Annotated in this window: 100 protein-coding genes and 2 pseudogenes (1 of these 102 running past the window's edge); 41 read left to right on the forward strand and 61 right to left on the reverse strand. The window is 69.3% G+C overall.

Annotation, left to right across the window (positions count from 1 at the left end; translation table 11 throughout):
• Positions 1–518: 518 nt before the first annotated feature.
• From tyrS to argC, 11 genes are all read right to left on the reverse strand, one after another.
• Positions 519–1,793 (reverse strand): tyrosine--tRNA ligase, encoded by a 1,275-nt coding sequence (gene tyrS / locus ACTWQN_RS26985; protein WP_443206383.1) that lies wholly within the window; start codon positions 1,791–1,793, stop codon positions 519–521.
• Between the two features lie 33 nt (positions 1,794–1,826).
• Positions 1,827–2,456, reverse strand: coding sequence for a DNA-3-methyladenine glycosylase (locus ACTWQN_RS26990; RefSeq protein ID WP_443206384.1), 630 nt, complete (start codon positions 2,454–2,456; stop codon positions 1,827–1,829).
• A gap of 28 nt (positions 2,457–2,484) precedes the next feature.
• Positions 2,485–3,906, reverse strand: a complete 1,422-nt coding sequence (gene argH / locus ACTWQN_RS26995) for an argininosuccinate lyase (RefSeq protein WP_443206385.1) — start codon at positions 3,904–3,906, stop codon at positions 2,485–2,487.
• A gap of 105 nt (positions 3,907–4,011) precedes the next feature.
• Complete coding sequence (locus ACTWQN_RS27000) at positions 4,012–4,572, reverse strand: arginine repressor (protein WP_443206386.1); 561 nt, start codon at positions 4,570–4,572, stop codon at positions 4,012–4,014.
• Entirely contained in the window at positions 4,569–5,495 is a 927-nt protein-coding gene (gene argF / locus ACTWQN_RS27005; protein ID WP_443206387.1) for an ornithine carbamoyltransferase, read from the reverse strand. The genes ACTWQN_RS27000 and argF overlap by 4 nt, the downstream gene beginning before the upstream one ends.
• Positions 5,492–6,685: an acetylornithine transaminase gene (locus tag ACTWQN_RS27010; RefSeq protein ID WP_443206388.1), complete on the reverse strand. Its 1,194-nt coding sequence runs from the start codon at positions 6,683–6,685 to the stop codon at positions 5,492–5,494. Before ACTWQN_RS27010 ends, argF begins: the two co-directional genes overlap by 4 nt.
• Complete coding sequence (argB, locus tag ACTWQN_RS27015) at positions 6,685–7,602, reverse strand: acetylglutamate kinase (RefSeq protein WP_443206389.1); 918 nt, start codon at positions 7,600–7,602, stop codon at positions 6,685–6,687. The genes ACTWQN_RS27010 and argB overlap by 1 nt, the downstream gene beginning before the upstream one ends.
• Positions 7,599–8,759 (reverse strand): bifunctional glutamate N-acetyltransferase/amino-acid acetyltransferase ArgJ, encoded by a 1,161-nt coding sequence (gene argJ / locus ACTWQN_RS27020; protein WP_443206390.1) that lies wholly within the window; start codon positions 8,757–8,759, stop codon positions 7,599–7,601. Before argJ ends, argB begins: the two co-directional genes overlap by 4 nt.
• Entirely contained in the window at positions 8,756–8,884 is a 129-nt protein-coding gene (locus ACTWQN_RS27025; RefSeq protein WP_443206391.1) for a hypothetical protein, read from the reverse strand. Before ACTWQN_RS27025 ends, argJ begins: the two co-directional genes overlap by 4 nt.
• On the reverse strand, positions 8,881–9,282 hold the full coding sequence (locus ACTWQN_RS27030) for an ACT domain-containing protein (protein ID WP_443206392.1): 402 nt from the start codon (positions 9,280–9,282) through the stop codon (positions 8,881–8,883). Before ACTWQN_RS27030 ends, ACTWQN_RS27025 begins: the two co-directional genes overlap by 4 nt.
• Positions 9,279–10,307, reverse strand: a complete 1,029-nt coding sequence (argC, locus tag ACTWQN_RS27035; RefSeq protein WP_443206393.1) for an N-acetyl-gamma-glutamyl-phosphate reductase — start codon at positions 10,305–10,307, stop codon at positions 9,279–9,281. Before argC ends, ACTWQN_RS27030 begins: the two co-directional genes overlap by 4 nt.
• A 904-nt stretch (positions 10,308–11,211) precedes the next feature.
• On the opposite strand from argC, the gene ACTWQN_RS27040 reads away from it, so the two are divergent.
• From ACTWQN_RS27040 to fmdA, 3 genes are read left to right on the forward strand one after another with little or no spacing between them, the layout of a single operon-like run.
• Positions 11,212–11,487 (forward strand): FmdB family zinc ribbon protein, encoded by a 276-nt coding sequence (locus tag ACTWQN_RS27040; protein WP_443206394.1) that lies wholly within the window; start codon positions 11,212–11,214, stop codon positions 11,485–11,487.
• 32 nt (positions 11,488–11,519) lie between these two features.
• On the forward strand, positions 11,520–12,158 hold the full coding sequence (locus ACTWQN_RS27045; protein ID WP_443206395.1) for an AmiS/UreI family transporter: 639 nt from the start codon (positions 11,520–11,522) through the stop codon (positions 12,156–12,158).
• A gap of 26 nt (positions 12,159–12,184) precedes the next feature.
• Positions 12,185–13,432 (forward strand): formamidase, encoded by a 1,248-nt coding sequence (gene fmdA, locus ACTWQN_RS27050; RefSeq protein ID WP_443206396.1) that lies wholly within the window; start codon positions 12,185–12,187, stop codon positions 13,430–13,432.
• 98 nt (positions 13,433–13,530) lie between these two features.
• Here the strand turns inward: fmdA and pheT are convergent, their stop codons facing one another.
• The 6 genes from pheT to infC all read right to left on the reverse strand — a co-directional run bounded on the left by pheT (position 13,531) and on the right by infC (position 19,537).
• Complete coding sequence (pheT, locus tag ACTWQN_RS27055) at positions 13,531–16,023, reverse strand: phenylalanine--tRNA ligase subunit beta (protein ID WP_443206397.1); 2,493 nt, start codon at positions 16,021–16,023, stop codon at positions 13,531–13,533.
• Between the two features lie 45 nt (positions 16,024–16,068).
• The gene (gene pheS, locus ACTWQN_RS27060; RefSeq protein WP_443206398.1) at positions 16,069–17,130 is read right to left on the reverse strand and encodes a phenylalanine--tRNA ligase subunit alpha; all 1,062 of its coding nucleotides are present in this window, start codon (positions 17,128–17,130) and stop codon (positions 16,069–16,071) included.
• Between the two features lie 238 nt (positions 17,131–17,368).
• Positions 17,369–18,217, reverse strand: coding sequence for a TrmH family RNA methyltransferase (locus ACTWQN_RS27065; RefSeq protein WP_443206499.1), 849 nt, complete (start codon positions 18,215–18,217; stop codon positions 17,369–17,371).
• Complete coding sequence (rplT, locus tag ACTWQN_RS27070; RefSeq protein WP_443206399.1) at positions 18,217–18,585, reverse strand: 50S ribosomal protein L20; 369 nt, start codon at positions 18,583–18,585, stop codon at positions 18,217–18,219. The genes ACTWQN_RS27065 and rplT overlap by 1 nt, the downstream gene beginning before the upstream one ends.
• A 104-nt stretch (positions 18,586–18,689) precedes the next feature.
• Positions 18,690–18,884 carry a 50S ribosomal protein L35 gene (gene rpmI, locus ACTWQN_RS27075; RefSeq protein ID WP_443206400.1) on the reverse strand — a complete coding sequence of 65 codons (195 nt, stop codon included), beginning with the start codon at positions 18,882–18,884 and terminating at the stop codon, positions 18,690–18,692.
• A gap of 110 nt (positions 18,885–18,994) precedes the next feature.
• Positions 18,995–19,537, reverse strand: a complete 543-nt coding sequence (gene infC / locus ACTWQN_RS27080; protein ID WP_443206500.1) for a translation initiation factor IF-3 — start codon at positions 19,535–19,537, stop codon at positions 18,995–18,997.
• A gap of 356 nt (positions 19,538–19,893) precedes the next feature.
• On the opposite strand from infC, the gene ACTWQN_RS27085 reads away from it, so the two are divergent.
• Positions 19,894–20,223 carry a DUF1844 domain-containing protein gene (locus tag ACTWQN_RS27085; protein WP_443206401.1) on the forward strand — a complete coding sequence of 110 codons (330 nt, stop codon included), beginning with the start codon at positions 19,894–19,896 and terminating at the stop codon, positions 20,221–20,223.
• Positions 20,224–20,300: 77 nt separating this feature from the next.
• Positions 20,301–20,939, forward strand: coding sequence for a LysE family translocator (locus ACTWQN_RS27090; RefSeq protein ID WP_443206402.1), 639 nt, complete (start codon positions 20,301–20,303; stop codon positions 20,937–20,939).
• 80 nt (positions 20,940–21,019) lie between these two features.
• Here ACTWQN_RS27090 and ACTWQN_RS27095 read toward each other — a convergent pair whose 3' ends face one another.
• Both ACTWQN_RS27095 and ACTWQN_RS27100 read right to left on the reverse strand, forming a co-directional pair.
• Entirely contained in the window at positions 21,020–21,409 is a 390-nt protein-coding gene (locus ACTWQN_RS27095; RefSeq protein WP_443206403.1) for a RidA family protein, read from the reverse strand.
• Positions 21,409–22,176: an IclR family transcriptional regulator gene (locus ACTWQN_RS27100; protein ID WP_443206404.1), complete on the reverse strand. Its 768-nt coding sequence runs from the start codon at positions 22,174–22,176 to the stop codon at positions 21,409–21,411. The genes ACTWQN_RS27095 and ACTWQN_RS27100 overlap by 1 nt, the downstream gene beginning before the upstream one ends.
• 70 nt (positions 22,177–22,246) lie before the next feature.
• Here ACTWQN_RS27100 and ACTWQN_RS27105 point away from each other — a divergent pair, with 70 nt between their 5' ends.
• From ACTWQN_RS27105 to ACTWQN_RS27120, 4 genes are all read left to right on the forward strand, one after another.
• A complete protein-coding gene (locus tag ACTWQN_RS27105) occupies positions 22,247–23,587 on the forward strand; it encodes an amino acid deaminase (protein WP_443206405.1) in 1,341 nt (446 codons plus the stop codon).
• A gap of 125 nt (positions 23,588–23,712) precedes the next feature.
• Positions 23,713–25,317, forward strand: a complete 1,605-nt coding sequence (locus tag ACTWQN_RS27110) for an N-acyl-D-amino-acid deacylase family protein (protein WP_443206406.1) — start codon at positions 23,713–23,715, stop codon at positions 25,315–25,317.
• 279 nt (positions 25,318–25,596) lie between these two features.
• Positions 25,597–27,318: an amidohydrolase family protein gene (locus ACTWQN_RS27115; RefSeq protein WP_443206407.1), complete on the forward strand. Its 1,722-nt coding sequence runs from the start codon at positions 25,597–25,599 to the stop codon at positions 27,316–27,318.
• 282 nt (positions 27,319–27,600) lie between these two features.
• Positions 27,601–28,773, forward strand: a complete 1,173-nt coding sequence (locus ACTWQN_RS27120) for a lactonase family protein (protein ID WP_443206408.1) — start codon at positions 27,601–27,603, stop codon at positions 28,771–28,773.
• Here ACTWQN_RS27120 and ACTWQN_RS27125 read toward each other — a convergent pair.
• Positions 28,770–29,936, reverse strand: a complete 1,167-nt coding sequence (locus ACTWQN_RS27125; protein ID WP_443206409.1) for a cellulase family glycosylhydrolase — start codon at positions 29,934–29,936, stop codon at positions 28,770–28,772. The two genes, ACTWQN_RS27120 and ACTWQN_RS27125, sit on opposite strands and share 4 nt — an antisense overlap.
• A 361-nt stretch (positions 29,937–30,297) precedes the next feature.
• Here ACTWQN_RS27125 and ACTWQN_RS27130 point away from each other — a divergent pair, with 361 nt between their 5' ends.
• The 5 genes from ACTWQN_RS27130 (at position 30,298) to ACTWQN_RS27150 (ending at position 37,649) form a co-directional block, all read left to right on the forward strand.
• Entirely contained in the window at positions 30,298–31,584 is a 1,287-nt protein-coding gene (locus ACTWQN_RS27130) for an extracellular solute-binding protein (RefSeq protein WP_443206410.1), read from the forward strand.
• A complete protein-coding gene (locus ACTWQN_RS27135) occupies positions 31,585–32,466 on the forward strand; it encodes a carbohydrate ABC transporter permease (protein ID WP_443206411.1) in 882 nt (293 codons plus the stop codon).
• The gene (locus tag ACTWQN_RS27140; protein ID WP_443206412.1) at positions 32,463–33,314 is read left to right on the forward strand and encodes a carbohydrate ABC transporter permease; all 852 of its coding nucleotides are present in this window, start codon (positions 32,463–32,465) and stop codon (positions 33,312–33,314) included. The genes ACTWQN_RS27135 and ACTWQN_RS27140 overlap by 4 nt, the downstream gene beginning before the upstream one ends.
• Before the next feature lie 136 nt (positions 33,315–33,450).
• Entirely contained in the window at positions 33,451–34,923 is a 1,473-nt protein-coding gene (locus ACTWQN_RS27145) for a beta-N-acetylhexosaminidase (RefSeq protein WP_443206413.1), read from the forward strand.
• A 170-nt stretch (positions 34,924–35,093) separates the two neighbouring features.
• Positions 35,094–37,649 (forward strand): type 1 periplasmic-binding domain-containing protein, encoded by a 2,556-nt coding sequence (locus ACTWQN_RS27150; RefSeq protein ID WP_443206414.1) that lies wholly within the window; start codon positions 35,094–35,096, stop codon positions 37,647–37,649.
• Between the two features lie 16 nt (positions 37,650–37,665).
• Here the strand turns inward: ACTWQN_RS27150 and ACTWQN_RS27155 are convergent, their stop codons facing one another.
• The 3 genes and pseudogenes from ACTWQN_RS27155 to ACTWQN_RS27165 form a co-directional block, all read right to left on the reverse strand.
• Complete coding sequence (locus ACTWQN_RS27155) at positions 37,666–38,121, reverse strand: SRPBCC family protein (protein ID WP_443206415.1); 456 nt, start codon at positions 38,119–38,121, stop codon at positions 37,666–37,668.
• Positions 38,122–38,278: 157 nt separating this feature from the next.
• Positions 38,279–38,443 (reverse strand): hypothetical protein, encoded by a 165-nt coding sequence (locus ACTWQN_RS27160; protein ID WP_443206504.1) that lies wholly within the window; start codon positions 38,441–38,443, stop codon positions 38,279–38,281.
• A 19-nt stretch (positions 38,444–38,462) separates the two neighbouring features.
• Positions 38,463–38,846, reverse strand: a pseudogene (locus ACTWQN_RS27165) (Scr1 family TA system antitoxin-like transcriptional regulator); the annotation flags it as partial.
• 87 nt (positions 38,847–38,933) lie between these two features.
• Here ACTWQN_RS27165 and ACTWQN_RS27170 point away from each other — a divergent pair.
• Complete coding sequence (locus tag ACTWQN_RS27170) at positions 38,934–39,869, forward strand: hypothetical protein (RefSeq protein WP_443206416.1); 936 nt, start codon at positions 38,934–38,936, stop codon at positions 39,867–39,869.
• Between the two features lie 239 nt (positions 39,870–40,108).
• Here the strand turns inward: ACTWQN_RS27170 and uvrA are convergent, their stop codons facing one another.
• A complete protein-coding gene (gene uvrA / locus ACTWQN_RS27175; RefSeq protein WP_443206417.1) occupies positions 40,109–42,970 on the reverse strand; it encodes an excinuclease ABC subunit UvrA in 2,862 nt (953 codons plus the stop codon).
• A gap of 319 nt (positions 42,971–43,289) precedes the next feature.
• Between uvrA and ACTWQN_RS27180 the strand changes: the two genes are divergently transcribed.
• The 7 genes and pseudogenes from ACTWQN_RS27180 to ACTWQN_RS27210 all read left to right on the forward strand — a co-directional run bounded on the left by ACTWQN_RS27180 (position 43,290) and on the right by ACTWQN_RS27210 (position 50,981).
• Entirely contained in the window at positions 43,290–44,069 is a 780-nt protein-coding gene (locus ACTWQN_RS27180) for a maleylpyruvate isomerase family mycothiol-dependent enzyme (protein ID WP_443206418.1), read from the forward strand.
• A gap of 147 nt (positions 44,070–44,216) precedes the next feature.
• Positions 44,217–44,711: a DUF7144 family membrane protein gene (locus tag ACTWQN_RS27185; protein ID WP_443206419.1), complete on the forward strand. Its 495-nt coding sequence runs from the start codon at positions 44,217–44,219 to the stop codon at positions 44,709–44,711.
• A 67-nt stretch (positions 44,712–44,778) separates the two neighbouring features.
• Entirely contained in the window at positions 44,779–45,456 is a 678-nt protein-coding gene (locus tag ACTWQN_RS27190) for an MBL fold metallo-hydrolase (RefSeq protein ID WP_443206420.1), read from the forward strand.
• Between the two features lie 233 nt (positions 45,457–45,689).
• Positions 45,690–45,821 (forward strand): annotated as a pseudogene (locus ACTWQN_RS27195) (MBL fold metallo-hydrolase); the annotation flags it as partial.
• A 95-nt stretch (positions 45,822–45,916) separates the two neighbouring features.
• Positions 45,917–48,655, forward strand: coding sequence for an ATP-binding protein (locus ACTWQN_RS27200; RefSeq protein ID WP_443206421.1), 2,739 nt, complete (start codon positions 45,917–45,919; stop codon positions 48,653–48,655).
• 210 nt (positions 48,656–48,865) lie between these two features.
• Positions 48,866–49,888 carry an alpha/beta fold hydrolase gene (locus ACTWQN_RS27205; RefSeq protein ID WP_443206422.1) on the forward strand — a complete coding sequence of 341 codons (1,023 nt, stop codon included), beginning with the start codon at positions 48,866–48,868 and terminating at the stop codon, positions 49,886–49,888.
• 91 nt (positions 49,889–49,979) lie between these two features.
• Complete coding sequence (locus tag ACTWQN_RS27210) at positions 49,980–50,981, forward strand: LacI family DNA-binding transcriptional regulator (RefSeq protein WP_443206423.1); 1,002 nt, start codon at positions 49,980–49,982, stop codon at positions 50,979–50,981.
• Here ACTWQN_RS27210 and ACTWQN_RS27215 read toward each other — a convergent pair.
• The 7 genes from ACTWQN_RS27215 to ACTWQN_RS27245 are packed head-to-tail and all read right to left on the reverse strand — an operon-like array spanning position 50,973 to position 58,203.
• Entirely contained in the window at positions 50,973–52,031 is a 1,059-nt protein-coding gene (locus ACTWQN_RS27215) for a C45 family autoproteolytic acyltransferase/hydrolase (protein WP_443206424.1), read from the reverse strand. The genes ACTWQN_RS27210 and ACTWQN_RS27215 overlap by 9 nt on opposite strands.
• A 25-nt stretch (positions 52,032–52,056) precedes the next feature.
• Positions 52,057–53,061: a P1 family peptidase gene (locus ACTWQN_RS27220; RefSeq protein WP_443206425.1), complete on the reverse strand. Its 1,005-nt coding sequence runs from the start codon at positions 53,059–53,061 to the stop codon at positions 52,057–52,059.
• Positions 53,058–53,807 carry an ABC transporter ATP-binding protein gene (locus ACTWQN_RS27225; RefSeq protein ID WP_443206426.1) on the reverse strand — a complete coding sequence of 250 codons (750 nt, stop codon included), beginning with the start codon at positions 53,805–53,807 and terminating at the stop codon, positions 53,058–53,060. Before ACTWQN_RS27225 ends, ACTWQN_RS27220 begins: the two co-directional genes overlap by 4 nt.
• The gene (locus ACTWQN_RS27230; protein ID WP_443206427.1) at positions 53,804–54,769 is read right to left on the reverse strand and encodes an ABC transporter ATP-binding protein; all 966 of its coding nucleotides are present in this window, start codon (positions 54,767–54,769) and stop codon (positions 53,804–53,806) included. The genes ACTWQN_RS27225 and ACTWQN_RS27230 overlap by 4 nt, the downstream gene beginning before the upstream one ends.
• Positions 54,766–55,605: an ABC transporter permease gene (locus ACTWQN_RS27235; protein WP_443206428.1), complete on the reverse strand. Its 840-nt coding sequence runs from the start codon at positions 55,603–55,605 to the stop codon at positions 54,766–54,768. The genes ACTWQN_RS27230 and ACTWQN_RS27235 overlap by 4 nt, the downstream gene beginning before the upstream one ends.
• Positions 55,602–56,570, reverse strand: coding sequence for an ABC transporter permease (locus ACTWQN_RS27240; RefSeq protein WP_443206429.1), 969 nt, complete (start codon positions 56,568–56,570; stop codon positions 55,602–55,604). The genes ACTWQN_RS27235 and ACTWQN_RS27240 overlap by 4 nt, the downstream gene beginning before the upstream one ends.
• A gap of 31 nt (positions 56,571–56,601) precedes the next feature.
• The gene (locus ACTWQN_RS27245) at positions 56,602–58,203 is read right to left on the reverse strand and encodes an ABC transporter substrate-binding protein (RefSeq protein ID WP_443206430.1); all 1,602 of its coding nucleotides are present in this window, start codon (positions 58,201–58,203) and stop codon (positions 56,602–56,604) included.
• A 305-nt stretch (positions 58,204–58,508) separates the two neighbouring features.
• Between ACTWQN_RS27245 and ACTWQN_RS27250 the strand changes: the two genes are divergently transcribed.
• Positions 58,509–60,440, forward strand: a complete 1,932-nt coding sequence (locus ACTWQN_RS27250) for a primary-amine oxidase (RefSeq protein WP_443206431.1) — start codon at positions 58,509–58,511, stop codon at positions 60,438–60,440.
• A gap of 45 nt (positions 60,441–60,485) precedes the next feature.
• Here ACTWQN_RS27250 and ACTWQN_RS27255 read toward each other — a convergent pair whose 3' ends face one another.
• Positions 60,486–61,094: a nucleotidyltransferase domain-containing protein gene (locus ACTWQN_RS27255; RefSeq protein WP_443206432.1), complete on the reverse strand. Its 609-nt coding sequence runs from the start codon at positions 61,092–61,094 to the stop codon at positions 60,486–60,488.
• A gap of 150 nt (positions 61,095–61,244) precedes the next feature.
• Here ACTWQN_RS27255 and ligD point away from each other — a divergent pair, with 150 nt between their 5' ends.
• Positions 61,245–62,243 (forward strand): non-homologous end-joining DNA ligase, encoded by a 999-nt coding sequence (gene ligD / locus ACTWQN_RS27260; protein WP_443206433.1) that lies wholly within the window; start codon positions 61,245–61,247, stop codon positions 62,241–62,243.
• Between the two features lie 30 nt (positions 62,244–62,273).
• Here the strand turns inward: ligD and ACTWQN_RS27265 are convergent, their stop codons facing one another.
• Positions 62,274–63,527, reverse strand: coding sequence for a DUF418 domain-containing protein (locus tag ACTWQN_RS27265; RefSeq protein WP_443206434.1), 1,254 nt, complete (start codon positions 63,525–63,527; stop codon positions 62,274–62,276).
• Positions 63,528–63,693: 166 nt separating this feature from the next.
• Here ACTWQN_RS27265 and ACTWQN_RS27270 point away from each other — a divergent pair, with 166 nt between their 5' ends.
• Positions 63,694–64,914: a sensor histidine kinase gene (locus ACTWQN_RS27270; protein ID WP_443206435.1), complete on the forward strand. Its 1,221-nt coding sequence runs from the start codon at positions 63,694–63,696 to the stop codon at positions 64,912–64,914.
• A gap of 12 nt (positions 64,915–64,926) precedes the next feature.
• Here the strand turns inward: ACTWQN_RS27270 and ACTWQN_RS27275 are convergent, their stop codons facing one another.
• The 8 genes from ACTWQN_RS27275 to ACTWQN_RS27310 all read right to left on the reverse strand — a co-directional run bounded on the left by ACTWQN_RS27275 (position 64,927) and on the right by ACTWQN_RS27310 (position 72,807).
• Positions 64,927–65,823 carry a serine hydrolase gene (locus ACTWQN_RS27275; protein WP_443206436.1) on the reverse strand — a complete coding sequence of 299 codons (897 nt, stop codon included), beginning with the start codon at positions 65,821–65,823 and terminating at the stop codon, positions 64,927–64,929.
• Complete coding sequence (locus tag ACTWQN_RS27280) at positions 65,820–66,692, reverse strand: LysR family transcriptional regulator (protein ID WP_443206437.1); 873 nt, start codon at positions 66,690–66,692, stop codon at positions 65,820–65,822. The genes ACTWQN_RS27275 and ACTWQN_RS27280 overlap by 4 nt, the downstream gene beginning before the upstream one ends.
• Before the next feature lie 96 nt (positions 66,693–66,788).
• Positions 66,789–67,787, reverse strand: a complete 999-nt coding sequence (locus tag ACTWQN_RS27285) for a YdcF family protein (RefSeq protein WP_443206438.1) — start codon at positions 67,785–67,787, stop codon at positions 66,789–66,791.
• Positions 67,788–67,901: 114 nt separating this feature from the next.
• Entirely contained in the window at positions 67,902–68,612 is a 711-nt protein-coding gene (locus tag ACTWQN_RS27290; RefSeq protein WP_443206439.1) for a maleylpyruvate isomerase family mycothiol-dependent enzyme, read from the reverse strand.
• Positions 68,609–69,427 carry a fumarylacetoacetate hydrolase family protein gene (locus ACTWQN_RS27295; RefSeq protein ID WP_443206440.1) on the reverse strand — a complete coding sequence of 273 codons (819 nt, stop codon included), beginning with the start codon at positions 69,425–69,427 and terminating at the stop codon, positions 68,609–68,611. The genes ACTWQN_RS27290 and ACTWQN_RS27295 overlap by 4 nt, the downstream gene beginning before the upstream one ends.
• A 2-nt stretch (positions 69,428–69,429) precedes the next feature.
• Positions 69,430–70,500 carry a cupin domain-containing protein gene (locus ACTWQN_RS27300; RefSeq protein WP_443206441.1) on the reverse strand — a complete coding sequence of 357 codons (1,071 nt, stop codon included), beginning with the start codon at positions 70,498–70,500 and terminating at the stop codon, positions 69,430–69,432.
• Between the two features lie 86 nt (positions 70,501–70,586).
• Positions 70,587–71,900 (reverse strand): MFS transporter, encoded by a 1,314-nt coding sequence (locus ACTWQN_RS27305; RefSeq protein ID WP_443206442.1) that lies wholly within the window; start codon positions 71,898–71,900, stop codon positions 70,587–70,589.
• Positions 71,901–72,039: 139 nt separating this feature from the next.
• Positions 72,040–72,807, reverse strand: coding sequence for an IclR family transcriptional regulator (locus ACTWQN_RS27310; protein ID WP_443206443.1), 768 nt, complete (start codon positions 72,805–72,807; stop codon positions 72,040–72,042).
• Positions 72,808–72,924: 117 nt separating this feature from the next.
• Between ACTWQN_RS27310 and ACTWQN_RS27315 the strand changes: the two genes are divergently transcribed.
• From ACTWQN_RS27315 to ACTWQN_RS27345, 7 genes are all read left to right on the forward strand, one after another.
• Positions 72,925–74,100, forward strand: coding sequence for an FAD-dependent monooxygenase (locus tag ACTWQN_RS27315; RefSeq protein ID WP_443206444.1), 1,176 nt, complete (start codon positions 72,925–72,927; stop codon positions 74,098–74,100).
• Between the two features lie 578 nt (positions 74,101–74,678).
• Positions 74,679–75,467 carry an IclR family transcriptional regulator gene (locus tag ACTWQN_RS27320; RefSeq protein ID WP_443206445.1) on the forward strand — a complete coding sequence of 263 codons (789 nt, stop codon included), beginning with the start codon at positions 74,679–74,681 and terminating at the stop codon, positions 75,465–75,467.
• Positions 75,468–75,610: 143 nt separating this feature from the next.
• Entirely contained in the window at positions 75,611–75,844 is a 234-nt protein-coding gene (locus tag ACTWQN_RS27325) for an acyl carrier protein (RefSeq protein ID WP_443206446.1), read from the forward strand.
• A complete protein-coding gene (locus tag ACTWQN_RS27330) occupies positions 75,841–77,067 on the forward strand; it encodes a beta-ketoacyl-[acyl-carrier-protein] synthase family protein (RefSeq protein ID WP_443206447.1) in 1,227 nt (408 codons plus the stop codon). Before ACTWQN_RS27325 ends, ACTWQN_RS27330 begins: the two co-directional genes overlap by 4 nt.
• Positions 77,068–77,217: 150 nt before the next feature.
• A complete protein-coding gene (locus ACTWQN_RS27335) occupies positions 77,218–77,982 on the forward strand; it encodes an SDR family NAD(P)-dependent oxidoreductase (protein ID WP_443206448.1) in 765 nt (254 codons plus the stop codon).
• Positions 77,983–78,006: 24 nt separating this feature from the next.
• Positions 78,007–80,055, forward strand: coding sequence for a beta-ketoacyl synthase N-terminal-like domain-containing protein (locus tag ACTWQN_RS27340; RefSeq protein ID WP_443206449.1), 2,049 nt, complete (start codon positions 78,007–78,009; stop codon positions 80,053–80,055).
• Positions 80,052–81,779 (forward strand): acyl-CoA dehydrogenase family protein, encoded by a 1,728-nt coding sequence (locus ACTWQN_RS27345; RefSeq protein ID WP_443206450.1) that lies wholly within the window; start codon positions 80,052–80,054, stop codon positions 81,777–81,779. Before ACTWQN_RS27340 ends, ACTWQN_RS27345 begins: the two co-directional genes overlap by 4 nt.
• Before the next feature lie 285 nt (positions 81,780–82,064).
• On the opposite strand, the gene ACTWQN_RS27350 is transcribed toward ACTWQN_RS27345, so the two are convergent.
• The 16 genes from ACTWQN_RS27350 to ACTWQN_RS27425 all read right to left on the reverse strand — a co-directional run bounded on the left by ACTWQN_RS27350 (position 82,065) and on the right by ACTWQN_RS27425 (position 99,023).
• Complete coding sequence (locus ACTWQN_RS27350; RefSeq protein WP_443206451.1) at positions 82,065–82,307, reverse strand: hypothetical protein; 243 nt, start codon at positions 82,305–82,307, stop codon at positions 82,065–82,067.
• Between the two features lie 22 nt (positions 82,308–82,329).
• Positions 82,330–82,470: a hypothetical protein gene (locus ACTWQN_RS27355; protein ID WP_443206452.1), complete on the reverse strand. Its 141-nt coding sequence runs from the start codon at positions 82,468–82,470 to the stop codon at positions 82,330–82,332.
• A gap of 322 nt (positions 82,471–82,792) precedes the next feature.
• Positions 82,793–84,637 (reverse strand): molecular chaperone DnaK, encoded by a 1,845-nt coding sequence (gene dnaK / locus ACTWQN_RS27360; protein ID WP_443206453.1) that lies wholly within the window; start codon positions 84,635–84,637, stop codon positions 82,793–82,795.
• Between the two features lie 307 nt (positions 84,638–84,944).
• On the reverse strand, positions 84,945–86,063 hold the full coding sequence (locus ACTWQN_RS27365) for a nucleotide disphospho-sugar-binding domain-containing protein (RefSeq protein ID WP_443206454.1): 1,119 nt from the start codon (positions 86,061–86,063) through the stop codon (positions 84,945–84,947).
• Positions 86,064–86,085: 22 nt separating this feature from the next.
• Positions 86,086–87,231, reverse strand: coding sequence for an MCE family protein (locus ACTWQN_RS27370; RefSeq protein ID WP_443206455.1), 1,146 nt, complete (start codon positions 87,229–87,231; stop codon positions 86,086–86,088).
• Entirely contained in the window at positions 87,232–88,365 is a 1,134-nt protein-coding gene (locus ACTWQN_RS27375) for an MCE family protein (protein ID WP_443206456.1), read from the reverse strand. It lies immediately after the preceding gene.
• On the reverse strand, positions 88,362–89,528 hold the full coding sequence (locus tag ACTWQN_RS27380) for an MCE family protein (RefSeq protein WP_443206457.1): 1,167 nt from the start codon (positions 89,526–89,528) through the stop codon (positions 88,362–88,364). Before ACTWQN_RS27380 ends, ACTWQN_RS27375 begins: the two co-directional genes overlap by 4 nt.
• A complete protein-coding gene (locus ACTWQN_RS27385) occupies positions 89,528–90,547 on the reverse strand; it encodes an MCE family protein (RefSeq protein WP_443206458.1) in 1,020 nt (339 codons plus the stop codon). Before ACTWQN_RS27385 ends, ACTWQN_RS27380 begins: the two co-directional genes overlap by 1 nt.
• Positions 90,544–91,578: an MCE family protein gene (locus ACTWQN_RS27390; RefSeq protein WP_443206459.1), complete on the reverse strand. Its 1,035-nt coding sequence runs from the start codon at positions 91,576–91,578 to the stop codon at positions 90,544–90,546. The genes ACTWQN_RS27385 and ACTWQN_RS27390 overlap by 4 nt, the downstream gene beginning before the upstream one ends.
• Positions 91,575–92,900: an MCE family protein gene (locus ACTWQN_RS27395; protein WP_443206460.1), complete on the reverse strand. Its 1,326-nt coding sequence runs from the start codon at positions 92,898–92,900 to the stop codon at positions 91,575–91,577. The genes ACTWQN_RS27390 and ACTWQN_RS27395 overlap by 4 nt, the downstream gene beginning before the upstream one ends.
• Complete coding sequence (locus ACTWQN_RS27400; RefSeq protein WP_443206461.1) at positions 92,897–93,751, reverse strand: MlaE family ABC transporter permease; 855 nt, start codon at positions 93,749–93,751, stop codon at positions 92,897–92,899. The genes ACTWQN_RS27395 and ACTWQN_RS27400 overlap by 4 nt, the downstream gene beginning before the upstream one ends.
• A 4-nt stretch (positions 93,752–93,755) precedes the next feature.
• Positions 93,756–94,487: an MlaE family ABC transporter permease gene (locus ACTWQN_RS27405; RefSeq protein ID WP_443206462.1), complete on the reverse strand. Its 732-nt coding sequence runs from the start codon at positions 94,485–94,487 to the stop codon at positions 93,756–93,758.
• A 128-nt stretch (positions 94,488–94,615) separates the two neighbouring features.
• On the reverse strand, positions 94,616–95,362 hold the full coding sequence (locus tag ACTWQN_RS27410; RefSeq protein WP_443206463.1) for a glucose 1-dehydrogenase: 747 nt from the start codon (positions 95,360–95,362) through the stop codon (positions 94,616–94,618).
• A gap of 1 nt (position 95,363) precedes the next feature.
• Complete coding sequence (locus tag ACTWQN_RS27415; RefSeq protein ID WP_443206464.1) at positions 95,364–96,872, reverse strand: aldehyde dehydrogenase family protein; 1,509 nt, start codon at positions 96,870–96,872, stop codon at positions 95,364–95,366.
• A gap of 163 nt (positions 96,873–97,035) precedes the next feature.
• Entirely contained in the window at positions 97,036–97,920 is an 885-nt protein-coding gene (locus ACTWQN_RS27420) for a 3-oxoacyl-ACP reductase (RefSeq protein ID WP_443206465.1), read from the reverse strand.
• A gap of 14 nt (positions 97,921–97,934) precedes the next feature.
• The gene (locus ACTWQN_RS27425) at positions 97,935–99,023 is read right to left on the reverse strand and encodes a Zn-dependent alcohol dehydrogenase (RefSeq protein WP_443206466.1); all 1,089 of its coding nucleotides are present in this window, start codon (positions 99,021–99,023) and stop codon (positions 97,935–97,937) included.
• Positions 99,024–99,424: 401 nt separating this feature from the next.
• On the opposite strand from ACTWQN_RS27425, the gene ACTWQN_RS27430 reads away from it, so the two are divergent.
• The 4 genes from ACTWQN_RS27430 to ACTWQN_RS27445 all read left to right on the forward strand — a co-directional run bounded on the left by ACTWQN_RS27430 (position 99,425) and on the right by ACTWQN_RS27445 (position 105,113).
• Complete coding sequence (locus tag ACTWQN_RS27430; RefSeq protein ID WP_443206467.1) at positions 99,425–100,603, forward strand: acyl-CoA dehydrogenase family protein; 1,179 nt, start codon at positions 99,425–99,427, stop codon at positions 100,601–100,603.
• 57 nt (positions 100,604–100,660) lie between these two features.
• Positions 100,661–101,758: an acyl-CoA dehydrogenase family protein gene (locus tag ACTWQN_RS27435; protein ID WP_443206468.1), complete on the forward strand. Its 1,098-nt coding sequence runs from the start codon at positions 100,661–100,663 to the stop codon at positions 101,756–101,758.
• Position 101,759: 1 nt separating this feature from the next.
• On the forward strand, positions 101,760–103,334 hold the full coding sequence (locus ACTWQN_RS27440) for a long-chain-fatty-acid--CoA ligase (protein WP_443206469.1): 1,575 nt from the start codon (positions 101,760–101,762) through the stop codon (positions 103,332–103,334).
• A gap of 357 nt (positions 103,335–103,691) precedes the next feature.
• The gene (locus ACTWQN_RS27445) at positions 103,692–105,113 is read left to right on the forward strand and encodes a DUF2079 domain-containing protein (RefSeq protein WP_443206470.1); all 1,422 of its coding nucleotides are present in this window, start codon (positions 103,692–103,694) and stop codon (positions 105,111–105,113) included.
• 11 nt (positions 105,114–105,124) lie between these two features.
• On the opposite strand, the gene ACTWQN_RS27450 is transcribed toward ACTWQN_RS27445, so the two are convergent.
• Positions 105,125–106,228 (reverse strand): NAD(P)H-dependent flavin oxidoreductase, encoded by a 1,104-nt coding sequence (locus tag ACTWQN_RS27450; protein WP_443206471.1) that lies wholly within the window; start codon positions 106,226–106,228, stop codon positions 105,125–105,127.
• A gap of 78 nt (positions 106,229–106,306) precedes the next feature.
• Positions 106,307–107,950 (reverse strand): acyl-CoA synthetase, encoded by a 1,644-nt coding sequence (locus tag ACTWQN_RS27455; RefSeq protein ID WP_443206472.1) that lies wholly within the window; start codon positions 107,948–107,950, stop codon positions 106,307–106,309.
• 108 nt (positions 107,951–108,058) lie between these two features.
• On the opposite strand from ACTWQN_RS27455, the gene ACTWQN_RS27460 reads away from it, so the two are divergent.
• Positions 108,059–108,862 (forward strand): crotonase/enoyl-CoA hydratase family protein, encoded by an 804-nt coding sequence (locus ACTWQN_RS27460; RefSeq protein ID WP_443206473.1) that lies wholly within the window; start codon positions 108,059–108,061, stop codon positions 108,860–108,862.
• Positions 108,863–109,063: 201 nt separating this feature from the next.
• Here the strand turns inward: ACTWQN_RS27460 and ACTWQN_RS27465 are convergent, their stop codons facing one another.
• The gene (locus ACTWQN_RS27465) at positions 109,064–110,614 is read right to left on the reverse strand and encodes an acyl-CoA synthetase (protein WP_443206474.1); all 1,551 of its coding nucleotides are present in this window, start codon (positions 110,612–110,614) and stop codon (positions 109,064–109,066) included.
• A 49-nt stretch (positions 110,615–110,663) separates the two neighbouring features.
• Entirely contained in the window at positions 110,664–111,758 is a 1,095-nt protein-coding gene (locus tag ACTWQN_RS27470) for an LLM class F420-dependent oxidoreductase (protein ID WP_443206475.1), read from the reverse strand.
• Between the two features lie 99 nt (positions 111,759–111,857).
• Here ACTWQN_RS27470 and ACTWQN_RS27475 point away from each other — a divergent pair, with 99 nt between their 5' ends.
• The 4 genes in view from ACTWQN_RS27475 to ACTWQN_RS27490 are tightly spaced (at most 19 nt apart) and all read left to right on the forward strand, a layout consistent with a single transcriptional unit that may run on beyond the window.
• Entirely contained in the window at positions 111,858–112,835 is a 978-nt protein-coding gene (locus ACTWQN_RS27475; protein WP_443206476.1) for a Zn-ribbon domain-containing OB-fold protein, read from the forward strand.
• 19 nt (positions 112,836–112,854) lie between these two features.
• On the forward strand, positions 112,855–113,910 hold the full coding sequence (locus tag ACTWQN_RS27480) for a thiolase family protein (protein ID WP_443206477.1): 1,056 nt from the start codon (positions 112,855–112,857) through the stop codon (positions 113,908–113,910).
• Positions 113,910–115,070 (forward strand): thiolase family protein, encoded by a 1,161-nt coding sequence (locus ACTWQN_RS27485; RefSeq protein ID WP_443206478.1) that lies wholly within the window; start codon positions 113,910–113,912, stop codon positions 115,068–115,070. Before ACTWQN_RS27480 ends, ACTWQN_RS27485 begins: the two co-directional genes overlap by 1 nt.
• On the forward strand, positions 115,067–115,343 hold the start of the coding sequence (locus ACTWQN_RS27490) for a TIGR03619 family F420-dependent LLM class oxidoreductase (RefSeq protein WP_443206479.1). 593 nt of this gene lie beyond the right edge of the window; the window shows 277 of its 870 coding nt (coding positions 1–277); it begins with the start codon at positions 115,067–115,069; its stop codon lies off the right edge, out of view. Before ACTWQN_RS27485 ends, ACTWQN_RS27490 begins: the two co-directional genes overlap by 4 nt.

Below are 115,343 nucleotides of genomic sequence, written 5' to 3' on the forward strand. Positions count from 1 at the left end.
CAAAACCTGCATGATCGGGGGCATACAAGAACACTAACCAAAACAGTCCACTGTTGAGTTCTCAAAGAACACACCCACACCATCACCCAACCCACCAGGATTGAAGCTCAGGGGAGCATTTCCCTCTTCGCGCTTTTGCTGTTGACCAGAGTAGCAGGCCCTTTTTTCGGTCTCACCAGGGGGGTCACCCCACCGGATCACCACCGAAATTCCGGCTCACTATTCCACTCGGCCACAGCCAAGCACTGTTTTCATCAAAGATCTGAGTGGAAACCGCATCCGCGGACGACGAGGCCCGCAGGGTTTTTCTTCGATTTCCGATCAGGGCACCCACTCTACCACCTAGAGGCAGGAGCTTGGTTCGCGACCCCGTGTCAGTGCCCGGTCCGTTTCAGGCCCGTTCCGCGCTGACTCGAAGTAATTTACGCTCTGATCAACGCCGAGTCAAATCAGCTCAACTCAACCCCGGAAGGGAGCTAACGCGCTGGTCAATGCCCCTTTCCGGTGCTGAATTCAAGCTAGTGCACGACCCGAACACCCGCAGTGTGACGCTTGCCACGGCGAATTACCAACCATCGACCGTGCAGCAGATCGTCGGTGTTCGGAGACCACTCCTCATCTGCGATTTTCTCGTTGTTGACGTACGCGCCGCCCTCTTTGATGGTGCGCCGCGCCGCTCCCCTGCCAGCCGCTAGGCCGGTCTCCACGAGCAGGTCGACCACGGTCGGGCCGTCGGCGAGCCGGACTTCCGCGGTCGGCACCGCGGCCATCGCGGCGTCCAGGGTCGGTTCGTCGAGCTCGGCGATCTCGCCGCGGCCGAACAGCGCCTGGCTGGCCGCGACGACCTTGCGGGTCTGGTCCGCGCCGTGCACCAGGGTGGTCAGCTCCTCGGCGAGTTTGCGCTGACCAGCCCTCAGCTGGGGGCGCTCGGCCGTGGTCTTCTCCAGCTCCTCGATCTCGTCGCGATCCAGGAAGGTGAACAGCCGCAGGTACTTCGGCACGTCGGCGTCCGCGGCGTTGACGAAGTACTGGTACCAGGCGTACGGCGTGGTCATCGTCGGGTCCAGCCACACGTTGCCGCCGCCGGTGGACTTGCCGAACTTCTTGCCGTCGGCATCGGTGACCAGCGGGAGGGTCAGCGCGTGCACTGCGGCCCCCTCCTGCTTCCTGACCAGGTCGACACCGGCGATGATGTTGCCCCACTGGTCGGAGCCGCCGAGCTGCAGCCGGGTGCCGTAGCGCCGGTTCAGCTGCAAGTAGTCGTTGGCCTGCAACAGCATGTAGCTGAACTCGGTGTAGGACATGCCGTCGGATTCCAGCCGCCGCTTGACGGTCTCGCGGGCCAGCATGGTGTTGATCGAGAAGTGCTTGCCGACGTCCCGCAGGAATGCCGTGACCGACAGCTCAGCGGTCCAGCGCGCGTTGTTCTCCATGATCGCGCCGGTCGGCGAGTCGTCGAAGTCGACGAACGCGGACAGCTGCGCGCGGATCTTGTCGGTCCACTCCAGCACGGTGTTCTCGTCGTGCAGGTTGCGCTCACCGACGTCGCGCGGATCGCCGATCAGGCCGGTGGCGCCACCGGCGAGCACCACCGGCCGGTGCCCGGCCTGCTGGAAGCGGCGCAGGGTCAGGATCGGGACCAGGGATCCGGCGTGCAGGCTGGGCGCGGTCGGGTCGAAACCGGCATAGAGCGTGAGCGGCCCGTCGTCCAGGTCTCGCCGCAGCGAGTCGAGATCGGTGGACTGCGCGATCAGCCCGCGCCAGGTCAGCTCGTCAAGGATGTGCTCGCTCACGCAGTTCAGTTTCGCGCATCCCCGCAACCGCGTTTACGCCCGGGCCTGGATGCGGCGGCGACCGCCGCGTCGGTAGGAGCTGACGGCCGAGGAGCCGTCCACCCAGGTCCGCCAGGGCAGGTCCATCGCGGCGGCCACCCCGACGCGGGGCCCGCTGCGGATGTCGTCCTCACCGACCGGTGTGCCGTTGTGGAGCCGGATCGGCGACGTCGAGTTGGTGAGGTCGATCCCGTTGTGGTCCCGGGTGATGCCCAGGACCCCGGCCAGCCGGGCCGGGCCGCTGCCCAGCTGGGTGTCCTTGCGAACCGCGGGGCGCCTGGTGCGGGCGAGCTCCAGGCCGGTGGTGATCTCACCGGCGCGCAGCAGCACGGCCCCGGGGACTCCGTCGGTCAGGCACACCACGTTCATGCAGAAGTGCATCCCGTAGACGAAGTAGACGTAGAGGTGCCCGGCCGGGCCGAACATCACGGCGTTGCGTTCGGTGCGCCCCCGGTAGCAGTGCGATGCCGGGTCGTCCATGCCACGGTAGGCCTCCACCTCCACCAGGCGCACAGCGACCTCGCCCTGCGGGCTCGTCGAGCGCAGCTCGCAGCCGAGCAACCGGCGCGCCACCCACAGCGGGTCACCGGCTAGTTCGTCGCGTGTCACCTGACTCACCTGCATGACACTACCGGTCGTGGCCGAACCGTGATCACTTAGACAGCCACTCGCGATGTTCCCGCAACGCGGCCGCAATGCGTTCGCGCTGCTCAGCGACCCTGTTCGGGGCGGTGCCGCCGTGCGCGTCGCGAGAGGCGATCGAGCCTTCGACGGTGAGCACCTCGCGCACCTCCGGGGTCAGCGCGGGGTGGGCGGCGGCCAGTTCCGCGTCGGTCAGGGCCTCCAGTCCGACGCCGCGGGCCTCGGCGGTGCGCACGCACTCCCCGGACGCCTCGTGCGCGACCCGGAACGGAATTCCCTGGCGCACCAGCCATTCCGCGATGTCGGTGGCGAGGGTGAATCCGGCGGGCGCGAGCTCGGCCAACCGTTCGGTGTGGAAGGTCAGGGTGGCGAGCATGCCCGCCATCGCGGGCAGCAGCAGTTCCAGCTGCTCGACGGAGTCGAAGACCGGTTCCTTGTCCTCCTGCAGGTCGCGGTTGTAGGCCAGCGGCTGCGCCTTCAGCGTGGCCAGCAGCCCGCTGAGGTTGCCGATGAGCCGCCCGGACTTGCCTCGGGCGAGTTCGGCGACGTCCGGGTTCTTCTTCTGCGGCATGATCGAACTGCCGGTCGCCCAGGCGTCGTCGAGCGTCACGTAGCCGAATTCGGCGGTGTTCCAGATGATCACCTCTTCGGCGATCCGGGAGAGGTTCACGCCCAGCATCGCGAGGCAGAACGCCGCTTCGGCGGCGAAGTCGCGCGACGCGGTGCCGTCGATGGAGTTGTCGACGGCACCGGTGAAGCCGAGCTCGGCGGCGACGGCCTGCGGGTCGAGCCCGAGCGAGGAGCCTGCCAGGGCTCCCGAGCCGTAGGGCGAGTAGGCGGCGCGGGCATCCCAGTCGCGGAAGCGCTGGACGTCGCGCAGCAGCGCCTGGCAGTGCGCGAGGAGGTGGTGCGCCAGCAGCACCGGCTGCGCGTGCTGCAGGTGGGTGCGGCCGGGCAGCACCGCGTCGGGGTGCTCGCTGGCCTGGGATACGAGGGCGTCGACGACGTCGAGCAGACCGGAGACCACGCGGCGGGTGGCGTCCCGCAGCCACATCCGGAACAACGTGGCGACCTGGTCGTTTCGAGAGCGACCGGCGCGCAGCTTGCCGCCGAGTTCCGGGCCGACCCGTTCCAGCAGGCCGCGTTCGAGGGCGGTGTGCACGTCCTCGTCGTCGATCACCGGCTGGAAGGCGCCCGCCTCGACGTCGGCGGCCAGCACGTCCAGCCCGCTCAGCATCCGCTCCAGTTCGTCGGCGGTGAGCAGCCCGGCTCGGTGCAGCACGCGGGCGTGGGCTCGCGAACCGGCGATGTCGTAGGGCGCCAGGCGCCAGTCGAAGTGGGTCGACAGGCTCAGCGCGGCCATCGCCTCGGCCGGGCCGGAGGCGAACCGGCCGCCCCAGAGCTTGGTGGGCTCGCTGCCTTGCTGCGTCACGTTGTTCCCTCGGTCGTGTCAGTTCGTTGCGGCTCGCGCAGGGTTCGCGAGAAATGTGCGGTCATCCGGGTAATGGACGATTTCGCGCGAAATCGCCTGCCCCGGTCACGCTTCGTCCTGTTCCTCTGCCGTCTGCCGATGTTCTTCCACTGTGGACATCGCTGCTGCCGTGTCCACTTCGGATTGTCGCCCACCGGCGGCCAGGGCGGAGAACCGGTCGGCCAACTGGTGGCCGGTGAGCGGTTCGCGGGCGACGATCATCACGGTGTCGTCCCCGGCGATGGAGCCCACCACTTCGGGCATCGACGCCCGGTCGATGGCGCTGGCCAGGAACTGCGCCGCGCCCGGCGGGGTGCGCAGCACGGTCAGGTTGCCCGCCCCGTCCGCACCGACGAGCAGTTCGCCGAGCAGTCGGCTCAGCCGCGAGGTGCCGCCCTGCACGCCGCGGACCGGGCTGCCGTCCTCGGGGATGACGTAGACCGCCGCCCCGCCGTCGGCGCCCCGCAGCTTGACCGCACCGAGTTCGTCGAGGTCCCGGGACAGCGTCGCCTGGGTGACCTCGATGCCGTCGTCGGCGAGCAGCTTGGCCAGTTCGGTCTGGCTGCGGATGCCCGTCGAGGCGACCAGTTCGATGATGCGGGCTTGCCGCGCGACCCTGGTCGTCATCGTCGTCGCACCAGCCACGCCAGCAGCGCCTTCTGCGCGTGCAGGCGGTTCTCGGCCTCGTCGAACACGGCGCTGGACGGGCCGTCGATGACCTCGTCGGTGATCTCCATGCCGCGGTGCGCGGGCAGGCAGTGCAGCACGCTGGTGTCGGGTTTGCCGGTGGCGGCCAGCAGTTCGGCGTTGATCTGGAACGGCCAGAACGGGCTGACCCGGTCCTTGCCGTCGTTCTCCTGCCCCATCGACGTCCAGCAGTCGGTGACCAGCACGTCCGAGCCGTCGACCGCCGCCTCCGGGGTGGAGAACAGCTCCACGGAGCCGCCGGTCTCGGCGGCCCGCTTCGTGGCCGCCTCCAGCACCCAGTCCAACGGCCGGAAGCCTTCCGGCGCGCCGATGCGGACGTGCATCCCGGCGGTGGCGCCGCCGACCATCAGCGAGTGCGCCATGTTGTTGGCGCCGTCGCCGAGGTAGGTCATGGTCAGCCCGGCGAGCTTGCCGTGCCGTTCCCGGATGGTCTGCAGGTCGGCGAGCACCTGGCAGGGGTGGAACTCGTCGGTGAGCGCGTTGATCACCGGCACGGCCGATACCGAGGCCAATGCGTCGATGCGGGCCTGCGCGAAGGTCCGCCACACCACGGCGTGGACGTAGCGGGACAGCACCCGCGAGGTGTCCTCGATGGTCTCCTCGCGGCCGAGCTGCATCATCCGCCCGTCCACCACGATCGGCTGGCCGCCGAGCTGGGCGATGCCGACCTCGAAGGACAGCCGGGTGCGGGTCGAGTTCTTCTCGAAGATCACCGCGATCGACTTGGGTCCGGCCAACTCGTCGTAACCGAGCGGATCGGCCTTGAACCGATCGGCGAGGTCGAGGATCTCGGTCTGTTCGTCGGGACTGAGATCGTCGTCGCGGAGGAAGTGCCGGGTCATGAGTGGTTCTCCTTGGCGGCGTCTAGCAGGGCGGGCAGGGCGGCGACGAGTCGCTGCACCTGCTCGGGGCGCACGACCAGCGGCGGGCAGAGCCGGATGGCGTCCGGTTGGATCGGGTTGACCAGGAATCCGGCGTCCTGCGCGGCCGCGGCGAGTTTGGCCGATACCGGCGCCGTCAGGCCGATGGCGATGAGCAGGCCCGCGCCGCGCACCTCGCCGATCAGCGGGTGGTCGAGCTCCTGCAGGCCGGTGACCAGGTCTTTGCCCACCCGCTCGACGTGTTCGAGCAGGCCGTCGGCGGCGATGGTGTCCAGCACCGCGAGTGCCGCCGCGCAGACCACCGGGTTGCCGCCGAAGGTGGTGCCGTGCTGACCGGGGTGCAGCAGGTCACCGGCGGCGCCGATGCCGATGCAGGCGCCGATCGGCAGGCCACCGCCGAGGCCCTTGGCCAGCGTGATCACGTCCGGCGTGATACCCGCGCGCTGGAAGGCGAACCACGAGCCGGTGCGGCCGATGCCGGTCTGCACCTCGTCCAGCACCAGCAGCGCGCCGTTGCGGGTGGCGATCTCGCGCGCCGCCTGCAGGTAGCCCTCGGGCGGCACGATCACGCCGTTCTCGCCCTGGATCGGTTCCAGGAACACCGCTGCGGTGTTGTCGTCCACTTCGGACTCCAACGCGGCCACGTCGCCGTAGGGCACGTGCACCACGCCGGGCGGCATCGGCGCGAACGGTTGCCGCTTGGCGGGCTGGCCGGTCAGCGCGAGGGCGCCCATGGTGCGGCCGTGGAAACCGCCGTCGGTGGCGACGAGTTTGGCCCGGCCGGTCAGCCGCGCGATCTTGAACGCGGCTTCGTTGGCTTCGGCGCCGGAATTGCAGAACAGCACCCGTCCCTGACCGGTCGCACCGGCCAGGTCGAGCAGCCGCTCGGCGAGCTTCAGGCCGAGTTCGTGCACGTAGAGGTTGGAGACGTGGCCGAGCTTGCCGATCTGCTCGGAGACCGCCCGCACCACCGCGGGGTGCGCGTGGCCGAGCGCGTTCACCGCGATGCCGCTGACGAAGTCCAGGTAGACCTTTCCGTCGGCGTCGGTCAACTCGCTGCCCGAACCGCTGACGAAGGTCAGCTGCGGGGTGCCGTAGTTGTCCATCATGGACGCAAGCCAGCGCTGCTTGCTCGTGGCGTTGCTGGTCATCAGTTCTCGCCCTCCTCTGCTAGCACCGGCAGCACCATCGTGCCGACTCCGGCGCTGGTGAACACCTCCAGCAGCACCGAGTGCGCCAGGCGGCCGTCGATGACGTGCGCCCGAGGCACCCCGCCGCGTACCGCGCGCAGGCAGGCCTCCATCTTCGGGACCATCCCGGACGCCAGGCTGGGCAGCAGTTCGGCCAGCTGCTCGACATCCAGGCGGGACACCAGCGAAGAGCGGTCCGGCCAGTTCGTGTAGAGCCCCTCGACATCGGTGAGCACCACGAGCTTCTCCGCGCCGAGCGCAACGGCCAGCGCCCCGGCGGCGGTGTCGGCGTTGACGTTGTGCACGACCCCGTCGACGTCGGGGGCCACGGTCGAGACGACCGGGATGCGCCCGGCGCTGATGAGGTCCAGCACCGCGTCGGCGTTGACCGACGCGACGTCACCCACGAGTCCGACGTCCACGGCTTCGCCATCGACCGTGGCGGTGCGCCGCTCGGCGGTGAACAGCCGGGCGTCCTCACCGGACATGCCGACCGCGTACGGTCCGTGCTTGTTGATCAGGCCGACCAGTTCGCGCCCCACCTGGCCGACCAGCACCATGCGCACCACGTCCATGGTTTCCGGGGAGGTCACCCGCAGACCGCCGCGGAACTCCCCTCGCATGCCGAGCCGGTCGAGCATGGCGGTGATCTGCGGGCCACCGCCGTGCACCACGACCGGGTGCAGCCCGGCCAGCCGCAGGAACACCATGTCGTGCGCGAAGGCGAGTTTGAGCTCGTCGTCGATCATCGCGTTGCCGCCGTACTTCACCACGACGGTCGCGCCGTGGAAGCGCTGCAGCCACGGCAGTGCCTCGACGAGGACGCTGGCCTTCTCGGCCGCGGTTGCCAGCCGGTCGCTGGTTTCGTGCTGGCTCATGACGAGTACGCGCTGTTCTCTTCGACGTAGCCGTGGGACAGGTCGGTGGTCAGGATGGTCGCCGCGTGCTCGCCGAGGTGCAGGTCCACGACGATCTCGATCTCGCGGCCGGAGAGGTCGGCCTCGCCGCGGTCGCGGGCTTTGGTGCCCCCGGCGAACAGTGTGACGCCGTTGGTGGCGATCTCCAGGCGCGACACGTCGATCTCGGCGTCGACCCGGCCGAGCGCCATCGCGATCCGGCCCCAGTTCGGATCGGAGCCGAACATCGCGGTCTTGACTAGGTTGTCCTCGGCGATGGTGCGCCCGATCGCGACCGCGTCGGCCTCGCTTACCGCGCCGCGGACGGTGATGTCGATGGTCTTGGTCACGCCTTCGGCGTCGCCCTGCAACTGCCGGACGAGGTCCGCGCAGACCTCGGTGAGCAGCTCGGTGAAGTCCTGTTCGGACGGTTCGACGCCAGAAGCGCCGGAGGCCAGCACCAGCACGGTGTCGTTGGTGGAGGTACCGCCGTCGACGTCCAGCCGGTCGAAGGTGACCCGGGTGGCGGCGCGCAGTGCTGCGTCGAGGGTGTCGCCGCTGATCACGGCGTCGGTGGTGAGCACGCTGAGCATGGTGGCCAGGTTCGGCGCGAGCATTCCGGCGCCCTTGGCGAATCCGCCGACCGACCAGCCCGCGGCGTGCTTGCCGAAGGCCTGCTTGGGTTTGGTGTCGGTGGTGAGCACCGCGGTGGCGGCGTCGAGACCGGCCTGGTCGGTCGCGTCCAGCGCTTTGGCTGCGGTGTCGACACCGGCGAGCAGGGCGTCCATCGGCAGCCGGTCGCCGATCAGGCCGGTGGAGCAGACCGCCACCTCGATGGCGCCGACACCGAGCACGTCGGCGACCTTCTCGGCGGTGGCGTGGGTGTCCTGGAAGCCCTCCGGGCCGGTGGCTGCGTTGGCGCAGCCGGAGTTGAGCACCACCGCGTGCAGCTTGCGCTCCTGCAACACCTGCTGGGACCACAGCACCGGGGCGGCCTTGACCTTGTTGGTGGTGAACACCCCGGCCGCGGCCTGCTGCGGTCCGTCGTTGACGACGAGCGCGAGATCGCGCGCATCACCGGCCTTGATCCCGGCGGCGATCCCAGCCGCCCGGAAGCCAGCAGGTCCGGTCACGCTCATTGGTTCTCCTCTGCATTTTGCGGGCCACCCACACCAGGATTTTGCGAGCCACCCGCACCAGGATTTTGCGGGCCACCCGCACCCGAGAGGCTTACCTGAGCGAGAAGCGCGAAATCGTCGTTCATGGCGCCACCTCGATAGCCACGGTGTGTCCAGCGGCGTCCAGCACGGCGGCCGCTTCATCGGCCGCGTCGGCCGGGACCAGGATCCAGTCGGTGTCGAATGTGGACAGTGTGAAAACGCTGATCCCTGCCTCGGCCAGCGGCACCAGCAGTGCGGCCAGGATGCCGGTCAGCGCGAAGTCCAGCGGGCCGTCGACCTCCAGCGCCCGGAACGGGCCCTCGATCCGCGCCTCGGGTCCGGTCTCGGCGGCCATGCGGTACGGGAAGACGATGGTGCGGCCCGCCTCGGTGGTGAGGCTGCCGTGGATCGGCGCGGTGCCGATCGGGCCGAAATCGACGTGCGCGGGAACCATGCCGACCGCCAACGGCTCGTCGTGCAGCCGCAGTTCGAGCGCGGTCACGGGGCCAGCCCCACAGTCGGCAACCCGGTGGTCTCCGGCAGCCCGACCGCGAGGTTCATGCACTGCACGGCACCACCAGCGGTGCCCTTGGTGAGGTTGTCCTCGGCGCCGACGATGATCAGCCGCTCGGCGTCCGGATCGACCGCCAGCTGCAGGTGGACGGTGTTCGCGCCGAGCGTGGCGGAGGTCTGCGGCCAGTGCCCCTCGGGCAGCACGTGCACGAACGGTTCGTCGCCGTAGGCGTCGAGGTAGGCCTTGCGGGCCGTGTCGGCGTCCGTGCCGGGACGCAGCGGCGCCGAGCAGGTCGCCAGGATGCCGCGCGGCATCGGCGCGAGCACCGGGGTGAACGACACCTTCACCGGCTCCCCAGCCGCGGCGGTGAGGTTCTGGACCAGCTCCGGGGTGTGCCGGTGCGCGCCGCCCACGCCGTAAACGCTGGCGGAGCCCATCACCTCGGCCGAGAGCAGGTGCGGCTTGAGCGCCCGACCGGCGCCGGAGGTACCGGTGACCGCGACGACGACCACTTCTGGCGCGACGAGTCCGGCCGCCAGCGCGGGGACGAGCGCCAGCGAGGACACCGTGGGGAAGCAGCCGGGGACGGCGACGCGTTTGGCGCCGCGCAGCCGTTCCCGGGCGCCGGGGAGCTCGGGGATGCCGTACGGCCAGGTGCCGGGGTGCTCGCCGCCGTACCAGCGGGCCCAGTCGGTGGGGTCGCCCAGCCGGTGGTCGGCGCCGCAGTCGACGACCACGGTGTCCTCGCCGAGTTCGGCGGCGATGGCCGCCGAGTGGCCGTGCGGGAGCGCGAGGAAGACGACGTCGTGCCCGGCGAGCTCGGCGGCCGTGGTGTCGGTGAGCACGCGGTCGGCCAGCGGCAGCAGGTTCGGGTGGTGTTGCCCGAGCGTGCTCCCGGCGTTGCCGCCCGCGGTCAACGCGCCGATTTCCACTTCCGGGTGCGACAGGAGCAGGCGGAGCAGTTCGCCACCCGCGTAGCCACTCGCACCGGCCACAGCCACTCGTACCGTCATGCGGATAATTATGCACCCCGATGCAACATCAATCAAACCGGTTCTCAGTCGCCCGGCGCACTCGCTGCGCGCCTGCGTCGAGGTCGCGCGGAGTCAGGGGTGAGGGGCTCCCAGGGAGCAGTTCAGCCAACATACTTGGGCACGGGTGCCCCTCACCTCGATCCGCTGGGGTTGTCGGAACTCTTTTCAACGCGGCGACATCTGGTGCAGGTGGGTGCTGGCAGATCGACCCCGCTGCGGTATCGGCTGGCCTCGCCCGGCATCATCGTTGCTGATGACGACGATCCCGCCGCGCCAAGCACCGGTGGCCCGCCGAGCTCCGATGTCGATCACGACGTCGAACCAACCGTCGTCGTCGCCCGAGAGGAAGGACGTGCGATCGTGTTCCTCGCGAAATGGCCCGCTGTCCCCGCCGTGCCGGGGAGAACCTACGAGGCGGCTGCCGATCCGGTGCCGGTGTGGAAGGTGGTTGCGGGGATTGCGGGGCGCGCGGTGACCATGACCTGGCCGCCGCAGTTCCAGCACTCGGGTTCGTTCTCGGGCGCGGTTCGTCCGGCGACGTCGCATGCGGGGCACATCCACGCGGTCAGGATGACGTGGCCGATGGAATCGTGTCGGGGACGCACGGGTAGCCACCCACTCTGGTCATGTCGGCGGCGTCGCTTGCGCGTCGTGACCGCCTCCGACAAGCGTTCACACTTATGGGCGAGAATTATCAGCGAGACCGGCACTTGCGGTCAACAGGCTGTTCGCGGCGGCACACCTCGATCATGCTGGGCATTCCTCCCCTTGACAGCGCAGAGCCGCCCGGCGTCTCCTCGACTTGGGCGCCGACCCGCGCTGTCGCCCGTCGGTACCCAAAGGTGAGATCGAGCTGAGCCTCAGGTCTCCGGGGGAAGGGTCCATGGCGACTTACGAGTACGACTGCCCGCGGTGCGGTCGTTTCGAGACGCATCAGCCGATGGGAACGGCGTCGGATTCACGAGCCTGTCCCGAATGCGCGCGGCCCGCCCGCAGGATTTTCTCCGCACCCCACCTCAGCACCGTGCCCGCGCGGCTTCGTGCCGCGCTCGACCGCGAGCAGCGTGGCCGCGAGGAACCGGAAGTCGTCGCGGAGGTGCCGAGAGAACAACCGCGGCCCGAGCCGCACCGGGCACTGTCCCGCCTCCCGCGCCCCTGACGGACGCAAGGACTCCACCGGAGGTGTCATCGGTGGCATACGTGGGATTGCTGTACGTCGGCGCCGTGCTGTTCCTCAACGGCGTGATGCTGTTGGGCAAGGCCGATCCGAAAGCGATCGCCGTGTTCAACGTTTTCGTCGGCGGGCTCCAGGTGATCACGCCGACGATCCTGATCGTGGCGAACCTCTCGGATCCCGCCACGATCCTCAGCGCATCGGGCATCTACCTGTTCGGCTTCACCTACCTCTACGTCGGAATCGGTCTGCTCGGCGACTTCGACAGCAGCGGTGTCGGCTGGTTCTCGTTGTTCGTCGCGATCATGGCGCTCGGTTATTCGTTCGCGAACTTCCGGCTGCTGGGCGACAGCCCGTTCGGGGTGATCTGGCTGTACTGGTCGTTCCTGTGGCTGCTGTTCTTCCTGCTGCTCGGCCTCAAGATCGAAAGCCTCACCCGCTACACCGGCTGGGTGGCCGCGATCGAGGGCTGGGTCACCGGAGCGATTCCGTCCTTCCTGATCATGACCGGTTACTGGCAGAACCCGAACACCATCGCGTTGGCGCTGGTCATCTTCGGCGTCGTCGTGTTCGTCGCGCTGTGGCTGATCACCACCGGCGTGTGGTCGCTTCGGGGCTTTCGGTGGGGTTTTCGGGCCATGCCCACACCTCGCTGACCTGCGCATCCGTGAGGAGTTCTCCCATGCCAGAAGTGATCTTCAGCGTCGACCAGTCGAAGTCGATGCGCGAACAGGCAATCCCCGGGCACAACCGGTGGCATCCGGACATCCCGCTGGCCGCCATGGTTCGGCCCGGCCAGGAGTTCCGCGTCGAATGCCGCGACTGGACCGACTCGCAACTCGGCAACAACGATTCGGCCAACGACGTCCGGGACGTCAACCTGGACCTCACGCACATGCTCAGCGGACCCATCGGCGTCGAGGGCGCCGAACCCGGTGACCTCCTGATCGTCGACCTGCTCGACCTGGGCCCGATCCCGCAGCAGGTCGGCGACGTCTCCGGCCAGGGCTGGGGCTACACCGGTGTGTTCGCCAAGGCCAACGGTGGTGGCTTCCTGACGGACTACTTCCCGGACGCCTACAAGGCGATCTGGGACTTCCACGGGCAGCAGTGCACCTCGCGGCACCTCCCCGGGATCCGCTACACCGGCATCACCCACCCCGGCCTGATCGGGACCGCTCCCTCGGCCGATCTGCTGGCCAGGTGGAACCGGCGGGAACAGGCGCTCATCGACACCGATCCCGACCGGGTGCCGCCGCTGGGGCTGCCACCCACGCCGCCCGGCGCGCTGTGCGGTCAGGCCGACGGCAGTGACGCGGAGCGGATCGCCAATGAAGGTGCCCGGACCGTCCCGGCCCGCGAGAACGGAGGAAACCAGGACATCAAGAACTTCACCCGCGGGTCGCGGGTCTTCTTCCCGGTCTTCGTCGACAACGCGAAGCTGTCCATGGGCGATCTGCACTTCAGCCAGGGCGACGGCGAGATCACCTTCTGCGGTGCGATCGAGATGGGCGGCTTCATCGACCTGCGCGTCGACCTGATCAAGGACGGCATGGCGAAGTACGGCGTGACCACCAACCCGCTGTTCATGCCGGGCAACGTCGAGCCGCGGTACTCGGAATTCCTGTCCTTCTCGGGCATTTCGGTGGACCACGACACGGACACGAACCACTACATGGACGCGACGGTGGCCTACCGGCGAGCCTGCCTGAACGGCATCGAGTACCTGAAGAAGTGGGGTTACACCGGCGAACAGGCTTACCTGCTGCTCGGATCGGCACCCATCGAGGGACGGATCAGCGGCATCGTCGACATCCCCAACGCCTGCTGCACGCTCTACGTACCAGCGGCGATCTTCGACTTCGACGTCCGCCCCAACGCAGCGGGCCCGACCCACGCGGACCGCGGCCAATGCGCCGTCACGTCCTGACAACCGGTTCGGATGAGAGGTGAAGGGCACCTTTGACCGAGTAAGCCGGTCAAAGGTGCCCTTCACTCCACCCTGATCGTGTGACCCGCGGTGGTGGGTCAGGTGCGGAGGGTTGCGCCGAGGCTTTCGGTGGCGGCTTGGACCGCGGCGTCGCGGGCCTCGGTGGCTTCCTCCTGCTTGAGGGTCCGGTCCGGGGCGCGGAAGCTCAGGGCCATGGCCAGCGACTTCTTGCCTTCGCCGAGCTGCTCCCCGGCGTAGACGTCGAACAGCCGCACGTTCTCCAGAAGGTCGCCGCCACCGGCGCGGACCACCTCGATCAGGTCGGCCGCGGCCACGCTGTCATCCACCACCAGCGCGATGTCCATCAACACCGGTGGGTAGGGCGAGATCTGCGGTGCCGGGCGGCGCTCGGACAGCGGCAGGGCGTCCAGGTCGAGTTCCATCGCGCAGGTCCGCTTCGGCAGACCGACCGCTTCGACGACCTTCGGGTGCAGCTCACCGGCGTGGCCGACCACGGTGTCGCCGACCTTCAACTGCGCGCAGCGCCCCGGGTGCCACGGGACGAACTCGGTCGAGTGCACGGTCAGCTCCACCCCAGCGGCCGACGCCACCACGCGCGCTGCCTGGACCGCATCCGCCCAGCTCACTTCGCGGCCCTTGCCCCACCAGCCGGGCTGCTCGCGCTGGCCGCCCAGCAGCGCGGCGACGTGCGTCGGCTGCGCTGGCAGCGCGGCGTGCAGCGCGGCGATCTCCTCGTCGGTGGGCCGCCGGGAGACGCCGACCTCGGGCACCGGGGGCTGGTTCTCCGCGGGCTGCACGACCTGCCCGATGTGGAACAGCGCGAGGTCGCGCTGGCCACGGAAGACGTTGCGCTGCATGGATTCCGCCAGGCCGGTCAGCAGCGTGGTGGTCAGCAGCGACCGGTCGTTCTCCAGCGCGTTGAGCACCGACATGGTGCGCCGCCGCGGGTCGTCCTCGGCGAGTCCGAATGCGTCCAGCATCGCCTTGCCGACGAACGGGAACGGCAGCACCTCGACGTAGCCCTCACCCGCGAGCGCCCGCGACACGGCGCGCTTGCGGCGCTGCGCGGCGGTGAGCCCCCGTCCGGGTGGCGCGGCGGGCAGCACCGAGGGGATCGTGTGGTAGCCCTCCAGGCGCAGCACCTCCTCCACCAGGTCGGCGGGCTGCAGCAGGTCGGGTCGCCAGGTCGGCGGAGTCGCGGTGACCAGGCCGACGCCTTCGTCGGAGGTGCTCACCTCGATGCGGCAGCCGATCTGGCTCAGCCGCCGGGCGGTCACACCGCGCTCGTAGTTCACCCCGGCGATCTTGTCCGGCAGCGCCAGCGGCATGGTCACGGGCGCGGGCGGCTTCGGCTCGCCCACATCGGTGCGGCCCGGTGCGATGGTGCCGTCGCCGTAGCGGACCAGCAGCTGCGCGGCCAGCTCGGTGGCCACCGCGGCGATCGCCGGGTCCACCGACCGCTCGAAGCGCTTGCCCGCTTCGCTGGGCAACTTGTGCCTGCGGATCGTGCGGGCGATGCTGGCCGGATCCCAGTTCGCCGCCTCCAGCAGCACGTCGTGCGTGTGGTGGCTGATCTCGGTGCTTTCCCCGCCCATCACGCCAGCCAGCGACACCGGACCGGTCTCGTCGCTGATCACGATGTCGTCCGGGTCCAGCTCGCGGGACAGGCCGTCCAGCGTGGTCAGCTTCTCGCCCGGCTCGGCGCGGCGCACCACCAGGTCGCCGGTCAGCTTCGCGGCGTCGAAGGCGTGCAGCGGCTGGCCGAGTTCGAGCATCACGTAGTTGGTGATGTCCACGGCCAGCGAGATGGAGCGGATCCCGGCCAGCGCCAGGCGGCGGCGCATCCACCACGGGCTGGGCGCGGTCGGGTCGACGCCGGTGACCCGGCGGAACACGAACCGCGAGCAGACGTCCGGGTCGCGCAGTTCCACCTTCCGGGACGGCCGGTCGTCGGCCGGAACAGGCCGCAGGCCCGGGTCGCCGAAGGGCAGTTCCAGCGCGTTGGACAGCTCGCGGGCCAAGCCGCGCACCGAGAAGCAGTAGCCGCGGTCCGGGGTGATGGACAGCTCGATGACCGAGTCGTCCAAGCCCACCAGCGCGACTGCGTCGTCGCCGGGATCGGCCGAGCTGGGCGGCAGCACCAGGATGCCGTCGTGGTCCTCACCGATGCCCAGCTCCTTGGCCGAGCAGATCATGCCCTCGCTGACCTTGCCGTAGGTCTTGCGCGCGGTGATCTCGAAGTCGCCGGGCAGCACGGTGCCCGGCAACGCGACCACGACCAGGTCGCCTTCCTGGAAGTTGCTGGCACCGCAGATGATGCCCTGCATCTTCCGCTCGCCGGACTCGGTCTCGCCGACCTCGACCTGGCAGTACCGGATCGGCTTCTTGAACTCGGCGAGTTCCTCGATCTCGACGACACGGCCGGTCACGAGCGGCCCGCGCACCTGGGTCAGGTGGGTGACCTCCTCGACCTCCAACCCGATCCGGACGAACGCTTCGGCCAGCGTCTCCGCGGTCGTCTCCTCGGGCAGCTCAAGATGCTCGGCCAACCAGGAAACCGGAATCCGCACTTGGTCAGGCCCTTCTCTCGTTCAGGTGGGTGGTGTCGGTGGGCATCAGATGCCGAACGGCAGGGTGAACCGGACGTCGCCTTCGACCATGTCGCGCATGTCCGGGATGCCGTTGCGGAACTGCAGCGTGCGCTCCAGCCCCATGCCGAACGCGAAACCGGTGTAGACCTCGGGGTCGACGCCGCAGGCGCGCAGCACGTTCGGGTTGACCATGCCGCAGCCGCCCCATTCGACCCAGCCGGCCCCGCCCTTCTTCTCCGGGAACCAGATGTCCATCTCGGCCGACGGCTCGGTGAACGGGAAGAACGACGGCCGCAGCCGGGTCTTGGAGTCCGGTCCGAACATCGAGCGGGCGAACGCGTCCAGGGTGCCCTTGAGGTGCGCCATGGTCAGGCCCTTGTCGACCGCAAGGCCCTCGACCTGGTGGAACACCGGGGTGTGGGTGGCGTCCAGCTCGTCGGTGCGGAAGGTGCGGCCAGGGCAGACCACGTACACCGGCAGGTCGCGGTCCAGCAGCGCGCGGACCTGCGACGGCGAGGTGTGGGTGCGCAGCACCAGCCCGGAATTCTCCGGCCCCACGTAGAAGGTGTCCTGCATGCTGCGCGCCGGGTGGTCCTTGCCGAAGTTCAACGCGTCGAAGTTGAACCACTCGGTCTCCAGCTCGGGCCCTTCGGCGACCTCCCAGCCCATCGCCACGAAGGTGTCCTCGACCCGCTCGATGACCTGCGTCATCGGGTGCCGGGCCCCGGCAGGTACGCGGTCCCACGGCAGCGTCACGTCGACCGTCTCGTCGCGCAGCACCCGCTCGTCGCGGTCGGCCTGCAACGCGGCGCGGCGCTCGTCGAAGGCGTTCTGGATCGCCTCGCGGGCCTGGTTGACGCGTTTGCCCGCCTCGGATCGCGCCTTCGGCGGCAGTGCGCCGATCTCCCGGCGCGCGGTCAGCAGCGGCGAGCGGTCGCCGAGGTGCGCGGGCTTGACGGCGGCCAGCGCATCGAGGTCGGTGGCCGCGGCGAAGGCTTTGCTGGCCTCGACCACCGCCCGGTCCAGCGTCTCCGGCGACAGCGCGGCGACCTCTTTCGGGTCGTACGAGTCGTTGGCTGCAGACATCGTTAGTGCGTGACTCCCGTTGATCCGACAGGCATCAGTGCCCGATTCCTGGGTCCGTTGCCCAGGAGGGCGGCGAACCTGCGCGTTGGCATACGACTCAAGCCGCAAGCTGGCCCTTAGAGTCTATGCGACGGCCCCGACCCGATCACGCCGAGATCCGGCAGACCCCAGCCGGGGCCGTTTTACCCCGAAGCCGTTTTGCTCGGTCGACCCTGTCGATGACCGCAGGTCCACGCGTCTAGCGGTGCTGGGCGCGGGCGGAGGCGTAGAGGCAGACCGCTGCGGCGGTGGCCAGGTTGAGGCTTTCCGCGCGGCCGTACAGCGGCACCCGCAGGGTGGTGTCCAGCTCGGACTTGACCTGTTCGGGCAGGCCGTGCGCTTCGCCGCCGAACACCCACGCCGTGGGCGCGGTGAGTTCGCCGCGGCGGTCGGCCGTGTCGAGGTCGTCGGCGGCGTAGCCGTCAGCACCTACCAGCCGGAGCCCGGCCGCGCGGCAGGCGGCGAGCACGGTGGTGACGTCGCGGTCCCGTGCGATGGGCAGGTGGAAGAGGCTGCCGGTGGAGGCCCGCACCGCTTTGCCGTTGTAGGCGTCGACGGTGTCACCGGCGAACAGCACAGCACCGGCTCCGGCCGCATCGGCGACCCGGACCACGGTTCCGGCGTTGCCCGGATCGGCCACGTCGACCAGCACGGCGACCAGCACGGGCCGTTCGGCCAGCGCGGCAGCCAACCCGGTGTCGGGCAGGTCGCACACCGCGATCAGGCCCTGCGGGGTCACGGTCTCCGACAGCGACGCCGCGGCCCGCTCGGTCACCGGGTGCACCGGCACTGACTGCGCACCAGCCCGCGCCACGAGCTCGGCGTGCCGCGGTTGCTCGGTGGCGAACACCTCGCGCACCCGCAGCGCACCGGCGGCCTGCGCGGCCAGCGCCTCACCGACGGCCTGGGCGCCTTCGGCGAGGAAGGCCCCCGCCTTCTCCCGCCCGGCGCGGCGGGTGAGCTTGCGAGCGACCGCGACCCGGGACGATCGCTCCGTCAGCGGAGCAGTCGTCCCGGGTCGCGATGCGGCAGAGGTGCGTTCGGCGATCAGGCCGCACTCTCCGGCAGGTTCTTGCGCGCCACCTCGACCAGCGCGGCGAAGGCCTGCGGGTCGTTGACCGCGAGCTCGGCGAGGATCTTGCGGTCGACCTCGACCTCAGCGGCCTTCAGGCCGCACACGAAGCGGTTGTAGCTCATTCCGTGCTGCCGGGTCGCGGCGTTGATGCGGGTGATCCACAGCTTCCGGAAGTCACCCTTGCGGGCCCGCCGGTCGCGGTAGGCGTAGGTCATCGAGTGGAGCATCTGCTCCTTGGCCTTGCGGTACAGCCGGGAGCGCTGACCGCGGTAGCCGCGGGCCGACTCAAGAATGGTGCGGCGCTTCTTCTGGGCGTTGACTGCCCGCTTGACGCGTGCCACGGGGTCCGTCCTGTTATCTCATCGGGGGCGGGAGACCGCCCGTGCGGGTGGCTGGAACTGCGTTGCTGTCCTGCTGCGGTCCGTTCGGGGGCAGCAAGATCGACTCAGCGACCCAGCAGTCGTTTGATGCGCTTGACGTCGGCCTTGGCCACCTCTTCGGTGCCCTCAAGTCGACGGGTCACACGGCTGGACTTCTTCTCCAGGATGTGCCGACGACCGGCCTGCTCGCGCCGCAACTTGCCCGTACCGGTCACCTTGATGCGCTTCGCGGTGCCCTTGTGGGTCTTGAACTTCGGCATCTTCTCGTCCTCGTTTCGTACTGATGCCGGGCGGGGGCCGTCCCGCCCGGCGTCACATCACGAGCCCTGGCGACAGGATTGGTGCGGGACACCCGCACCCGAGCCGTGTCTTACGACGCGTTCGCCTTGGGCTTGGTCTTGTTCGTCTTGTGCGGCGCAAGAACCATGATCATGTTCCGACCGTCCTGCTTCGGGTTCGCCTCGATGAACCCCAGGTCGGAAACGTCATCTGCCAGTCGCTGCAGCAGGCGGAAGCCCAACTCGGGACGCGACTGCTCACGACCGCGGAACATGATCGTCACCTTGACCTTGTGACCCTGGTTGAGGAAGCGGGACACGTGGCCCTTCTTCGTCTCGTAGTCGTGCGGGTCGATCTTCGGCCGGAGCTTCTGCTCCTTGATGACGGTCTGCTGCTGGTTGCGACGCGATTCGCGAGCCTTCTGCGCGCTCTCGTACTTGAACTTGCCGTAGTCCATGAGCTTGCAGACCGGCGGGCGCGCCTGCGGGGCGACCTCGACAAGGTCCAGATCCGCTTCCTGGGCAAGCCGGAGCGCGTCCTCGATGCGGACGATCCCGACCTGTTCCCCGTTCGGTCCGACCAACCGGACCTCCGGAACCCGGATGCGGTCATTGATGCGCGTCTCGGAGCTGATGGGCCCTCCTCGGTTCGATGGCTGTGGCTGACTACACCGCGGCGCGTAGAGCTCACCCCGGAATGCAGAGGTCCCGCCGGTTTCCGCCTGCGCGGACCGCGGGACCCTGACTCCAAACCGATCGAACCGGTACCGCAATACCGTTCGTGCCACCGGCGGCTCACGCCGCCAGCAGGACCGGAACCCGGAAACCTGTGGCGGCTACTCGGGTGGGAGCGGGACTCCACTTTGCCGCCCCGCATACGCAGGGGCTGGTCACGCGTGTCAGGGTAGCAGGCGTGAGCGAACCGCAGCCAACCACGTCCCTGACCGACGCTTCCGAGCGCTCGGCCGGTGAACCGGCGCACGATGCAGACATGGGTTTCAACGTCCGCGAGCTCGCCGATGTTCCCAGCGTCGAGGTCATCAGCCGGGCGGCGGTCATGCTGATGTCAGCGGCTGCGGAGAAGCTCGGGCTGGCCGCCGACGACCCGGACACCGCCGCGGAACGCGACCTGGACGAGGCGCGACGGCTGATCACAGCGCTGGCCGGGCTGGTCACCGCGTCCGTCGAATACCTGGGACCGCATGCGGGCCCGATCCGCGACGGCCTGCAAACCCTGCAGCGCGCGTTCCGCGAGGCCTCGACCCACCCGGACGCACCGGGCCAGGGGCCGGGCGAGAAGTACACCGGCCCCGTCTACTGATCCGGCCGCGGCACCGCATCGAAATCCATTGGTGCTCGGTGCGCGGACTTGTCAGGCTGGCCTCGGAGGTGCGCTCAATGGTGTCCGTTGATCGGTTGCTGGTGTTCGCCACGATTTCGCTGGTGCTAATCGCAATGCCTGGGCCGAGCGTGCTGTTCGTGGTGGGCCGTGCCCTGGCTCACGGCAGGCGCATCGCGCTGACCAGCGTCGTCGGCAACGCCATCGGGTGCTATCTGGTCTGCGCCGCGGTAGCTCTGGGCCTGGGTGCTGTGGTGGCGCAGTCGGCGGTGGCGTTCACCGTGATCAAAGTCGCGGGCGCGGTGTACCTGATCTACCTGGGCATCAAGGCGCTGCGCAGCAGTCGGGCGCTGGCCGCGGAGCTGCCCGAACAGTCGCCGCCCCTCGGCAACCTGCGGACGTTGCGAGAAGGCGTCGTGGTGGGCGTGGCGAACCCGAAGACGTTCATCTTCTTCACCGCGGTGGTGCCGCAGTTCGTCGATCCCGCGCTGGGCAGCGTGTCGGTGCAGCTGCTGTTGCTCGGGCTTATCCCGATCGCCATCGCACTGGTCTCGGATAGCGCCTGGGGCCTGTTCGCGGCCACCGCTCGCGACTGGATCGCCAGCGCACCGCGTCGACTGTCGATCGTCCAGCGCGTCGGCGGTTTCGCCATGATCGGCCTGGGCCTGTCCATCGCCGTCACCGGCCGCCGCGATTGAACTCAACCCGTACGAGTGAACAGTGATGGGCACCTTTTACCAACTTAGTTGGCGAAAGGTGCCCTTCACCTCGCCGAAGATCAGTCGCCGAGGACGGCGAGGGCGTCGATTTCGACGAGGAGGCCTGCGGGTAGGCCGACGTAGACGGTGGTGCGGGCTGGGAATGGTTCGCCGATCACGCGGGCGTAGGTGTCGTTCATCTCCGCGAAGTGCGCGGTGTCGGTGAGGTACACCCGCAGCATCAGCACGTCGTCCAGGGAGCCGCCCTCGGCCGCCAGGATCGCGATGACGTTGCGCAGCACCTGCTCGGTCTGCTCCGCGACGCCGCCCGCCACCACCGCGCCGGTCGCCGGGTCCACGGCCGTCTGGCCCGCGACCTGCAGGATGTTGCCCTTGCGGATGCCCTGCGACAGCGGGATGTTCGCGGGCGGTTTCGGGGCCTTGTCGGTGCTGACCACGGTCCTGGCCATCAGACTTCCTTTCGTTGCGGGGTTTCCGGCTGCCACCCCAGTTCGGCGGATACCGCACCGGCGGCGCGCAGCACGTCGTCGACGAGCCGCAGCAGCCCGTCGAAGTCCAGCAGTACCTTGGGCACCGACAGGGACATGGCCGCGACGACTTCGCCGCGGTGGTTGCGGATCGGTGCTCCGACGCAGTGGATGAAGTCCTCGTGTTCGCCGCGGTCGACCGCGTAGCCCTGGACGCGCGCCCGGTCCAGTTCGGCCAGGAACCGCTCGGCGGAGTCGATCGTGTTGGCGGTCAGCTCGGGATAGCTGAGCTGTTGCGCGAACTGGCGGCGCTGGCGTGACGGCAGTTCGGCGACCAGCGCCTTGCCGACTGCCGTGCAGTGCACCGGCGCGCGGCGGCCGATCCGGGAGTACATCCGCACCGGATGCTTGCTGTCCACCTTGTCGATGTACACGACCTGGTCGTCCTCCAGGGTCGCCAGGTGCACGGTGTGCCCGCTGATCTCCCCCAGCTCGACCAGGTGCGGCCGGGCCACGCCCCGCACGTCGAGATCCTCCAGGGCCTGGTGCGCCAGGTCGAACAGGGCGCTGCCGAGGCGGTAGTGGTGCACGTCCTCGCGGCGCACGAAGCGGCCCGCTTCGAGGGTGCGCAGCAGGCGCATCGCGGTGGATTTGTGCACGCCCAAGCGCTGGGCGAGTTGGTCGAGCGTCTGCGGTCCGGCGGCCAGCGCGGTCAGCACGATCAGACCGCGTTCCAAGCTCTGACTCACCGGCGGCTCCGTCCGTTGACGCGCTGCGACGCTCGATGGTACTTAACCTAGCGAGCACGCTACGCAATAAATGTTGCATTTTACGCAATTGGAGGCCTTGGTGTCGGCGCTGGGGATCAATACCGCGGCGGTGCGCTCGCTGCACGACGAGCGCATCGACTGGCGTTTCAAAGGCATGCCGTCCGATGCCTTCGGCAGCACCGTCGGTGACTTCCTCAAGCAGCGCCCGACGCTGTTCGACGCGGGTTTCGTCGGCCCGCTGCTGGTGCTCGACGATGCCGCGCTGCGGCACAACCTGCGGACCATGGCGGACTGGTGCGCCGCGCACGGCCTGCAACTCGCGCCGCACGGCAAGACGACGATGGCCCCTCGGTTGTTCGAACGGCAGCTGGAGCACGGCTGTTGGGGCATCACCGCGGCCAACACCAGCCAGCTGCGGGTGTACCGCGCGTTCGGCGTCGCGCGGATCCTGCTGGCCAACCAGCTGGTGGACCCCAACGGGTTGGCGTGGCTGGCCGACGAGCTCGACGCCGACCCGCAGTTCTCCTTCAGCTGCTTCGCGGACTCGGTGCGCGGGGTGCAGCTGATGGCCGAGGCACTGGCCCGGCACGGCGCGTCCCGGCAGATCGACGTGCTGGTCGAGCTCGGCAACGACGGCGCCCGAACCGGTGCGCGCACGACCGCTGAGGCCCGCGAGATCGCCGACGCCGTGCTGCACAGCCCGATGCTGCGGCTGGTCGGGGTCGGCGGCTACGAGGGCGCGGTGGCGCGCGATGTCAGCGAGCGGGCGATTTCCACTGTGGACGATTATCTGCGGCGGTTGCGGGAACTGGTCGCGGAACTGGCCGAGGCCGGGCACTTCTCGGGGCTGGACGAAGTGATCGTCACCTGCGGCGGCAGCGCGTACTTCGACCAGGTCGCCGAGGCCTTCGTCGAGCCGTGGCCAGCCGGGTTGCCGGTCGTGCCGGTGCTGCGCAGCGGCGGATACCTGCTGCACGACGACGGTTTCTACCGGGTCCGCTCGCCCTTCAGCCGGGAGCACCGGCTGGCCGGTTCGGAGCCACCGTTCCAGCCAGCGATGCGGATGTGGGCGCAGGTCACCTCGCGGCCCGAACCGAGCCTGGCACTGCTGACCATGGGCCGCCGGGACGTCTCCTTCGACCAGGATCTGCCGGAACCGCAGGTGATCCGGGGGGCTGACGGCACCATCCGGGAGTTGGCCGCCGGTTCCTGCCAGGTGACGTCGCTGGCCGACCAGCACGCGTTCCTGACCGTGCGGGACGCCGATCCGCAGATCGGCGACTGGATGGGCTTCGGCCTTTCCCACCCCTGCACGGTGTTCGACAAGTGGCCCCTGATCCCGGTGGTCGACGGCGACGCGGTGATCGACCTGGTGCGCACCTTCTTCTAGCCCGAACCCGCGCGTCGAGGCGGTCTCGACACCCAGCAGGGTGGTGAGTGAAGGGCACCTTTGACCGGCATAGTCGGCCAAAGGTGCCCTTCACCTCGAAACGATCACACCGGGGAGGGTTCGGGATGGACTTGGTGGTGCGTGGGGGTTTGATTGTTGATGGGGATGGGGGTCCTGGGTATCGGGCTGATGTTGGGGTTGTTCGGGGGCGCATCGGCCAGATCGCTGGGGCTGGGCGGTTGGTGGGACGACGGGTGATCGAGGCCGATGGTCTTGTGGTGGCGCCTGGGTTCATCGACATGCACGCGCACTCCGACCTGCAGGTCCTGGCCGAGCCCGAGCACACCGCGAAGGTGTCGCAGGGCGTGACGCTGGAGGTCATCGGCCAGGACGGGCTGTCCTACGCGCCGGTGGACGACGCCACGCTGGCCACGCTGCGCACCCAACTCGCGGGCTGGAACGACGACCCGCCGGGCTTCGACTGGAACTGGCGCAGCGTTGCCGAATACCTCGACCGGCTCGACGGCGGTATCGCCGCCAACGCCGCTTACCTGGTGCCGCAGGGCACTCTTCGACTGCTCTGCGTGGGTTACGAGGACCGGCGGGCGACGGATGCCGAGCTCGACCGGATGCGCGAGGTGCTGGCGCGGTCGCTGGACGAAGGCGCCTTCGGCATGTCCTCCGGGCTGACCTACACCCCCGGCATGTACGCCGACACCGGTGAGCTCGCCGCGCTCTGCGCGGTGGTCGCCGCGCGCGGCGGGTATTACAGCCCGCACCACCGCAGCTACGGCGCTGGTGCGCTGGCGGCGTACGCGGAGATGATCGAGGTCAGCAGAACCTCCGGCTGCCCGCTGCACCTGGCGCACGCCACCATGAACTTCAACGTCAACCGGGGCAGGGCCGTGGATCTGCTGTCCATGTTGGACACCGCGTTGGCGGGGGGCTGCGACATCACCTTGGACACCTATCCGTACCTGCCGGGTAGCACCTCGCTGCACGCGCTACTGCCCAGTTGGGCGATGGCAGGTGGGGTGGCAGCCACCCTGGGGCGCTTGCGGGATCCGGCACAGCGCAGCCGAATTCGCGCTGTCATGGAAGAAGAGGGGTCCGACGGCTGCCACGGCGTGCCGGTCGACTGGGACACCATCGAGATCAACGGGGTGCGGCGGCCCGACAACGCTCACCTGGTGGGCCGCAGCGTCGCCGAATCCGCCCGCGCCGCCGGACGGCAGCCGACCGAGTTCTACTTCGACGTGCTGGTGTCCGAAGAGCTCGGCAGCTCGTGCCTGATGCACATCGGTCACGAGGACAACGTGCGGGCCATCATGCGCCACCGGACGCACACCGCAGGCAGCGACGGATTGCTGGTCGGCAACCGACCGCATCCGCGCGCGTGGGGCACTTTTCCCCGTTATCTGGGGCATTACGTGCGCGAACTCGGGGTCCTCGGGCTGGCGGAGTGCGTCCAGCACATGACCGCTCGCGCGGCCGACCGGCTGGGCCTGACCGATCGAGGCCGGATTCGCCCGGGATTCGCCGCCGACCTGGTGCTATTCGACCCGGACACCGTCGCCGACACCGCGACGTTCGACCAGCCCCGCCAGCAGCCCGCAGGCATCCCTTACGTCCTGGTCAACGGCGTGCCGGTGATCGACGAAGGCCGCCGCACCGACGCGCTACCGGGCCACGCACTGCGCAAACCCACCCGCGATCCCCGACGGCCCTGAATGGCCGGGCTCCGATCCGACGGCTACGAACCCATTCGGATGAGGGGTGAGGGGCACCCGTGACCAAGTAACTGGGTCACGGGTGCCCCTCACCCTCGTCGATTTGTGGTGCACCGACGTGCGGTCCGCTCCGTCGCGGGTGTGCGATCACGACCGCTGGTCGGGCGAATGTCGTATCCGGTGCAGGGCCGGATGGCTTGCTGGTGTGTTCGGAACGTCCGTAATCTGCCAGAGATCGACAATCGAAGAACGGGTTCACCGACGTCGAGGAGTGTCCACATGGACCTGAGCAGACGGTCGTTGCTGCGATCCGCTGGTGCCGCAGCCGGTTTGGTGGGACTGACGCCGAAGTTGGCCAACGCGAGCGCGCTGGTGCCAGCGGATTCGCCCACTCCACCCCGCGGTCCGGGAGAAGGCCAGGGCCCGTTCGAGAAACTCGTGATCCGCGGGGTCAACGTGATCGTCGGGACCGGTGGCGCGGTGCGCGGGCCGGTGGACGTCGTCATCCACGGCAACCGGATCCAGCAGATCATCCCGGCGGGTGCACCGTCGCAGGCGTTGGCACCGGACCGGCCGCCGCACGATGCCGAGCACGAGATCGACGCGACGGGCATGTGGCTGCTGCCCGGTCTGGTCGACGAGCACACCCACACCGGGACGGGCGATACCCCGAGGACGTACGCGTACAAGTTGTGGCTGGGTCACGGCGTCACGACCGTTCGGGGCGTTTCCCTCGCAGACAACGACGATGCCGTTTCGGACCAGCAGCGCAGCGAGCGCAACGAGATCGTGGCGCCGCGCATCGTCAACTACCAGACGCCGGGCAGTGGTTGGGCCGACGGCCCGGTCGATTCGCCGGATGAGGCGCGTCGCTGGGTGGCGTGGGCCGCTGGGCACGGCGTCAACGGGATCAAGTTCTTCGGCGAAGGGCCCTACGGACGCCCGGAGATCGAGGCCGCGATCACCGCCGCCGGGCAGCACGGGTTGGGCACCACCATGCACCACTCGCCGCCGATCTACCCGCAGCTCAACGCGCTGGAAACCGGTCGGCTGGGCCTCGGCACGGTGACGCACTTCTACGGCCACTTCGAGGCGCTGCTCAAGGAAGGCCGGGAGCACCCCAAACCACCGGGCTACGACTACGAGAACGAGGCGTCCCGCTGGCGCGCGGTGGCCGAGGTCATCAACTACACCTTCCCACCGGGCTCACCCCAGTGGCGGTCCTACCTGGCGGAGCAACTGGACAACGGCGTGACGTTCGGCCCCACCTTCGGCGTCTACTTGGCCGGGCGCGACCTGCTGCGGGTCCGCGGTCTGGAGTGGCATCCGCGTTTCGCGCTGCCGTCGCTGTGGAACTTCTGGGAGCCCAGCCCCGAGGCGCACGGTTCGTTCTACTACGACTGGCGGACCGAGGACGAGGTGAGCTGGAAGCGCTTCTACCAGCAGTACATGCAGCTCATCCACGACTACAAGTCGATCGGTGGCCGCATCGCAGGCGGCACCGATCCGGGCTTCATCTACAACCTCTACGGGTTCGCCAACATCAACGAGCTGGAGATGCTGCGCGAAGCGGGCCTGACGCCGCTGGAAGCGATCGAGGCGATGACCTACAACACCGCGTTGACGCTGGCCGAGCCCACCGGGGCGAAGCCGGAGTTCGGTCTGGTCGAGGAGGGGCTGCTGGCGGATCTGGCCATCGTCGGCGCGAACCCGCTGGAGGACCTGAAAACGCTGTACGGCACCGGCACGCCCCGGCTCGACGCGGAGACCGGCGACATCGCCCGCATCGGCGGCGTGCAGTGGACGATCCGCAACGGCATCGTCTACGACGCGAAGCGGCTGTTGGCCGATGTCGCGGAGATGGTGCAGGCGCAGCAGGCCGCCGGTTACTGCCGGGACGTCGATCCCGACTGGAGCACGGCGGGTCCCTGCGGCGGCAGCCGAGGCGCCGACATCGCACCCGCCGCCAAGCCCGCGCAGCGGGCGGCCGCGCTGCGCTGAGCCGCCTGCTCGGCGGAGTTGGCGATTTAGCGAGCAAAATCCGCCTCTTCCGGTGGGGAGCGGGTGGGGTGTTCGCGCGAAATCGCCCGTCCTTCCCCGAACAAGCGTGGCCGCCGGGCAAGTGCCATGCGGCCACCTCGAAAGCGAGGGTCGGACGGCACGTCCGAGACGAGTACGGCAGGTCCGGAGGTGAGCACCGAGCACTAGGCCATTTTGGTCTAGTCCACTTCAGCGCGATGCGGCAGACTGTCCCGCGATCATCCACCGAACAGGGAGAACATCGTGCGGGACAACGGAATGCCGCGTCGCCGCTTCCTCGGCGCGGTCGGCGCGGTCGGCGTCGCCGGTGCGGCTGGTGCGATCACCACGACGAGCGCCGCCTGCGCGGCCACCCCGGCGACCCCAGCGGCCGCGCCGCAGCCAGCCGCGCCCGCGACGGGCCACCAGGCGGGCCTGATGACGCTCATCGGCAGCTACACCTCCGCCACCCCACCCGGTCGGGGTCTGGAGGTCGCGATCCGCAACGAGGCGGGCGTGCTGGAACCGTCCGGAGTCGTCGACGGAGTGCCCGACGCGTCGTTCTTCGCCTGGTCACCGGACCACCGGTACCTCTACGTCACCAACGAACTGCCGCAGGGCACCATCACCGCGGTGGACCTCTCCGGTCACCACCCGGTGGTGCTGGGCAGCCAGCCCAGCGGTGGCGCGGGTCCAACGCACCTCACCGTGCACCCCGGCGGCGAGTTCCTGTTCACCGCCAACTACACCGACGGCACGGTCGCCGCGCACCGGCGCAACGCCGACGGCAGCATCGGCGAATCCACCGACCTCATCAAGCATCCCGGTGCCGAACCGCACGCCCACCAGGTGCTGGTCGATCCCACCAAGAAGTGGGTGGTGGCCGTCGACCTCGGTGCCGACGCGGTGTTCGTCTACGCCTTCGACCCGGCCACCGGCAAGCTCACCCAGCACCAGCACCTGGAACTACCCGCGGGCACCGGACCGAGGCACCTGGCCTTCAACTACACCCGCGCGTACCTGCTCGCCGAGCTGAACTCCACGATCACCGTGCTGGACTGGGACCCGGAAGCCGGGCAGTTCACCCCCGGGCAGGTGCTCAGCAGCCGCGCACCCGATGCGACCGGCGAGAACTTCCCCGCCGAGATCGCGGTGTCCCGCGACGCCAAGTTCGTCTACGCCGCCAACCGGGGCGACGACGACATCGCCACCTTCACCACCGACGACGCGGGCCTGACCTTCCAGGCCACCACACCCACCGGCGGCAGCTGGCCCCGCCACTTCACCCTCGACCCGGAGGAAACCTCGCTGTACGTGGCCAACCAGCGCGCAGGCGCCATCACCCGCCTGGCCCGCGACCCCAACACCGGCGCCCTGACCCAAACCCAAGACCGCTACGACTGCCCCTCGGTCGCAGCCCTAACCTTCCACGGCTAACCCCAAGATTTTTCCTTCTTCCTCCGAGTGTCGCTCGGATGGGTGGGTTGGCAGAGGAGGGCGTCGGGGGCTTTGGGTGGGGAGTCCGCGCGGGCGCTCCAGGCCACGCCGGTGATGTATTCGTCGTTGGCGCACTGTCCCTTGTGGTGGCCGGGGGCGAATTCGCCGCCGTGCGGCTCCGGTGGGCGGGCATCGGTGCGGTCGAACCAGACGGTGCGGGCGGTGGTTCCGGTTGGATCGCTGCGCTTGGCGCACAGCATGGACGACAGGTCCGCGCCGCGGGTGGCGTAGCCGATGACGAAGGAGTCCGGTGGGCACTGGAACTTCGTGAAGCCCGGTGCCCAGTCGTCGGTCACGTGCCGCTCGTCGCGGACCACTTCGTAGCCCGCATCCCGCTGACCGGCGCCGCCGGTGCTGCTGCACAGGCCGCGCGAGCCCGTGTGGCTCAGCCCGATCAGGCGTTGCCCGTCCGGGCAGGCCGTCTTGCGGGCGCCCGAATTCCAGTCCGGTTCGCCGCGCATCCGGGCCGACTGGACGAGATCGCCGTGATCAACGCTCAGCATCCACCACGTGCCGGCGGGCCGGGCGGCACCGGTCGGCGCGTTCGCCAGCCGGTGCCAGGCCGACGCCCGCCAGTCGTCGCCGTCATCGACGAACATGCGGTTGCCCGCCGCGTCCCAGTGCACCAGGCCCCAGCCGTTGCCCTGGTGGTTCTGGTGCCAGCCGACCAGCGGCCAGTAGGCGAAGTCGGTGTCGCCTGCGATCAGGAAATCGACGAAATCGTTGAACCACGCCCGGACCTTCGGGTCCTGCTCGTCCCGGCCGCGCTCGTTGCCGTCGATTCCGCAGCACCAGCGGGTCGTGTTGGTGTGGTTGTTCAGGATTACCGCGAACCCGCTGTCGGTGAGTGCGGCGACGGCCGCGTCGTACACCTGCAACCGGGTTTTGCCGCGCAACTCCGGGTTCGCGGCCACCGCCGCGTCCGGCACGATCGCCGCGTCGTGGATCATCTCGTTGGAGAACGGCAGCCGGATGCTGTTGAGCCCGAGTTCCTGGAAGCTCCGGACGATTTCGCGCATCGGGGCCCGGTCCAGCCCGAGCGGGATGCCGCTGCTGTTCTCACCGCGACGATCTGTGAAATCAACGATTTTCCCGTTCTTCACGCCAAAAACCTAGATCCCGAGCGGGTCGGCGCGGTGCAGCGACACGATCTCATCCGAGCGAAGATTGGTTCAGACCTTGCCATCGAGCGACGTGATCCATACCATCCGATTGCTCAGTGCCCTGTCTCTGATCTTGTGCTGAGAAGTGGCTCAGCCGCTTGGCCCACGCCCGCGGTCAGCACGGCCGCGGGTGCTCAGTCGTCGTCCCGTGCGGACCGCCCCGACGTGATGGATCGGTGACACGTCATGCCGGGGTTCGGCGCAGCTGGACTGCGACTCCCGCAGGGGCCACGCAGCACGAGCACCGGGACGGGCTCGCAGCGCAACAACGGGAACTGCGGACAGTGCAACGGAGAACGCCATGCGGGCATGGAAAGCCATCACCGTCGCGGCCATCGGCGCGTTACTGGCGGCCTGCGGTCCTCCGCAGGTCCAGCAGACCGCGCCCGCCGAGGACGAACGGACCGGCACGCTGCGGGTCTGGCTGTTCGACGAGGCCAACCGCGGCCCGAAGCAGGCCACTGTGGACGAGGCGGTCGCCCGCTTCGAGGCCGAGCACCAGGGCGTGCAGGTCGACGTGCAGTACATCGCGGTGGACACCCGTGCGCAGCGGTTCACCGGCGCGTTCAACGACCCGGCCAGCGCCCCGGACGTCGCCGAGTTCGGCAACACCGACCTGGCCGGATACGTCGCCGCCGGTGGCCTGGCGGACCTCACCGGCAACCTCCCGCAGTGGCCGGAATCCGCCGACCTGAACACATCGGTGCTGGACACCGCGAAGGTCGACGGCAAGGTCTACGGCGTGCCCTGGTACACCGGCATTCGGGCGCTGTACTACCGCACCGACGTCTTCGCCGAACTCGGCCTGCAACCGCCCCGCACGATCGCGGAACTCGCGGACACCGCGCAGCGGATCCGCGCCGCCCGCCCCGATCTGTACGGCATCGCCGTCGGCGGCAAGTACCACTACGCGCTGATGCCGTTCATCTGGGCCGCGGGCGGCGACCTGGCCCGCCGCGAGGGCGACCGGTGGGTCTCCACTGTGGACCAGCCCGCCGCCCGCCAGGGCGTCGCCACCTACGCCTCGCTGATCAGCGGCGGAGCCTGCCCGCGCGAGCAGTGCGCGGACCTGACCGGCAGCCAGAGCGTGCAGGCGTTCGCCTCCGGCAAGGCCGCGATGACCATCGGCGGCGACTTCAACCGCGCCGCGGTCAACGCCGGTGCGGCTGCCGGGAAGTACGCCGTCGTGCCGCTGCCCGGCGACACCGCGGGCTCGCTGGCGCCGGCTTTCGCGGGCGGCAACATGCTCGGCGTCCTGAAGTCCTCGAAGCGCGCGACGCTGTCCCGGGAGTTCGTGCAACTGCTCGCGGGCAAGGAGTACCAGCGCAAGATGTACGCCGCGATGGGCAACCTGCCGACGTTCACCGATGTGCAGCAGGAACTCGCGGCCGGTGACCCGGCGGTCGCGCCCTTCGTGGCGACGCTGCAGGCTGGAACCCGCTTCGTGCCGACCTCGGCCGCGTGGTCGGAGATCGACGCGCAGGGCGTGCTGCCGACGATGGTGCAGCAGATCATCACCGGCACCAGCGTGGAAGCGGCCACCAGCGGCGCGGCCGAGCAGATGAACACCGCCTTCGAAGGCCGCTGAATGGCCGCCCTGCTCTACCTGGCACCGGCCGGGCTGCTGCTCGTCGGCATGATGGGCTACCCGCTCTACCAGCTGGTGCAGATCTCGCTCTACGAGTACGGCCAGGCGCAGGCTTCCGGTGGCGCGCCGCTGGAATTCCTCGGCGCGGGCAACTACCTGGCACTGCTCGGCGACGACCGGTTCTGGACGATCCTGCTGCAGACCTGCGTCTTCGCCCTGGTGTGCGTGGTGGGCAGCCTGGCGGTCGGCATCGCGCTGGCGGTGCTGGCCACCAGGATCAGCCCGCTGCCCCGGATGCTGTTGTTCCTGGCCGCGATGGGCGCTTGGGCGACCCCGGCGGTGGCCGGTTCGACGGTCTGGCTGTTCCTGTTCGACCAGGACTTCGGGCTGGTCAACGAGGTGCTGACCGGTGTCGGGGTGGACGGCGCGGTGGGTTTCTCGTGGACCTACGACCGGTTCGTGGCCTTCGGGCTGGTAGCCGCCGAGGTGATCTGGTGCTCGTTCCCGTTCGTGTTGGTCACCACCTATGCCGGGCTGAGCGGGATTCCCGGCGAGATGGTGGAGGCCGCCGCGCTGGACGGGGCGTCGGTGTGGCGGACCGCGCGCAGCGTGCTGTTGCCGATGCTGCGCCCGGTCCTGGTGATCGCCACCATCCAGTCGATCATCTGGGACTTCAAGATCTTCACCCAGATCTACGTGATGACCAACGGCGGTGGCGTTGCCGGGCAGAACATGGTGCTCAACGTCTACGCCTACCAGGAGGCGTTCGCCGGGTCGAACTACGGGCTCGGCTCGGCCATCGGCGTGGTGATGACCGTGCTGCTCATGCTGATCACGTTGGGCTACCTGCGGGCCCAGCGGAGGGGCGAGGCGTTGGGATGAGTGCGTTGCGCAAGCCGCGGCTGCTCGCCGCGAACGCGGTTGCCGTGCTGATCGCCGTGGTGGTGGCCTTCCCGCTGTACTGGATGGTGTTGTCGGCGTTCAAGCCGGAAGGCGAACTGCAGACAACCGATCCCCGCCCGTGGACGTTCGCCCCGACCCTGGGCGGCTTCCGCCGGGTGTTCACAGTGGACGGACTGGGCGGGTACTTCGTCAACAGCCTGCTGGTGGCCGGTGCGGTCGTGCTGCTGTCGCTGCTGATGTCGTTCCTCGCCGCGGTCGCGCTCACCAGGTTCCGGTTCCGCGGCCGGGTCGTGCTGCTGCTGATGTTGCTGGTGGCGCAGATGGTTCCGGTGGAGGCGCTGACGATTCCGCTGTTCTTCCTGATGCGCGAGGTCGGTTCGGTCGCCCCGGTGTTCGGGCTCAACCACCTCGGCTCGCTGGTGCTGGTGCACCTCGCCTTCAGCCTGCCGCTGGCGATCTGGATGCTGCGCGGGTTCGTCGCCGCGGTGCCGGTCGAGTTGGAGGAAGCCGCCACGCTGGATGGCGCCAGCCGCACCCGGTTCGTCTGGCAGGTGCTGTTCCCGCTGGTGGCACCCGGTCTGGTGGCCACCAGCGTGCTGTCGTTCATCCACGCCTGGAACGACTTCCTGTTCGCCAAGACGTTCATCATCTCGGCGACGGAGAACCAGACGCTGCCGATGGCGATCCTGGTGTTCTTCACCCCGGAGGGCAACGATTGGGGGGCCATCATGGCGGGGTCCACGCTGATGACGATCCCGGTGCTCATCTTCTTCGTCGTGGTGCAGCGGCGCCTGGTGTCCGGGCTGGCCGGGGCGGTGAAGGGATGAGTAGCCCGGTGTCAACCCCAGTACTCCTCAACCGCACCTCAGGGGACCGTGACGCAAGCCAGCCACGAGAAACCGCGAAACGCGAGATTGAGCCGGACGCCACCACCACTGTGAATCGCGGAGAGGCGGAACTGGCATGAGCTGGGACTCGCTGGTGCCGCGCCCGTCGCTGGTGGTGCCCGCGACCGGGGTGCTCGAACTCGACCAGGGCACCACGGTCGGCGGCGAACCCACCACGGCGGACTGGTTCCGGCAGCACGTCGGTGCGGCCATCGGGCTGCCGCTGCCGGACGCGGCGCGGCCGACGATCGAGTTCCGCACCGACCGCACGGAGTCGGTGCCCGGCGGCTACCGCGCGGAAATCCGCCCGGACGGGGTGGAAGTCGTCGCGCACGACGCGGCCGGTGCGCACCACGCCGCGCAGACCCTGCGGCAACTGCTCGACCCGGCCGCGTACCGGTCCGCGCCTATCCACTATGGACGGTGCCTGCTGCCGTGCGGCCGGATCGAGGACCGGCCGCGGTTCGGCTGGCGCGGCTGCCACCTGGACGTGGCCCGGCACTTCCTGCCCAAGCGCGAGGTGCTCCGGTTCATCGAACTCCTGGCGATGCACAAGCTCAACATCCTGCACCTGCACCTGACCGACGATCAGGGTTGGCGCGTCGAGGTCCCCCGGTTCCCCGAACTGACCCGCGTGGGCTCCTGGCGGCGGCGGTCGATGGTCGGACGCGGTGAGCCGCCCGAGTTCGACGACCGCCCGCACGGCGGCTACTACACCGTCGAGGACCTGCGGGAGATCGTCGGCCACGCGGCCCGGCACCACGTCACCGTGGTACCGGAGGTCGACGTGCCCGGTCACAGCCAGGCCGCCATCGCCGCCTACCCGGAGCTCGGCACCGGCACGCGCCCGCAGGTCTGGGATTCCTGGGGGGTCAGCGCCGAGATCCTCAACACCGATCCGTCCACATTGGAGTTCTACCGCGCCGTCCTGGACCACCTGATGGACGTCTTCCCATCCCAGGTGATCTGCGTCGGTGGCGACGAGGTCCCCGGCGCGACCCCAGCGCACGGCCGGTTCCTGCGTTCCCTCATCGAGCACATCCAGGCACGCGGCCGACGGGCCTCCGGCTGGGACGAGATCCTGGATTCGGTGGATCCGCTGCCACCGGAGACCATCGTCGCGGTCTGGCGCGACGAACGAATCGCGATCCGCGCCGCCGGGCACGACGTGGTGCTCTGCCCCGAACGGCGCCTCTACTTCGACCACCGGCAAGCCGACCACCCCGACGAGCCGATCCCGGTCGGCTACCTGACCACGCTCGAAGACGTCTACGCCTACGAACCGTCGACCGAGCACGTGCTCGGCTTACAGGCGCAGGTCTGGACCGAACAGCTCGACACGCCCCGCCGCGTGGACTACGCGGCTTTCCCCCGGCTCACCGCGTTCGCCGAGACCGCCTGGACCAGCGACCGCGACCTCCCCGACTTCCGGCGCCGCCTGGTCGAACACCACCTACCGCGCCTGGACGCCCTCGGCGTCGAATACCGGCCCCTCGGCGGCCCCCACCCCTGGCAAACCCGCCCGGGGGTGGCAGGAAGACCGAGGTGAAGCACCGAGTCGCGTTTCATCGACGATGCGCGCCTGCCCAGGTGGTCCCGGTCGGCTGAGGGGCGTAACGATGTGCTGCTGCGGCGGGCGAGTTGGTCGAACCTGGTTCGAAACCTCGCTCAGGCCGGTAACGTCACCTCGAATGATCGATTGGTGGCAAGGGGTGTTCGATGACGGAAGCGCCGGTGAGTCAGGGAACACCTGTCTCGCAGCTCCCATCGCGTCTCGGGGAGCGGTGGATCAGACGCCGCCGCGTCGAGAAGATCCCGGACCACCCGATCGTCCACCTGCTGCGGGAAAATGACGCAGCCACGTTGATCGACCAGCTATCCGACCACCTCGGCACCGTCGTGCCGCACGTCGTGCTGGACGTCGGGAGCGCCCCTGCCGAAGCCCAACGGCAGAAGTCGGTGCAGATCCGCACCCTCCTCGACGAAGCGGCACGCGGGTTGCGGGAGGCGAACTCCTGGCCGCGCATCGGTCGACTGCGCTTCCGCCGGTACGCGCTGTTGAGCTGGCTGCTGAAGAAGAACCTGTCGCCGACCAACCTGACCCACGCCCCCAACGCGAACACCAGGCAGCTGCTGCGCGAATACCTCAGCAGCCGCCGCCCCAGGCGCGCCAAGCAGCAGTCCCAACACCAGGCCGCGACCTGGGAGTCGGCCGCGCAGAACCTGCCCTGGTACCTGTTCGTGCTGTCGTTGGCGTTCTTCCCGCTGTACTACGCGTGGTGGGTGCGCCGGGGACGCGTCACGCGCTGGTTCATGCGGCAGCGCTACCTCTCGCCCCGCGAGTCAGCGGACTTCCCCAGCTTCGCGCAACGCCTGATCTCCACGCCCTCGCGCTGGGAGAACGCCGAGCAGGTGCGGAAGCTCCTGGTGCACGCGTTCTTGACGGACCTCGCCGACGCCTACGCCAGGCGGCTGTGGCGGTGGCGGTGGGTGCCCAAGGACTGCTATCCCGTGCTGCTGCTGCGCAATCTGGGCGACGGAACCGTCGGCAAGGTGCTGATCCGGCTGTTCAACGACGTGCGCAACGAAACCGGCACGCCGGATCCGCTGCTCATCATCAGCAGCGGCGAGCAGCCCCTGCAGGACGACGAGGCGCCGAGCGTACCGATCAACCTCGACAACTGGCCGCAGAAGCTGCAGGAGGCCCGGCGCAAGCGCTCGAACACCGCCTGGTACGTGACGTTGCGGGTGGCCGACGAACCGGCTGTTGTGGATGACGAACCCGGACATGCATTGGGCCTGACGAATCTGCCGCTGAAGCACTCCAGAATGCTGCGGCGGGTGCCGATCCTGTTGGTAATCCTGCTGGTCCTCGGCGGTACCGGTGGTTACCTCCAGCAGTACTACCACCACTGCGGTCGGAGTTGGTGGCCATGGACCAACACCGATCTGTGGTCGGTCGGGGACGAGTGCGTCGGGATCGCCGATTCGGATTTCCAGTTCTCCAGCGACATCGCGGACGACGGCCTGCGCGAACGGCTGACCAACGCGCAGCGCCGGATCGCCGAGGAGAACACCGCGGCCAAGGACAAGAGCGACCTCGACGACACGATGCCCTACGTCACGATCGTCTACTTCAGCACCCTGACCGGCCGGGATCCCGACTCCTCCACGCTGGACGGCGTCGCGGCGGAGTTGGAGGGACTGGCCCAAGCGCAGGCCAAGGCGCGGCTGGACGGCGGCGTCGCGATCCGGGTCGTGCTCGCCAACGGCGGCGCGACCATGAAGCAGAGCGAACGGGTGGCCGATCGGATCGTCGAATTCGCCGCCCGCCCTTCCGAAGCCCCGGTGGTGGCGGTCGTCGGGCTCGGCGGCAGTTGGGGTGAGACCGGCAGGTCGATCAGCGAGTTGGGGCGCAACGGGCTGACAACGGTGGGCACCGTGACCTCGGCCGATGATTTTCCCAACCTGAGCAAGCTCTACCACCAGGTCGGACCGACCAATGCGTGGGAGGCCGAGGTCGTCGCGCAGCACGTGCGGAACCTGAAACAGGACGGCAACGGCCAGCCGCGCCCGCCCCAGACCGTCACCGTCTACTACAGCGGCGGGGACATCTACAGCGCGAACCTGGCCATGGACATCCAGCGGGCCCTGGGGAATTCGACTCTGGGGAATTCGATTCAGGGGAATTCGGTCCAGATGAAGGACTTCCGGGACTCCATCCCGGTGGATTCCGTGCAGTGCGGCCCGGAATCGCTGGCGTTCTTCGCCGGACGGGCCGACCGGTTCGGCAACTACCTGAGCGCGGTGCGGGACAAGTGCGTCAGCGTGGACAACTACCCGCACCTGATGGCCGGGGACGACACGACGAAGTTCCTGCTGGACCGCCAACTGCCCGACGACGTCGTGCTGGACTACGTCGACTTCACCGGCGTCCGGGAGCAGCAGAGCACCGACGGCCTGGTGGGGCGGGCGATGCTCGCCTTCGACGCCGTCGACGTCGTCCGGCAGGCGGTGCGGAAAGTCGTCGACGGGCAGGCTGAGCTCGGGACCACGCCGTTGAACGGCCAGGCCGTCTGGTACGGGATCGCCCGGCTCAGCGAGGACGACGCCGTCATCGGCGGGATCAGCGGCCGCATCGACTACGACTCGGAGAACGGGCAGGTCCCGGAGCGCAAGGCGATCGCGGTGGTGCGCATCGTCGGCGGCCAGGCGAATACCCAGGTCAGAATGTACTGCGGGAACGTCCAGCAGCAGATCGGTCCCTGCCCGTGACGGCTCGGGGCGAAGGTCAGACCGGTTCTGCCTGGTTGTCCTCCACGTAGGACTTCAAGCGCCGCAAGGTGGCTTCGATCGATGCCAAGTTCTGCTTGGGCAAACCGGTGCGGGTCACCAGTTTCGGCAGCATCGTCGCGTAGTCGTAGGTCTCGGTGACCTTGGTGGCCGAGTCGCCTTCCGGTTCCAGCTCGTAACGCCAGCGGCAGGGCAGGATATGCCGCCACGCGATCAGGCGGTTCTCCTCGTACTCCACCACGGTGTTGGTCATCCGGTAGCCGACGCCCCGGTGCATCCGCATCCCGAACTTCGAGCCGAGCACCAGCCGCTCCGGACCGCTCAACTCCCCCTGCACCGTGCCGGAGCCGTCGATGAGCGAGTGCTTTCGCGGATCGGCCAGCACGTCGAACACCGCCTCCGGCGAGGCCTGCACGATCAAGCTGCTGAACACCGAGTGCTCGTTCTGCGCCATGCCCCGAACCTAGTGACACGAAGTAACAAACCGGGCACGACCGGAGCCGCGTTGGTCGTGAGTGCCAAAACCGGCTCCAACCGGCTTTCGCACTCACGACCACTCGACACACGTTGGCAGGTTCTGGCTCCGGCTGGCCTCGCGCCACATGCACTGATCAGTAATCCACAGCCGCCACGCTCTTGGCAGTCTTGCGTAGCAGCATTTTCGAGGTCTTCGGATTCAGCGCGACCCGAGTCACGTGCTCCACTGCCTGCTCGTAGGTGGCGACGTCGTCGTACTCGTGCACGAACAACCCGGACCGCCTGTTCTCCAACGCCATGGGTCAAATCCTGCTTGATCAGCGAAAATCCACCCTCTAGCGACGGGTTCCAGCCACTTCCGCACGGCGCGATTCGCAGGTCGATGTTCGGCCGCTCGCTCATCTCGATCAAGTCCCGGAGCTGCTCGACCATGGTCTCGCGGTCGCCAACCACCTGGCGAAGTGCCCCTTCCCCCACCAACGCAAGCAATCGAGCGGGCTCCCTGCGGACAATGACATCTTTCCGACCGATTCTGATCGCGGCTCGCGTGGCGACCTCGCCAACCGGAACGCCACCAGCCGACATGATCGCTCGCGTTTCGTCCCGCAGCCGAGCAAGAACAGGGCATGCGGGGACGAGGTCAGCCGCCGTCGGGCACGGAGGGTCGTGAGTGCGAAAAACGGTTTGATCCGGATTTCGCACTCACGACCATAGGACGCGCTTGGTGGCTCAGGTGTCGGCTAGGGCGCGGGCGCGGAAGGGAGCGGGACTCGCCCCGGGGAGCTCGGCGTGATCGAACTCGACGACAGTTCCGAGCGCGGTGGGGTCGCTGCGCTGCGCGAAATTCCATGCGGATCCTGGGAACTCGTCTGTCTCGCCGAGCGCTCGGACAGGTTCGGGGCGGCGGCCGCCGGGAGCGCACCACTTGTGCCGATGATCCACGCCATACGATTGCCGCGTCTTGCCCAAAACCCTTCGCTGGCTTGGACCAGCAAGACAACAAGTTTCCGAGGGATCGATCAGATGGTTCATGAACTGTCGGAGCTCACTGACTACGAGCGCCGGTACGTCGGGATGCTCGACGAGCTTTCGCGTGCTCCGGAAGTTGAGGTCCTGCACGAGCAGCGGGGGCCAGTCGAGAGGGAGGTCGGAGACGCCGCGGCCACCCTCACGTTGATTGCCGAGGAGTTCCCCGGCGTGGCCCTTGACCCGACGCTGGACCGGTGCTTCCTCCGTTTCGAAGCGGTGTCCGGTCACTGGGGCATCGAGCGCGGCGACATGTATCTGACGGGGGAGTTCTCAGTCCGCCATCTCGGCGCCGCGATGTTCGCAACAGCCGAGGATCTGGAGACCGAAGAGAGCACCGAGTTCGAAGCGCAGCTGTGCGAAGAGCTGCGGCCGTTCGATGAACATCCGAAGGGCGGCGGTGGCACTCTGGCGGGCTTGCGGATCCAGCCTGGCGTGGCTTCCCCGCAGGTGTGGTTCTACAACGGAACCAGCAGCTTTTACCAGCTGGACCTGGATTACTGCGAATACCTCGATGCGCTCCTGGTGACCAAGGGAACCTACGGCTGGCAGTACCTGTTCGCGGATGTGGACGGCCGGAACATGGACTTCCAGTTCGCGGCCGAGGGCCTGCGGAACATGCTGCGAGTCTTTCCCGAAATCTTCCCCGACTACGACTACGAACCGTTCCAGGCACGCCTTGCCGAGCGACTGCGCTAATCCGAGTGCCAGCCGCCGCAGGGCATCCAACGGCCACTTCGCCGCGCTGCTCGGCGTGCGAGCTGACCCCAGCGGCTCCAGCCAGGAATCGGCGCCTGTTCACCAGCGGGCTCCAGCGCGTCGAGGTGGCGCTTCCCGAGCTGTGACGCGTCGAGCCACCGGCCCAACATCGGGCTCCAGCAAGATCTTTGCGACCGGCAGCGCCTCGGCACCCGATACGGGTACCGAGGCGCTATTGCTCAGCTTTCGGCGAGGGCGCGGGCGAGGAAGTGGCCGGTGTAGCTCTCCTCGATCTCGGCGAGCTCCTCCGGGGTTCCTTCGGCCACCAGGCTGCCGCCGCCGGAACCACCCTCCGGTCCCATGTCCAGCACCCAGTCCGCCGTCTTGATGACGTCGAGGTTGTGCTCGATCACGATGACGGTGTTGCCCTTGTCCACCAGGCCGTTGATCACGCCGAGCAGCTTGCGGATGTCCTCGAAGTGCAACCCCGTGGTCGGCTCGTCCAGGACGTAGACCGTCTTGCCGGTGGACCGCTTCTGCAGCTCGCTGGCCAGTTTCACGCGCTGCGCCTCACCACCGGAGAGCGTCGGCGCGGGCTGTCCCAGCCGGACGTAGCCCAGCCCGACGTCCACCAGCGTCTTCAGGTGCCGGTGGATGGCGGTGATCGGTTCGAAGAACCCCGCGGCCTCCTCGATCGGCATGTCGAGGACCTCGGCGATCGTCTTGCCCTTGTAGTGCACCTCCAGGGTTTCCCGGTTGTACCGGGCGCCCTTGCACACCTCGCACGGCACGTACACGTCCGGCAGGAAGTTCATCTCGATCTTCAGCGTGCCGTCACCGGCGCACGCCTCGCACCGGCCGCCCTTGACGTTGAACGAGAACCGGCCCGGCAGGTAGCCGCGCACCTTCGCCTCGGCGGTCGCCGCGAACAGCTTGCGGATGTTGTCGAACACGCCGGTGTAGGTGGCCGGGTTCGAGCGCGGGGTGCGGCCGATCGGCGACTGGTCGACCTGCACCAGCTTGTCCACCAGCTCCAAGCCCCGGACCCTGGTGTGCCGACCGGGCACCTGCCGGGCGCCGTTGAGCTTGTTCGCCAGCACCGCGGCGAGGATGTCGTTGACCAGCGTCGACTTCCCCGAACCGGACACCCCGGTGACCGCCACCAGGCACCCCAGCGGGAACGCCACGTCGATCTTGCGGAGGTTGTGCTCGCGCGCCCCGACCACCGTCAACTGCCGCTTGCGGTCGCGCGCACGCCGCACCCCGGGCAGCGGGATCTGCTTGCGCCGCGCGAGGTAGTCACCGGTCAGCGACTTCTTGTTGTCCAACAGCTCCTTGTAGGGTCCACTGTGGACGACCTGGCCGCCGTGCTCCCCCGCGCCGGGTCCGATGTCGACCACCCAGTCCGCGCTGCGCACGGTGTCCTCGTCGTGCTCGACGACGATCAGCGTGTTGCCCAGGTCCCGCAGCCGGTTGAGGGTCTCCAGCAGCCGGTGGTTGTCCCGCTGGTGCAGGCCGATCGACGGCTCGTCCAGCACGTAGAGCACGCCGACCAGCCCCGAACCGATCTGGGTGGCCAATCGGATGCGCTGCGCCTCGCCACCGGAGAGCGTCCCGGCCGCGCGGTCCAGCGACAGGTAGTCCAGCCCGACGTCGAGCAGAAAACCCAACCGCGCCTGCACTTCCTTGAGCACCCGCCCAGCGATCATCTGCTCCCGGGGCCCCAGCACCAACCCGTTGAGGAATCCGGCGCAGTCGCGCACGCTCAGCGCGCTGACCTCGGCGATGGAGAGCTCGCCCAGGTCGTCGTTCTCCATCGTCACGGCCAGGATCTCGGGCTTGAGCCGGGTCCCGTCGCAGGCCGGGCACGGCACTTCCCGCATGTAGCCCTCGTACTTCTCGCGGGCGTAGTCGGATTCGGTCTGCTCCAGCCGCCGTTCCAGGAACGGGATCACGCCCTCGTAGCTGGCGTAGTAGGAGCGGGTCCGCCCGTAGCGGTTGCGGTACCGGACGTGCACCTGGTCGCTGGTGCCGTGCAGCACCGCCTTCTTGACCTTGGTGGACAGCTGCCGCCACGGCGCGTCCATCCGGAACCCGACGGCCTCCGACAGCGAAGTGAGCAGCCGGGTGAAGTACTCGGCGGTGTGCCCACCGGCCCACGGCGCGATCGCACCGTCGGCCAGCGAGAGCTCCTCGTCCGGCACCACGAGTTCTGGGTCGACCTCCTTGCGGATGCCCAACCCCAAGCACTCCTGGCAGGCACCGTAGGGCGAGTTGAACGAGAACGACCGGGGTTCGAGCTCGTCCACGCCCAGCGGGTGGCCGTTGGGGCAGGCCAGGTTCTCGGAGAACTTCCGCTCCCGGTTCGGGTCGTCCTCGTCGAGGTCGATGAACTCGATCAGCACCAGCCCGTCGGCCAACCGCAGCGCGGTTTCCACCGAATCGGTCAGCCGCTGCTTCGCGGTGGCCTTCACGGTGAGCCGGTCGATGACCACCGCGATGTCGTGCTTCTCCTGCTTCTTCAGCTTCGGCGGGGCCTCCAGCGGATGCACCACGCCGTCGATGCGGGCTCGCGCGTAGCCCTGCGACTGCAGCTGTTCGAACAGGTCGACGTACTCGCCCTTGCGTCCGCGCACCACCGGGGCGAGCACCTGGAACTTGGCCCGTTCGGGCATCTCCAGCACCTGGTCCACGATCTGCTGCGGGGTCTGCTTGCTGATCGGCTCACCGCAGGTCGGGCAGTGCGCTTTGCCGGCCCGCGCGTACAGCAGCCGCAGGTAGTCGTAGACCTCGGTGATGGTGCCCACCGTCGACCGCGGGTTGCGGTTGGTGGATTTCTGGTCGATCGACACCGCCGGGGACAGGCCCTCGATGAAGTCCACATCGGGCTTGTCCATCTGGCCGAGGAACTGCCGGGCGTAGGCGGACAGCGATTCGACGTAGCGCCGCTGGCCCTCCGCGAAGATGGTGTCGAAGGCCAGGCTCGACTTCCCGGAGCCGGACAGCCCGGTGAAAACGATCAGGCTGTCTCGGGGCAGATCGAGGTCGATCCCGCGCAGGTTGTGCTCACGGGCGCCGCGAACGACAAGGCGGTCAGCCACAGTGATCCCTTCGAAAAGTTCTGGCGAAAAGTTCTGGCGTTGACGTGGACGCGCGCCGACTCGAACGATGCATCGGCGGGTGCGCGACGTCGCCCGTCCATGCTATTCGGGGCCCCTGACAGTCCCGGATCGCGTGCGGCGCGCAGTCCGGCAATCACCTTCCCGTAACTCGTCCGAGTGAGTTACGCGGAGGTCGACCGCCACGCTCCGACGATACGCAAATTCCCCCGGAATGGGCACTGTCGCCGCTGTGGCCTGCGCAATTAAGCTCGATGCTTCACCGCTCGCGAGCTCCCCTCGTTCACGCAGAGGTTGACCCATGGCTGACATCGCTCTCGGGAGCGGTGGCCGCAGCAGTGCGCAGTACGCGGCCGCCGCGCAACTCGCCCACCAGGTCACTGCCCAACTCGCCGCCATCGAACGCGCCAGCCGACGGCTGCTGGACACCGTCGCCGAGCTCGACGAGCTCGCGGTGCGCCAGGCCAGCCTGCTGCCCGGCTGGAGCAGAGCGCACGTGATGACGCACCTGGCGCGCAACGCCGACGGCTTCGGGAACCTGCTGATCTGGGCGCGAACCGGCATCGAGCACCCGATGTACGCCAGCGGCGACGACCGGGACGGAGCCATCGCCGAAGGCGCGACGCGCAGTCGGCGGTTGCTGCTGGAGGACCTGGCCGCCTCCTGCGACCGGTTCGAGCACGGCGCTCGCACGCTGCCCGCCAGCGCGTGGACGGCGGAGATAGCCGACGCGGTGGGCGATCCGATGCCCGCGCACCACCTGCTGCGCCTGCGGCTGCTGGAGGTGTGGGTGCACCTGATCGACCTCGACCGGGGCGTCGGCTTCGACGACATCCCGCAGCGGGACGTGGAGCAGCTGCTGGAGGACGCGGTGCAGCAGTTCGGCGGTCGCCCGGACGTCCCGGCGCTGTCCGTGGAGGTCGACTTCGGCGATCACCGGCGGAGCTGGGACCTGCGCGGCACCACCGCCCCGCCGAGTCGGGTGCGCGGTGCGCCGGGCCCGATGCTGGGCTGGCTGCTGGGCCGCAACGGGCCGGAACGCCTCGACGGCGACGTGCCCGAACTGCCCGCCTGGCTGTAGCGGTCGGTTCTTCTCGCGCAGCTCCACGCGCTGCTGCTGGCCCCTCGATGCGCGATGCCGGTGTCCCCCTGCCGAGCTGCACGACTGACCCGAACGCGCGACTCTGGTGCTGGACATGCCATCGAGCACGTGGAGGGGGCGTTCACGATGTCCAGTCCACCGACCGGGCCCGGTTTCGAGGAAAAGGCCGAGACCAAGGCACCTGAAGGCGAGACCAAGGCACCTGAAGAGCAGAAGCGCTGGGCGATGGCCCCCGCGCAGCCGACGGCCGGGACGTCGGGGTGGCTGGCGTTCGCGGGTACGCTGATCGTGCTGGTCGGCATCTTCGACATCATCAGCGGCCTGACCTCGTTGTTCCGGCCCGACTACTTCCTGGTCGCAGCTGGCGAGCTGTTGATCTTCGACTTCACCACGTGGGGCTGGATCTGGCTCGCGCTGGGCGTCGTGCAGGCCGTGGTCGGCGTGGGCTGCCTGCTCGGGCAGATGTGGGCACGGGTGGCTGGCATCGTCCTGGCCGCGCTGTGCGCGATCGGCCACATCGCGTTCCTCGCCGCGTTCCCGGTCTGGTCGCTGCTGGTGATCGCCTTGTCCGTGCTGGTGATCTACGCGCTGGTCGTGCCAGCCAAGACAGCGTCCGCCTGACCTGTGAAAACCCGGACACCGCGGATCTTGCGCCGGAACGGGGAAACCGCGCGTTAGGCTCGCCTCCGTGGAGCTTCAAGGACAGTACACCGGGCACGTCGAGCCAGGCGGCGCCGCGGCGCGCCGCGAGCTGGACGCGCTGACCATCACCAAGATCTCGGTCGGCCCGATGGACAACAACGCCTACCTGCTGGTGTGCCGCCGCACCGGGGACGCGCTGCTGATCGACGCCGCCAACGACTCCGAACGGCTGGCCGACCTGCTCGGCCACGACGACCAGCGCCCGCGACTGCGCACCATCGTCACCACCCACCAGCACGCCGACCACTGGCAGGCCCTCGGGGCGGTCGCCGGTCAGACGGGCTGCTTCACCGTCTCGCACCCGGCGGATGCCGAGGCGCTGCCGGTTCCGCCGGACCGCTTGGTGGAGCACGGCGACACCATCGAGGTCGGCGACGCCAAGCTGTCGGTGATCCACCTGCGCGGCCACACCCCGGGTTCGATCGCGCTGCTCTACCGCGACCCGACCGGCCACCCCCACCTGTTCACCGGCGACTCGCTGTTCCCGGGCGGGGTGGGCAAGACCTCCTCGCCGGAGAACTTCCGGTCGCTGATCGACGACGTGGCGGATCGGATCTTCGCCGAACTCCCCGGCGACACGTGGTTCTACCCGGGACACGGCGACGACTCCACCCTCGGCGAACAAAAACCACACATCGACGAGTGGCGCCAACGCGGCTGGTAAGAATTTTCAAACGGGGCCGCCTGACATGTTTAGGTGGCCCCGTCGACTGCGCAGGGTGGCGAGCCGCAGGTACATGGTCGCGGCCAACACCGCGCCGAAGCCGTTCCCCAGCATCACGCGCTCGTACTCTGCAATAGCAGGAAGCAGCTCCTCGACCTGTCGGTGGATCTTGCTGTCAAATGTCGGTTCAGTTGTCTGCAGGATGTCGGTCCAGCTCGCCGTGAGATGTACAGATCGACGACGTGGTGGATCGGATCTTCGCCGAACTCCCCGACGACACGTGGTTCTACCCGGGACACGGCGACGACTCCACCCTCGGCGAACAAAAACCACACATCGACGAGTGGCGCCAACGCGGCTGGTGAGGTCCCGGTCAGTGGCCGGGTGCGGCGTGCCATAGCCTGCGGTCAAGCAGCGCGGTTGGCGCGGTTGCACGGTGATGAGGGTTTGGAGCGGGGGGATGTCGCTCTTCGGGCGTGAGCAGGAGACGAAGCGACTGTTCGAAATGATCGACGGGGTTCGCCATCGCGGTGGCGCCCTGATCATTCGAGGCGAGGCCGGTATCGGGAAGTCGGCTCTGCTGGCCGAGGTGGGCGCGCGTGCCGCGAATTCCGAGATGCGCGTGCTCACCACGATCGGCGTGGAGTCCGAGGCGCAGCTGCCCTACGCCGGGTTGCACCAGCTCCTGCACCCGATCCGGGCGGGTGTTGACGCACTCCCCGGCCCGCAGGGCGCTGCGCTGCGGGCCGCGCTCGGTCTCACCGATGAGGCGGTGCCGGACGTTTTCCTGGTCGGCCTGGCCGCCCTGAACCTGCTGGCCGAGGCCGCCGCCGACGCGCCGCTGGTGCTCATCGCCGAGGACGTCCACCGGTTGGACCGGTCCAGCGCCGATGTGCTCGCCTTCGTGGCGCGCCGCCTGGAGTCCGAGCCCATCGTGCTGATCCTGACCGCGCGGGACGGCGCGATCTCGCGCTTCGACGAAGCGGGACTGCCTTCGATGCAGGTCGAGCCGCTGCCGGAGGACACCGCGGCCGAACTGCTCGATGCGGTCGCGCCCGACCTCGCAGCGCCGGTTCGGTCGCGACTGCTGGCGGAGGCGGCCGGTAATCCGCTGGCGCTTACGGAACTGCCCGACGCGGTGCGCAGGCTGGGCGGCGACCGGCTGCTGCCCACCACCTTGCCGCTGACCGTCCGCCTCGAACGGGCGTTCACCGCCCGCGTGGTGGAACTGCCCGCCGAGACCCGCACGAGCCTGCTGATCGCCGCGCTGGACGACAGCGGCTCGATCGCCGAGACCCTGGCAGCCACCACAGCGGCACTCGGGACAGCGGTCGACGTGGCGGTTCTGACGCCAGCGGTCGAAGCCCGGCTGATCGAACTCGGTCCTGGCACGCTGACCTTCCGGCATCCCCTGATGCGCGCGGCGATCCCGCACTCGGCGGACGCCGCCGAACGGCAAGCGGCCCATCGCGCGCTGGCCGAGGTGCTGAGCGGGCAGCCGGACCGGCGGGCCTGGCACCGAGCGGCGGCCACCGCCGGGAGGGACGAGAGCGTCGCCGTCGAACTGGAGCTGACCGCGGACCGCGCGCAGCGCCGGGGCGGCGTCGCCGCGGCCGTCGCGGCACTGGAGCAATCGGCGCGGTGCAGCGATGTTCCGGCTCGGCGGGCCGAACGGCTGCTGCGGGCGGCGGACCTCGCAGTCGAGTCGGGCCGCCGGGACGTCGTCGAACGCCTGCTGGCCGAGGCGGCCACGTTGGAGCTCTCGGCACGGCAACGAGCGCAGGGCACCTGGCTGTTGAGCAGCTTCGACGACGGGATGCGCGGCGACACGACGGGGCCGGTGGAGCTCGCCGGGCTGGCCGAGTCGGTCGCCGCCGACGGGGATGTCGACCTGGCCATGCGCATCCTGTGGGGCGCCGGGATGCGCTGTTTCTGGACCGAGCCCGGCCCGGTGGCCCGGCAGCACCTCATGACCGTGGCGGACCGGCTGCCCATCGACGACCGCGACCCGCGCATGGTGGCCATCTCGGCGTACGTCGCTCCGATCGAGCGCGGCGGCGCGGTGCTGGCCAACCTCCGGGAACTGGCCGGAGTTTCGGGCGGGGACCCGCAGGTGGAACGCTTCCTGGGCAGCGCCGCGTTGCAGGTCGGGGCGTTCGACCTGTCGGCGCGGTTCTCCGCTGCCGCGCTGTCCGGGCTGCGCGCCCAGGGCAGGCTCGGCTTGCTGACGCGGGCGCTGGCCGTGCAGGCGTGGAGTGCGGTGCGCCTCGGTGACCTGGTGGTGGCGCTGCCCGCCGCGGAGGAGGCCAGCCGACTCGCCCAGGAGACCAACCAGCCGTTCATGTACGGGTTGGCCAGAGCGGTGCAGGCCGAGATCGCCGCGCTGCGCGGTGATTGCGAGCAGGCCTGGGGGCTGGCCGCGGAGGCGGAGCAGGTCGGGTTGGCGGCGGGCGCGCGTCCGGTGCTGGCCACCGTGCAGTTGGCGCGCGGCCGGACCGCGCTGGGCGAGGGGCGCTACGCCGACGCCTTCGCGGACCTGCGGCGGATGCACGACCCCGCCGACCCGGCGTACCAGCTCGCCCTGCGCGGCTATGCCATCGCAGAGCTCGCCGAAGCCGCCATCCGCACCGGCCAGACCGACGCGATGCACGAGATCCTGGGCGAACTGGAGACGTTCGCGTCGTCGACGCCGTCACCGGCGCTGCACATCGGCCTGCGCTACGTGCGGGCCGTCCTCGCGCAGGGCGACGACGCGGCGGGGTTGTTCCACGCCGCGCTGGCTGCCGACCTGACCGGGTGGCCGCTGGAACGCGCCCGCATCCAGCTGGTTTTCGGTGAATGGCTGCGGCGGCAGCGCCGGGTGGCCGAGTCCCGCCTGCACCTCCGGGCGGCCCGCGAGACCTGCGACGCACTGGGGCTGATCCGGTGGAGCGAGCGGGCGCGCGGCGAATTGCGTGCCGCCGGTGAGACGAGCCCCCGGCGCAGCGCGGACGCCCGCGACCAGCTCACCGCGCACGAGGTGAGCATCGCCCAGCTGGCCGCCGAGGGGCTGACCAACCGCGAGATCGGTCAGCGGCTCTACCTGTCCCACCGGACGGTGAGCACGCACCTGCACCGGATCTTCCCCAAGCTCGGCATCAGCTCCCGCGCCGAGCTCGGACAGGTGCTGCGGCCCAGCACCGAGCCGCCTTCCGCCTAGCGCGCTGCGCGGTGACGTACCCGAACACCGTCACCTGACGGACGCGAGCCGATCGCCGGGTACCTATAGTCGCAGCCGTGCACCACCGAGAACTCGCGGCATGAGCCGCCCTCCCGACAAACGAGCCAATACGCGATCGAGCGGCACCTTGCTGGTGCTGCTCGATCGTGCTGAACGCACGAATACGAACAATTCGCAGGAGAATTCCAGATGATCAGCAGGAGGCAATTTTCGCAGGCTTTCGCGGCGGCGGTGGCGGGAACCTCGCTCGCCAGTTGCGCAGCGATGCCCGCTTCGGCGCCCGCGGCTGCTTCCGCACCGACTGGTGCTGGGACGAAGATGTCGTTCGGACCGCTGAGGCAGGTCGACGCCGGTGTGTTGAACATCGGATACGCCGAAACCGGTCCCGGTGATGGTCCTGCGGTAATTCTCTTGCACGGCTGGCCATACGACATCTACAGCTACGTCGATGTCGCCCCGGTGCTGGCAGCGGCGGGTTACCGGGTGATCGTTCCGTATCTGCGCGGCTACGGGACCACGAACTTCCGCTCGGCCGAAACGTTCCGGAATGCCCAGCAATCGGCGGTCGCCCTCGACGTCATCGCCCTGATGGACGCCCTCAAGATCGACAAGGCGATCCTCGGCGGCTTCGACTGGGGTGCGCGGACCGCCGACGTGATAGCGGCGCTGTGGCCGCAACGCTGCAAAGCGCTGGTGTCCGTGAGCGGTTACCTGATCACCAACCTCAAATCGAACCTGCAGCCGCTGCCGCCCGCGAGCGAATTGGCGTGGTGGTACCAGTACTACTTCGCCACCGAACGCGGTGTGCTCGGCTACCGCGCGAATCGGCACGACTTCAACAAGCTCATCTGGACGATCGCCTCGCCGAAGTGGAAATTCGACGATGCCACCTTCGAACGCACCGCGGCATCCTTCAACAACCCGGATCACGTCAGCATCGTCGTCCACAACTACCGCTGGCGGCTGAGTCTGGCCGCAGGCGAGCCGCAATACGACTCCCTCGAACAGAAACTCGCCGAATCTCCGGTCATCACCGTGCCCACGATCACCATCGCCAGTGATTTCGACGGCGCCGCCGCGGACGGAGCGGCGTATCGCAAGCAGTTCACGGGCAAGTATTCGCACCGAATCCTCAAGGACATCGGCCACAACGTGCCGCAAGAAGCCCCGCAGGACTTCGCCAGGGCCATCATCGACGTCGACCGCTACTGATGCGCGAAATCGCCCCGCGCGACCGGTAGCACGCGTGGCGGGCGCGCATGACCTGGCACGCGGCGGAATCCGCCCGGCTATCGTGTCTGCCGTGAGCACGGATGAGCCGGTCACGCTGGTGGCGGTGGCACGGGCCGCCGGGGTGTCGAAAACCACTGCCTCCGATGCCCTGCGCAACTCCGGCCGGGTGTCGGAGGCGACCCGCGCCCGGGTGGCCGAGACCGCGATCCGGCTCGGCTACGCGCCCAATCCGTCGGCCCGTTCGCTGCGGATGGCCACCACTGGCGCGATCGGTTTGCACCTGCCGGACAACCTGACCCGGTCCGAGTACTACATGTCGTTCGCCTTCGGCGCCGTCGAGCAGGCCGCGCGGCTGAACTACAACGTCACCCTCATCATGTCCCGGCAGCTCTCCGGCCCCGGCGCGTTCCTCCCGGTCGACGGCGTGATCCTGGCGGATCCGCTGGAAACCGACCCGGTGGTGCACGGACTGATGTCTTCCCGCGTGCCGGTGGTGACCTGCGAGCGGTTCACCGGGCAGGCCAGCCCGGACGGCGTGGTGCGCTCCGAGCACGCGGCGATGTTCGAGGAACTGCTCGACCGGCTGCACACCGTCGGCGCCCGCCGCCCGGCGCTGCTGGCCTCCAGCGCGGCCGGTGACTGGGGAGCCAGCTTGCAGGCCTCGTTCCGGCAGTGGTGCCGCCGAACCGGGGCACCCGCGCTGCTGCGCGAATTGCCGTTCGGCACCGCCGCCGACGAGGTACCGGACTGCGTTCGGGATCTGCTCAGCGACCAGCCCGAACTGGACGCGCTGGTGTGCGCGCCGGATGGCGCGGCGATGGTGGCCCTGCCGGTGCTGCGCGATGCGGGCCGCCGGATCGGCGGCGATCTGCTGCTGGCGTCCTGTGTGGACAGCGCACCGCTGCGGCACGCGGACCCGCCGATCACCGCGATCGACCTGCGTCCGCGCGAGGCCGGTGCGGAATGCGCGCGGCTGTTGTTCGACATCCTCTCCGGTACCGCGCCCAAGGGCACCGAACGCGCCTTGCGGATCGGGATCAACGAGCGGCGCTCGACCCGGCCGTCAGGCTGACTGCCACGTCGTGGCCGCCACCCCGCACGGACCGCCGGGGTGGACGTGGAGCCGGTGGTCGGCCAGGTCGAGGCTGATCGTCGCCAGCGTCTGCCAGCGCTGGTGCGGGGGCAGCTCCGGGTCCGGGTGCGCGCACACCGCGCGCAGTGCGTGGGCGCGCTGGGTGCGGTCGGCTTCCCGCAGTTCGTCGGCCCGCTCCCGCAAGCTCGCCAGCCGCTGGTCGGTGGTGGAGACCTCCGGTGTGGTCCGCTCCCCCTCGGCGAGCTTCGGGTCCAGGAAGTGGTTGGTGTGCAGCAGCGTTCCGGTGTCGTCGGCGGGAATCTCGGCGACCCCGTCGGGGCAGAGTTCCAGGGCGCTCGCGGCCGAGCGCTGCCCGTCGAAGGTGACGACGGTGAGCACCGAGGAGGCCGACAGCCGTGCCGACCTGGCCAGCTCGACGGCCGCTTCGACGCTGGTGGCCTCGTCGAGGATCCGGCGGGCGACGACGTGCACCGGGACGCCGATCCGGTCGTGGTCGGAGTCGTGGCGCAGCACGTTGAAGTGCAGGCCGAGCCCGGCGCTGTTCACACCGATCTTGCCGACCACGCCGAACTCGGTGAAGGTGCGCACCTGGTGGCCGGGTCGCGGTTGGAAGGAGTGGATCAGCATCCCGTCGCGCAGCACGTCGTGCCAGTCCCAGGTCTGCACCGTGCGGGGCGCAACCACGTTGCCCGGCAACACCACCGAGGTGGAGCAGTCGCCTTCGCCGAGGTGCGCGGCAGCGGCCAGCACCTCCGTCCGGGCGTTGAGGGCACCCAACTGCCACCGCGCCAGCCCGGCGCCCTCCGCCATCGCGGCGATCTCCACGGCCAGCCGCGGCGCCCACTCCGCGGTGCGCCGCACTGCCTGCTCGCCCCACTCGCGGACCTGGCCGCGGCTGGCGCCGACCGCGTCGAAAAGCTCGGCGTAGCCGGTGAAACTCGCCTGCAGCTCGGTTCGCCAGGTGTGCCCGAGCGCCCATCCGCGATCGGCGGCGTCGAGCTCCGTTGAAACGTGGGTGGGAATCGGCATGGCGCACTCCTTCGGAATTCCGGTGTCAGCGGGCGCTGCTGAGGACCGCGTCCCAGGCGACCTCACCGGCCAGGGCGCCGAGCCCGGCGGCCGTCGTGCCGGTGAGGTCCACCTCGTCGGTGGTCAGCGCGAACAGCACGTCGCCGTCGAGTTCGGTGTGGAACGGCTGGATGGCCCGGTGCATCGAGCTGTGCACCTGGATGCCCAGCTGGTGCAGCGCGGAGTCGGGCAGCCGCACGTTGGTCACCAGCACCGTCAGCGTCGTGTTCCCTGCCACGGTAGGCACCGGCTGCGCCCCGGTGGCCGCCGCCAGGTAGTCGTCGACCGGCGGGTGGCGGTGTCCGGTTTCCTCGTGGAAGTTGCCGCGCACGATCCGGCCGTCCCGGTCCACGATCACCCCCACCGCGTTGACCACGGTCGCGACCAGCACCTTCAGCTCGCCGAAGGTTCGGAATGCCGCGCCCTGCCCGGCGAACTCGGCCCGCGCGAAGTCGATCTTGCCCACCGTGGCGGCGCGGCCCGCACCGCACCGGCCGACCGGGAACTCCCCTTCCTTGGCGCGCCGCAGGGCGGCCCGGCCGAGTGCGGCGTCCGGGGCGATGGCGGTGTCGCGCGCCGAGAAGTCGTAGATGACCGCACCGGAGACGTGTTGCAGCGCGGACCAGTGGGTGCGGTTGTCGACGCGGTGCAGCAGTTCGGTGCTGACCCCCGCCGCCGCCTCCAGCCCGTACACCGACCCACCCGCCAGCACGATCGCCTGGTGCACCTGGTAACCGCCGCTGAGCCCGACCGCGCCGCCGCGCGCGTCGATCGCGGTGCGCGCGCCGTCGGGGATGTGGATGACGGTGCATCCGGTGGGGCCCTCGGCGTACTCGGCGGTGCCGACGAAAACGCCGGGGATGTCGAAGGTGACCGACGCACGGCCCGGACTGGGCTGCGGTGCCAGCGCGACGTCGTCGTTGGTGACCGCTCCCGCCGCGAAGCTCGACGGTTCGGCGACCCGGAGATTCGCGGTGTTCTCGCTGATCACAATGCCTCCACCAGTTTTCGTGAGTACGCGTGGCGCGGGGTGCGGTAGAACACCGCCGCATCGGCGGTTTCGACGATCTCGCCGTGCCGCAGGACCGCGACCCGATCGGCCACGTAGCGAACGGCACCGAGATCGTGCGAGATGAACAGCGCCGCGAAACCGAACTCCGCCTGCAGGTCCTTGATCAGGTTGAGGATCTGGGCCTGGACCGAGACGTCCAGCGCGCTGACCGCCTCGTCGAAGACGATGAACGGCGGCCGGGTGATCAGCGCCCGCGCGATCGACACCCGCTGCCGCTGCCCGCCGGAGAGCTGGTGCGGGTACCGCCGCACGACGGAAGCGTCCAGGCCGACCTGCACCAGGGCTTCCAGCACTTGCCGCTCGGGTTTCGGCGTGCCCAGCACCGCTAGTGGTTCGGCCACGCACTGGCCGATGAGCATGCGCGGGTTCAGCGACCACTGCGGGTGCTGCAACACGGCCTGCATCCGGCCCGCCAACGCCCGTCGCCGCTTCGGGAACGGGCTGCCCTGGAACCGCACCGACCCGGTGCTCGGGCGTTGCAGTCCCAGCGCCACCATGCTCGTGGTGGTCTTGCCGGAACCGGATTCCCCCACCAGACCGAGGGTTTCGCCGGGCGCCAGCCGCAGCGAGACGTCGCGCACCGCGTGCACGGTCGACCGCCGCCACGGTGGGCCGGAGCGGAAGGTCACCGAGACCCTGTCGAGTTCGAGAACCGGTTCGTTCATCCGCGCGCTCCGACCACGACCGGATCATCCGCCCGGTGGCAGACCACCGTCCAGCCGGACGAACCGCTCACCCGGGGCCGGGAACCGGTGCAGACGTCGATGGCCACCGGGCATCTCGGGGCGAACGAACACCCGGCGGCCGGACCGGTCAGCACCGGCGGCTGGCCGGGGATCGGCACCAGCCGGACACCTTCGGCGACGGTGCTCGGCACGGATCTGGCCAGCGCCGCGGTGTACGGGTGGCGTGGCGCCGACAGCACCTGCGCGGCGGGTCCGGATTCGACGATCCGGCCGCCGTACATCACCGCCACGCGGGCACATCGGCGGGCGACGGTGGGCAGGTCGTGGCTCAACCACAGCACGGTGGTGCCTGCCGATTCGGCCAGCGCGAACACCACGTCGAGCACCTCCTCGCGGACCTGACCGTCGAGGGCGGCGGTCGGCTCGTCAGCGATCAGGATCTCCGGGCGGGCGGCCATCGCCATCGCGATGGCGACCCGTTGCGCCATCCCGCCGGAGAGCTGGTGCGGATAGGACCGCGCGACCCGCGCCGGATCGCGCAGCCGAACACCGTCCAAAATGGACAGGATGCGCTCCCGGTCCCGATCGCCGAGCACCAGGCCGAGTTGGCGGCCGACCCGCATGGTGGGGTCGAGGGCGCCGATGGGGTCCTGGAAGATGAAGCCGAGCCGATCCCGCCGCAGCTGGCGAAGTGCCCTGCTGCTCAGCTGCCCCACCACCGCCCCGTCGATGCGGACCTGGCCGCCGGTGATCCGCGCCGTTCCCGGCAGCAGTCCGCCGATCGCGGCGGCGAGGGTGGATTTGCCCGATCCGCTCTCCCCGACGATGCCGACGGTCTCGCCGCGGCCGACGAGGAGTTCGGCGCCGTCGAGCGCGCGGGCCGCGCGCTGTCCCGTTTCGTAGTCGACGACGAGATCGTCGACGCGCAGCAAGTCGGTCATGCCAGCGACCTCGGTTCCCTGGGTTCCAGACGGTCCCGCAGACCGTCGCCGAGCACGTTGATGGCCAGGATCGCCACCACCAGGACGATTCCGGGGACGACCAGCAGCCAGGGCGCGGCGAGCAGGTAGATCCCGCCCTGCTGGATCAGCACCCCCAGCGACGACTGCGGCGGCTGCACCCCGAAGCCCAGGAACCCGAGCCCGCCCTCGACGAGGATGCCGACCGACAGCGCGTAGGTCGCCTGCACCACGACGGTGCCCGCGACGCCCGGCAGCACGTGCCGGGTGAGGATGCGCGGCCACCCGGCGCCGCTGATGAGCGCCGAGGTGACGTATTCGCGCTGCGCCACCGTGCGCGCGGCGGTGCGCACCAGCCTGGTCATCAGCGGAATCGTGACCAGCACGATGCTGGACATCGTCGTGGTCTGGCCGGGCCCGAGGATCGCGGCGACCAGGATCGCCAGCACGATCGTCGGGAACGCCGAGAGCACATCGGCCAGCCGCAGCACCAATTCGCCCAGCCAGCCGCCCCGGTACCCGGCGACGATGCCCAACAGGGTGCTCAGCGCGGCCGTCACCAGCACCGCGATCGTCGACAGCAGCAACGTCGTGCCGATGCCCGCCAACACGCGCGGCAGCATCGAGCGGCCGAGGTGGTCGGTGCCGAAGGGCCACTGCGCGCTCGGCGGCGCCAGCCTCGGTCCGACGATCAGCGCCGCGCTTTCCCCGGCGCCGCAGGCGAATCCGGCCAGCGCCGCCGCCACCAGCACGGTCAGGCAGCCGAGCGCGATGCGCTCCAACAGGTCCAGCGTCCGCAACCGGGTCCGCAGCCTCATCCCCGCCTCCGTCGCGACGAGACGCCCAGCCGAGGGTCGAGCACGCCCACGACGGCGTCGGCGAACATGTTCAGCAGCACGAAGACCACCGCCGCGAGCAGCACGCCCGCCTGGACCACCGCGTAGTCCCGGCGGCCGACCGCCTGCACGACGTACGAGCCGACACCGGGCAGGTTGAACAGGTACTCGATGATCACCGCGCCGCCCAGCAGGTAGGCGGTGATCGTGGTCAGCACGACGACCACCGGCGGCGCGGCGTTGCGCAGCACGTGCCGCAGCACGATGGACCTCGGCGACGCGCCGCGCGCGACCGCGGCGGTGATGTAGGGCTCCACCAACACGTTCAGCACCGCGTCGCGGGTGGTGCGGGCGGTGACCGAGATCGCGAACACCGACAGCACGGCGGCGGGCAGCAGCATGGTTCGCAGGTTGTCCCAAGGGTTTTCGCCGAACGGCGTGTACTCCCCGATCGTCAGGCCGAGCGCGTACCGCGAGAAGACGAAGACCACCAGGCTGCCCAGCACGAACTCCGGCACGCTCACGCCGAATCCGCTGACCAACCGACCGAGCCAGCCGCCGCGACCACCGGCGCGCAGCGCGGTGTGCACACCGAGCGGGAGTCCGAAGAGGACCGCCGCGACCATGCCGAGCAGCGTCAGTTCGACGGTCACCGGCAGCCGCAGCAGGAATTCCGCGGTGACCGGCTCCCCGCTGATCATCGAGCTGCCCAAGTCGCCGCCCAGCACCGCGGCGGACCAGCGGCCGTACTGCACCGCGATGCTCTGGTCGAGCCCGTAATCGGCGGCGACCGCCGCCCGCTGCTGCGGGCTGGCGAACGGCCCCAGCACCACTTCGGCGAAGCCGCCGGGCATCAGCCGGGCCGCGGCGAAGATCAGCACCGAGACGACCAGCAGGGTGAGCACCGCGCTCAGCGCTCGGCGCGCCCACCAGGAAAGCAGCCGCATCAACCCGTCCCTTCCGCTGTCGCGCGCCCGGCTACCGCAGCGCCCGGAATTCGGCGATCCGCTGGTACGGGTTGCCGTAGCCCTCTTCGGCGTAGACCGTGGGACTGACCAGATCCACCCGGTAGGCGACCACCACCGGGCGCGTGACCAGCGGGATCATCTGCGCGTCCTGGTCGACGGCGGTGCACAGCGCTTGCAGCGCGGCGGTCCGCTGCGCGCCCTCGGTGGTCGCGTTGACCGCCTCGATCGCCTGGTTCAGCGCCGGATTCGACCGCATGAACCCGATGTTGAAACCGGCGGCGTCCGGGTTCCACCACTGCGGGACCATCCCGGCGTCGGCGTAACCGGCGAACCAGGACAGCGCGGCGTCGAACCGGGCGGGCACCTCGCCGTAGACCTCGCCCGCCCAGCTGCCCTCGTCCAACTGCTCGATCGTCACCTGGATCCCGATCCGCGCCAGGTTCTGCTGCACCACCTGGGCGACCGCGGGAGCGGGCTCGGTGGAGTAGATGGCCAGCGAGAAGGACAGGTTCTCGGCACCGGCCTCGCGCAGCAGTTGCCGAGCGCGCTCCAGGCCAGCGGTGGCCGACGGCAGTTGGGCCGGGTGGCACGCGCCGGGCAGGTCGACCGGGGTGGCACCGGTGGGTTTGCCGAGGCCGCCGGTGGCCATGGCGGCGATCTGCGGGCGGTCCAGCGCGATGTTGATCGCCGTCCGCACCCGCTGGTCGGCGAACTTCGTGTCCGGCGCCTTGGTGTTGAGCATCAGGTAGTAGTAGTCGGTCGCCGCCTGCGGTCGGACGTCGATCGTCCGGTTTCCGGCGAAAACCCTTGGCGCGTCGACGTTTCCCAGCATCGCCAGGTCGGCGCTGCGATTCTGCAACGCGGCCATCCGGGTCTGCTCCTGCGGCACGATCGCGACGTTGACCGTGTCGGCCGCGGGCAGGCCCGGCGCCCAGTAGCCCGGCCGCCGCTTGAACCGCCACGACACGTCCTGCCGGTGTGCGTCCACCACGAACGGGCCGGTGCCCAGCATGGTCTTCGACAGGTCCACCGACCCGTTGTCGACTTCGACCATCGGCAGCACCGCGGCCGGTACGTTGGCCAGCGCGGCCAGGAACGGCGTGTACGGGCGGGCGAGGACGAACTCGACGGTGCGCTCGTCGAGCTTGGTCACCGACTCGACCGGCCCGACCTGGGCGCGCCACACGCCCTGCCCGGCCAGCAGCCGACGCATGCTGCCGACCACGTCGTCGGCGGTCATCGCCCGGCCGTTGGCGAAGGTCACGCCCGGCCGCAGCCGGAAGACGTACCTGGTGGGGCTCGGGGTTTCCCAGCTCTCGGCCAGACCGGGGTCGATCCGGAAGCCGGGCCCCATCTCGACCAGCGTCTCGTAGGACAGCGACAGCAACTGCCACGAGGTGGCCACCTCCGCCAGTTGCGGATCGAGCCCGGTGGTGGTGCCGATGTCCACCGGCATCTGCAGTTCGACCGTGCCACCGGCCGGGATCTTCGCATCGGCGACGGCGAGGTAGCCCGGTACCAGCGGCCCGATCGGCGGCGCGGTGCCGCCCGGCGCGCATCCGGCGGCCAGCAGCGCGGCGGCCACCAGCACGGCCGACCATCTGGATCGCATCGAGCCCTGACCTCCCGGCGGGCACGCCCGCATCGTCACATGTCGGCGGCCCGGACCGGGATCGCCGGAACGTTCCGACATGGGCAGCGATTAAACGACCGGCCGCACTGCCCGGTCAAGCCCGTTTCGAGATCCCGACACGAACTGGAAACCCGTTCGCCATCGGTGAGTTCGCCGACTCCGCGACGAATCGTTGACCATCCGGTCGGCATCCGGTTAGCCTCTTGCGAGGACTATGCCGGAACGTTCCGGCATTCGGCTGGGAATAGCGACAGTGTTGGAAATAGCGACAGTGAGGAACGGCCGTGACGGACCGCTGCCACGCACCCGCTCGGGACACCGCCGCCGCGGCGCACCCGCTCGCGCCGCTGACCGCAGCGGAAATCGCCGCGGTGCGCGAAATCCTCCAAACCGACGGGACGCTTCGAAGCAGCACCCGGTTCTGCTACGTCGGGCTCGCCGAACCGGCCAAGGACGCCCTCGACGCAGCCGACCTCCCCCGCGAGGCGCGCGTGCTGCTGCTGGACGTCGAAACCGGCGATGCCGAGGACGTGCTCGTCTCGCTCACCGACGCCGCCGTCGGCACCCGAACCCCGATCGATCCGCGCACGGCGGGCCAGGTTCCGGTGCTGCCGGAGGAACACGAGCTGGTGCGCCAGATCATGGCCGCCGACGAAGGCTGGCAGCACGCCCTGCGGCGGCGCGGCATCGACGACCCGCACCAGGTCTACCTCGCGGCGCTGTCCGCCGGGCGCTTCGCGTCGATCCCCGACGGCGGGCGGCGACTGGTGCGGGTGCTGGCGCACTGGCGCCCCGAACCGTCCACAATGGTCTGGGCGCATCCGGTCGACGGACTGCTGGCCTACGTCGACCTCATCGCGCGGACCGTGCTGGAGATCGTCGACACCGGGGCGACCCCGATCCCGCAGGAATCCGGCGATTACGACGATCCCGAGGTGCGCGGCCCGCTGCGCACCACGCTGCGCCCCATCGAGATCACCCAGCCCGACGGACCGAGCTTCACCGTGCGGGATCACGAACTGCACTGGGAGAACTGGAGCCTGCGCATCGGCTACGACATGCGCGAAGGGCTCGTGCTGCACCAGATCGGCTTCCGTGACGGCGACCGGCTGCGACCGGTGCTGCACCGCGCCTCGGTCGCCGAGATGATCGTGCCCTACGCCGACCCGGGCCCGATCCGATTCTGGCAGAACTACTTCGACACCGGCGAATACCTGCTGGGACGGCTGGCCAACAGCCTCGAACTGGGCTGCGACTGCCTGGGCGAGATCACCTACCTGGACGCGATCGTCAGCAACGGCGCCGGTGAGCCGGTGACGCTGGCCAACGCGATCTGCATCCACGAGGAGGACGCCGGAGTGCTGTGGAAGCACAGCGACCCGGCCAGCGGCAGCAAGCAGACCCGCCGCCAGCGGCGACTGGTCGTCTCCTTCTTCGTGACCGTCGGCAACTACGACTACGGCTTCTACTGGTACCTCTACCTCGACGGCACCATCGAGTTGGCGGCCAAGGCCACCGGCGTGGTGTTCACCGCCCACTACGACGAGCGGGTGGCGCCCTACGCCTCCCAGGTCGCACCCGACCTCGCCGCGCCGTACCACCAGCACCTGTTCAACGCCCGGCTGGACATGGCCGTCGACGGCACCACCAACGCGGTCGACGAGGTCCAGGCGCAGCGGGTGCCCATCGGGCCGGAGAACCCCTTCGGCAACGCCTTCCGGCGCAGCACCCGGCGGCTGGCCACCGAAGCGCAGGCGCAGCGCAACGCCGCCCCCGAACTCGGCCGGAGCTGGCAGGTGATCAACACCGAGCGCCGCAACCGGCTCGGCGAACACCCCGGCTACGCGCTGATCCCGCAGGCCTCGCCGACGCTGCTGGCCGACGAGGCGTCCGACATCCACGGCCGGGCCACCTTCGCGACCAAGCACCTGTGGGTCACCCGCTACGCGCCCGACGAGCGCTACCCGGCCGGTGACCTGGTCAACCAGAGCGCGCCCGGTGCCGGGTTGCCCGAGTACACCAGCGCCGACCGGGACATCGACGGCGCCGATCTGGTGCTGTGGCACACCTTCGGGATGACGCACTTCCCACGGCCCGAGGACTGGCCGGTGATGCCGGTCGACAGCTGCGGCTTCACCCTCAAACCGGTCGGCTTCTTCGACCACAATCCAACCCTCGACGTACCTCCGACCCCGGGGCCGCACTGCGCCACCTGAGCGGGTCCTGCTCGCCACCCGGAAGCTGAACGCGACCGAACCCGTTCAGGCGAGTGCGGGCAGCCAGGGATGCGGCCCGTAGGTGGTGCTGATCGCGTCAGCCAGCCAACCGCGCTGCCGCGCGTCGAGCTCGGGCAGCACGGCGTCGAAGTCGACCTCGTCCTTGGCCCTGGGCGCTTTCGCCTTGTAGAACAGTTGAACTTCGGGCGCGAGGTAGGGGATGCCGTCCCGATTCGTGCGGCCGAGTGCCGTGATCGGGCGGCGCAGGTCAGCGTTGCGCCGCGAAACCCACTCGGCACCGCACGACTCGTCCAGCATGACCTGGATCCGCCAGGACCGGTCGGGACCCGGTCGGCACCAGATGTCGTGCACGCCGACCGGCAACCTCTCGCCGGGCTGCCAGGGGCGGAGCACGCCTGGCGGGTCGGCGGCCCAGCAGTCCCAGCCGGACAGGGCGCGCTGGACGGCCAGCTGGTCGCGGCGGAGCACCAGGACATCGATGTCGTCGTGGTGGCGCAGCGGACGGCCCAGCGCGAGCTCGATCGCATACCCACCGGCCAGCCACCACGGTGCGGACAGCCCGCCCAGCAGCCGCCGAACCTCTGCCGGGGTGTCCGGCTCCCAGCTGCCGTAGGGGGTGTCCGCGGCGGGCATGGCGGAATCCTCTCCGATGGTGGTTCGACGTGGTGAGCCGCCGTCCGGGCTGCGATAACGCGGGCGTTGGTCCGGGGCCGGGCCTACCCTGTCCCCTTGGAGGCTGCTCGGCGCGACCGGGGCCGCGCCGTTCGGGGTGGAGGCGGAGTCATGGCTGAGGCTGTCAAGTTGGACATCGGGGGCACCGAGGTGTCGGTGTCGCACCCCGAAAAGGTTTTCTTCAGCCAGCGCGGTGAGACGAAACTCGACCTGATCCGCTACTACCAGGCCGTTGCCGAGCCGCTGATGACCGCTTTGCGGGGGCGACCGCTGCTGTTGGAGCGGTACCCGGACGGGGCGGGCGGCAAGTCCTTCTTCCAGAAGCGGGTGCCGAAGTCCGCCCCGCCGTGGTTGCGGACCACCGTGGTGGCCACCCCCAACGGCACCACCAGCGACGCGCTGGTGGCCGCCGACCTGGCGCACGTCATCTGGGGCGTCAACCTCGGCTGCCTGGGCTTCCACGTGTGGCCGTACCACGCCGACTCCTCCGAGTTCACCGACGAACTGCGCATCGACCTCGACCCGTCCCCCGGAGTCCGGTTTCCGCAGGTGCGGGAGGCGGCTTCGGTCACGCGCGAGATGCTCGGCGAACTCGGCATCGATGCGCGGCTGAAGACCTCCGGATCGCGCGGTCTGCACATCTACGCCGCGCTGCAACGGCGCTGGGACAGCTACGAAGTGCGGGCGGCCGCGGTCGCGCTGGCCCGCGCGCTCGAACAGCGCCGACCCGACCTGATCACCGCGAAGTGGTGGAAGGAGGAACGCGGCGCTCGGGTGTTCGTGGACTTCAACCAGAACGCGCCGCACAAGACCGTTTTCGGCGCCTGGTGCGCGCGTCCCCGCGTCGGTGCGCAGGTGTCGACGCCGATCAGCTGGGACGAGCTGGCCGACGTCGAGCCCGACGCGCTCACCATCGCCACCGTGCCGAAGCGGGTGGCCGAACAGGGCGATCCCTGGGCCGACCAGCAGCCGCAGTCGATCGAGCCGCTGCTGGAGTGGTCGCGCCGCGATCTGGCCGCCGGGCTCGGTGACGCCCCGTGGCCGCCGGTCTACCCCAAGCAGCCCGGCGAACCACCACGGGTCGCGCCCAGTCGCGCCAAGCGCACCTGAGTCCACTTCGGACTCCCACGCACCGGCAGGTCAGCGGGCCAGCGCCGTGGACGCCCGAGTCGATGCCCAGTGCAGCACCCGTTCCAGCGGGCCACGACCGAGAAGCGGTCGCCACAGCCCGCAGAACAGCACACTGACCAGCGCGAGCGCGGTCAGCGGCAGCCACGGGTGCGCCGTCAGGAATGCCGGGTCGGCGTCCATCACGAACTTCAGCGCCACGGCTTGCAGCGTGTAGACGGTCAACGCCAGCGCACCGACGGCCGTCAGCGGCGCGAGCACGGTTCGCAGCCGATCGACGACCATCAGGCACAGCGCGAGAGCCGCCAGGGCGAAACCAGTGGAGCCCACGATCTCGAACGTGGTGCCGGAGTGCGGTGCGTCGAGCAGCAGCAGCGCCGGATTGCTGGTGGGCACCGTCCCGAAGCTCACCATCCGCAGGAGTTCCAGCGGGGTCCTGCCGACCTGGTCGGCCATCGGTCGCAGCGCATCCAGGATCGGAGCCAACGCGCGGATACCGCCGAACACATTGAGGGCGAGCCAGGATCCGCCGTACCCGAGCACCGCAAGGCCGATGCCGGAGCCGAGCAGCCGCAGCCGAACCGCCGTCGAGCGCAGGTCGAGCCGCCCGACGGCGAGACCGACCAGCACGAACGGCATCCACGTCAACACCGGGTACGCACCGTCCAGCAGCAGCCGCAGCAACCCGGCCCCCGCATCGGATAGCGACGCCAGGTCGCTGAAGGACAACGCACCACCCGCGGTCTCGCCGCCGAGCGAACGCCGGATGAAGTAGGACACCAGCGGCGCGACGACGGCCCAGATCCCAGCGGATGCCAGGAGCACCCGCGGCCGCAACACCAGCACCGGCAGGGCCAGCACGAAGTACACGGCGTAGTACGACAGGATCACCATGATCGGGGTGCCGAGCTGGGTTAGCGCCATGCCGAGCACGAAAAGGATCGCCGCGCGCACCGCGATGCGGATCCGGTCCCTCCGCAGCGCCAGACCCTCGTGCGGGCGGCTGCCGCCGGTCAGCAGCGCCAGCGACACCCCGGCCAGCGTGGCGAACAGGATCGAGGCGTGGCCGTTGCCGAAGGCGGCCAACACCTCGGCGGCCGTGCCCGCGTGCGGATCGAGCATCAGCGGTCCGATGTGCGCGACGAACATGCCCAGCACGGCCAGCGCACGGGCCAGATCGACACCGTGCAACCGGGTTTGACCAGCCTGCGCGGCGTCGACGCCGCGGGGCAGCACGACTGTTGGACTTTCACTCGGGTAAGCCATGCGGCGAAGCTATGGCGCGGGACGCTGCGCGGGCGTCGCCCGCGGGTGCCATCCGCTGATCATGCTGCGATCGCAGAAAGCCCAGCTCGGCGAGGGCATCGTCATACCCGGGGACTACGACCCCAGGCTCACTCGATCTTCGCCCGATTCCCATAGGGTTTCCGGTGTGGCAGAGCGAAAGCTGGTCGCGGACCGATCGGAGCCGACCGGTCCGGACGATTTGCGGTATTTCCTCGGTTCGCGGCCGTCCTGGCTGGCGCGGGTGCCGAGGTGGGTGGTCCTCGCCGCCATCAGCGGGTTCGTCCTGCTGATCTCGGTGTGGAGCATCATGCAGAACCAGCCGCCCGGTGCGCCGGTCCCGATCAAGGACCTCGCCGTGGTGCTGGCGGGCTCGCTCGCGCTGCTGGGCATGCGCCGGTTCCCGGCCTCGGTCGCGCTGTTCGCGGCGGTCGCGCACTACGTCACCCCGATGTTCTGGGGAAGCTTGGTCGCGCTGTACGCGCTGGGGGCCTACGGCCGGAAGCGCTGGCAGATCTGGAGCATCACAGCGTTCACCGTCCTGGCGTATCCAAACTGGCTGGGCGCCACCATCCCGCTCGACGTCAACACCGTCGAGGGGCTCATCGGGTACGCGGTCATCAACCTCTTCCCCGTCGTCGTCGGGCTCTACATGGCCGGTCGCCGAACCCGGTTGCTGCACTGGGTGGAGCGCGCCGAGCGCGCGGAACGCGAGCAGGCCCTGATCGCCGAGCGAACGCGCGCCGAAGAACGCACCCGCATCGCCCGCGAGATGCACGATTCCATCGCACACCAGGTGAGTCTGGTCGTGGTGCACGCCGGGGCGCTGGAGCTGCTCGCGAACCGGGACCCCGAGAAAGCCGCCCGCGCGGCGGCCACCATCCAGGCGGTCGGCCGGGGCGCGCTGAACGAACTGCGGCAGATGATCGGCGTGCTGCGCGCCGATCCCACCGACGACACGCCCGAACCGCCCCAGCCGACCTTGCGGGACGTCGAAGCGCTGGTCACCGCGTCCAGCGAGGCGGGTTTGGCGGCCGAACTGCGCGTCGAGGGGCAGCGCCGACCGCTGCCCGACCACATCGAGCGCGCCGCCTACCGGGTCATCCAGGAAGCGCTGACCAACGTGCACAAGCACGCGGGCGGATCCCAGGCCGCCGTGACGCTCGACTACGAGCCGGAACACCTGGTGGCCGCGGTCCGCAACACCCGTCCGGCCAACGACTTCCAGCGCAGCCTGCCCAGCGGTGGGCAGGGCCTGATCGGGCTCGCCGAACGCGTGCAGCTGGCCGGTGGCACCATCGCCTCCGGCCCGCTGCCCGACGGCGGCTTCCAGGTGACCGCGACCCTGCCCGCCGCGGCCCCCGCCTGACGACGGGCTCGATCACAGTCGCCCGGACCGCAGGTCGGTGACGGCGATCCGGGCGCATTCCGCGATGGCCGCGTCGACCGTCGGCAACGCCGCGTCGGCCCGCGCGGCGAAGGTGAACACCGCGACCGCGACCGGTGCCTCGCCGTCGAACTCGACGACGGACACCTCGTTGCGCACCGCGCCGATGGTGCCGGTCTTGCCCGCCACCCGCACACCCCGGAACGGGAACCCGGCGCGGATCCGGTGCAGCCAAACCTGGTTCCCCAGCAACCGCCGGATGAAGGCGCACTGCGCCGGTGACGCGGCGGCATCGGCCCAGATGAGCCCGAGCAGCCGGGTCATTTCGCGCGGTGTGGTGGCGCTGGCCAGTGCCGGGGCGTAGGCGCTGACGGTCCTGACCTCGTCGTTGTCGGCGAGCAGCGCGAACGCCTCGGCGGCGGACGCCGCGCCCAGGTCGCGGACCAGCGAGGCATGCGAATCGGCGGTGCCGCCGACCACCCTGGTCTGCGAAAGCCCCAGGTCGGCGAGCGTGGCGGCGACCGCGTCCAAGCCCACCTCGGCGAGGATCACATCCGCGGCGGTGTTGTCGGACACCCCGATCATCGAGGCCGCCAGGTCGCGCCAGGACAGCGTGACCGGGTCCAGGAACGTCGAAAGCCCGGTCGGGCCGCGCGTACCGGACGCCGGATCGATCCGAACCGCCGCGCGCGGATCCAGCGACCCGGCGTCGAAGGCGCGGCACAGCGCCACCAGCAGCGGCAGCTTGTAGACGGACGCGGTGACCACGAGTTCGTCGGCACCGACGCCGATCTCCCGCGAGTTCGCGGCACCCAACTGCACCGCGTGCACCCAGCCCTCGGCACCGGCATCCGCGAGCACCTCGCGGATCCGGCCCGTCACCGGGTTCACCGCTGCCTCCGCAACGCGGCCTCGAACGCGGTGCGCACGTCCTCCGGCGTTGGTTCCTGCCAGACCAGCCGCACCCGCAGCGCCAGGTCGTCCCCGGCCGACGCGCTGACCACACCCGGCGCTCGCAGCGCGGAGTCGGTGGTGAGTGCGAAGGCGCGCCCGGCGGCCACCGCGGCGACCGCGTCGCGGTCCCCAGCCGCCGGTAGGAAGTCCGGGTCGAGGCCCTTGCTCCGCAGGGTGTCCACGAGCAGGTCGAACGCGGCCGTGCCGTGGCTGCGCGGCGTGGTGGCGCAGGCGAGCCCGCGCAGCGCTCTGATCGACTGCTTGCGGCGGGCGGCCGGATGATCGTTGGGGATCAGCAGCCGGCGCGGGATCTTCAGCACCGGCCCGGCTTCCAGCGCGCCGATCAGGGCCGGGTGGTGCACCGCCGCGCAGTCCAGCCGACCGACCGTGACGGCATCGACGAGCTCCGCGGTCGGCGCCGTAGTGGTGATCACCGCGCGCGCCGCCGGATCCGGTGCGGCGGCGCGGACATCGGCCGTGACGGCGGCGATCCGCCAGTCGCTCAACGCCGGGATGACACCGAGGCGCACCGCACCGCGGTTCTCTCGCTGGCGGCGCGCCTCGTCCTCGAACTGGTCCGCACCGTCGAGCAGGGCGCGCGCCCTGGGCAGCAGTTCGGCACCGGCGGTGGTCAGCCGCACACCGCGCGAACCCCTGGTCAACAACGTGACGCCGAGCCTGTTCTCCAGCCGCTGCACGCCCTGCGACAGCGGCGGCTGCGTCATGCCGAGCCGGTCGGCGGCGTGCCCGAAGTGGCCTTCCTCGGCGACCGCGACGAAGAACCGGAGATGGCGAAGCAGATCCACGCCCCCGATCCAAGCAAACCACCCGTCACCACCCGAACGGTGCGAGGTGAAGGGCACCTTTGACCGGCATAGTCGGTCGAAGGTGCCCTTCACCCCTCACTCGATCGCGGGGAGCACGTGGCTGGCGATCAGGAGTAGGAAGATGCAGCCGTTTACGACGCGGTGGGTCAGGAAGACCGCTACGAACTCGCGGATCGTCGCGCTCGGCACGAAGTACCGGGCTGTCGGCGAACCGATCACCTGGGCCCTGACCTTCTCCTTGCGGGCGATTCGGGCGGCGCGCATGACGTGGAAGTTGTTGGTGACCACCAGGCAGCGGTACTTGGGCTTGATGGACTGCATGATCGCCTTGCTGAACCGCAGGTTCTGCTCGGTGGTGCGCGACTCGTCCTCGACCAGGATCTCGTTTTGCGGGACGCCCTTGGAAACGAGGTAGTCGGCCATGGCCCGCGCCTCGGGGAGGTCCTCGCCCGGTCCCTGCCCGCCGGAGGTGATCAGCACCGGGTGTCGGCCCTTCGCCCGCTCGGCGTCGAACGCGGCGCGCCCCCGGTCGAGTCGGCTGGCCAGCAGCGGCGGCACGCGGGACCCGATCAGCCCCGAGCCCAGCACCACGATGAAGTCCACGGCGCGGCGGTGCCGGATCTTGCCGTAGACGAACGAGTAGAGCAGGAAGCACACGAACAGGATCGACACGTATGCGAGCAGGCTGCCCGCGGTGTCCATGGCGACCTGCAACGGTTTCCACTGGATGGCGTTGGCGAGGGCGCGCAGCAGCAGGTAACCGATGATCCCGATGCCCGCGGCCAGCGACAGCAGGTTCGCCGGGCGCCTGCCCTCGCGCCGCAGCATCGTCACGCCGTTGGCGATCAGGAAACCGGCGAGGACCAGGATGGACAGCGGGATGAGCAGCACCAGCCCCAGCAGCACGATGGCTGCCGCCGGTTCCGACACCGAAGCCAGCGACATCAGCAGTCCGCCGACCAGGAAGACCAGCGCGAGGAACAGGTAGACGCCGTTGCGCAGCTGACGGCGGTCGTAGAGGAAACTCACCGCGAACACGAGGAAAAGCAGTCCGGCGGCGATGTAGAAGAACATGCCCGGCAGGCTAGTCGAGGCGCCCGCGGCGGTTTTCGGAAACCGAGCGAACGACGCACCAGCGCCGCTCGCTCGGATCCGATTCGCCCGAAGACCTGCTTCGGGCACCGCGAACTACAGCCAGCGGCCCAGCTCCGGTAGTTCGCCCTCGTCGGCCTTGAGGTCGCCGACACCCCGTCCAGCCACCCAGCGGGCCAGGTCGACGCTGGAACCCCGCACCACGTTGGGCTGCGCACCGTCGATGTCCACCCGGTACCGGGCGTCGCGGTCGGTCGGGGCCAGCAGCAGGGCCGGGCCCTGGGCCTTGCGCTGCCACAGGCCGGTGATGTCGACCAGCAGGGCGTCGACGAAATCCGGTGGGAAGTCGACGAAACTGGCGCCGTTGCCGAGGTCGACCGCGTGGATCCACACCTCGCGCGCCCGCATCCACGTCGTCTCGGTGGCTGGCACGAGACGACCCTGCGCGGTGCGGACCTCGGTGTTCCAGCGGTCCTCGGGCAGATCCCGCCAACTGACGTCCAGGTGCACCGCCGCGTGCTCGGCGAGCGCCCGCAGCGCCGAAACGCTCAGCGTGGCGCCTTCCTCGATCTCCGCCGCACGCGCCTGCGGCGAGGAGTACATCGGGTTCTCCACCCCGGTGGCGGCCCAGTCGACCAGCCGCGCGATCGCCCGCGCGTTGTAGCCCACGTGCGAGACCAGGTGCCGCCGCGTCCAGCCCGGCAGCCCGGTGGGCGCGTCGAATCCGGCGTCGGGGAGCTCGCCCAGCTTGCGGGCGAAGTACGCGGTCCCGCGACGCGCCCACCGCAGCTGCTGCGCCAGGCTCACGAGGCTTCCTTGACGATGTTGACCAGCTCGCCCAGCCCGTCGATGCGGGTGACCAGCTTGCTGCCCGCGGTCAGGTAGCGCGGCGGCTTCCGGGCGTGCCCGACACCGCCGGGGGTACCGGTGGCGATCACGTCGCCCGGGTTGAGGGTGACGATCTCGGAGATGTAGGAGACCAGGTGCACCGGGTCGAAGAGCAGATCGCTGATGTTGGCGCGCTGCATGACCGCACCGTCGACCTCGGTGACGATGTCCGCGTCGAGCTCGAACTCCTCCGGCGTCACCAGGTACGGCCCGAACGGCGTGGTGGCCTCGAAGGTCTTGCCCTGCAACCACTGCTTGGTCCGGTACTGGTAGTCGCGCACCGTGACGTCGTTGAGCACCGCATAACCGGCGATCGCCGCCTCGGCCGCCGCGCGGTCGGCGCCCCGCACCCGCGAGCCCACCACGACCGCCAGCTCGGCTTCCCAGTCCAGCGCCTCGGAGACCTTCGGCAGCTCGATGTCGTCGTTCGGGCCGACCAGCGCCTCCGTGAACTTCGCGAACAGCGTCGGGTATTCCGGAAGTTCGCGACCCATCTCCAGGATGTGGTTGCGGTAGTTCAGCCCGACGCAGACGATCTTCCCCGGACTGGGCACCACCGGCGCCAAGTCCACATCGGAGCGCTGGTGGCGGGTGCCGTCCGCGGATGCGATGTCCTGCCAGCGGTCCTGCCGCAGCAGGGCGCCGACGTCGGTCGCCGCGAGCGCCACCGCCTCGTCACCGTCGATGCGAGCGGCGGTGGTCCTGCCACCGAGGCGCAGCGTGGCCAGCTTCATGATTAACCTTCCTCGACGAACACGCGGGACTGGTTGAGCCGTTCGAAGATCGGCTGGTCGGAGAAGCGGAACAGGTCGAACCCGCCTTCGGAACGCAGCGACCACTTGACCCAGGACGGCACGACGAACAGGTCACCGGTCGACACGCGGTGTTCGGTGCCGTCGAGCACCACCTCGCCGTCGCCTTCGAACACCTGCCACACCGAGGAGCCGACCTCCCGGCGCGGTCGGGTCCACGCCCCGGCGCGCAGCCGGTGGAACTCGGCGCGGATCGTCGCCATCACGTCACCGCCGGTGGTCGGGTTGCTGTAGCGCACCGCGGCGTGCCCCGGCTCGACGGTCGCCGGTTGGCCCTCGTCCTCCAGCGCGAGCTGTTCGCGCAGGGCCGCGTCGGTGTGCTCCCAGCGGTACGCGGCGATCGGCGAGTTCGGCAGATCGTCCAAACCGGACAGCGGCCGCAGGCCGGGGTGCGCCCACAGCCGCTCCGAGCGGGAGATGTGCGGCGTGGCCGGGTCGGTGACCTGCTCGGAGCCGAATTCGAAGAAGCCGGTGTCGGTGTAGTGCACGAACGGGATGTCCAGCCCGTCGATCCAGGCCATCGGCTGGTCGGTTTCGTTGTGGTGGCCGTGGAAGTTCCAGCCCGGCGTGAGCAGGAAGTCGCCGCGGCGCATCGCCACCGGATCGCCGTTGACCACGGTCCACACGCCCTCGCCCTCGACCACGAACCGGAAGGCGTTCTGGCTGTGCCGGTGCTCCGGTGCCACCTCCTGCGGCCCGAGGTACTGGATCGCCGCCCACAGCGTCGGGCTCGCGTGCGGCACGCCACCCAGGCCCGGGTTGGCCAGCGCGATCGCCCGACGCTCGCCACCGCGGCCGACCGGGACCAGGTCGCCCGCGCGCTGCGCCAGCGGATACAGCGTCGACCAGCGCCACACGTGCGGCACGGCCTTCGGGGTCGGCTGCATCGGCATCAGGTCGTCGCGCTGCGTCCACAGCGGGTTGAGGTTCTCCGTCGCGAAGTCCGCGTAGAGCTGGGCGAGCGCGGCTTCCTGCTGGGTGTCAAGCGAAGTCATTTCGTTCTCCCCTCGAATACCGTCGATGCTGCCAAAACGTTCGCTGCTGCGGAATCAGATTCCAGTGTGCAGAACAACCGTTGGTTTCACCGGGAATCGATCTCCGCCGCCAGGACCGGCTGGTCAGCGGTTCGGCGCCGCGCCGAACGCGGGCACAGCCACAGCAGCACGCCCGCTACGGCGGCGGCCACCGCGAAGGCGAGGAAGTTCGAGCCGACCCCCAGCCCCGCGGCCAGCAGCAGACCGCCCACCTGCGGAGCCGCCACGGCGCCGATGCGGCCGACGCCGAGCGCCCAGCCCAGGGCGGTGCCCCGCAGCCGCGCCGGGTAGTAGTTCGCGACCGCGGCGATGACCAGGCATTGGGTGCCGTGCGTGCCGACTCCGGCCAACACGAGCAGGGCGTAGGTGACCACGTTCGGCGGATGCGCCAGCAGCCCCGCCAGGCCCAGCGCGGCGACCACCGCCGCCACCACACCGGTGCGCATCGGGCCGAACCGGTCGCCCGCCCACGCCGTGAGCAGCGAACCGACGACCGCGCCCAGGTTCAACGCCAGCAGGAAGCTCAACGCCGAACCGAGGTTGAACCCGGACTCCCGCATCAGCTGCGGCAACCAGGTGCCCAAGCCGTACCAGGCGAACAGGATCGCCAACGTGGCCAGCGCGAACAGCACCGTGGCGGCGAGGTAGGACCGGGAGAACAGCCCCGGCACGTCATCGGTCGCGTCGGGCGATTCGTCCACAGTGGTCCCGAACCGGCGCGCTACCTCGGCGGCGCGCTCGTGGTCGCCGCGAGCCCGGTGGTACGCCGCCGTCTCGGGCAGGAATCGCCAGCTCAGCGGCAACACCACGACCAGGCAGATCGCCGCGACGCCGAACATGCTCGGCCAACCCCACGCCGGGATCAGCCAGATCCCCAGCACCGCCGCCGCGCTTCCGCCGATCGGCACGCCGGACATCATCAGCGTCGACACCAGGGATCGCCGGTGCTGCGGGACGAACTCGGCGGCCAGCGCGTTCGCCGACGGCACCAGACCGCCGAGCCCGAGCCCGGCGAGGAACCGCAACGCACCGAACGACGCGGGATCCCAGGCCACCGCGCAGAGCACCGTGAACACCGAGAACCACCCGGTGCACAGCAGAACCGCGCGGCGCCTACCGATCCGGTCCGACAGCACCCCGGCGACCAGCGCGCCCACCAGCATTCCGGCGAACGCCAGACTGCCCAGCAGGCCAGCCACACCGGGTGTCAGGCCCCAACCGGGTTCGTGCAGCAGTTCCGGCAGCACGGTGCCGTAGACGATCAGGTCGTAGCCGTCGAAGACCACGGTGAGCCAGCAGAGGGCGACCACGAGGACCGTTGCCCGACCTGATCGGACCGGGCGCACGTCGGTGTGCGACATGACCCACACCATAGGGCTGGAATTCCGCCATATCGGCCACCATTCTGCTATCCAGAATCAACCAGACGGCCGTGCGTACGGCGGGTTTCCTCCCGGCCGCGCGCTCCCGGCCAGCGCTGGCGTGCGGCAACGACCGGTTCTACAGCTCGGGCAGGGCCTGGACGTCGACTTCGGCGCGGGCGACCGCGGCTCGCATTTCTCGCACCAGAACGGGAATCTGCTTGGGGTCGAACCGCGCCGACGGTGCGGCGACCGACAGCGCGCCGACCGCAAGCCGGGTCGCGTCGTGCACGCACATCCCGATGGCCGAGACGCCGTCCTCGGTCTTCTCCCGGTTGACCGCGTAACCGGTCTCCCGGACCGCCTTGAGCTCGCGCAACAGGGTCTTCCACTCCCGGTCGGAGAGCTGCCGATCCGCCTCGCCCGGCCGGTAGAGCTGCGCCAGCTGGTCGCGCTCCAGCTCGGCCAGCAGTGCCTTGCCCCCGGAGGACAGGTGCGCGGGCAGGATCGTCCCCCGCCGGTCACCGACGTGCAGGATCTGCGTCGATTCCACGCTGGCGAGGAACCGCGTCTGGGTGCCCACCCGCACCATCAGGTTCACCGTCTCCTGCACCCGCTCGCACAACGCGTCCATGTGCGGGTACAGCGCCTTGCGCAGCCACTGGTTCGGATGCCCGGCCACCTGGTTGGCGGCCAGCGCCGGGCCGGGCACGTAGGTGCGCCGATCGTCCTGGATCGCGAAGTCCCGGTACACCAGCATCGACAGCAGCCGGTGCGCGGTGGACCGGGCGATGCCGAGCTCTTCGGCCGCCTCGCTGACCCGCAGTCCGCCCTGGTCGCGAAGCATCTGCAGGAGCAGCAGCGCGTTGTCCACCGACGTCAGCGCGTACGACGGCTTGTTCTTCATGCTGGAATTCTATTCTTCTCCCTCGAACGTGCCGCTAGCGTCTCGTTGATCCCGTTCACCGTGCAGACCAGGCCCGCACCTGCCAACTCACGACGTCCGACGCAGAAGGGAACCCGCATGAGCAGCAATCGAGCAGTCGACCGGCAGGACGTGGTCGTGGTCGGCGGCGGTATCGGCGGGCTGGCCGCCGCGCTCGCCCTGCGTCTGCGAGGCCGGTCGGTGCGGCTGCTGGAGCGCGCCGCCGAGTTCGGCGAGGTCGGCGCGGGCCTGCAACTCGCACCCAACGCCACCCGCATCCTCCGCGAGTGGGGCGTGCTGGCGCAGGTTCTCGCCGCCGGGGTCGAACCGCAGCGCCTGGTGCTGCGCGACGCGGTCGGCGGCGGCGAACTCACCCACCTCGCCCTCGACGCGGAGTTCCGCACCCGCTTCGGCGCCCCGTACGTCGTCGTGCACCGCAGCGACCTGCACCGCATCCTCGTCGACGCCTGCCGCGCGGCGGGTGTGCTGCTGGAGACCAACCGCCAGGTCGACCGCGTCGAAAGCACCGGCGACACCGCCTTCACCTGCTGCGCCGACGGTGACGTGTTCGAAAGCGACGTCGTGCTCGGTGTCGACGGGCTGAACTCCACGCTCCGCGACGGCATCGTCGGTGATCAGCCGGTCCCCTCCGGCTACGTCGCCTATCGCGGTGCGGTCGCGGTCGAGCAGATGCCCGCCGAGGTGAACCTGGACGAGGTGGTGGCCTGGATCGGCCCGGGCTGCCACCTGGTGCAGTACCCGCTGCGGCAGCGCCAGATGGTCAACCAGGTCGCGGTGTTCCGCAGCCCCGCCTTCGACCGCGGCGAATCCGACTGGGGCGGGCCCGAGGAACTCGACGACGCCTTCCGGAACTGCTGCGAGCCGGTGCGTAGTGGCTTGGCCTCGCTGTGGCGGGATCGCCGCTGGCAGATGCACGACCGCGAACCCACCGACAACTGGATCAGCGGCCGCCTGCTGCTGCTCGGCGACGCCGCGCACCCGGTGCTGCAGTACCTGGCCCAAGGCGCCTGCCAAGCTCTGGAAGACGCCGCCACGCTGGCTTCGGAGGCCACCAAGCACTCCGACGACTGGCCCGCCGCGCTGCGCGCGACCCAACAGGCCCGCATCCTCCGAACCGCACGCGTGCAGCGCAATGCCCGCACCTGGGGCGAGGTCTGGCACATCGACGGCGTAGGACGCCTGCTGCGCAACGAACTCCTCACCAACCGCGACCCGAGCGACTACACCCACATCGACTGGCTCTACGCCAACTGAATCCACAGTGGAACCCAGCAGACCGAAGGGCACCTTTCACCAACATACTTGGCAAAAGGTGCCCTTCACCCACCACCCGATCAGTGACGAGCCGCCCCGCGGCGGAGCTGGGGTGCATCCCGTGATCGGTGGTTCCGACGTTGTCGAATTCTTCCTACGCGATCCGCCCGGATCCGCATTTCGGACACCATTCGGATAATTCTGCGCAAATTCTCCCAGTCCTGCACCATCATCGGCATCCCCGAGGTTCTTCGCCTCCCCCTGATATTTCCCCCACCAGACACTCGCAAAGGCCAATGAGAGTCAACATCCGCAGCGAAAAAACAACGGCCTTCTCCGCCGTGCAGAACAATTCACCCAAACACCACCACCGGATCCACTGTTGATCAATCGCCCCCACCCGGCCGCAATTCTCGGCATATGCCAACGGTGCGCTGCGAAATATGAGTGATCTCCTTGCGCTTTCCCCCACCGAGTTGGTGGCAGGAGTATCGAGTGGAATACCGTGACCGGCCAGCTCGCCCCGAAGCCCCAGCGCAGACCAGGGTGGGCGCCACATCCATCGGGCGGAGAGTGCAATGAACACCGCGAGATCCCCGCGTCCTCGTTCGAACCTGACTTCGCGTTCCGGTCCGGTGCAGAAACTACTGGTGTTGCTGGAAGCGATCGCGGTCGGCCCCAGGCGATTCACCGAACTGGAGAAGAGCACCGGGCTGCCCAAGTCGACCACCCATCGAATGCTGGAGGTCCTGATCGAGCACGGCCTGGTCGCCAAGCTCGACAGCACGTACACGTTGGGCGAGCGCTTCCACTCCCTCGTGCACATGAACGCGGACTCGTCGACGGGAGATCTCCAGCGATTGCTCACGCCGTACCTCGTGGAACTCCTCGAACGCGTCGGTCACGTCGTGATCGCCGGGGTGCTGAGCGGTTCGGAGGTGTTCTGCGTCAGATCCCTCTTCAAGCACGACGCCGCCGGGCTGGTCCGGTCCGACCGCTGGCGGGAACCCACGTACTGCACGGCCTTGGGCAAAGTGCTCCTGGCGTACACGCCCGGCCAGTTGGAGAAGCTGCTCGCCGGGGTGGCGAAGCTGCCCGCCCACACGTCGGGGACCATCAGCACGCCGACCGCTCTGCGGCAGGAAGTGTCCGGGATCCGCCGCCGCGGCTACGCGTTCGCGCGGGACGAGTACATCCCCGGGATAACGGGGGTAGCCGCGCCGGTACTCGACCGCAGCGGCATGGCGGTGGCAGGCATCGGTGTCACGGGACGATCCGCCGGATTCGACAAGAAGGCGGTCATCCTGCACACACAGCAGGTGTCCTACGCGGCCTCGCTGCAAGTCAGGCGCGCCCAGGGCGGCTGATCGTCCCGACCCACCGGCCTGTGTGGACAGTTCCGCGCCGCGGAACTGCCCCTTCCACCCAGGAACGCGATACGCCTAGCGTCAGGGTCATCGGCAGACGGTTTTCCGTCCGAACAGAACGTTCTGAGGAGGCCCGCGACAGCATGACCGATGTAGCTGGGGAACTGTCCGCAATCCTGGTGGACAGCTTCGACGTCGTCTGCGGTGACATCATCGCGCACCGGACCCTGGAAGAACTCGGGGTGGACTCCGTCGCGGCTGTGGAACTCGCGGACATCATCCGGGAGAAGTTCGACGTCGCCCTCGACGACGAGGAGCTGACCACTGGCACCACCATGGAACAGCTGATCAGCACGATCGCGGACGGCACCTCATGAACAACGCACCGGCGGCGATCACGGGCATCGGGCTGATCACACCCGCTGGTCTCGGCCGGACGGTCAACTGGACAGCGGTCTGCGCCGGGCGCCCCACCGCCCGGCCGATGGAGGAGCTGAAGGATGCACCCGTCGACTTCGCCAGCATGGTGCCCGCGACCTTCGACGCGAACCGGTTGGCGGGGCACCGCATCTCTCGCTCATACGACCGCAGCACCCAGTTCGCCCTCGTCGCCGCTCACGCAGCCCTCAACGACGCCCAGCTCACCGCGAACGCCCGCGCGAACGCCCGCGTGGGTGTGGTCATCGGCACGGCGTTCGGCGGCGCCCAGACCTACGACGACAACCACGCTCGCCTGCTGGCCGGAGGACCTCCCGCAGTCACCGCCCGGTTCCTGCCCAAGGGCCTGGTGAACATGGTTTCCGGGGTGCTGTCCATCGAACTCGGTGCGACCGGCCCCAACATGGTCGTGTCAACCGCATGCGCGTCCGGTGCGACCGCGATCGGGCTCGGCCTGGGGCTGCTGCGCAGCGACGCGTGCGACGTGGTGGTCTGCGGCGGCACGGACGCCGCGGTAACCCCGTTGCACGTGGCCGGGTTCCACAAGCTCCGCGCGCTCTCCCGCGCCAGGAAGCACCCGCCAGAGCACGCATCCCGCCCCTTCGACGTCGACCACGACGGGTTCGTGATAGCCGAGGGAGCCGCGATCATCGTGCTGGAGAAGGAAAAGGATGCGGCGACCCGAGGAGTCCGGCCGCACGCCCACCTCGCCGGGTACGGCGCGACGGCCGACGCGCACCACGTCACCGCGCCACACCCACAAGGCGTGGGGGCCAAAGCCGCCATCCGGCTGGCCTGCCAGGACGCCGGGATCATCGCGGACGACGTCGGGCATGTCAACGCGCACGCCACATCCACTCCCACCGGGGACGCGGTCGAGGCGGACGTGCTCGCCGACGTCACCCCGAACGCGGCCGTGACCTCGACCAAGGGCGTCACCGGCCACGCCCTCGGCGCCGCCGGGGCCATCGAGGCCGCCTACACCGCGCTCGCCCTGCGGTCCCAGACCGTCCCGCCAGTGGCGAACCTGGACCAGCCCTGCACGAACGCCCACGCGCTCGACCTCGTCACCCATCACGCACGCCGGATGCGTTTCGACGTGGCGCTGTCGAACTCCTTCGGCTTCGGCGGGCACAACGCCGTGCTCGCGCTGACCAAGTGACCGGAGGTGACCATGTCCACCGCCGAGGCGAACCTGCGCTCGCGTCCGCCGCCCCCGCATCACCCGCACCGACGTCCAGGTCACCGAGCCCGGGCGAGCCGCATCCCATTTCGTCCCAGCCACTTCGGGCAGAGGAAGGACCGGCGCACGATGCCTCAGATCGCTGTCATCACCGGTGGAACGGCCGGTATCGGCCTCGCTTGCGCACGCAGGTTCGTCGCCGACGGCGGGACCGTCGTCATCTCCGGCCGCTGCGCCGAACGGGGGCGCAAGGCCATCGTCGAACTCGGCGCGGGCGACCGCGCCCGCTACATCCCCGCTGACGTCACCGAACCGCAGCAGATAACCAGCCTCATCGAAGAAGCAGTGGACGAACACCGCCGCATCGACGTGCTCATCAACAGCGCCGGAGGCGTCACCGACGACGGCAAACCGGTCGCCGAGCTCGATGACGACGCCCTCAACAGGGCCTTCGCCCTCAACGTGAACTCGGCGTTCTGGGCCTGCCGCGCCGTGCTGAAACACATGCTTGCGCGGGGCTACGGGCGGATCATCAACATGTCCTCGATCGCCGGGAAAACCGGCGCGGCCGGGCTCGTCGGCTACACCACCGCCAAACACGCCCTCATCGGCTACACCAAGACCCTCGCAAAAGAGGTCACCACCCGGGGCATCACCGTCAACGCCGTGTGCCCCGGCATCACCGACACCGAGATGATCCCCCGCGAACTCCGAGGCGCGATCGAGAACTCCGGTGCCGATTTCAACACGGCAGCCCGGTTCTACACCGGCGACCTGGGCCGCATGGTCGCGCCCGCTGAAGTCGCCGCGCTCGTCGCCGCCCTCGCCGCCCCCGACGCGGGTTCGATCTCCGGCGCGGCGATCAGCGTTGACGGCGGATTCACCCAGTACTGACCCGTCTCACGGGAAGGCCCGACCGTGTCGTCAACTCCGTGGCTGGCGTACGACCCCAACCCCAACGCCGAACGACATCTGCTGTGCTTCCCCTATTCGGGCGCGCCACCATCGCTGTTCGAATCCTGGCGCATCCCCGGTGTTGATGTGCTGCCACTGATCCTGCCCGGACGCGGACCCCGCAAGGCGGAACCACTCCCCCGCTCGTTGTGGGAACTCGCCGAAGACGTCGCCAGCGGCGTCATCCCCCGCCTACCTGGCCGCTTCTGCCTGCTGGGGCATTCGATGGGCGCGTGGCTCGCGCACGCCGTCGCTACCGTCCTCACCGAAAACCACCAGCCCGGTCCCGAGCGACTGGTCATCCTCTCGGCCCCACCACCGCACCTGCACTCGCGCCGGTTCTCGTCCCTGCACGTGCTTCCGGACGACGAGATGGTCGACGAAGTCATCCGCCTCGGCGGGGCACCCGAAAGCGCCCGCGACGCGATCCGCTCCAACGTCGACGTCATCCGAGCCGATGCCACCGCCGTAGGCCAATACCGCCCCGCGCTCCGCATGCTGTCGTGCCCGATCACCGTCATCGGTGGGACACGTGAACCGCTGTTCGGACTCGCGGATCTCTTGGCGTGGCGCGAAATCACTCGCGACAACGTGTCCATCCACTTTGTGGAGGCCGGACACTTCACCGTCACCGAGAGACGCAACGAGATCATCCGCACCGTCACCCGCGATACCCACGCCGCCCACCATGCCGACCCCACCGCGGTGGTCGGTATGGCCTGCCGATTCCCCGGCGCCAACAATCCCGCTGAGTTCTGGAACGTGCTCCGCGGCGGCCGCACCGCCATCGGCCCCGTCCCACCAGACCGGATCACCAATCCCCGCCATCCGATCATGCACGTCGGCGGTTTCATCGATGACGTCGACAAGTTCGACGCCGAGCACTTCGGGTTCGGCGCCCGCGAAGCGCACCGCTGCGACCCCCGGCTGCGGCTGCTGCTCATGGTGGTGCAGGAAGCCATCGACGACGCCGGACTCACCGCCCGCGATGTCGCAGGACCCCGTACCGGCATCTGGGTCGGCGAATCCCACTCCGACTACTGGGACCTCTCCACGCCCGTCGTCGCGCCGAACATGTACTCCCTTTCCGGCGGAGGACTGAAATCGTTCCTGTCCGGCCGTGTCTCCCACTTCTTCGATCTGCAAGGTCCGAGCATCACGCTCGACACCTCCTGCTCCGCTTCGCTCACCGCGATCCACACCGCCTGCCACGCCCTCCGCAACGGTGAAGTCAACGCCGCGTTCGCCGCCGGAACTCACCTGATCCTCAACCCCGACGCAGGCCCCTCCCACGGGCTCGCGAGAGCCCTGTCACCGCACGGGCGCTCGACTTTCGCCAGCATCGACGCCGACGGCTACGCCCGCGCCGAAGGCATCGCCGTCGTGCTGCTCAAACGCCTCTCCGATGCCGTCCGCGACAACGACCCGATTCACGCCGTCATCGAAGGCTCAGCCGTGAACGCCAACGGGCAATCCGGCCGCAACATCGTCACCACCTCTGTTCCTGGGCAGGTGCGCATGATGCGGGAAGCGCTCGCCGACGCGGGCTGCCACGCCGCTGACATCGGCTACGTCGAAGCCCACGGCCCCGGAACCCGCGTCGGTGACGACGTCGAACTCAACGCCCTCAACGAGGTCTACGGCAACAACCCCCGCGCCTGCCTGGTCGGCAGCGTGAAGACGAACATCGGACACCTCGAACCCGTCGCCGGAATCGCCGGAATCTTCAAAACCGTCCTCGCCCTCCAGCACGGGCAAGTCCCGCCATCGCTGCACCACATAGAACCCGCACCCGTCATCGACTGGGACCATTCCGCGCTGCGCGTACCGACCACCTGTGAGCCGTGGCCCGCCGATGGCCCCCGCCGCGCCGCCGTCTCGTCGTTCGGGCTGTCCGGTGCGAACGCGCACGCCATCGTCGCCGCACCGCCTGCGCGAACCAGGGCTCGACACCGCGGCCCGACGCGCACGTGGAACCTGCATCGCTACTGGTACACCGAGGTCTCCCGATGAACCTCAACCCGTTCTTCCGCGACCGCATGCCCATCTGGGCAGAACTCGATGAACTCCTCAGCAAACCCGCGTTCGACCCCACCCGCACCGGCATGAGCACCACCTACCAACGCCTCCAAGCATTCGGGCGCATGCTCGGCCCCGCCCGAGAACTGCACCACGCCCCCGGACGACTGCTCGCCGGGATGGAATGGGCCGGGATCGTCGATCCCGCGATGATGCACGCCGCGATGGTCCACTACGGCGTCGCCACCACCGCCCTCGTCGAATGCGGTCATCCCAACAACGACCTCGACCCGCTGATCGCCGAACTCGACACGATGGACGCGCCCGGCGCGATCGTGGCCACCGAACTCGGGCGCGGCGGCTCCCAAATGCACATGCGCACCGAAGCCCACTACAACCGCGACCGCCGCACCTTCATCCTCCACACCCCGGACGATGCCGCGCTGAAGATCATGCCCAACGTCGCGTGGACCGGGCTCGCCCGCACTGCCGTCGTCAACGCCCGCCTCATCGTCGACGACCACGATCACGGGGTGCACGCGTTCGCGTTCCGCTTCCCCCACCCCCACGCCCACATCACTGCGCTCCCCGGCGGGGCACCGATACCGCTGGACTATTCCGTGATCCGCTTCGACCACGCCGAAATCTCCCACGGCCAATGGCTTTCCGACACCGCCACCATCACCGCCGAAGGGGTTCGCGATCCGCTCACGCCGCAACAACGCCTCGCTCGCTCCCTCGGCGGGGTCAACGCCGCCGTCACCTCGGCCGCGGTCGCGCTCACCTCGGCCGCCCGTGCCGCTGTCACGATCGCCGCCCGATACAACACCCAACGCCGCACCGGACACCCCGCCACACCCGTCCTGCGGTTCACCACCCATGCCACCGAACTCGCGTCCGCGATCGCCCAGGTGTACGCGACCAGCTTCTACGTCGACAAAATCCGCCGCGACTTCATAGCCGAACGCCTCTCCGGCACCACCGGCTCAACCCACGGCGTGGCGAACGCGCACTACGCACCGTGGCTCGCCGCCAACCGCGACCGCACCCTCGCCAAGGCCGCCGCCACCCTGAACCTTGAGTCCGTCGCCGCAACGTGCCGACGGCTGTGCGGATTCCAAGGAGTTCTGCACGCCAACCGCATCACCGTCTACGAAGACATGGCCCGCTCGTTCCACGCCGCCGGAGGTGACACCCGACTGCTGCTGCTGGAAGCCGGGAGACAACTCCTGGACGGCACCGACGCGCCCGCCGTCCCCGCCGCGCAAGGTGTTGAGGACCCCCGCTCGGCGATCCGGTTGGCGTCCCTGCACGAACGAATTCTCGCCGACCAACTCCACCACCGCGTCAACCGCGACGGTCCCAACCCCCACCTCCACGACATCGAATCCCTCGCCCGCGTTCACCTCGTACGCCGCACGCTCCAGGAATTCGACACCGCCGCTACCACCGGAGGAAAGTGGCGCACCATCGTCGATGCCGCCCGACGCCTCTACGGCCTGGACGTGGTCCTGGATTCGGCCGCGTGGCACCTCAACCACGGCCTACTGAGGCCCGGTGACACCGACGTACTCCGCCACGCCCACACCACCGCTGCCGAAGAAGTCGGCCGCCACCTCGGCCACCTCATCGACGGACTAGCGGTCCCGCCTGGCCGCGCAGGAGGATTCATCGGCCGCGACAACTACGTGGAACGCATCGCCACGCTACTGCCGTGACTGCCGGGCGACCAACAGCGCGAAATGCTGGGATCGACCAGGGGTATCGCTATTTCAGGAACGAAGCGATGGCGGCTGAAAGTTATCTAGATCATCACAAATACGTTGTAATCCGCGCAGTAGCTTCATCGCTGTAGGCGTAGCCTCACAGTCTCGCCGACGCGTTCACTGGTTCACACAACACTGCACGACGAAGACGCCCCCAGCACGCAGCCACAGGCACGGCCTAGGCCAGGACTGGGCCGACCTCGGACTCTGGGTGCGCGTGCTTCTAGGCGGAGAGCGTCATCGTCGACCTGAGCGAGCCCGAGGACCGGTCCCGTCGTGGCCGATCTCCTTGATCGTCAACGTTATCTCGCGTCCGGTGTCACGCAGCCGAATCCACTTCGAGGCATCACCGGGGGTGATGTCGTAGACGTAGCGGCGCTGCAACGCCTCGCCTTGCTTGTGGCCGCCTTCGGCGAGGATCCGTTTCTCCAGTGCGTCGGCGTCAACGTCGAGGATCTTGGCTTCGTGCTCGATGGGCACTGGCGTTCCTTTCGTTCGATGATCAGTCCACGGCGATGGCGTGGGGTGCGAGGCGTTTGTATTCGGCTTCGCGGAACCGGACGACCTCTGTGGCGAGGTCGCCGTAGGCGAACTCGTTCAACGGTTGGCAGAGGTCCATGCGCTGGATGCAGACTCCGACCATCCAGCATCCGTCTCGGGCCCTGTACAGCCGGATGCCGTAGAAGTCTTCCTGGCAGTCGGCGTCGTTGTTGAATCGACACCCAGCACGGGTTTCGGGTAGCCGGGTGCGGCGGATCCACTCACCGCCAGGCCATACCAGGCCATACCAGGCCGTCCAAGGGTCGGAACTGTCCAAACACGTCGGTACTCCTCAGCACTATTTGTGCTGGTCAGAGCACATATTCGAGCATTGCCGCAGATCCCGCCAGGCCCCTAATACAAAGTCCCCCTTTGACCGGCATAGTCGGTCGAAGGGGGACTTCACTCATCGTGCGAACGGGTGGTTACTCCTTTTTTTCGTCTTCGTCGATTATTTCTGCGTCGACAACTTCTTCGCCGTCGGGTTTTGGTGGGGGGCCGCCGTCGCCGCTGGTGTCGGTTGCGGTCTGGTGGTGGCCGTACATCGCTTGGCCGATGGCTTGGGAGGTTGTGGCGAGGTGGTCTACCGCGGAGCGGATCTTTTCGATGTCGTCGCCCTTGAGGGCTTCGTTTACGTCTTTGATCGCGTCCTGCACCTGTGTCCGGGTGTCGGCCGGGATCTTGTCGGCGTTGTCGGTCAGGACCTTTTCGGTTTGGTAGACCAGGGTTTCGGCTTGGTTGCGGGTTTCGGCTTCTTCGCGGCGCTTGCGGTCCTCTTCGGCGTGCGCCTCGGCGTCCTTGACCATCCGGTCGATGTCGTCCTTGGGCAGCGCCGAGCCGCCGCTGATCTTGATGGACTGCTGCCGACCGGTACCGAGATCCTTGGCGTTGACGTGCACGATGCCGTTGGCGTCGATGTCGAAGGTGACCTCGATCTGCGGTAGACCGCGCGGCGCGGGCGGCAGCCCGGTGAGCTCGAACATGCCGAGCTTCTTGTTGTGCGCGGCCATTTCCCGCTCGCCCTGGAAGACCTGGATCATCACCGACGGCTGGTTGTCCTCGGCGGTGGTGAAGGTCTCCGACCGCTTGGTCGGGATCGTGGTGTTGCGCTCGATGAGCTTGGTCATGATGCCGCCCTTGGTCTCGATGCCCAACGACAGCGGCGTGACGTCCAGCAGCAGGACGTCCTTGACCTCACCGCGCAGCACACCGGCCTGCAGGGCGGCGCCGACGGCGACGACCTCGTCCGGGTTGACGCCCTTGTTCGGCTCCTTGCCGTCGGTGAGTTCGCGCACCAGATCGGTTACGGCGGGCATTCGCGTCGCCCCGCCGACCAGCACCACGTGGTTGATGTCGCCGACCTTGATCCCGGCGTCCCGGATCGCGTTGTTGAACGGCTTGCGGCAGCGCTCCAGCAGATCCGAGGTGATCCGCTCGAACTCGGCGCGGGAGAGCGTCTCGTCCAGGAACAGCGGGTTCTTGTCCGAGTCGACCGTGATGTAGGGCAGGTTGATGCTGGTCTGCGACGAACTGGACAGTTCGATCTTGGCCTTCTCGGCGGCCTCCTTGATCCGCTGCATGGCCATCCGGTCCTTGGTCAGGTCCATGCCCGAGGACGCCCTGAACTTGTCGACCAGCCACTCGACGATGCGCTCGTCCCAGTCGTCACCGCCGAGGTGGGTGTCGCCGGAGGTCGCCTTGACCTCCACCAGCCCATCCCCGACTTCCAGCAGCGACACGTCGAAGGTGCCGCCACCGAGGTCGAAGACCAGGATGGTCTGCTCCCGCTCACCCTTCTCCAGGCCGTAGGCCAGCGCCGCGGCGGTCGGCTCGTTGATGATCCGCAGCACGTTGAGCCCGGCGATCTGCCCGGCCTCCTTGGTGGTCTGCCGCTGCGAATCGTCGAAGTACGCGGGCACCGTCACCACCGCATCGATGACGTCCTCCCCGAGGTAGGACTCCGCGTCCCGCTTGAGCTTCATCAGCACGCGGGCGCTGATCTCCTGCGGCGTGTAGGACTTGTCGTCGATCTGCACCCGCCAGTCGGTGCCCATTTGCCGCTTGACCGACCGGACGGTCCGGTCCACGTTGGTGACCGCCTGGTTCTTCGCTGGCTGACCGACCAGCAGTTCGCCGTTCTTCGCGAACGCCACCACCGACGGCGTGGTCCGGGACCCCTCGGAGTTGGCGATCACCGTCGGCTCGCCGCCCTCCAGCACCGCCACCACGGAGTTGGTCGTCCCCAGATCGATTCCAACCGCGCGCCCCATCACGCACTCCTCTCCGACTCGCCCATCCGGTCGAGTCCCGCGAGGCCGACACCCTCAGTATGGGAACCCCTCACGAGCGCGTCCACCTGGGCAAAGGCGCCCGGCGCCGCTGCTCGGCACGCGCCCACAAAATCGGCGTGCCGTGGCATCAAGTGCCACTCAGGGCGCCGATAGCAACTCGATGCGCACGGCCCACGTGACGGCCGAGACATCGGGTTGCCAACGTTCTCAGGACACAACACCTGACCCACCAATCACACGACCCCCATGGCAGGTCAGGCGAAATCGGGGCGCTTCGCCCCAGCGTTCACGACCGGTCGGTCGCAACCAGTGCTTCGAGGGTTGGGACGAGTTCGGCGGGGGCGGGCATCGCGGCCATCTCCGCCTTGACCTCGCCAGCGGCCGAGGCCAGGGCGTCGTCGGTGATCAGGCGCGTCAGGTCGGCCGCGGTGATCCGCTTGGCCGGGACCGCCAGGCCCGCGCCGCGAGCCGAAACCAGCCCGGCGTTGAACTTCCGGTCGCCCGCGCCCGGCGTCACCAGCTGCGGGAGGCCCGCCGCGAAGGCACCGAAGATGCTGCCCGCTCCACCGTGGTGCACCACCGCCGCGCAGGTCGGCAGGACATCGTTGATCGGGACCCAGTCGACCGTTCGAACGTTCTCCAGCAGCACCCGGCTCGCGGTCTTCCCGTCGGGGCGCACCAGCACGATCTCCGCGTCGACCTCCGGCGCCGCCGCGACGACAGCCGCCATCGGGTTCTCCCCCGGGCCGTTGACCGTGCTGCGGCTGACCAGGATCCGGGGCCGCGCGGGCGGCTGCGCCAACCAGTCCGGAACCGCGCCCCCACCGCTGAACGGCTCGCACCGCATCGGCAACCCCTCGCGGGCACCGACAACGCTCGGCGGCCCGATGGTCAACGTCGTCGCAGCGGGCGGCAACGCCGCCGCGCCGTGGCGCCCCAAGGTCCCGGCGATGCGGGTCGCGGCGATCAACTCCGGGCCGTTGAACAGCGAGTTCTCGTGCAGCACCAGCGGAACACCACGGCGTGCCGCGGCCAGCGCACCGGAGGCCGCGAGCGGTTCGCAGATGACCAGCTCGGGTTGCCACCGGTCGGCCAGCGCCACCACACCGTCGGCCAATTCGTCGTTCACCGCGCCGAAAATGCGGGACACGCCGCGCAGCCCGCCATCACCGGCGAGTTCGGCGCGGGCCAGCAGCGGGTGCCGGAGCATGATCCGCCGTGCGATCCGGCCGAAATCGAAGCCCGGTGCGACGTCCTCGATCTCGATTCCGTTCTGCCGGGCGGCGAGCGCATCCCCGGCCGTAGCCGCCAGCACGTCATGACCCGCGTCGCGCAGCACCCGCGCCAACGGCATCAACGGGAACAGGTGCCCGAGCAACGGAGCCGCCACGACGAGAATCCGCACGACCGCACACTACTCACAGTGCTCAGGGCGTGAACGGCGGTGGCGGCGGGACGGGGTCTGGAACCGGGGCTCGCGGGGCGTTCTGGGAGCCCCGAACGCTGATCACGCTGTCCGGCGGTTCGGCGCAGTGCACGTCCTCGTTCGTCGGTCCCGGTGCCGTTTCGCTGCCCGGCCGCCGGGGGGTGCCCTCGTAGCCCCTGGTGCAGGCGATCGGGTTGAAGAAGTTGAGCACCAGGCCGAGGTGCCCGGTGCCATCCGGTGACAGCGAGTGGGTGAACGAGGAGACCACCGGCAGGGCCACCAGCATCTGCTCGACCGCCGGTCCGCGCACCTCGGTGATCCGCATCGTGGTCAGCAGGTTCGCCACCACCACGCCGAAGTCGGTGCCCGCGCTGCGCAGCAGCGCGTCGACTTCCTGGCTCGCCACCGGCGCCTGCTGGATGATCCCCCGCAGATCCGGGTCGGATTCCCTGAGCTGCGCGGAGATCTGCCGCAGTCCGCCGCTGAACGACACGATCTGCTCGGCCTGCTCCTGCTGGGTTTGCAGCACCACATCGCTGTTCACCAGCAGCCCGGTGGTCTGCGGGAGGTGCTGATCGGCCGCCGCGGTGACCGAGCTGGCCGCGTCGAGCAGGCGTTGCAGGTCGTCGCCGGTGCCGTTGAAGGCGGTGCCGACCTCGTCCACCACGGTGCGCAGATCGTCGACCGGCACGCTGCCCACCAGCCGGTCCAGGTCGACCAGCAGCGATTCCGGCGCCGGTGGCGTCTCGGTCCGCTCCGGCGCGATCACCGATCCCGCCGCGAGGTAGGGGCCGCCGTCGTGTTCGGGCCGCAGGTCGAGGAACTGCTCACCGACCGCCGAGCGGTTGGCCACCACCGCGCGCGTGTCGGTCGGGATCGGCGGCGCGGAGTCGGTGATGTGCAGGTCGACGTCGATACCGGTTCCGGTCAGCCGCATCGCGGTGACCCGACCGACCGCCACCCCGCGATAGGTCACCTCCGAGTTGGTGAACAGCCCGCCGGAGTCGGCCATCCGGACCGTCACGGGGTAGCCGTTGCCGCCGAAGTACCGGTCCAGCCCGGCGTACTGGCCGCCGGTGTACCCGATGCCGACCACCGCCAGGACCAGGAACAACCCCAGCCGCGCCTTGGTCTTCCGCGCGAACATCTAGCGTCCTCCCTGCTGCGTCGGGGCGGGGATGGGCAGCGGCGGCAGGGCCGGTGCGGGTGGCGGCAGGGTCAGCCCGGACTGCCCCGAGTCCGACAGCCCCGGGATCGGGATCAGCGGGCCGGAGGACCGGGTGAGGTTCTCCATGATGCTGCTCAGATCCAGGTCGACCCGGACGTCGGCGTTGACGAAGTCGCCCTTGAGCGGCTTCATGGCGTACTCTGGGAAGGGGTAGGTCGCCAGGTAGCCGATGGCGTCCGGCAGCTTGTCGCCGGTGTCCGCGAGCTTCTGCAGCGTGGGCGCGAGGGCGCGCAGGTCGGCGACCATGTCGTCCCTGCTGCGGTTGACGGTCTGCACCGCGACACCGGAGAGCTCGTCCAGCGCCCGCAGCATCGTGACGAGCTGATCCCGCTGCTGCGCCAGGGTTTGCAGGCCGGGCGCCAGGCCGTCCAGTGCCCCGGCCACCTCGTCGGTCTGCCCGCGCAGCGTCGACGACAGCCGGTTGAGGCCGTCGATGGCGCGGGTGATGTTCTCCTTCTGCGCGTCCAACCGCCCCACGGTGTCGTTGAGATTTCCCAGCAGCGAGCGGATTTCCGCCTCGTTGCCGGTGAAGGCCCCGTTCAGCTCGCGCACGATGTCCTGCAGCTGCGCGACGCCACCGCCGCCCAGCAGCATCGACAGCGCCCCGAGCACCTCCTCGACCTGCGGGTTGCGGTTGGTTCGTTCCAGCGGGATCACCGCGCCGTCGGCCAGCTCCTCGTGCGCCGCCTCGGCTGGTGCCGCTAGTTCGACGAACTTCTCGCCCAGCAGGCTCGACTGCCGCAGCTGGGCGTCGGCGTTGGCGGGCAGCCGGACGTCGCCGTTGACCGACATGACCACCAGCGCGGTGGTGTTGTCCGGGCTCAGCTCGATCCCCTCCACCCGGCCGACCGCGACGTCGTTGACCTTCACGCTGGCCTGCGGGACCAGGTCGAGCACGTCGGCGAAGTGCGCGGTCACCCGGTACGGATCGTCGCCGAGTTCCGCGCCACCGGGCAGCGGCGCGTTGTAGAGGCCGGAGAATCCCGTTGCGGTGCAACCGGAAACCAGCACCGTCGCGAGCAGTCCCGCGCCGAGCGCGCGGCGCCTGGTCATGGGTTGCCCCCTTGGCGGGAGGCATCCACCAGCGGAAGCGGTAGCGGCGGCAGTTCGCCCTGCTGGAGGTGGTGCATCGCTTCGCCGACCGACGGCAGCGGCAGCGTTCCGTCCAGCACCGGGGCCAGCCTGTCGCAGGCCTCCTTCAGGGCCACCGGCAGCGGTTCTGGTGTGCTGTGCTGGATCAGCTTGCACACCATCAGCACCGGTGGATGGGTGAGTTCGTTGAGGTGGCCGCGCACCGTGACGCTTCCGGAGGCCGCGTCGTAGGAGTTGATGAAGTTCGTCGCCCCCAGCGGAGCGACGTCGAGCACCTCGGCCAGCGCCTCGCGCTGGTCCACCAACGCCTGCGTCACACCGGTCAAGTTGTCCACATTGGACGCCATCAGGGTCCGGTTGTCCCGGATGAACCGGGAAACATCGTCCAGCGCGACCGAGAGCGAGCCCAGCGCGGCGCCCATCTGCTGCTGTTCACCGGCCAGGAATCCGGTCACATCGGTGACCCGCCCGTAGAACTCCTGGATCTGCCGGTCGCTTTCGGCCAACGCCCCGGTGAACCTGTTGAGGTTGTCCACCGTGGCGAACAGATCGTCCTGGTTGTCCTGCAGGGTCGCGGCGAGGTCGCCGAGTTGCCGCACCGTGGTGTTCAGGTCCGCGCCGTTGCCCTGCAACGCGGCCGCCGAGGTGCTCAGCACGTCCGACAACGCGCCCGTGCTGTTCGCGCCGTCCGGACCGAGGGCCTGGGCGAGCGCGTTGGCGCTGCGGTAGAGGTCGTCGAGTTCGGCGGGCGTGGCCGTGCGGTCGGCCGCGAGCACCGCGCCGGAAACCAGCTCGGCGCCGCCGGAATAAGCCGGGGTGAGCTGCACGTACCGGTCGCTGACCAGGCTCGGTGCCACCACCACGGCCTTGACGTCGGCCGGGATCCGCACGTCGTCATCGACGTGCATGTCCACCCGGACCACCGCGCCCTGCGGCACGACGCTGTCGATGCCACCGACCTCGACACCCAGCACCCGCACGCTCGACCCGGCGTAGACGCCGACGGCCTTGTCGAAGTACGCGGTGATCCGCGTGCCCGGATCGCTGAACAACCACCACAGGCCCGCGCCGCACAACAGCACCAGCGCGCACCCCAGACCGAGGGCCTTGGAGATCTTGGGCATCAGCCACCTCCGACGGGACGGGACGGCACCGGGACCTCGCAGGACGTGCTGTTGGTCTGCACCGGCCCGGCGTTTACCGCCGGTGGGAACAGCCCGCACAGGTAGCCGTCGAACCACCGGCCGTTGCCGACGGTGTTGTTGAAGCCGCGCACGTACGGCGCCATCGCCGCCACCGTCCGGGCCAGGTCGTCCTGGTTGCGCCGCAACATCTCGGTCAGTTGGTTGAGCTGGTCCAGGGTCGGCTGCAACTGCTGCTGGTTGTCGGCGACCAGGCCGCGCAGCTCGTCGGAGAGCCGCTGGGTGCCGGTCAGCAGCGCGGAAATCGCCGCGCGGCGGTGCTGCAGTTCGGTCAGCAGCAGGTTGCCGTCGGAGATCAACCGCCGCACCTGTTCGTCGCGGTTGGCGACGATCTCGCTGACGCCACTGGTGTTCTGCAGCAGCGCGGCGAGCTGCTGGTCTCGCGAGGCGATGGTCTGCGACAGCTGCGACAACCCGTCCACGGCCTGGCCCAGGTGCTGCGGTGCGCCGCGGAAGGTGTCCGAGAGCACCCGGAAGCTGTCGGCGAGCTGCCGGGTGTCGATCTGGTCGGTGGTGCGGGTGAGCTGATCGAGCGCGTCCGGGATGTCGAACGGCGCGGTGGTCCGCTCGATCGGGATCGGGTCGGTCAGCTCGGCGGCGCCGTCCGGTTGCAGCGCGAGGTACTTCTCGCCGAGCAGCGTCTTGATCTCGATGTTCGCCCGGCTGCGCTCGCCGACCGCCACACCGTCCACCCGGAACGTCACGAGCACCCGGTTCCCGTCCAGCGCCACATCGGTGACCTCACCGGATTTGACCCCGGCGATCTGCACGTCGTTGCCCGCCGCGAGTCCGGCCGACTCGGTGAAGTAGGCCTGGTAGGTCTGCCCGCTGCCGATCACCGGCAGGTCCTCGGCGAAGAACGCGCCCAGCGTGACGCAGGTGATCAGGACGACCGCCACCACGCCGACGACGGCCTGGTTCCGCTGCCGCAACGGCTTCATGACTGGCACCTCTCCGGCATCTCCGAGGCCGGGACCGGCACGATCGGCACCGTGATGTTCAGCTCGGAGATCCCGACCGTTCCGGAGATCCGGCACAGGTAGAAGTTGAACCAGCTGCCGTAGCTGACGGTCCGGGTCAACGCGTTCAACCGCTCCGGAACCGTCTGCAGGTCGTGCTCCAGCTTCGGCTGCTCGGCGTTGAGGATGCTGGTGACCCGGTTCAGCTCGGCGATGCTGCTCTGCAACGGCGGACGCGCCTGCTCCAGCAGTCCGGCGGTGGTGTGCGTGAGCTCGCCGAGCGAGGCGATCGCTTCGCCGACCGGCTGCCGCTGCTCGGCGAATCCGCTGGTCAGCTGTTGCAGCGCGGTGATCAGCTCGCCGAGTTGCGGGCCGCGGGCGTTGACGGTGCCCAGCACCACGTTGAGGTTGTCGATCACCTGCCCGATCACCTCGTCCTTGCGGGCGAGCGTCGAGGTCAGCGACGCGGTGTGGGCGAGCAGGCTGTCCACCGTGCCTGCCTCGCCCTGCAACACCTGGACGATCTCGGCCGACAGCTGGTTGACGTCCTGCGGCGAAAGCGCCTGGAACAGCGGCTTGAACCCGTTGAACAGCGCGGTGAGGTTCAGCGCCGGATGGGTGCGCTCCAGCGGGATCTCGCCGTCCGGGGGCAGCAGGTCCACCGGATCGCGCAGCGGGGCGTCCAGCGCCAGATACCGCTGCCCGGCGAGGTTGCGGTACTTGACGGTCGCGGAAGCGTCGCGCGGGAGGCGCCGCTGCGCGTCGATGTCGAAGTGCACCAGGGCGTACCTGCCGTCGACGACCTCCAGTTCGGTCACCCGACCGACCTTCACCCCGGCCATCCGCACGTCGTCGCCGACGTCCAGTCCGGAGGCGTCGGCGAACCGGGCGCGGTAGGACTCGGTGGAGCTGGCGGTGGACGCCGCGATGGTCATCGCGAGCACGCTGGTGAGCGTGATCGTGACCGCCGCGAACAGCAGCAGTTTGATCAGCGGCGCGGTGATCGACCTCATCGCAGCGTCACCTCCGCACCGCGGTACAGCGGACCGACCAGCAGCCCGCTCCAGTCCGGCACATCCGCCCGCGCCACGCCCAACTGCGGTGCCAGCAGCGCCGACAACAGGTCCCGCTCGGCCGGTGAGTTCGCCACCGACTGCGGCGTGGTCGACGCCGGGACCTGGTTCCACGGGAACACTTCGTCGCGGTCGCGCGGCGGTTCGGGGAACGTGGAGCCGTCCTGCACCGGACCGCCCGGCGGGTACTGCGGGAAGGTGTCCGGCGGCTCGACCCACGGGTAGCAGCGCGGCCCCCGCTGGTCCAGGTAGCGCGGGGTGTCCACGCCGGGCAGGTACTTGCCGCGACTGGCGGTGATCTCGATGGTGAACTTGGCGATCTCCGGGTTCGGCGATCCCTTCCCGAAGGACGCCTCGGCGTTCGGTATCGAGTCCGCGAACTGGCCGAGCATGCAGGGATATTCCGGCGCGTACTCGGCGAGCAGTTCCAGAGTGGACCTCGATGTGCCGGTGAGCTCGATCAGGTTGTCCTTGTTCAGCGCCAAGAACCGGTTCAGGTCGTCGGCGCTGCCGGTGACGGTGCCGAGCATCGTCTGCAGCGCGGTCCGCTGTTCGGCGATCGTCCGGCTGGTCGTGGTCAGGTCGCTGAGCGCCTGCGCCAGGTCGGGGGCGGCCTGGTCGTAGGTGTCGGCCACCTCGTCGATGCGCGCGATGACCGATTCGAGCTTCGGCAGCGACGGGTTCAGCCGTGCCAGGTAGCTGTCGAGCTGCACCAACGTGTCGCCGAGTTGTTCGCCGCGGCCGTCCAGCGCCTGCGAGACGGCGCTCAGCGTCGTCGAGAGCTTTTCCGGTTGCACCGCTTGCAGAACCGGCAGCAGGTCGTCGAGCACCTGCTCGATCTCGATGGCCGAGGCGCTGCGGTCCTGCGGGATGACAGCACCGGCTGCCAGCGGCCGCGAACCCGGATTCGGCGGGATCTGCAAGGAGACGTAGCGCTCCCCGAACAGCGTCTTGGGCAGCAGCCGGGCCGACGCGCTCGCCGGGATCAGCTCCGCCTGCTCCGGCTGCAACGCCAGGTCCAGCACCGCGTGGTCCCCGGCCGCCCGCACGCCGCGCACCTCGCCGACCACCACGCCCCGCACCTTGACGTCGGCGCCGACCCGCATCTGGTTGCCGATCCGGTCGGTTTCCAGGCTGACCGCCACCACCGGCGTGAACGCCTTGCGGTAGGCGGCGATGGTGCCCGCGAAGAACAGCCCGGCGGCCACCAGGAACGCCACCCCGAGCGCCTGGTACCGGCGCCTGCTCCGCGCGCCGGTCATCCCGAGATCCGAACTGTCGTGGTGGAGCCCCAGATGGCCAGGCTGAGGAAGAAGTCCAGCACCGCGATCAGCACGATCGAGGTGCGCACGGCGCGGCCCACCGCGACGCCTACGCCCGCCGGGCCGCCGCGCGCGGTGTAGCCGTAGTAGCAGTGCGTCAGGATCACCGCGATGCTGAACACGATCAGCTTCCCGAACGACCACAGCACGTCCTGGGGTGGCAGGAACAGGTGGAAGTAGTGGTCGTAGGTGCCCGCGGATTGGCCGTAGAACCACACGGTGATCTGCCGGGAGGCGAAGTAGGAGCCGAGCAGGCCCACCACGTACAGCGGGATCACCGCCGCGACCCCGGCCAGCACCCGGCTGGTCACCAGGTACGGCACGGTGCGCACGCCCATCACCTCCAGCGCGTCGATCTCGTCGGAGATCCGCATCGCGCCCAACTGCGCGGTGAACCCGCAGCCGACGGTCGCCGACAGCGCCAGCCCCGCCGACAGCGGCGCCACCTCGCGGGTGTCGAAGTAGGCGGCCACGAACCCGGTCAGCGCCGAGGTGCCGAGCTGGTTCAGCGACGAATAGCCCTGCAACCCCACGATCGCGCCGGTGGCCACCGTCATGCCGATCATCACGCCGAGCGTGCCGCCGATTACGGCGAGCGCACCGCTGCCGAACACGACCTCGGTGAGCAGCCGGGCGGTCTCGCGCCAGTAGCGGCGCAGCGTCACCGGTGCCAGGGCGAGGGCGCGCAGGTAGAACGAGAGCTGCCAGCCCAGGTCGGCCAGCGCGTCGCCGGGCCCACGGGTGATCCGCCGCCGCGCCGGTGCCGCGGCGGCCGGGTCGACGACGGCCATCGGCTCACAACCCCTTCGGTGGCACGAGTTGCAGGTAGATCCCGGTTAGCACCAGGTTGATCAGGAACAGCAGCAGGAAGGTGATCACCACGGCCTGGTTGACCGCATCGCCCACGCCCTTGGGCCCCGCTGCCGGGTTGAGCCCGCGGTAGGCGGCGACCACTCCGGCCACGAATCCGTACAGCAGCGCCTTGAACTCGCTGATCCACAGGTCGGGCAGTTGCGCGAGCGCGTTGAAGCTGGCCAGGTAGGCGCCGGGCGTGCCGCCCTGCAGGATCACGTTGAAGAAGTAACCGCCGAGCACCCCGACGACGCTGACCATTCCGTTGAGCAGCAAGGCAACCAGCACCGCCCCGAGCACCCGAGGCACGATCAGCCGCTGGATCGGCGAAACTCCGAGCACCTGCAACGCGTCGATCTCCTCGCGGATGGTGCGCGCGCCGATGTCGGCGCACATCGCCGACCCACCTGCCCCGGCCACCAACAACGCGGTGATCAGCGGACTCGCCTGCTGGAGGATCGCCAACGCACTGGCGGCCCCGGTGAACGACTGCGCCCCGATCTGCTGGGTCAACGACCCCAACTGCATAGCGATGACCGCCCCGAACGGAATGGCCACCAAAGCGGTAGGCAAGATCGTCACACTCGCGAAGAACCAAGCCTGCTGAATGCACTCCCGCCCTTGAAAAGGCCGCCGCGGAATAGCCCGCAAAACCTCCCACCCCAAGGTAGCCATCCGCCCAACCTGCCCGAATGCCCCCACCGCAACACTCCGCACCGCCACCTCCGATCGACGCTGATCCGGGGTGAAGGGCACCTTTCACCAAGTAAGTTGGTAAAAGGTGCCCTTCACTCATCACCTGTTCAGGCGAGTGAGTGTGTTGCTGTTGCGCCGCCGTCCGCGATGAACTCCGCGCCGGTGCAGTAAGAACTCTCGTCACTGGCCAGGAAAACGGCGAGCGCGGCGATCTCCTCGGGTTGGCCGACCCGACCCAGCGCGACGCGTTTGCCAACGTAGTCCATCGGCACCGGTCCACCGACCGCGTCGGAAATCATTTGGGTATCGATCGCACCGGGATGCACCGAATTGACCCGGATGCCCTTGGGGCCCAACTCCATCGCGGCCACCTTCGTCATCCCGCGAATGGCGAACTTGCTGGCCGAATACGCCACCAGCAACGGCATGCCGCCCAAACCCTCCACAGAGGACACGTTGATGATCGAGCCGCCGCCATCGGACATCGCCGGGATCACCTCGCGCATGCCGAGGAAGGTGCCGATCTGGTTGACCCGGATGACCCGCTCGTAGTCGGCCAGGCTGGTGTCGGCCAACTCCGCGAAGTGCAGCACCCCGGCGTTGTTGACCAGCACGTTGACCGACCCGAGTTCGCGGGCCGCGCGGACCGCGTCGACCCAGTCGTCCTCGGAGCCGACGTCCAGGTGCTGGTAGACGGCATCCGGCCCGAGCTCCTCGGCCAGCGCGGCGCCCAACTCGTCAGCCACGTCCGCCACCAGCACCCGCGCGCCTTCGGCGACGAACCGGCGAGCCGTCGCCGCGCCCTGCCCGCGCGCCGCACCGGTGATGATCGCGACCTTGCCCGCCAACCGCATGTCACATCAACTCGTCGGTCAGCGGCAACAACACGGCCTTGAGCTCGGTGTAGGCCTCGAACGACGACCGGCCGCCCTCCCGGCCGAGCCCGGACTGCTTGTAACCGCCGAAGGGCAGGTGCGGCTCCACGGCGAACCCGTTGATGCCGACCGTGCCGGTGCGGATCCGCTTGGCGACCCGGAACGCGCGCCGAACGTCCGATGTGTACACCCCGGCGCCGAGCCCGTACTGCGAGTCGTTGGCCATCCGGACCGCTTCGTCCTCGTCGGCGAACGGCACGATCGACAGCACCGGGCCGAAGATCTCCTGCTGCGCGATGGTCATCGAGTTGGTCACGCCGGCGAAGATCGTCGGTTGCACGAAGTGCCCGGCGCTGAGGTCGCCGTCCGGCCGCCCACCGCCGGTGACCAGCCGCGCGCCTTCCTGCTGCCCCTGCTCGATGAACCCGAGCACTCGCTCCAGCTGCCGCTGGTTGATCAGCGGGCTGGACAGCACGCCCGGGTCGAACGGGTCGCCGTAGGTCACCGCGGCGGCGATCAGCTCGGCGGCGCCGACGAATTCGTCGTAGGCGTCCTGGTGCACCAGCGCCCGGGTGTGCGCCACGCAGGCCTGACCGGACAGCCCGAGCGTGACCATGCCCATCGCGGTCATGCCCGCCAAGCCCACATCGGCGTCCGGGAACACGATGGCCGGGCTCTTGCCGCCCAACTCCAGCGACACCCGCTTCATGGTGCCCGCCGAGGCCGCGATGATCCTCCGGCCCACCTCACGGCTGCCGGTGAAGCTCACCTTGTCCACCAGCGGATGCCCGATGAGCGCCTCGCCGGTCGGATCGCCGGGGCCGGTGACGACGTTGACCACGCCATCCGGAATCCCGGCTTCCTGCAGTAGTTCCACCATCCGCAGCACGCTGAACGTCGCGTACTCCGACGGCTTGACCACCACCGTGCACCCGGCGGCCAAGGCCGGTGCGACTTTCTGCGCGAACAGCAGGAACGGCGCGTTCCAGGGCAGCACCGCGGCCACCACGCCGACCGGTTCGCGGAAGGTCATCGCCAGGTGATCGCCGCCCTGGTAAGGCGGCAGGGTTTCGCCGCCCGCCTTGTCGATCCACCCGGCGTGGTGGTCGAACACGTCGGCGGCGACGTCCACCGATCCGGCGTACACCGTGCCGAACGACAGCGGCACGCTGTTGTCCAGGGCCTGCCGGGCGCGCAGGTCGTCGGCGTGTTCCCGCAGCAGGTCCGCGTAGCGGCGCAGCAGTCGGATCCGCTGCCCGGCGCGGATCGTCGGCCACGGGCTGTCGTCGAACGCCCGCCGCGCGGCGCGGACCGCGTCGTCGACGTCTTCGGCGGCGGCGACGGCGAAATCCCCCACCGCTTCGCCGGTCGCCGGGTGGTGGTGGGTCCAGGTCCGCCCCGCGCGGGCCTGCTGCCACTGGCCGTCCACCAGCAGCAATCCATCCTTGAGCGCCACAGCATCGCAGTGCTGCCGCACGGTCAGGGCCATCGAATCCTCCTCGCCCTAGAGCTCGTTCCGTGGACCTGGTTTGCCGGGATCGCGCCGATTTCGCGCGAAATCGGTGTCCCGGGTGCAGGGAGAGCGGCGATTTCGCGCGAAATCGCCAACCGCCTCGCACCGCAAGCGGCTGCCGCCGCTCACAAAAAACCTCCTAGGGCAGGGAAGACAACTCGGTGTTGGCGAAGCTCAGTCCGGGATCGCGCGTTGCGAAGTAAGCTCCGACGGTGTCCGCCAACTCTCCTTCGGTCCACAACGGACCTTCGGTGTCGAAGCGCTGCGCGACAGCTGGTGCCGCCATCAAGACGATCATCCCGCTGTGCACGACGAACACCTGACCGTTGATCGCTTGTGCCGCAGGTCCGGCCAAATACGCGACCAGCGGCGCCACGTGATCCGTCGACAACGGATCGATGCCGGTTTCGGGTGCCGGTCCGAAGATGTCCTCGGTCATCGCCGTCCGGGCACGCGGGCAGATGGCATTCGCCCGCACTCCCATGCGCTCCAACGCGCGCGCCGTGGACACGGTCAACGCCGCGATTCCCGCCTTGGCGGCCGCGTAGTTCGGCTGCGCCGGGGATCCGAGCAAGAACGCTTCGGAAGCCGTGTTGATCAGGCTGCCGTAGGTCGATCCGGTCTGCTTGTACTGCTCGCGCCAGTGCGCGGCCGCGTTGCGGGACAGCAGGAAATGGCCGCGCAGGTGGACGCGGATCACGTCGTCCCACTCCTGCTCGCTCATCTTGAACAACATCCGGTCCCGCAACACCCCGGCGTTGTTCACCACCACGTGCAGGCCGCCGAATCGCTGCACCGCGGTCGCGACCAGCTGATCGGCGGTGGCGCTGTCCGAGACGTCCCCGACGACGGCCACGGCCTTGCCGCCGAGGTCCTCGATCTCCGCGACGACCGCCGAGGCGTGCTCCGAAACGTCGTTGACCACCACGTCGGCACCGGCACGCGCCAGCGCCAGCGCCTCCGCACGGCCCAACCCCGCCCCGGCGCCGGTGACGACCGCGACCTTTCCCGCCAGGCTCCGCACCGCTACCCCCGGTCTCAGTCGAAGGTCACGATCTGCCGCACCAAGGCGCCGCTGGGGCTCTTCAGCGCGGCCAGGCCTTCGTTGATGTCGTCGAGCCGGATCCGGCGGGAGATCATGCCTTCCAGGTCGAGCCGCCCGGCACGCCACAGGTTCACCATCCGCGCGGTGTCCCGGCGCGGATCCGCCGAGCCGTAGAACGACGGCAGGATCTTCTTCTCGTTGATGAACAACTCCTGCGCGTTGAACTCGACCTTCTGCTCCGGCCCACCGGCACCGACGATCACCGCGGTGCCGCCGCGTCGAGTCGCGTCGTAGGCGGCGCGGATCGTGGCGGCCGATCCGACCACCTCGATGGCGTAGTCGAACCCGCGACCACCGGTCACCGCGTTCTGCACCTCGGCCAGGCCGTCCGGCGTGGTGGCGTGCGTAGCGCCGAATTGCTTTGCCGCGGCGTGCTTTTCGGTCACCGGGTCGACCGCGACGAGCTGCGCGGCACCGGCCAACCGGGCGCCCTGGATGACCGAGATGCCGACTCCGCCGCAGCCGATGACGACCACGGTGGACCCGGGTTCTACCCGCGCGGTGTTGAGCACCGCGCCGACCCCGGTGAGCACCCCGCAGCCGATGAGCGCGGCGACTTCGAAGGGGATGTCGGCATCGACTCGGTTGGCACCCGCGCTGGGCAGCACGACTTCCTCGGCGAAGGCCCCGCAGCCGCCGAAGCCGAACGCGGGCTCGCCGCCGATTTCGAACCGCGGCGAGACGAACGCGGCGACGGTGTGCACCTCGCACAGGTTCGGCTGGCCGCCCAGGCAGTACGCGCACCGACCGCACGGTGGCACGAACGAGAGCACCACGTGGTCGCCGGGCGCCAGCTCGGTCACCTGGCTGCCGACTTCCAAGACTTCACCGGCGCCTTCGTGGCCCATCACGCCGGGTGCCAACGCGGGCAGCGCGCCGTTCATCGCGGACACGTCGCTGTGGCAGACACCGGCCGCCTTGATGCGCACTCGGACTTCGTCGGGGCCGGGCGCGGTGGTGGCGACATCAGTCCGCACGTCCAGCTTGTCATCACCGATCTGCTTGAGCACCGCTGCTTTCACCGGTTGGTCACCTCACCGAGATCGCCCGCGCCGCTGCGGGAGCTGTTATCCACGACACATTAGAACGTGTTCTCATGAACTAGCAAGGTCCGCGCGACAAATCCTGGAACATTGGGATACGCACTGGAACAAACGGGTGCAACCAGTTCTAGACGACCGGCGGATCGAGCCGGACGACAGGCCGTCCAACCTCACAACGAGCCGTTCGCAGGCGAGTCACTGCTCCGTTCGGCGTCAACCCGAACAGTCACCCGTCCAATAGAACCAGTTTCTATGCATCATCCAACGCGCCAATTCGGCAAATGTGCTTGTTCAAGAGTCGCATGTCGACCGCCGCACCCCACTCGGACTATGGTTGATGAAACATGTTCCACACACCTCTCGGCACGCAGGAGGGATGCATGCGCATCGCCTACACGCCTGAGCAGGAGCAGCTGCGCAAGGAGCTGCGCCGCTACTTCGGCAAGCTCATGACACCCGAGCTCCGCGAGGAACTGACCGCGCACGGCGACTACGGCGACGGCGTCGCCTACCAGCAACTGGTCCGGCAGATGGGCGCGGACGGCTGGCTCGCGCTGGGCTGGCCAGCGGAGTACGGCGGGCAGAACCGCAGCATGCTGGAGCAGCTGATCTTCACCGACGAGGCGGCGATCGCCGGTGCCCCGGTGCCGTTCCTGACGCTCAACAGCATCGCGCCGACCATCATGCGCTTCGGCACCCCGGAGCAGAAGTCGTTCTACCTGCCGCGAATCGCCTCCGGCGAGATCCACTTCTCGATCGGCTACTCCGAGCCGGAGGCGGGCACCGACCTCGCCTCGCTGCGCACCACCGCCGACCGGGACGGCGAGCAATACCTGGTCAACGGCCAGAAGATGTGGACAAGCCTGATCCAGTACGCGGACTACGTGTGGCTGGCCTGCCGAACCGACCGGGAGGCGAAGAAGCACCGCGGCCTGAGCATCCTGATCGTGCCCACCGCCGCACCCGGCTTCTCCTGGACCCCGGTGCACACCGTCGCCGGGCCGACCACCAGCGCCACCTACTACCAGGACGTGCGGGTGCCGACCTCGGCCCTGGTGGGCGCCGAGAACGAGGGCTGGCCGCTGATCACCAACCAGCTCAACCACGAGCGGGTGGCGCTGACCTCATCGGCGCCGCTGCGGCTGGCGTTGGACGAAGTGCTGGAGTGGGCGCGGGAAACCCGGCTCGCCGACGGGCGCCGGGTGCTCGACCAGGAGTGGGTGCGGCGGCACCTGGCCCGCGTGCACGCCGGGGTGGAGTTCCTCAAGCTGGTCAACTGGAAGATCGCCACCACTGTCGAGCAGCAGCCCGCACCGGCCACCGCGTCGGCGACGAAGGTGTACGGCACCGAGTTCGCCATCGAGGCCTACCGGCTGCTGATGGAAGTGCTCGGCAGCGCCGCATACGTGCGCCACGGTTCGCCGGGTGCGGCGCTTCGCGGCCGGATCGAACGCATGCACCGCTCGGCGCTGATCCTCACCTTCGGCGGCGGCACCAACGAGGTGCAACGCGACATCGTCGCCGCGGTCGGCCTGGGCCTACCCCCCGCCAAACGCTGACCGGACACCCGAGCACCGAACCCGCCACCGGTTCGGACCAGACCTTGAGGAGGATTCGTGGACTTCTCGTGCACCGAAGCGCAGACCGACCTGTCCGGGCTGGCCAGGAAGATCCTCGGCGACCGGGCGACCAACGAGCGGCTGCGCGAGGTCGAGCGCGCACCGGACCGCTTCGACCGTGCACTGTGGACACAGTTGGCGCGGGCCGAGGTGCTGTCGGCGGCACTGCCGAGCTCGGTAGGCGGTGGCGGATTCGGGTTGCTGGAGCAGTGCTCGGTGCTGATCGAGATCGGCCGCGCGGTCGCCCCGGTGCCCTACCTCGCCTCGATCACCACGGCTGCCGCGGCACTGGCCCAGTTCGGCACGCCCGAACAGCAGCGGCGCTGGGCGGTTCCGGCCGCGAACGGCGAACTGGTGCTCACCGCCGCGCTGACCGAGGAGAACAACCCCGACCCGCACCGACCCGCCTGCCGCGCGCAGCGGTTGGATGGCGAATGGGTGCTCACCGGCACGAAGACCACGGTGCCAGCCGGGCCCGTCGCCGATCTGGTGCTGGTGCCCGCATCGACACCGGAGGGGCCACGGGTGTTCCTGGTCGAGGCCGCGCAGCTCGCCCTCCAGCGCCAGCGCATCGTCGATTCCGACAGCGAGGCCTTCTTCGACCTGGACGGCGTGCGGCTCGGCGATGACCAGGTGCTCGGCCCGGATTCGGCGGTGCTGGACTGGCTGATCAACCGCGCGACCGTCGGAGGGTGCGCCCACCAGGTGGGTGTCCTCGCGCGGGCGCTTGAGCTGACCAGCGAATACGCCCGCGAGCGCGTGCAGTTCGGGCGTCCGATCGGCAGCTTCCAGGCCGTCGCCCAGCGGTTGGCGGACGCCTTCATCGACGTGGAGGCCGTGCGCCTGACGCTGTGGCAGGCGGCGTGGCGGGTCGAGGAGGGGTTGCCTTGCGCGACCGAGGTCGCCACCGCGAAGTTCTGGGCCGCCGAAGCCGGACACCGCGTCGCGCACACCGCGGTGCACGTCCACGGCGGTGTCGGCATCGACCTCGACCACCCGCTGCACCGCTACTTCGTCGCGGCCAAGCGCAACGAGTTCTTCCTCGGTGGCGCGGCGGCGCAGTTGGGGCGGCTCGGCGACGCGCTGGTGGACTGACATGACGCCGACGGTGACCGAACTCCTGTTGGCCCGTGCCGACGACAACAGCTGCGGACTGCGGTTCGCCGACCGCGCGTGGTCGTGGGCCGAGCAGTTGCGCGGCTGCGCCCAGTACGCGTCGCTGCTGCGTTCTCGGCTGCGCGCGGATCGTCCCCGCCACGTTGGTGTGCTGCTCGGCAACGTGCCGGAGTTCGCGTTCCTGCTCGGCGGCGCCGCGCTGTCCGGGGCCGTGCTGGTGGGGCTGAACCCGACGCGGCGCGGTGCGGCCTTGGCCCGCGATGTCCGGCTGACCGACTGCCAGCTGATCGTCACCGACAGCCCGCACGCGCAACTGCTGGCCGGGCTCGACCTCGGTTCGGCGGAGGTGCTGGTCGTCGACGGGCCGTCGTGGTCTTCGCTGCTCGCCGAGCATGCCGGTAGCCGCATCGACCCGGTTCCGGCGACACCTGACGACCTGCTCGTGCTGGTGTTCACCTCCGGGACCGGCGGCGAGCCCAAGGCGGTCCGCTGCACGCACGGCAAGATCGCCTTCCCCGGCCGGATGCTGGCCGACCGGTTCGGCCTGACCGGCGACGACGTGGTGTACGTGGCGATGCCGCTGTTCCACTCCAACGCGCTGATGGCGGGTTGGGCGGTCGGCCTTGCCGCCGGGGCCGCCATCGCGCTGCGGCACCGGTTCTCGGCCTCGGGCTTCCTGCCCGACGTGCGGCGCTTCGGCGCGACCTACGCCAACTACGTGGGCAAACCGCTCGCGCACATCCTGGCCACCCCGGCGCGCCCGGACGACGCCGACAACCCGCTGCGGCTGGTGTACGGCAACGAGGGCAACGAACGGGACCTCGCCCGGTTCGCCGAGCGGTTCGGCTGCCGCGTCGTCGACGGCTTCGGCTCCACCGAAGGCGGGATAGCCGTGGCCCGCACCCCGGACACCCCACCCGGCGCGCTGGGCCGCCTCCCGGACGGCGTCGCCGTGCTCCACCCGGACACCGGAAAACCCTGTGCCACGGCCGAATTCTCCGCCGACGGCCAACTGCTCAACCCCGACGAAGCGATCGGCGAGCTGGTCAACACCGCGGGTTCGGGCTGGTTCGCGGGCTACTACAACGCGCCGGAGTCCGACGCGGAACGGATGCGCGACGGCATGTACTTCAGCGGCGACCTCGCCTACCTGGACGCGAACGGCTTCTGCCACTTCGCGGGCCGCTCGGCCGACTGGCTGCGGGTGGACGGCGAAAACCTCGGCACCGCGCCGATCGAACGAATCCTCCTGCGGCACCCGGAGATCACCGAGGCAGCCGTCTACGGGATCCCGGACCCGCAAGTCGGAGACCAGGTGATGGCCGCGCTCGTCACGACTCCCGACTTCTCCCCCGCCGCCTTGGGCGACTTCCTCGCGGCACAACCCGACCTGGGCCCCAAGCAATGGCCCAGCTACATCCGCCTGGCCGCGGAACTCCCCCGCACGGCGACGTTCAAGATCCTCAAACGCCGACTGGCCGCCGAACGCTGCCAGACCCCCGACCCGATCTGGCACCGTCCCAACCCGAACCCCACCTACACCCCAATCCAATAACCGCACCCCCGCACCGAATGACAGCGGGTGAGGGGCACCCGTGACCGAGTAACTGGGTCACGGGTGCCCCTCACCCATCTCGCGACGCGGGGTGCTCGTGAGGGTGCTCACATCGGGCGCGGAATTTCGGCGGGGATGTCAACCGAGATCGTCGGTGTCGGGGTAGAGGATTCATGAAAGGCACCGCACGGGGAGCGCACGAGTCTTGACCGTCGAAGAGTTCGAGGAGTTCTACGCGCTGTCGGCCCCTCCCGAGATCATCAGCGCGCCCCCGAGCTCGCTCACCAGTGAGCCGCCCAGGACCAGCAACCCCACCAGTTCCGCGCCCGCCAGCACTTCGAACAGCACGGAAGCACCATGATCACGATCATCGAAGCATCCACCACTACCGCACCCGCAAGTTCCGACCGCCCAGCGGTGTCGAGCCGGGTGATCCCTTACCTGCTTTGCGGGGCGTTCTACGTCTGCTACGTGGCGATCTCGCTGTCGCGGTACGCCGGGTACGCCTCCATGTCGTGGGACCTGGGCATTTTCGAGCAGGTCGTGCGGTCCTACGCGGAGGGCCGCACGCCCGTCTCGGACCTGCTGGGGCCCGGGTTCGTCATCTTCGGCGACCACTTCAGCCCGATCCTGGCCCTCCTCGCGCCGATCTACTTCGTGTTCCCGTCCGCGCAGACCCTGCTCGTCGCGCAGGCAGCCCTTTTCGCGCTGTCCGTGGTCCCGGTGACCAGGGCGGCCACCAGGTTGCTCGGCAACGCCAGGGGGCGGGCGGTGGGCGTTGCCTACGGCCTGTCGTGGGGCGTTCAACGGGCCGTCGACTTCGACTTCCACGAGATCTGCTTCGCCGTCCCGCTCATCGCTTTCGCGCTCGAAGCGATGTTGTCGCAGCGGTGGTGGCGGGCCCTCGCCTGGTGCGCGCCGCTCGTGCTGGTCAAGGACGACCTCTCGCTCACCGCGGCCGCCTTCGCGGTGGTGCTCGCCGTCCTCGCCGGGAAGCACGACAAGAGGTTCGTCCGCGTCGCCGTGGTGAGCGCCGTGCTGTTCGTCGTCGCGTGGTTCTGCATCACCGTGCTGGTCATCCCGTCGTTCAACACCTCGGGCACCTACCGGTACTGGGACAAGATCGCCGGTGAGGTGGCTTTCCCCGCGTCACTGCTGGAAGGCGCGGGCGAGAAGTTCAGCACCGCGCTTTGGATCCTGCTGCCGACGACCGGGCTGATCGCCGTCGGCTCACCGCTGCTGCTCATCGCCCTCCCGACGTTCGCATGGCGATTCCTGTCCCAGGAGGAGCACTACTGGAGCACGGACTGGCACTACAACGCGGTGCTGATGCCGATCGTCACGCTGGCCATGGTCGACGCCATCGCCAGGGTGCGCGCGACACACCCGTCCTGGCTGCGGGGCTACGCCTCGCACCTGCCGGGCGTCGTCCTGGCGGCGGCGGTCGCCTTGAGCGTCACGCTGCCCATCTCCTGGTTGGTCCCGAGCGACGGCGAGCGCTTCGACCAGGACGCCACGGCCGCGTCGAGCGTGTTGGACCGGATCCCCGACGGCGCGACGGTCGCGGCCAACAACGCCACCGCCGCGCATCTCACCAGCCGATGCCGGGTGTTCTGGATAGCCAACACCGAGGGGGTCGCCCCGGAGTACATCGCGGTCTACGAGCCGGACAAGAATGCCGCCGAAATGCGCGAGTACCTCCTCGAACTGCACCCCGGCACGACCTACCAGGTTCTGGCCGAAGAATCGGGGTTCTGGGCGCTGCACCGAGCCCGGTGACGCGCCGCCCATCAGCGGAGCTTGTCGAGCGTGGTGATGGTTTCGTCGAGTTCGGCGAGGAGGTCGGTCAGGACTTCGGCGACCGGGCGGATCTCGTTCATCCGGCCGACGATCTGACCCACCGGCATCGACACGACACCGGGGTCCCCGGAGCGCATGATGCGCTGGTGGGCCTCGCTGACCAGGATGTTCTGCAGCGGCATCGGCAGCGGCTCCGGCGCGTCGGGTTCCTCCCACGAGTCGGTCCAACGGGTTTTGAGCAGCCGCGCCGGTTTCCCGGTGTAGATGCGCGAGCGCACCGTGTCGCTGGAGCCCGCCGCCAGCAGCGCCCGCTGCGTCGCCGAATTGCCCGGCATCTGCTGGTACTCGCTGGTGGTCAGCCAGTACGAGCCCATCCAGGCCCCGCTGGCGCCGAGTGCCAGGGCTGCCGCGATCTGCCGTCCGGACCCGATGCCACCGGCCGCCAGCACCGGCACCCGGTCCCCGACGGCGTCGACGATCTCCGGCACCAGCACCATCGTGGCGATCTCGCCGGTGTGCCCACCAGCCTCGTGCCCCTGCGCCACCACGATGTCCACCCCGTTGTCGACGTGCCGACGGGCGTGCTCTGCCTTGCCCGCCAGCGCGGCCACCAGCACGTCGTGGTGGTGCGCCTGCTCGATGACGTCCGTCGGGGGTGAGCCCAGCGCGTTGGCGATCAACCGCACCGGGTGCCGCAGCGCAACGTCCACATGGGACCGGGCCACCGAATGCAGCCAACCCAGCACGCCGTCCGCGTGCTGTTCGTCGGTGGGCAGCTCCGGCACCCCCAGCTTGGTGAGCGTCCGCCGCACGAACTCCTGGTGCTCCGGTGGAATCAGCTGCCGCAGATCGACCGCGGCGCCCTCCGTCGGGATCTTCGCGGGCATCACCACGTCCACCCCGTACGGCTTGTCATCGGTGTTGTGGTCCATCCAGTCCAGCACCGCGTCCAGGTCGTCGGCGTCGTTGAACCGCACGCAGCCGAGCACCCCCAAGCCACCGGCCCGGCTGATCGCCGCGGCGACGTGCTCGGACGGTGTGAAACCGACGATCGGGTGCTCGATGCCCAGGGTGTCGCACAGTGTCGTTCGCATTGGCCCTCAGATCCTGTCTCCGGACTCGTTCTGCGTGGCGGTGCGAGTTGCAAGCGGCTGCGCCGCTTCAAAAGGCGCTCAACTCGGTTCGATGGCGGTCTCGCGCCGCGACGGGTCGCGCACGTCGCTGGGCTCGTTCGTCTCGGTGTGCCGCTTCGCCCAGGTGTAGTCGGGTTTTCCGCTGGGTGACCGGGTCACCTCGGCCACCAGCCACAGGCTGCGCGGCACCTTGTACCCGGCGATCCAGGTCCGGACGTGCGCGTCGAGTTCGGCCAGCCGCGGCACCGCACCGGCCCTTGGCTGCACGACGGCCGCGACCCGCTGGCCGAGGCGCTCGTCCGGCACCCCGACGACCAGGGCGTCGAACACGTCCGGATGGGACTTCAGCGCGGCCTCGACCTCTTCCGGGAAGACCTTCTCGCCACCGGTGTTGATGGACACCGAGCCGCGCCCCAGCATCGTCACGGTGCCATCGGCCTCGATCCGCGCGTAGTCGCCGGGCACGACGTACCGCTGGCCATCGATCTCGACGAACACCGACCGCGACTTCTCCTCGTCCCGGTAGTAGCCGAGCGGGACGTGCCCGGTGCGCGCCAGCCAGCCGATCTCGCCGGGCGGCGCGAAGCTCCCGTCGTCGCGGATGACGACCGTGGAGCGGTCGGCGGTGACGCGCGGCCCGCCGGTCTGCTCGGCGTCGCGGGTGATGACGCCGATGCCGCTGAACCCGGTCTCCGATGAGCCGATCGAGTCGGTGATCACCACGTTGGGCAGCGCGTCGAGGTACTGGTGTTGCACCGACCGCGAGAAGAGCGCCGCGCTGCTGGAAATCGCCAACAGCGACGACGCGTCGTAGCCGCCATCGTGGTAGGCCTCGATGAGCGGTCGGGCCATCGCGTCACCCACGATCGCCAGCACGTTGACCCGCTCCCGCTGGATCGCGCGCCACACCTCGTGCGCGTCGAACTGCGGCACGAACACGACCGGGCTGCAGGCGAACAGGGCGCCGAAGCTCGCCCACTGCGCGGCCCCGTGGATGAACGGCGCCGCGGGCAGCCGGACCAGGGTGCCGCCTTCGGCACCGGCGCGCGCCTGCTGCCACTCGTCGAGCATCCGCTCGCCGGTCATGAAGTCGATCCCGCCGCCGAGCACCCGCCAGACGTCCTCGTGCCGCCACATCACGCCCTTGGGCATGCCGGTGGTGCCGCCGGTGTAGAGCAGGTAGAGGTCGTCGCCGCTGCGCGCCGGGAAGTCCCGATCGGCCGGTTGGCCGGTGAGCGCCGACTCGTATTCGACACCGCCGAAACCGGTGCAGTCCTCGGCGGTGCCGTCCTCGACGACGAGAATCTGGCGCAGTTCGGGGAAATCCGGTCGTACCTGGGCCACGTTCGCGCTGTAGCGGCGCTCGTGCACCAGCCCGGCGAGGTCCGCGTTGTCGAAGATGTAGCGCAATTCCCTCGGCACGTAGCGGAAGTTGATGTTGATCGGCACGGCGCGGATCTTGTAGGCCGCCAGCATGGTTTCCAGTGCCTCGATGGAATTTCGGGAGTAGACCCCGATGTGCGAACCGGCCCCGAGGCCGTTGGCCGTGAAGTGGTGCGCCAGCCGGTTGGCCCGCTGGTCCAGCTGCGCGAAGGTCAGCCGACGCTCGCCGCAGACCACGGCGACGCGATCTGGCACCAGATCGACGGCGTGCTCGAAGAGATCTGCGATGTTGTACGCCATTCCACAGAAAGTAGAACGTGTTATCGTTTTGGACAAGGGCCCGAAGAGCTGAACTCCCCGCCCCGCCAGCTGGACAACTTTCGACCCCCGAAGCGCGGAAAGGTTCCCATGACGTCGACAACTGAAGTCGTCGAGCAGCCCCACTGCCTTGTCGAGCGGCGTGGTGCGGTGCTCGTGGTGACGATGAACCGACCCGAGGTCCGCAACGCGCTTTCCGGGCCGATGCTGCAGATCATGCGGCAGGCCTGGGACGAAGTCGACCACGACGACGACATCCGGGTGTGCGTGCTCACCGGCGCGGGCGGCGCGTTCTGCGCCGGCGCGGACCTGAAGGCCATGACGCAGGCCCACCCCGGCGACACCGCCCGCGGGATGGACATGTCCGTCATCGAACCCCTGCTCAAGGGCCGTCGCCTCACCAAGCCGCTGATCGCCGCCGTGGAGGGGCCCGCGGTGGCGGGCGGGACGGAAATCCTGCAGGCGACCGACATCCGGGTGGCTGGCGTTAGCGCCCGGTTCGGCGTCTCGGAAGCCAGGTGGGGCCTGTTCCCACTGGGCGGCTCCGCCGTTCGACTACCACGGCAGATCCCCTACACCGCGGCAGCGGACATCCTGCTGACCGGCAGGCACATCCTCGCACCAGAAGCCAAGGAACTCGGCCTGATCGGCCACGTCGTCCCAGACGGCCAAGCCCTGACCAAAGCACTGGAACTAGCAGACCTAATCGCCGCAAACGGCCCCCTAGCCGTCCAGGCCATCCTACGCACCATGCGAGAAACCGAGGCCCTGCCAGAAAACGAAGCGTTCAAAGTAGACGCCCAACTCGGCATGGCAGTCTTCACCACCGAAGACGCCAAAGAAGGCCCCAAAGCCTTCACCGAAAAACGCAAACCCAACTTCCGCGCCCGCTAACCAATCGACGAACGGAGTGAGGGGCACCCGTGACCCAGTTACTCGGTCACGGGTGCCCCTCACCCACCACCTGATCGGCGAAGACGTACGCCGATCGAACCTGGCAAAGCACCGGTTCCCCTGGACGGGTTACGAGTGAAGGGCACCTTTGACCGGCATAGTCGGTCAAAGGTGCCCTTCACTCCTTAACCTTCACTCCCGTTAGATCGCGTGGTTCTGGTTGGTCCAGTACGGGGCGCGGAGTTTGCGTTTGTAGAGTTTTCCGTTGGGGTCTCTGGGGAGTTCGGTGGTGAAGTCGATGGTGCGTGGGATTTTGAACTTCGCCAGTCGGTCGGTGGCGAAGGTGAGTAGTTCTGCGGCCAGCTGGTCGTTTGGTTCGATGCCTTCGGCTGGTTGTACTACGGCTTTGACCTCTTCGCCCCAGTCTGGGTGCGGGACGCCGAAGACCGCCACGTCGGCGACCTTCGGGTGTACTGACAGGGCGTTCTCGATCTCGGCTGGGTAGATGTTCACGCCGCCGGAGATGATCAGGTCGCTCTTGCGGTCGCAGAGGTACAGGTAGCCGTCGGCGTCGAGGTAACCGACGTCGCCGAGGGTGAACAGGTCACCGACCCGGGCCTGCTCGGTCTTCTGGGCGTCCCGGTGGTATTCGAAGCGGGATGTGCCCATCCGCATGTAGACCGTGCCGATCTCACCGGGTGGCAGTTCCGCGCCGTCTTCGCCGAGCACCTTGACCGTCGAACCCGGCCAGGCCGTGCCGACCGAACCTGGCTTGGCCAGCCACTGCGCGGCGGTGATCGACGTGCCGCCGCCCTCGGTCGCCGCGTAGTACTCCACCACCACCGGGCCCCACCACTCCAGCATCGCCCGCTTGACCTCGGGCGGGCACGGCGCGGCACCGTGGATCGCCGCGCGCAGCGACGAAACGTCGTAGCGCTCACGGGTCTCCGGCGGCAGCGCCAGCAGCCGGTGGAACTGGGTGGGCACCATGTGCGTGTGGGTGACGCGGTGCCGCTCGATCAGCCGGAGCATTTCCTCCGGATTCCAGCGGTCCATCAGCACCACGGTGTGCCCGAACTGGATGGAGTAGCTGGCGAAGTTGAGCACCGCGGTGTGGTACAGCGGCGAACCGCACAGGTGCACGTGGTCGTCGAAGGGGCCCAGGTCGAAGATGCCGAAGAACCACGTCGCCGCCGCCGGGACCTGGTCGGGATCACCCCCGGTCAGCGGGCGGCGAACACCCTTGGGCCGACCGGTCGTGCCCGAGGTGTAGAGCATCGGCGAACCAGTCGTCCGCACGTCCGGACGCTTCGACGGCTCCTGCGCGCCGAGGCTGGCGAGCCGGTGGAAGCCCGGGATCTCGCCAACGGCGAACCGCGCCGATGGGGGCAGCCCGCTGCGGGCCACGGCATCCGAGGCCACCTCGGCGAACCTCTCGTGCGCCACGAACGCCTTCGCCCCGCTGTCCTCGATCACGTAGCCGACCTCGGCGCCGACCAGGTGCCAGTTCACCGTCACCACGTACAGCCCGCACTGCAACGCCGCGAAGTACGCCGCGAGCAGATCCGCACCGTTGGGCAGCATCAGCACGATGCTGTCGCCGACGTCCAACCCCATGCCCTGCAGACCGCGCCCGTAGCGGTCGGCCGCGGCGGCGAGTTCGGCGTAGCTGACCGATCCGCCATCCGGCGTGACCACCGCGGTCCGGTTCGGTTGTTGCTCGGCGATCTTCCACAGTCCAATGTCGGACACGGCGGTCTCCTGTCGACGATGACGCACCGGAATCAGCAGCGCCCCCAAGCTAGAACTTGTTATAGTTCGTCGGCAAGCCCCCGTTTGTCGACAAGCCCGGTTCGTCGACGAGTCGCAGCGCGTCGGCGATGCCGCGGAGTTGCGCGACGTCGCGGCAGCCGACCAGCAGCGTGCTAACTCCGGCCTTCTCCCACTCCCGCACCCGATTTCGCACCTCGTGGGCGTCGCCGATGATGGCGACGTCGTCGACCATCTCGTCGGGCACCGCCGACACCGCGTCCGCCCGGCGCCCGGCGGCGAACAGCCGCACCACGTCGTCCACCGCCGACCCGTAGTCCATCCGCCGGAACAGCTCGGCGTGGAAGTTCATCCCGGGCGCCCCCATCCCGCCGATGTAGAGCGCGAGCGAGGGCTTCAGCCGAGCCCGTTCGGCGGCCGGGTCGTCGGTGACGAGGATCTGGCAGCTGGCCGCGATCTCGAACTCATCGCGGCTGCGGCGAGCTCCCGGCCGGGCGAATCCCTCGGCCAGCCACTCGTCGTACATCGCGGCGACGCGCGGCGAGTAGTACACCGCGAGCCATCCGTCGGCGATCTCGGCGGTCTGGGCGACGTTTCGCGGGCCCTCGGCGCCCAGCCAGATCGGCAGGTCGGCGCGCAGCGGGTGGGTTATCGGGCGCAGCGACTTGCCCAGTCCGAGCGAACCGGGGCCGTCGTAGGGCAACCGGTGGTGCGGTCCGGCATTGCGGACCGGGGCTTCGCGGGCCAGCACCTGGCGCACGATCGAGACGTATTCCCTGGTCCGCGCAAGCGGTTTGGCGAACGGCGCGCCGTACCAGCCTTCGACGACCTGCGGCCCGGACACGCCCAGCCCCAGCACGCAGCGCCCGCCGGAGAGGTGGTCCAGGGTCAGCGCGTGCATCGCGCAGGACGCGGGCGAGCGCGCGGCGATCTGCGCGACCGAGGTACCCAGTCGCACCCGACTGGTCCGCGAGCCCCACCAGGCCAGCGGGGTGAACGCATCCGACCCCCAGGACTCCGCCGCGAAGACCCCGTCGAATCCGGCGCGCTCGGCTTCGAGAACGAGTTCTTCCGCATTCGACGGCGGCGCCGCACCCCAGTAACCGAGCTGAAGCCCGATCCTCATCTGCGAACCTCCTTGTGCTGCCGGGCAACGATGAACCGGCCCGCCTGCCATCGTGCCCGCATATTGCCCCAAAATCGAGAACATGTTTCACTTCACTGTGTGACTGGCCTCTCCGAACCACTCAGCGCACCGCTGGAAGTCGGCTTCGACTACACCCGATCCCTCGGGCCGGTGCACGGCCGGTTCGCCACCGCGTTGCGCGAGCGCCGCATCATCGGGGTGCGCGGCAGCGACGGGCGGGTGCACGTGCCACCGGTCGAGTACGACCCGGAAACCGCCGCCGCGCTCGACGAATTCGTGCCGGTCCGATCCCGCGGCACCGTCGTGAGCTGGACGTGGATGCCCGAGCCGCTGGAAGGCCAGCCGCTGCGGCACCCGTTCGCCTGGGCGTTCGTGCTGCTCGACGGCGCCGACACCCCCATGCTGCACGCCGTCGACGTGCCCGCACCGGAGCAGATCCGCACCGGGATGCGGGTGCGGGTGCGCTGGGCCGAGGAACGCGGCAACGGCATCCGCGACATCGCCTGCTTCGAGCCGGAGCAGGCGGTCGTGAGTGAAAAGTCCGGTAACAGCAAGGATATCCACCCCCAACCGGAACCCGTCACGATGCTGACCACCCCGGTGCACCTGCACTACCAGCACTCGGCGTCGCCCGAGGAGAGTCGGTACCTGCGAGGACTGGCCGACGGTCGGCTGCTCGGCCAGCGCTGCCCGGCGTGCGAGAAGGTCTACATCCCACCGCGCGGCGCGTGCCCGACCGACGGGGTGCCCACCGAGGAGGAAGTCGAACTCCCCGACACCGGCATCGTCACCACCTTCTGCATCGTCAACGTCCCGTTCCTGGGCCAGCGCCTCAAACCGCCGTACGTGTCGGCGTACGTGCTGCTCGACGGCGCCGACATCGCCTTCCTGCACCTGGTGCTGGGCTGCGCGGCCGAGGAGGTCCGGATGGGGATGCGGGTGCGCGCGGTGTGGAAACCCCGCGAACAGTGGGGGAACACGCTGGAGAACATCGACCACTTCCACCCCACCGGCGAACCCGACGCGCCCTTCGAGTCCTACGCCCAACACCTTTGAGCTTCTCCGGGAGTCCGTCGTGACAGACGTAGCGGTCGTCGGGTTCGCGCAGGCACCGAACGTGCGCGCCACCCAGGGCACCACCAACGGCGTCGAGATGCTGGTCCCGATCTTCCAGGAAGTGCTGGCCAGCACCGGGTTGACGAAGGAGGACATCGGGTTCTGGTGCTCCGGATCATCGGATTACCTGGCGGGCCGGGCGTTCTCGTTCATCGCCGCGATCGACGCCATCGGCGCCTTTCCGCCGATCAACGAGTCGCACGTGGAGATGGACGCGGCGTGGGCGCTGTACGAGGCGTGGGTGAAGATCCGCACCGGCGAGGTCGACACCGCACTGGTCTACGGCTTCGGGAAGTCCTCGGCGGGCGACCTGCGCCGCACCCTCACCCTGCAGCTCGACCCGTACGCGGTCGCCCCGCTGTGGCCGGATTCGGTGAGCATCGCCGGACTGCAGGCCCGCCTCGGCCTGGACGCCGGGGACTGGACCGAACGCGACATGGCCGCCGTCGCCGCGCGCAGCCGCTCGGCGGCCAGCGCGAACCCCAGCGCCCAGCTGTCCGGATCGGTCGAGGCGGACGAGCTGCTCGCCGCGCCCTACGTCGCCGATCCGCTGCGGGCCCACGACTGCGCGCCGATCACCGATGGCGCTGCCGTGGTCGTGCTGGCCAGCGAGCAGCGGGCTCGGCAGATCCGCGAAAGACCCGCCTGGATCACCGGTTTGGAACACCGCATCGAATCGGGCAGTCTCGGCGCCCGCGACCTGCGCCGATCGGCGTCGACCGGAGCGGCTGCCCGCGCGGCCGGTGCCGACGGTGTCGAACTCGCGGAGTTGCACGCGCCGTTCACCCACCAGGAAATCCTGTTGCGCCGGGCGATCGGACTCGATGACGACGTCGCGATCAACCTCTCCGGCGGAGCGCTGTGCGGCAACCCCATGTTCGCGGCCGGGCTGGCGCGCATCGGCGAGGCCGCGACGCGCGTGATGGATGGGCGGGCCGCGAAGGTGTTGGCGCACGCCACCAGCGGTCCGGCGCTGCAGCAGAACCTGGTCTGCGTGATGCGGGGATGGTCCTGATGGGCAAGCGGTTGGCGGCGGTCCTCGGGACCGGCCAGACGCACCACACCAGCAAGCGGCACGACGTCTCGATCGCCGGGCTGTGCCGGGAGGCCGCCGAGCGCGCGTTGGCCGATGCGGGCCTGGACTGGCCGGACATCGACGCCGTCGTGATCGGCAAGGCGCCGGATCTGTTCGAGGGCGTGATGATGCCGGAGCTGCAGTTGGCCGATTCCCTCGGAGCGACCGGGAAACCGCTGCTCCGGGTGCACACCGCCGGGTCGGTGGGCGGCTCGACCGGCAACGTGGCCGCGAGCCTGGTGCAGGGCGGGGTGCACCGGCGGGTGCTGGCCGTGGCGTTCGAGAAGCAGTCCGAGTCGAACGCGATGTGGGCACTGTCGATCCTGCCGCCGTTCAACATGCCGGTCGGTGCCGGGGCGGGCGGTTACTTCGCGCCGCACGTCCGGTCCTACATCCGCCGCTCGGGGGCGCCCGAGCACATCGGCGCCATGGTGGCGGTCAAGGATCGGCGCAACGGCGCCCGCAACCCCTACGCCCACCTCAAACAGGCCGACATCACCCTGGAATCGGTGCTGGCCTCGCAGATGCTGTGGGATCCGATCCGCTACGACGAGACCTGCCCGTCCTCCGACGGCGCGTGCGCGCTGATCATCGGTGCCGAGGCAGCGGCGACCGGACCGGCCGCCTGGATCCACGCCACCGCGATGCGCACCGAGCCGACCACCTTCGCCGGTCGGGACCAGGTCGATCCGCGGGCCGGTCGGGACGCGGCGGCGGCGTTGTGGCAGCAGGCGGGCATCACCGATCCACTGTCCGAAGTGGACGCCGCCGAGATCTACGTGCCGTTCTCCTGGTTCGAGCCGATGTGGCTGGAGAACCTGGGCTTCGCGGCCGTCGGCGAAGGCTGGAAGCTGACCGAGGCCGGGGAAACCGCGCTGGACGGGCGACTGCCGGTGAACCCCTCCGGCGGGGTGCTGTCGTCGAACCCGATCGGCGCCTCCGGACTGCTGCGGTTCGCCGAAGCGGCCATGCAGGTGACCGGAAAGGCGGGCGAGCACCAGGTGGACGGTGCCCGCACCGCGTTGGGCCACGCCTACGGCGGCGGCTCGCAGTACTTCTCCATGTGGGTTGTCGGCGCGCAGAAACCGGGGGAACGATGAAGTTCACGCTGTCGGTGGCGATGTGCCCGCTGGACCAGCTCACCGAGCTGGCCCGCACCGCCGAGGAATGCGGATTCGCCGCGATCGCCCTGCCGGACTCGCTGTTCTACTCCGAACGCGTCTCGGCGGAATACCCCTACACCCCGGACGGCTCGCGGATGTGGACCGCGCAGACGCCCTGGACCGATCCGCTGGTCGCCGCGGCGGCGATGGGTGCGGTCACCTCGCACCTGCGGTTCTACACGTCGGTGCTCAAACTCGGGCCGCGCAACC

The sequence above is a fragment of the Saccharopolyspora antiqui genome (genome assembly GCF_052246905.1).
Classification (GTDB): Bacteria; Actinomycetota; Actinomycetes; order Mycobacteriales; family Pseudonocardiaceae; genus Saccharopolyspora.

Coding starts and splice junctions, on each gene's coding strand:
- ACTWQN_RS27430 (WP_443206467.1), top strand. CDS start 99,425: ATGCGCATCGCCTACACGCCTGAGCAGGAGCAGCTGCGCAAGGAGCTG.
- ACTWQN_RS27240 (WP_443206429.1), bottom strand. CDS start 56,570: ATGCGGCTGCTTTCCTGGTGGGCGCGCCGAGCGCTGAGCGCGGTGCTC.
- ACTWQN_RS27335 (WP_443206448.1), top strand. CDS start 77,218: ATGCCTCAGATCGCTGTCATCACCGGTGGAACGGCCGGTATCGGCCTC.
- ACTWQN_RS27375 (WP_443206456.1), bottom strand. CDS start 88,365: ATGACCAGGCGCCGCGCGCTCGGCGCGGGACTGCTCGCGACGGTGCTG.
- ACTWQN_RS27460 (WP_443206473.1), top strand. CDS start 108,059: ATGACGTCGACAACTGAAGTCGTCGAGCAGCCCCACTGCCTTGTCGAG.
- ACTWQN_RS27090 (WP_443206402.1), top strand. CDS start 20,301: ATGGTGTCCGTTGATCGGTTGCTGGTGTTCGCCACGATTTCGCTGGTG.
- ACTWQN_RS27110 (WP_443206406.1), top strand. CDS start 23,713: ATGGACTTGGTGGTGCGTGGGGGTTTGATTGTTGATGGGGATGGGGGT.
- ACTWQN_RS27040 (WP_443206394.1), top strand. CDS start 11,212: ATGGCGACTTACGAGTACGACTGCCCGCGGTGCGGTCGTTTCGAGACG.
- ACTWQN_RS27320 (WP_443206445.1), top strand. CDS start 74,679: ATGAACACCGCGAGATCCCCGCGTCCTCGTTCGAACCTGACTTCGCGT.
- ACTWQN_RS27115 (WP_443206407.1), top strand. CDS start 25,597: ATGGACCTGAGCAGACGGTCGTTGCTGCGATCCGCTGGTGCCGCAGCC.
- ACTWQN_RS27105 (WP_443206405.1), top strand. CDS start 22,247: ATGTTGCATTTTACGCAATTGGAGGCCTTGGTGTCGGCGCTGGGGATC.
- ligD (WP_443206433.1), top strand. CDS start 61,245: ATGGCTGAGGCTGTCAAGTTGGACATCGGGGGCACCGAGGTGTCGGTG.
- ACTWQN_RS27000 (WP_443206386.1), bottom strand. CDS start 4,572: ATGACGACCAGGGTCGCGCGGCAAGCCCGCATCATCGAACTGGTCGCC.
- ACTWQN_RS27180 (WP_443206418.1), top strand. CDS start 43,290: ATGGCTGACATCGCTCTCGGGAGCGGTGGCCGCAGCAGTGCGCAGTAC.
- ACTWQN_RS27400 (WP_443206461.1), bottom strand. CDS start 93,751: ATGGCCGTCGTCGACCCGGCCGCCGCGGCACCGGCGCGGCGGCGGATC.
- argF (WP_443206387.1), bottom strand. CDS start 5,495: ATGACCCGGCACTTCCTCCGCGACGACGATCTCAGTCCCGACGAACAG.
- dnaK (WP_443206453.1), bottom strand. CDS start 84,637: ATGGGGCGCGCGGTTGGAATCGATCTGGGGACGACCAACTCCGTGGTG.
- ACTWQN_RS27355 (WP_443206452.1), bottom strand. CDS start 82,470: ATGGTCGGAGTCTGCATCCAGCGCATGGACCTCTGCCAACCGTTGAAC.
- ACTWQN_RS27395 (WP_443206460.1), bottom strand. CDS start 92,900: ATGACCGGCGCGCGGAGCAGGCGCCGGTACCAGGCGCTCGGGGTGGCG.
- ACTWQN_RS27445 (WP_443206470.1), top strand. CDS start 103,692: ATGATCACGATCATCGAAGCATCCACCACTACCGCACCCGCAAGTTCC.
- ACTWQN_RS27140 (WP_443206412.1), top strand. CDS start 32,463: ATGAGTGCGTTGCGCAAGCCGCGGCTGCTCGCCGCGAACGCGGTTGCC.
- rpmI (WP_443206400.1), bottom strand. CDS start 18,884: ATGCCGAAGTTCAAGACCCACAAGGGCACCGCGAAGCGCATCAAGGTG.
- ACTWQN_RS27450 (WP_443206471.1), bottom strand. CDS start 106,228: ATGCGAACGACACTGTGCGACACCCTGGGCATCGAGCACCCGATCGTC.
- ACTWQN_RS27310 (WP_443206443.1), bottom strand. CDS start 72,807: ATGAAGAACAAGCCGTCGTACGCGCTGACGTCGGTGGACAACGCGCTG.
- ACTWQN_RS26990 (WP_443206384.1), bottom strand. CDS start 2,456: ATGCAGGTGAGTCAGGTGACACGCGACGAACTAGCCGGTGACCCGCTG.
- ACTWQN_RS27455 (WP_443206472.1), bottom strand. CDS start 107,950: ATGGCGTACAACATCGCAGATCTCTTCGAGCACGCCGTCGATCTGGTG.
- ACTWQN_RS27245 (WP_443206430.1), bottom strand. CDS start 58,203: ATGCGATCCAGATGGTCGGCCGTGCTGGTGGCCGCCGCGCTGCTGGCC.
- ACTWQN_RS27235 (WP_443206428.1), bottom strand. CDS start 55,605: ATGAGGCTGCGGACCCGGTTGCGGACGCTGGACCTGTTGGAGCGCATC.
- argJ (WP_443206390.1), bottom strand. CDS start 8,759: ATGAGCGTGACCGGACCTGCTGGCTTCCGGGCGGCTGGGATCGCCGCC.
- ACTWQN_RS27200 (WP_443206421.1), top strand. CDS start 45,917: ATGTCGCTCTTCGGGCGTGAGCAGGAGACGAAGCGACTGTTCGAAATG.
- ACTWQN_RS27130 (WP_443206410.1), top strand. CDS start 30,298: ATGCGGGCATGGAAAGCCATCACCGTCGCGGCCATCGGCGCGTTACTG.
- argB (WP_443206389.1), bottom strand. CDS start 7,602: ATGAGCCAGCACGAAACCAGCGACCGGCTGGCAACCGCGGCCGAGAAG.
- ACTWQN_RS27305 (WP_443206442.1), bottom strand. CDS start 71,900: ATGTCGCACACCGACGTGCGCCCGGTCCGATCAGGTCGGGCAACGGTC.
- ACTWQN_RS27150 (WP_443206414.1), top strand. CDS start 35,094: ATGACGGAAGCGCCGGTGAGTCAGGGAACACCTGTCTCGCAGCTCCCA.
- ACTWQN_RS27345 (WP_443206450.1), top strand. CDS start 80,052: ATGAACCTCAACCCGTTCTTCCGCGACCGCATGCCCATCTGGGCAGAA.
- ACTWQN_RS27315 (WP_443206444.1), top strand. CDS start 72,925: ATGAGCAGCAATCGAGCAGTCGACCGGCAGGACGTGGTCGTGGTCGGC.
- fmdA (WP_443206396.1), top strand. CDS start 12,185: ATGCCAGAAGTGATCTTCAGCGTCGACCAGTCGAAGTCGATGCGCGAA.
- ACTWQN_RS27415 (WP_443206464.1), bottom strand. CDS start 96,872: ATGGCCCTGACCGTGCGGCAGCACTGCGATGCTGTGGCGCTCAAGGAT.
- ACTWQN_RS27215 (WP_443206424.1), bottom strand. CDS start 52,031: ATGCCGATTCCCACCCACGTTTCAACGGAGCTCGACGCCGCCGATCGC.
- argC (WP_443206393.1), bottom strand. CDS start 10,307: ATGACGGTACGAGTGGCTGTGGCCGGTGCGAGTGGCTACGCGGGTGGC.
- ACTWQN_RS27410 (WP_443206463.1), bottom strand. CDS start 95,362: ATGCGGTTGGCGGGCAAGGTCGCGATCATCACCGGTGCGGCGCGCGGG.
- ACTWQN_RS27010 (WP_443206388.1), bottom strand. CDS start 6,685: ATGACCAGCAACGCCACGAGCAAGCAGCGCTGGCTTGCGTCCATGATG.
- ACTWQN_RS27265 (WP_443206434.1), bottom strand. CDS start 63,527: ATGGCTTACCCGAGTGAAAGTCCAACAGTCGTGCTGCCCCGCGGCGTC.
- ACTWQN_RS27405 (WP_443206462.1), bottom strand. CDS start 94,487: ATGGCTACCTTGGGGTGGGAGGTTTTGCGGGCTATTCCGCGGCGGCCT.
- ACTWQN_RS27025 (WP_443206391.1), bottom strand. CDS start 8,884: ATGAACGACGATTTCGCGCTTCTCGCTCAGGTAAGCCTCTCGGGTGCG.
- ACTWQN_RS27485 (WP_443206478.1), top strand. CDS start 113,910: ATGGGCAAGCGGTTGGCGGCGGTCCTCGGGACCGGCCAGACGCACCAC.
- ACTWQN_RS27300 (WP_443206441.1), bottom strand. CDS start 70,500: ATGACTTCGCTTGACACCCAGCAGGAAGCCGCGCTCGCCCAGCTCTAC.
- ACTWQN_RS27230 (WP_443206427.1), bottom strand. CDS start 54,769: ATGACCGACTTGCTGCGCGTCGACGATCTCGTCGTCGACTACGAAACG.
- ACTWQN_RS27160 (WP_443206504.1), bottom strand. CDS start 38,443: ATGGCGTTGGAGAACAGGCGGTCCGGGTTGTTCGTGCACGAGTACGAC.
- ACTWQN_RS27370 (WP_443206455.1), bottom strand. CDS start 87,231: ATGTTCGCGCGGAAGACCAAGGCGCGGCTGGGGTTGTTCCTGGTCCTG.
- ACTWQN_RS27385 (WP_443206458.1), bottom strand. CDS start 90,547: ATGAAGCCGTTGCGGCAGCGGAACCAGGCCGTCGTCGGCGTGGTGGCG.
- ACTWQN_RS27155 (WP_443206415.1), bottom strand. CDS start 38,121: ATGGCGCAGAACGAGCACTCGGTGTTCAGCAGCTTGATCGTGCAGGCC.
- ACTWQN_RS27205 (WP_443206422.1), top strand. CDS start 48,866: ATGATCAGCAGGAGGCAATTTTCGCAGGCTTTCGCGGCGGCGGTGGCG.
- ACTWQN_RS27295 (WP_443206440.1), bottom strand. CDS start 69,427: ATGAAGCTGGCCACGCTGCGCCTCGGTGGCAGGACCACCGCCGCTCGC.
- ACTWQN_RS27470 (WP_443206475.1), bottom strand. CDS start 111,758: ATGAGGATCGGGCTTCAGCTCGGTTACTGGGGTGCGGCGCCGCCGTCG.
- ACTWQN_RS27325 (WP_443206446.1), top strand. CDS start 75,611: ATGACCGATGTAGCTGGGGAACTGTCCGCAATCCTGGTGGACAGCTTC.
- ACTWQN_RS27390 (WP_443206459.1), bottom strand. CDS start 91,578: ATGAGGTCGATCACCGCGCCGCTGATCAAACTGCTGCTGTTCGCGGCG.
- ACTWQN_RS27145 (WP_443206413.1), top strand. CDS start 33,451: ATGAGCTGGGACTCGCTGGTGCCGCGCCCGTCGCTGGTGGTGCCCGCG.
- ACTWQN_RS27380 (WP_443206457.1), bottom strand. CDS start 89,528: ATGCCCAAGATCTCCAAGGCCCTCGGTCTGGGGTGCGCGCTGGTGCTG.
- ACTWQN_RS27330 (WP_443206447.1), top strand. CDS start 75,841: ATGAACAACGCACCGGCGGCGATCACGGGCATCGGGCTGATCACACCC.
- ACTWQN_RS27255 (WP_443206432.1), bottom strand. CDS start 61,094: ATGCCCGCCGCGGACACCCCCTACGGCAGCTGGGAGCCGGACACCCCG.
- ACTWQN_RS27440 (WP_443206469.1), top strand. CDS start 101,760: ATGACGCCGACGGTGACCGAACTCCTGTTGGCCCGTGCCGACGACAAC.
- ACTWQN_RS27285 (WP_443206438.1), bottom strand. CDS start 67,787: ATGTTCTTCTACATCGCCGCCGGACTGCTTTTCCTCGTGTTCGCGGTG.
- ACTWQN_RS27135 (WP_443206411.1), top strand. CDS start 31,585: ATGGCCGCCCTGCTCTACCTGGCACCGGCCGGGCTGCTGCTCGTCGGC.
- ACTWQN_RS27185 (WP_443206419.1), top strand. CDS start 44,217: ATGTCCAGTCCACCGACCGGGCCCGGTTTCGAGGAAAAGGCCGAGACC.
- ACTWQN_RS27095 (WP_443206403.1), bottom strand. CDS start 21,409: ATGGCCAGGACCGTGGTCAGCACCGACAAGGCCCCGAAACCGCCCGCG.
- pheS (WP_443206398.1), bottom strand. CDS start 17,130: ATGTCTGCAGCCAACGACTCGTACGACCCGAAAGAGGTCGCCGCGCTG.
- ACTWQN_RS27085 (WP_443206401.1), top strand. CDS start 19,894: ATGGGTTTCAACGTCCGCGAGCTCGCCGATGTTCCCAGCGTCGAGGTC.
- ACTWQN_RS27225 (WP_443206426.1), bottom strand. CDS start 53,807: ATGAACGAACCGGTTCTCGAACTCGACAGGGTCTCGGTGACCTTCCGC.